We start from the raw sequence: 112,338 nt of genomic DNA, 5'->3' as shown, positions 1-112,338 counted from the left end.
TTTGCGTGTCATCGACATACCCTACTGCCGCCGGTTGCGGACGCGGGAGCCGCGTTGCATGCGGTCAGTGGGATGGGCGGCCATCAATGGATCGAAGGGACGGTGCGGGGCCTGACCACCAGCCACAGGGCGGCGATGCCCAGCAGGATGCACGCCGCCTGAACGGCGCCCATCGGAGTTGCTGTCTCGATCCCCAGCCACCCGACCACCGGGGAGACCAGCCCGGCCATCATGAAGGTGGCGGCTCCCAGCAGGGAAGCCGCTGTCCCGGCTTTGTCGCCATGGCTGGCCAGCGCCAGGACCTGGACGCACGGGAACGTGAAGCCCGTGCCAAGGATGTAGAACCAGAGGGGCACCATGACGCCCCACAGGCCCATTCCCAGCTGGTCGAAGAGCACGATCAGCAAGGACATCAGGAACATCCAGGCGGTGGAGCACGCCAGGATCCACTGCGGCGGTACCCGCCTGATCAACCGGGAGCTCGTCTGGACGCCGGCGACGATTCCGAGGGAGTTGATGCCAAACAGGAGTCCGTACTGCTGGGGGGAGAACCCAAAGACGTCCTGGAAGAGGAACGGTGAGGCGGACAGGTAGGTGAAAAGCCCGGCAAAGTTCATGCCGCCCACTAGCAGGAGCCCCACGAAGATCCGGTCGGTAAGCAGGACCTTGTAGCGCTGGCCGGCCGTCAGGCCGGACCGGCCGCGCATTTCCGGCGGGAGGGTCTCGCGGACCAGGAAAAGTGCCGCGATGATCACCAGGGTCCCGTAGCCGGCCAGGAACACAAAAATGCCGGGCCAGGGCATGACCAGGAGCAGTTGGGAGCCGATGACCGGCGCCAGGATCGGTGCGAGACCGTTCACCAGTGCCATCCGGGAGAACATCCGCACCATCGCATAGCCGGAGAACAGGTCCCGGACCATGGCCATGGCCACAACGCCGCCGCCCGCGGCGCCAACGCCCATCAGGACGCGAAAGATTCCCAACGTCGTTATGTCGGTGGAAAGTGCTGCCCCCACCGACGCGGCGATGTGCAGGGCGGTGGCAAGAATCAGCGGAAGCCGGCGTCCGAACTTATCGCTGAAGGGGCCAACCACCAGTTGGCCCAGGGCAAAGCCCACGGTTGTCCCGGCCAGCGTCAGCTGGACCTGCGCCTCGCTGACACCCAGGCTGGCCTCCAGCGCGGGGAAGGCCGGCAAGTACAAGTCGATGGTGAACGGTCCCAGGGCGGTGAGGGCGCCGAGCAGGAGGATGTACAGGAGTTTCCGGCGGCGGGTCAGCAGATCGCCCGGATTGGCGGTTATGGTCACGGAGATCAATCCTAGGCCCGATGTATCGAACATTTACAGCGTTGCAGGGCACGCCGCTCCGCATGCCCCGAAGTTCGTCCTGAACCTGAATGATAGTTTTGTGGGCGGGGACTGTGCACTTGCACTCTCCCGCAGTACACGGAAGCCAAATCGACCATGCAACCAGTTAGGCGGAACCGATGAGCGGACGTCACAGCGGGCGGACCAGCCAGGGCCTGCGCATCACTGCGCTGCCCAAAACGCTAAAACTCCTTTTCCGTTTGGCCCCCCGCCAGATTAATGACGAGATCGCGCTCGCCAAGGTTGAGATCAAGCGCAAGGGCATCCAGCTGGGAGTGGCCGCGGCATTCTTCGCCGTCGCACTGGTTTTTGTGGCGTTCCTCATTGTGGGACTTATCGTTGCCGCCATCATGGGGCTGGCCACCATCATGCCGGCATGGCTGGCGGCACTGTTGGTCAGTGCCGCGTTCCTGCTGATCGCCCTGGTGGCCGGCCTGGTAGGACTGAGGAAGTTCAAGAAGGCCATGCCACTTGTGCCGGAGGAAACTGTCCGGGGGATCAAGCACGACATCGGCGTCGCCACTCAGGGATCGGACTTCAACGCCGCCCTCCTCGATCCGGCCAGCCCTGAGGCGAAGGCCGCCAAGGCTGCCAAGGCCGAGGCTGCGGCCAAGGCCAAGGCTGAGAAGGAGGCCAAGGCCGAGGCGCACGACAAGGAATTCCCGCACGCGTCCGAACCTGAACTGCACCGCCGGCTGGACCAGCGCCGGCGCCACCTCACGGAGGTCCGCGACGAACTGGACACCGAACTCGACATCAAACCGCAGGTACGGTTCGTTGCAGGTGTCGCGCAGCAGAAGCTGCGGCAGGGCCAGGCCCTGCTGAACCACGGCAGGGAAGTTGCCGTCCAGAAGATCTCCGGCCTGTCGGGGGAAACCGGCGGTGCAGCCCTGCGCTGGAAGCCTCTGGCTGCCTTTGCCGGCGCCGCGGCCGTGTTTGTGGTGCTGCTTCGCAAGCTGCTGAAGAACCCGTAACCCAACACTCCGTATTGCACACCATGGTTTAAGGAAGGGGGGACGGATGAAGTTCATCGGTGCTGGCTCCCGTCCGGGCCGCCCCCAGGTTGACCATGACCTCGTTTTCACAGTCCCCAACGTCCTCACTGTCCTGAGGTTCATGGGCGTTCCGCTTTTCATCTGGCTGGTCCTGGCAAAGAACGAATACGGCTGGGCGGTCCTGGTGCTGGCGGTCATGGCCAGTACCGACTGGGTGGACGGCTATGTGGCCCGCCGCTTCGACCAGGCGTCCAGGCTGGGCCGGGTGATGGACCCGATAGCAGACCGCCTGGCGTTGATCGCCGTCGCCGTCACGCTGGTGATCGCCGGAGTAGTGCACTGGCTTTACCTGGCCGCGCTGGTTGTTCCCGATGCCGTCCTCCTCGTCCTCACGCTGTCCTTCTTCGGCGGCCATCCGGACCTTCCCGTGAGCCGGATCGGCAAAATCCGCACAGGACTGCTGCTCCTTGGCACGCCCATGCTGGTGTTGTCCCGGCTGGACGTCCCACTGGCCGGGGCCCTGCATGTTGCGGCCTGGGTGGTGCTGGGACTCGGCCTGGCCGGGCACTGGATTGCCGCCTATAACTATTTCTGGGCCATCCTGCGGAAGGGCAGAATGCAGTCACATCACGACGGCGGCACCACCTGATGGTGTGGGTGGCGGTTCTGCTTGCGCTGATGGGAGCATTCTTCCTTGCCATCGGCGCACAGAAGCAGGGAAGCGCCGTTAAGGCCGATACCGGTGGGCTGGCCCTGAGTTCCAACGGCTTCCTCCGGCTCCTCCGCAACCCACGCTGGGTGCTCGGGTTGCTCCTGCTCGTCGTCGGAATGGGGATGAACGCAGTGGCCCTGGTGTCCGCTCCGCTGACCGTGGTGCAGCCGATCGGCGCGATTGCCCTGGTCATCACCACTGTCGTCAATGCCCGGGACCAGGACCTCACGATTAACCGGGCCACGTGGGTTGCTATCGCAGCCTGCGTGACCGGGTCAGCCCTCTTTGTCCTCCTCGCCGTCAACGTGACGCAGGAGAACCACCAGGTGCACCGCGAGGACGAACTCACGATCGTGCTGCTGCTTGCCCTCGCCGTCGGTGTGTTTGGCCCGCTGGCGGTCATGTTCCGGCACCGCATGAGTGCATTCATCTACATCCTGGGGGCTGGTGTCCTCTTCGGATTCGTGGCAGTCCTGACGCGGATCATTGGCAAGCACCTCCTTGACCCCAATGGGCTGGTCCTGCTCAACGTCCAGTGGTATTCCGTGGTGGCGATAGTCGCCGCCGGCGGCCTGGGTTCGTGGTTTGTCCAGAACGCCTACTCCGGCGGACCGCCGGACCTGGTCATCGCCGGCCTCACCGTCATAGACCCGATCGTGGGAATCGCGATCGGCATTGTCATCCTGGGTGAACTCCGCCCGGACGTCCACGCCGTGATGGCGATTGCCATGGGTACGGCTGCTTCCCTTGCTATCGTTGGGGTGATCGCCCTCTCCAGGCACCACCCCGAAGTCACCAAGCGCAAGAAGGATGCGCGGAAGGCCGCGGGCCGGGCGTCCCACTAGCCGATTTTCACTAAGAGGCCCGGCACCACCGTGCCAGCGGCCAACCGGTGCCGTCAGCGTCAGCTGCGGCGCCGAGACCATCAGGAGCTCTCCACGTGACAACGCCCGCTGACCAGCCTCCCCTGACTATCCTGATCGCCGCGGACACGTATCCGCCCCACATCAATGGTGCCGCCACCTTCGGCTACCGCCTGGCCAAGGGAATGACCGGCCGGGGCCATAACGTGCATGTCCTGGCATGCCGGGCAGACAACGGCAAGAGCTTCACGGAGTTCCGCTCGGAGGCCACCGTGCACCGGCTCCGCTCGCACGGGGTCTTTACGCACGAGTACTTCCGGATCTGCTTTCCCTGGGAAATCAAGAAGGAGATCAGCCTCCTGTTCGACCGGGTCAAACCCGATGTGGTGCACATCCAAAGCCACTACATGATTGGCGAGCACGTCCTGTACGAAGCCGTAAAGCGTGGCGTCCGGATTGTGGCCACCAACCACTTCATGCCCGAAAACCTCAACCCGTTCCTGCCTTTCCCGCAGTGGTTCAAGGACATCATCGGCAAGATCTCCTGGAAGGACATGGGCAAGGTCATGGGCCAGGCCGACGTCATCACCACACCCACGCCGCTGGCGGCCAAGGCGATGCACCAGCATGCTTTCCTCCGCAAGGTGCTGCCGCTGTCCAACGGCATTGATTCCTCGGCCTATGAGCTGCAGCCCGGCGAGGCCATCGAACGGCATCCGCACCCCACGCTGTTGTTCGTGGGTCGGCTGGCCGAGGAAAAGCACGTGGACGTGCTGATTGACGCCGTATCCAAGACCCCCGCGGAAATGAAAGTCCACCTGGAGATTGTTGGTGGTGGCGAGGTACGCCCTGGCCTGGAGGCGCAGGTGGAACGACTGGGACTGGGGGACCGGGTGAAGTTCCTGGGCCTTGCCAGCGACGAAGATCTCCGTGAGGCGTACATCAAGGCTGACCTGTTCTGCATGCCCGGCACAGCTGAACTGCAGTCTCTGGTCACCCTGGAGGCCATGTCGGCATCCACGCCGGTCCTGCTCGCCGATGCCATGGCCTTGCCGCACCTGGTGCGGGACGGCGAGAACGGGTATCTCTTCACCCCGAACGACAGCGACGACCTCGCGGCCAAGATCACCCGCATCCTCCAACTCCCGGCAGACCAGTTGGCCGAAATGGGCCGGGCCAGCCGCCGGATGGTGGAGCCGCACAGCATCCAGGGGACGCTGCAGACCTTCGAAGACCTCTACCGGGGGGCCGGGTTCGAAGACAAGGTGGTCTGAAGGCATTCCGTGGTTTGCTAGAGTGTTTTTGCCCCGCAGGATCCGAAGGCCGTACGGACGCGGACCCGCAGGGCGCACGGGGCTATAGCTCAGCTGGTTAGAGCGCGGGACTCATAATCCTAAGGTCCTCGGTTCAAGTCCGAGTAGCCCTACAACAAGAATCAACATGCAGTCTGAAGGACCGTGGCCCAATGCGGGCCACGGTTCTTTTATTTATCCCGCAGGATGCGGTATGTTACTGACCAGTAACTTAGTGGGCACCAGGGGATATCCATCCCTCGATGCCCTTCGGCCAGCTGATCCCTTGCGAGGAAACCATGTCCACGAAATCCATTGACATCAACGATCTTCCCTACGCCGACGGGGATTTTTTCGCTTTTGAACAACTGCTTACCGGAAAGGAGCAGGACAGGCTCGCGGAGGTCCGCGAATTCTTGGCCCGGGAAGTCCGGCCGGTCGCGGTGGACTGCTGGAACCGCGGCGAATTCCCCATGGACCTCATCCCCAGGTTGGCCGAAATCGACCTGGTCAGCCCGGTGAGGCGGCAGGGGCACTCAAACCTCTTCGCCGGCCTGATGCACGCGGAAGTCACACGGGCCGACACTTCAATTGCGACGTTCATGGGAGTCCATGACGGCCTGTTCACAGGATCCATCGAGGCGCTGGCATCGGCGGAACAGCAGGCCGCCTGGCTACCGGAGATCTACTCCCTGAAGAAGATCGGCGCGTTCGGGTTGACCGAGCCGCTCGGCGGTTCCGACGTGGCCGGAGGGACCCGCACCACCGCCCGGCGCGAAGGCGGCTCCTGGATCCTCAACGGCGCCAAGCGGTGGATCGGCAACGCCACTTTTTCGGACTGGGTGGTCATCTACGCTCGGGACCTTGCCGACAACCAGGTCAAGGGTTTCCTGGTGGACACCAAGCTTCCCGGTTTCACCGCCACCAAGATCGAAAACAAAATCTCCCTGCGCACGGTCCAGAACGCCGATATCAGCCTGGACAACGTCGTGGTGCCGGACTTCTTCAAGCTCGCCAATGCCAACAGCTTCCGCGATACCAACAAGGTCCTCAAGGTCACCCGGCTCGGTGTTGCCTGGCAGGCGGTGGGCCAGCAGTTGGCGGCGTTCGACGTGGCCCGCCGCTATGCCGTGGAGCGCCACCAGTTCGGCCGCCCGTTGGCTTCGTTCCAGCTGGTCCAGAGCCAGCTGGTGCAGATCCTGGGGAACGCCGTCAGCTCGATGGGCATGATGGTCCGGCTGTCCCAGCTTGAAGACGCCGGCCAGGCGAAGGATGAGCAGTCTGCGCTGGCCAAGGCCTTCACGACGGCCCGGATGCGCGAAAGCGTGGCCATCGGCCGGAGCCTGCTGGGCGGCAATGGAATCGTCACCGACTTCGAGATGGCCAAAATTTTCGCCGACGCGGAAGCCATCTATTCCTACGAAGGTACGCACGAGGTCAACACCCTGGTGACAGGCCGCGCCATTACAGGCATTTCGGCCATCGTCTAGGCCGGATCAGGCCAGCCCCGCTTCAAGGCAGCCCAGGGCCAGGCCCGGCCCGAATCACGCTACCCCCGGGTCAGGGGCAGCAGGATGGACGGCCGAAGGTCCATCACAAACTCCAGTGGATTCAGGTAGTCCTCCCCACGCCGGACGCCCCAGTGGACGCAGGGCAGTGCGCTGCAGTGACCGGGCAGCAAGGTGCCGATGGTGTCGCCTTTGGCCACCGCGTCACCGGTTGCCAATGTGCTTTCCACGGGTTCGAAACTGCTGCGGAGCCCGTTCCCGTGATCTATGGTGATCACCGGACGGTCAACCACCACACCCACGAAGCTCACGGTGCCTGACTCGGGCGTGGTGACGGGCGCGGCATCGTGCACGGCCTCAAGGTCCACGCCGCGGTGCCCGCTCATCCATGGCTTGTCCGGGGGATCAAACGCGCGCAGCACCCGGGGCTTGGGCGCGAGCGGCCACTCCCATGACGGCACGCCCGGGCCTGGAACCTGGGACGCCGACAGGGCGGCCGGCGGCCCTCCCGGGAGCGATGACACAGCGGCCGTCAGCACCTCTCCGGCCGGTGTGATGGAGGCCGGAAGCAGGAGGGCCGCCGCAAGCAGCGCTGGAGCTTTCATCTGTTTAGCATGCCGGGGCCCTTGAGCCCGCGGGAGCGTCCGCTCCTGCTATGTGGAAAACGGGCCACGGTACCCTCCATGCTGTCCGGCGGAGCGGGGTGCCTGTAGTACACTTGCTGGAGCAGTTTGCTGTGCCCTCAACGTTCGTCGTGTCAGCGGTGTAATCCGCCTGTCCATCGTGCGTCAGCACGTCTCATTCAGAGGTGCGGGGGAGCAGTGGCTGACTACGCGCATCCAGCCCTCCAAGTCTGAAGCCCCTGGCTTTGTGTGAGGAGGATTGTGCCTCCCGCGGTCAGGACCCCATGGCCCTGATGGGAAGTGCAATGGATGCCAGGAGCACGGTCCGTCCCGGACCACGCTAAAACAACCGTCAACTATTGGCAGGGTAAGAGGGCCTCCGGGCTTTCTCATGAATGACCTGCCGGAAGGAGCGCCGGCATGCCCGTCGTAACCATGCGCCAGCTGCTTGACAGCGGCGTCCACTTTGGACACCAGACCCGCCGTTGGAACCCGAAGATGAAGCGGTTCATCTTCACGGAACGCAATGGCATCTACATCATTGACCTCCAGCAGTCGCTGTCCTACATCGACCGCGCCTACGAGTTCGTCAAGGCCACCGTTGCACACGGCGGCACCGTACTCTTCGTCGGTACCAAGAAGCAGGCCCAGGAAGCAATTGCTGAGCAGGCCACCCGCGTCGGCCAGCCCTACGTGAACCAGCGCTGGCTCGGCGGTATGCTGACCAACTTCCAGACCGTTTCCAAGCGCATCCAGCGCATGAAGGAACTGGAAGAGATCGACTTCGACGACGTCGCCGGCTCTGCCTACACCAAGAAGGAGCTGCTGCTCCTTCGCCGCGAACTCACCAAGCTTGAGACGAACCTCGGCGGTATCCGCAACCTGACCAAGGCACCCTCCGTGCTCTGGATCGTGGACACCAAGAAGGAACACCTTGCTGTTGACGAAGCCAAGAAGCTGAACATCCCGGTTGTTGCCATCCTGGACACCAACTGCGATCCGGACGAAGTCGACTTCCCGATCCCGGGCAACGACGACGCCATCCGCTCCGTGAACCTGCTGACCCGCGTTGTCGCCGACGCCGTTGCTGAGGGCCTCATCGCCCGTAACCAGCGCGCCACCGGCACCACGGAGGCTCCGGAAGAGCCGCTGGCGGAGTGGGAGCGCGAACTCCTCGAAGGCAGCAAGGCTGAAGAGGCTGCCGCTCCGGCCGCCGCAGAAGCTGCTGCCCCTGCCGCCGAGGCTCCGGCTGCTGAGGAAGCCCCGGCCGCTGCCGAGGCTCCCGCCGAAGACGCCGACAAGTAAATCCGGACTCCCGGCGCTGCCAGCAGCACCGGAACTGCTGACAGGACGGCGGCTCACTTTCGTGGGCTGCTGTCCTGTCGGTCCGTACACCACATACATTTTCTAGACAGAGGGGTTCACATGGCGAACTACACTGCCGCTGACATCAAGGCTCTGCGCGAGCGCACCGGCGCCGGCATGATGGATGTCAAGAAGGCTCTTGACGAAGCCAACGGTGATGCCGAGAAGGCCATCGAAATCATCCGCATCAAGGGCCTCAAGGGCGCGACCAAGCGTGAAGGCCGCTCCACCGCCGAAGGCCTGGTGGCCGCCAAGGTCAACAACGGCGTCGGCGTGATGATCGAGGTCAACTGCGAGACCGACTTCGTGGCCAAGGCTGACAAGTTCATCCAGCTCGCCGACAAGGTCCTCGCCGTGGCTGTTGAGTCCGGCGCAGCCGACCTCGACACCCTCCTGGCCACCGACGTCGACGGCAAGCCGCTCTCCGAGGTCGTCGTCGAAGAAGGCGCAGTCCTGGGCGAGAAGGTTGTTGTCCGCCGTATTTCCCGCATCGAGGGCGCAACGGTCGACGCTTACCTGCACAAGACCTCCAAGGACCTCCCGGCCCAGGTCGGCGTCCTGTTCGCTGTCGACGGTGAAGGCGAAGCCGCCACCACCGCCGCGCACGATGTCGCAGTCCATGTGGCCGCCATGGCACCGAACTACCTGACCCGGGACGACGTCCCGTCCGAGCTGGTTGAGTCGGAGCGCCGCATCGCCGAAGAGACTGCCAAGGCTGAAGGAAAGCCTGAAGCTGCCCTCACCAAGATCGTCGAAGGCCGCGTGACGGGCTTCTACAAGGGTGAGGTCCTCGTTGACCAGGCATTCGCCAAGGACGCTAAGAAGACTGTGGCGCAGGTCCTCGAAGAGGCCGGCGTCAAGGCTACTGCCTTCACGCGTTTCCGCGTCGGCTCCTAGTCGAACCTGCAAAGGGGTGGCCACTTCGGTGGCCGCCCCTTTTGCATGCACCGGGCCAAAGGGCAGATGAGACCTTTGGCCGCCCAGCACGATAACCTCTTTTCAGAGTTCACGAACGGGAAGGCACCCATGGAAGCCGTCAACACGTCCAACGAGTCGGAGAAAAGCAGGCGCCGCGTTCTCCTGAAGCTCTCAGGTGAGGTCTTCGGCGGCGGCAAGCTGGGCGTTGATCCCGAAACCGTCCGCGACGTCGCCAAGCAGATCGCAGCGGCGGTCCCGGAAGTGGAAGTTGCCGTCGTCGTCGGCGGCGGAAATTTCTTCCGCGGCGCGGAACTGTCCCAAAGCGGCATGGACCGCTCACGCGCTGACTACATGGGCATGCTCGGTACCGTGATGAACTGCCTGGCCCTGCAGGACTTCCTGGAGCAGGCCGGCGTTGAAACGCGGGTCCAGAGCGCCATCACCATGGGCCAGGTGGCGGAAGCCTATATTCCCCGCCGTGCCATCCGGCACATGGAAAAGGGCCGCGTAGTCATCTTCGGCGCCGGTGCCGGCCTCCCGTACTTCTCCACGGACACGGTGGCCGCACAGCGGGCGCTGGAAGTCCACGCGGATGTTGTGCTGATGGCCAAGAGCGGTGTCGATGCCGTCTACACGGCCGACCCCAAGAAGGATCCCACAGCCGAACGCCTGGAAACCCTGAGCTACGACGACGCCCTGCGCCGCGACATCAGGGTCATGGACCAGACTGCCATGACCATGTGCAAGGACAACAACCTCTCCATGGTGGTCTTTGGGATGGAAGGCGAAGGCAACGTCACCCGCGCCATTCTCGGCGAGAAGCTGGGCACCCTGGTGACCGCCTAGCACCGGCTAGGATGTTTTCAGGACAGATCCATCCCCGCTGGCGGGGCCACGATGGAACCAGCAACACTGAACCAAGATTGTGCAGGAAACCGGCATCCGGACTGCACTGATTTCTGAGGAGAGACCGTGATCGAAGAAACCTTGCTCGAAGCCGAAGAGAAAATGGACAAGGCAGTAGAGGTAGCCAAGGAAGACTTCGCGTCGATCCGCACGGGCCGGGCAAACCCGGGCCTTTACAACAAGGTCCTGGTGGACTACTACGGCTCACCCACACCGCTGCAGCAGCTCGCCTCCTTCGCGATCCCGGACGCGCGTACCATCCTCATCACCCCGTTCGACAAGACTGCCCTCCGGGACATCGAACGCGCCCTCAGCGACTCCGAGGTGGGCGCCAACCCGTCCAACGACGGCAACGTCATCCGCATCACCATCCCGGACCTGACCCAGGAACGCCGCAAGGAATACGTCAAGATCGTCAAAACCAAGGGCGAGGACGCCAAGGTCTCCATCCGCAACATCCGCCGCAAGGCGAAGGAAACCCTGGACAGGCTCGTCAAGGACGGCGAGGCCGGCGAGGACGAAGGCACCCGGGCCGAAAAGGAACTCGACGCCCTGACCAAGGCCCATGTGGACGGCATCGATGAGCTGCTCAAGCGCAAGGAAGCGGAGCTGCTCGAAGTCTGATGAGCCAGGCAGAGCAGGCTCCCGCACCCCGGGCGCGCATGAAAGGCAGGCAGCCCCGGGCCAACCCGACGCCGAAGGCCGGGCGGAACCTTCCGGCGGCCACCGCCGTCGGGCTGGCAATGCTGTTTGCCGTCCTGGGCGGCCTGCTGTTCCTTCCCCTGGGGTTCGTGGCGGTGACCACCACGTTCGCCATCTTCGGAGTATGGGAGATCTTCCGCGCCCTCGAAGCCAACGGCACAAGGATGCCCATTGTTCCGGTCATGACCGGAACCGTGGCGATGCCCTTCGTGGCCTATTTCGGCGGACTTGAGAGCCTGCTCTTCGCCATGCTCCTGAGCTGCGTTGCCGTGCTGCTGTGGCGTTCCATTGAAAGCGCGGCAGGCTCGGCCAACAGCATCTTCGCCGGAGTCTTTACCCTCGGCTGGGTGCCCTTCTTCATCAGCTTCGCCGCGCTGCCGCTGCACGCCGCCGGCGGAGTCACTACTTTGGGGCTGTGGCCTGGCGGTACGGTGCCGCAAGGCGCCTGGCAGGTGGCCGTCATGCTGCTGCTGGTGGTCTCCAACGACACCTTTGGCTACCTGGTAGGGGCCTCACTGGGCAAGCACCCCATGGCTCCCAAAATCAGCCCCAAGAAGTCCTGGGAAGGTTTCGCAGGCTCCATAGCCGGTGCCATGCTGATCGGCGTGCTGGCCAGCATCTTCCTGCTGGACAAGCCGTGGTGGGTCGGCGTGCTCCTGGCAGTAGGTGTGGTGGCCGCCTCGACGGCGGGGGACCTCGCGGAATCCATGGTCAAGCGCGAACTCGGCATCAAGGACATGAGCAGCATTCTCCCTGGCCACGGCGGTGTCATGGACCGGCTCGATTCCATAGTTTTCGCCTGTCCCACCGCCTTCGTCCTGTACGTTCTCGTTGCAGGCGCCTGACGGGGAACCATCAACTGGAAACCTTGCCGGATCCGTGGCACCAATAGACTGGTACCCGACCGATCCGGCTGAACAGCATTGAAGGAAACATAGTGGCAGTGGACATTCAACGGCAGATTCCCGCGTCCTTTGAACGCGTGCCGCGCAACGAATACGGGTACAACGCGAAGCAGGTGGACCAGTTCCTCCAGCGGGCCCGAGTGTCGCTGGAAACGCCGAAGGCCGCCACCCACGTCATCAAAAGCGGCGACGTCCGTGCGGTGTCCTTCGACCCCGTCAAGGGAGGGTACTCCGCTGCAGTGGTGGATGCCGCGCTGGACAGGCTCGAGGATGCCTTTGCCCGCCGTGAACGGGATGAACTGATAGCCGCCAGCGGTGAAGAGGCCTGGCTGCGCGAGATCGGGAACCTGTCCGGGATTCTCCGTGGCCGCCTGCACCGGCCCGACGGCGAGCGGTTCCGGCGTCCGTCCAAGAGCAAGGCCCGCAGTTACAACACTGCGGACGTGGACCGGCTGTGCCGCGACCTGCTCGGTTACCTGGAGGAGGACAAGCCGCTCAGCGTGGACAACGTCCGCCGGGCGGTCTTCCGTCCCGCCGTCGGCAAGGACGGCTACGAGGAAAACCAGGTGGATGCCTTCCTGGACCGGGTTGTTGAACTGATGGCTGCCATCGACTGATTCCCTGACAGGCTGGTTTCAGTCCCCGCCCGGTGGCGTGGGGGAGAGCGGTGCGAAGCCCTGCCATACGCCGCGGTACTGCCGGTAGCCGTAGAACGATGAGGCACCGGCAAAGGCGAGCCCGGAGGCGGACCCCATCAGGACAGCCGCCGGAGACGGCCAGCCCAGCTGCGTGCCCAGCAGGATCGCTGTCAGGGCAGCGTTTGCCATCATGATGAACACCATGCTGCTCCCTGCCACGTGGCTCCATGCGCTTCGGCTGCCGAGGAAGTAATACGTCCGGTCCATGCCGGGTTCGTCGTCGTGGCGCCCCGACAGAATGTACTTCGCAATGCCTGGATCCAGGTCCACATAAGCCGCCCTGAGCCGGTTCATGGCCAACACGTACATGAGGTCCTCCATGCCGACATTCAGGACCCGGACCTGCGTCAGGAGGCCGATCAGCAGGTCCGTGGACAGAACGGCCATCGCCAGCAGGACAAATGTGTCCGAGAACCTGGTGGCCTGGCCGACGAGCGCGAGGCTCACCAGGCTCGCTGAAGTGAACATCAGGAACATGCTGATCCGCGTCAGCACTTCAGCCTGTGTGGTGCTCCGGGAAGCCAACAGGCTCCAGTGCTCGGTGGCGAGCAACTGGGCCCGGACCGATGGGGGGACACCTTTCGCGTCACCGGGTGTGCTTTCGTCCTGGGTGGACATGCCGATATTCTCCACCCTGGACGGTTCCGGCGCGAGGGGCCGTCCGGCGTTCAGCGTTCCGTGACCAGCGGCCGTTCCGGGGTATGCAGCCGGGTCATGACCCGTGCCATGGTACGTGGCACCCTGCGCTTGGTGGCACGCGAGACGACAACCATCACGGCGAACGCGGCCGGGACCGTCCAGGCCGCCGGCTGCGCCAGCCAGAATGGCGTGCCCGCGGCGCCCAGCACGGACCCGGACACCATGGCGCCGCCGCAGAGGACGCCGCCGGTCACCATCCCGGCGATGGCACCGGTGTCAGTGAGGCCGCGCCACCAGATGCCCAGGAGCAGGACCGGGCAGACGGTGGACGCGGTGAAGGCGAACACCAGGCCCACGCTCCCGGCCAGGGCGAGGGAGTCGGTGGTGAACGCGAAGCCCAGAGGCACCACCGCCGAGATGACGGCGGCCAGCCGGAAGCCGCGGACACTGCCGCCCAGGACGTCCTGGCTGATCACGCCGGCGAGCGAGACCACCAGCCCGGAGGTAGTGGACAGGAAAGCGGCAAAGGCTCCGGCCACCACCAGGGCCGAGAGCAGGTCGCCGGCCGTTCCGCCGATCAGCTGTCCGGGCAGGAGGAGGACAACCGCATCTGCCTGTCCCGAGCGCGCAAGCTCCGGCGCGAACATCCTCCCGATCAGTCCGTAGGCGGTGGGAAAAAGGTAGAACACCGAAAGCAGCCCGAGCACAATCAGGGTGGTCCGCCGCGCCGACTGCCCGTCCGGGTTGGTGTAGAAGCGGACCAGGACATGGGGCAGGCCCAGGGTGCCGAACAGCAGCGCTACCAGCAATGAGATGTTCTGGTACGGACCGGCAGCGGCAATCCCGGTGGGATTGACGGCGGCAGGCGCCACCGCGGCGCTCCCGTTGCCCATGAGGGCGAACACGATGAAGAGGACAGGAACGGCGAGCGCGGTGAGCTTCAGCCAGTACTGGAAGGCCTGCACAAAGGTGATGGACCGCATGCCGCCGGCCACCACCGTCAGGCACACCACCACGACCACGGCCACGGACCCCACCCAGGCAGGAAGCCCGGTGGTGATTCGGATGGTCAGCGCCGCGCCGTGGAGCTGCGGAACGATGTACAGCCACCCCACCACAACCACCACTACGCTGGTTACCCGGCGGACCGCCCGTGAGTCCAGCCGTGCCTCGGTAAAGTCCGGGATGGTGTACGCGCCGGAACGGCGCAGCGGGGCGGCCACAAAGAGCAGCAGCATGAGGTATCCGGCGGTATAGCCGACGGGGAACCACAGCGCGTCCGTTCCTGACAGCAGGATCAGGCCGGCCACTCCCAGGAAGCTCGCTGCGGACAGGTACTCCCCGCCGATGGCCGAGGCGTTCCACCACGGCGGTACTGTCCGGGAGGCGACATAGAAATCGCCCGTCGTGCGGGAAATCCGCAGACCATAGAATCCGATCACCGCAGTGGCGACGGACACCACAACAAGGGCAACGAGGCCCACGGCAGGATTCATGGCAGGATCACTTGTCCTCGGCGAGGTCGCGGTACCGGACTTCGTTTCGCGCGGCGGTACGGACGTACAACCAGGCGCTGAGGCCGATCACCGGGTAGATTCCGGCACCCAGCAGCAGCCAGTCGAAGGGGATTCCGGCCACGCGGGCCCCGGCCAGGCCCGGTACAGCCGCGAGGAGCAACGGAAACGCGCAGAGGATCAGCAGGAAGCCTCCGGCCACCACGATAGCCAGGCGGAGTTGGGTGCGGATGAGCGACCTGACAAAAAGCTGGCCCACTTCCGATTCCTCGGCTGCTTCCCGCGACAGCGTTGCCGGCCGCGCAGCGGAGAGCGGGGCGGTGACCCGGACCCGAGTCATGACTGCGGCCGGATGCGGGTTGCTTCCAGCTTCTCCCGCACGGAGGGCAGGTGCCGGCGGCTGATGGGGAGGTTGGCCCCGGCGACCGTGACGCTTGGTCCGTCCGCGGCCAGCTTCATCGATGCCACGTGCTTCAGGGCCACCAGGTAGGACCGGTGGGTGCGGATAAAGCCTGCCTCCGCCCACTGCTGCTCCAGGTCGGCCAAGGGCACCCGGATGAGGTAACTCGCATCAGCTGTGTGGAGCCGTGCGTAGTCTCCCTGGGCCTGGACGTACGTGACGTCGTCGCGCCTGATCATCCGGGTGGTACCGCCCTGGTCCACGGTGATCATTTCCGGTGCCGGGCCGCCGCCGTCGCGCAGCAGTTCGCTGATCCGCCCCACTGAGCGGGACAGCCGTTCGGCGCGGACCGGCTTCAGCAGGTAGTCCACCGCGGCTAGCTCGAATGCCTCAAGGGCGCAGTCCTCGTCCGCGGTGACAAACACCACAGCCGGCGGGTGGCCGCTGCGCGCGATGGCCCGGGCAATGTCCAGGCCGGACACAGCCGGCATATGGATATCCAGGAACACGGCGTCCACTGATTCCGTGGTGAGGGCCCTCAGCGCTTCCGACCCGGAGGTGGCACGGTGGATGATGCCGATGCGGTCGTCCCGGCCGAGAAGGTAGGCCAGTTCCTCCACGGCGGGTAACTCGTCATCGGCGACGAGGACATTAATCATGGTCCTACATTATCGGCCGGAGGTGGCAGGAATCGGAAAGCGTGGCTCAGGCGTCGTGGCCCGGCTGGGACTTGGGCACGCGCATCGTGATCAGGGTCCCTTCGCCGGGCGCCGTCTCGATCACCAGGCCGTGGTCGTCGCCGTAGACCTGCCGCAGGCGGGCATCAACGTTGCGCAGCCCCACATGGTCGCCGTCCGTATGCCCGGCCAGCATGGACTGGAGCTGGGCAGGGTCCATGCCCACGCCGTCGTCCTCGATGGTGACCTCCGCGAAGGCGCCGGAATCATTGGCAGTGATGCTGATGTGGCCGGGACCTTCCTTGGCCTCGAGCCCGTGCCGCACCGCGTTCTCCACGAGCGGCTGCAGGCTCAGGAAGGGGATGACGGTGCCCAGCACTTCAGGTGCAATCCGGAGGCTGACCTGGACGCGTTCGCCGAAGCGGGCACGCTCCAGCAACAGATATCTGTCGATGCAGCGCAACTCTTCGGCGAGGGTGGTGAAGTCGCCGTGGCGGCGGAAGGAGTACCGGGTGAAGTCCGCGAACTCCACAACCAGTTCGCGGGCCCGCGCCGGGTCGGTATTGATGAACGAAGCGATGGCATTGAGCGAGTTGTAGATGAAGTGCGGGCTGATCTGCGCCCGCAGGGCCCGGACTTCCGCTTCCATCAGCAGCGTCCGGGAGGCATCCAGTTCGGCGAGTTCCACCTGGACGGCCACCCAGTCGGCCACTTCGCCGGTGGCGCGGACCAGGCCCGCGCCCGCCGCCGGTGTGAAGGCAGCCACCACGCCCACTACCCGGGAGCCGGCCTTCACCGGTGCGATCACAGCAGCGAGCCCGCCCGGGGCGAAGTCCACGCCCAGGTCCCGGGCCTGGATCACGGTGGTCCTCCCGCTGGCGAGTACGTCCGCGGCCAGGCCCATCAGGAGCGGTTTCAGCTCCTCTCCAGCACCGTCCCAGGCCAGCACCACGGCGGTATCCGTGATGGCCAGGGCATCGCAGCCCAGGAGGTTCCGCAACTGCCGGCACGCCTTCGCGGCGCCCGCCGGATTCAGTCCGGTGCGCAGGTGCTGCCCGGCACGGGACGCGGCGTGGAGCGTGTTGTAGGTGGCCCGCTCGGCGTCGGTGCCCAGCTCACGGAAGGACCGCAGCACCTTGATTCCCACGCCGACGACGACGGCAATCGCCAACACAATCACCGCGACGGCTGCTGCGGTGAGGAGAGGGGAGTCCGGCATGGTGCCCAGCGTAGCGGCGGGTGCCGTTTGTCGCAGCATCGCAACCGTTGAGCGAGCGTTCCCCCAATGCCTCTGGTATGTCCCGCCCGTCACGACGCACAGTGATTGCAGTCACATCCGGCGCATGGTGCGTGGGGGCGCCTGCCGGTGTGAACCAGGCAAGTCTCAATGAGGAGGAACGATGGGTAATGATGCCCAGACCCCGGATGCAGCGGCGTCCGTGGACTTCGAAGAGGTCCAATCGACAGAGCGGTTCCAGGAACTGCGCAAGCGTCACCGCAGCTTTGTATTTCCAATGGCAGTCGCCTTTCTGCTGTGGTATTTCGCGTATGTCCTGCTGGCGGACTACGCCGTCGGCTTTATGTCCACCAAGGTGTGGGGCAACATCAACGTCGGCCTGATCCTGGGCCTGCTCCAGTTCGTCTCCACATTCGCCATCACCGGCTGGTACGTCAGCTACTCCAACCGCCGGCTGGATCCGATTGCTGCTGAGATCCGCCATGAAATTGAGGGCCATGAGTTTGATAAGAACGGCAACATCGTGAGTGGAGTGGCCAAATGATAGGGATTGCCACGGCGGTCGACGTCGCCGACCTCAAGGAAACCACCCTGCTGAACATGGGCATCTTCGGCCTGTTTGTCGCCGTGACCATGGTGATCGTCCTGCGGGCAAGCCGAAACAACAAGACCGCGGCGGACTACTACGCTGCGGGCCGGTCGTTCACCGGCTCCCAGAACGGAACGGCTATTGCCGGGGACTATCTGTCCGCGGCCTCCTTCCTGGGCATCACCGGCGCTATTGCCGTCAACGGCTATGACGGCTTTATGTACTCCATCGGCTTCCTGGTGGCCTGGCTCGTGGCGCTGCTTCTGGTGGCCGAACTGCTCCGGAACACCGGGAAGTTCACCATGGCCGACGTCCTTTCCTTCCGGCTGAAGCAGCGTCCGGTCCGGATCGCGGCCGCCATCTCCACCCTCGCCGTCTGCTTCTTCTACCTGCTGGCGCAGATGGCAGGCGCGGGCAGCCTGATTTCGCTGCTGCTGGGCATCAGCGACTGGGGCGGCCAGGCACTGGTCATCATCGTCGTCGGCGCCCTGATGATCATGTACGTCCTGATCGGCGGCATGAAGGGCACCACCTGGGTCCAGATCATCAAGGCGATCCTGCTGATCGTCGGCGCGGGCGTGATGACCTTGTGGGTGCTCGCCATTTACGGCTTCAACCTCTCCAGCCTCCTCGGCGCGGCGGTTGACACTGCCGGCAACCCGGCGGTGCTGAACCCCGGCCTGCAGTACGGCAAGACCGAGACCTCGAAGCTGGACTTCATGTCCCTTGGCCTGGCACTGGTCCTGGGAACCGCTGCCCTGCCGCACGTCCTGATGCGGTTCTACACCGTGCCCACGGCCAAGGAAGCGCGCAAGTCAGTGGTCTGGTCCATCTGGCTGATTGGCCTGTTCTACCTGTTCACCCTGGTTCTCGGTTACGGTGCAGCAGCCCTGGTTGGTGCAGAGACCATCAAGGGCGCTCCGGGGGGCGTCAACTCCGCGGCACCCCTGCTGGCCTTCCACCTGGGCGGGCCGCTGCTGCTGGGCTTCATCTCGGCGGTTGCCTTCGCCACCATCCTCGCCGTGGTGGCCGGCCTGACCATCACCGCCGCAGCTTCCTTCGCCCACGACATCTACGCCAGTGTCATTTCCAAGGGCAAGGCCGACGCCGACACGGAGGTCAAGGTAGCGCGGCGGACCGTGGTGGTCATAGGTGTTATGGCCATCCTCGGCGGCATCTTCGCGAACGGCCAGAATGTGGCCTTCCTGGTGGCGCTCGCGTTCGCCGTCGCCGCATCGGCGAACCTCCCCACGATCGTCTACTCGCTGTTCTGGCGCCGGTTCACCACCCAGGGCGCAGTGTGGAGCATGTACGGCGGCCTTGGCTCCGCGATCATCCTGATCGCCTTCTCGCCGGTGGTTTCCGGCGCAACGACGTCCATGATCCCCGGCGCCAACTTCGCGCTGTTCCCGCTCAGCAACCCGGGCATCGTGTCCATTCCGCTCGCCTTCCTGCTGGGTTGGCTCGGCACTGTTTTGGACAAGAAGCGCGAGGACACTGCCAAACAGGCCGAAATGGAAGTGCGCTCGCTCACCGGTGTTGGCGCGGAGAAGGCGGTGGACCACTGACCCGGGCAAGCCACGCACCACACCCTTAAAGTGGACATCCCCCGTGCCGTTGGGCACGGGGGATGTCCACTTGGGCAGCGTGCTTAGGCCTTCGGCCGGAGCTTGATGTTGGTCATCTTCAGCTCGTCCGCGCCTTCGAAGCGGTAGGCCAGGTCAACCTGCTGGCCGTCGCAGGTGATGACGCCCGCAATATCTGCGGCGTTGACGCCGTTCTCCGAAGTGACTTGGAAGTCGTTGTACACCGGCTTGCACGTATCATCCATCTCCAGGCTTTCGACGCCGGCGATGAAGTCCTCTTTCGACAGCTGTTCCTGGAGCGCGGGGTCAAGGTAGTCGTCGTAGGCCTGGGCGGAGTTCCCCTCGATCACCAGCCGGGTGAAGCCGTCCGCGAGTCCACGCGCCTGGTTGGTGGCGCTGTTGAGGACATTGACCAGGATAATGATTCCGACGATTGCCAGGAGCACCACACCGCCGGCGATGCCGAGGATGATCCACAGCTTCTTCCGGTCCTTGCCGGGAGGCTGGCCGGGCAGGCCAAAGGGCGACGGCCCGGGGTGCTGGCCGGGTGCCCCAAACTGTCCGGGGTACTGTCCTGGCTGGGGGTACTGGCCCGGCTGCTGATGCTGCCCGCCGTGGGGGCTTCCCTGTGCGAACTGCGCCCCGTAGGCGTTTTGGGGCTCCTGCGGGGTTCCGTACTGCGGTGTCCCGGTCTGTGGTGCACCGAGCTGGGGTGGCCCATTCGGCTGCGCAGGCGGCTGCCGCGGCGGCGCAGGTGGCCGCGCACCGGCGTCGGCATGACCCGGCGGGTGCGGTTCCTGAGGATTGCTCAAGATGGAGCCTTTCCGGCAGCGTGCATGGGGGACTGCCTCGTTGCGGGAACCGCTGACCGGCACCCCATTCGATTCAACTTGGACCAGCCTATAACCCTGCCCGCCCCGCTCCGTCATTCGGCGAAAGGCAAGCCTGCCCGGGGAAAGGACCCTAGGCGTCCGCCGGGCCGCGCTCCAGCAGTGGCTGGATGCGGAAGGGAATCAGCTCACCCATGGCCAGGGCGGTGTCTGTGCGTTCAACCCCGTCGCACGCAAGGATCTTGCCGTTGATCCTGAAAAGGTCCTCGGCGTCCAGGGCCACCACACGCAGCAACAGGTCCGCGGAGCCGGTCAGGCCGTAGCCCTCCAAAATCTCCGGGACACTGGCGAGGTCGTGGGCGAGTTGCCCCAGTTTTTGCTGCTGTACGTGGACGGAGATGAAGGCCATCAGCGGATAGCCCAGCGACACCGGGTTGATCCGCCGTTCAAAGGAGAGGAAGACATGCTTCTTCTCGAGTTGGGCCATCCGTGCCTGCACGGTGTTGCGGGACAGGCCCAGCTTCTGGGCGAGTGCCACCACCGTACGGCGCGGATCCCGCGCCATGGCCGAAAGAAGGCGGGTGTCGGTGCCATCCAAAGCTTGCATAATGCGCAACGCTAGCACGGTCTGCGGGCCGTAAACAGGGCATTGTGCTCAGTTATCTGCGTGGTGGTTGTACCCATTGAGCATTGTGAGTAGGGTCACAAATATCCGGGGCAACGGCGCCCGGGAGGCCGGAAGGCGGCAGGACCACAAGTCCCTAAGTGCCGGTCAAACGACGTGAGAAGGTTGCGGGGCGATCGTGTCTACAGACGAAGCGGGCCATGGCGGAACAACCCCCGGAGGCCCGGGCAACAGTGCAGGAATCCATGGGGCCGGGCGGTACCTGATCCAACTGGTCACCCCCGCCGGGGAGCGGATCAGCCATCCGGAATTCGATCCCTGGGTGCAGGACATCACCGATGAGCGGTTGTGCTCCCTCTATGAGGACATGGCCGTGGTGCGGCGGATCGACGTTGAAGCCACCGCCCTCCAGCGGCAGGGCGAACTCGCCCTCTGGCCGCCGCTGCTCGGGCAGGAAGCCTCGCAGGTTGGCGCGGGAAGGGCGCTGCGCGACGATGACTTTGTGTTCTCCAGTTACCGGGAGAACGGGGTGGCCTACTGCCGCGGGGTGGACCTGACGGACATCATCCGGGTGTGGCGCGGCAACGCGTCGGCGGGCTGGGATCCGTACACCATCAACATGGCAACACCGCAGATCATCATTGGCGCACAGACCCTGCACGCCACCGGGTACGCCATGGGCATCCAGAACGACGGTGCCGATTCCGTTGCAGTGACATTCTTTGGCGACGGTGCCACGAGTGAAGGCGACCTGAATGAAGCCATGGTCTTTGCCGCAAGCTTCCAGGCGCCCGTGGTCTTCTTCTGCCAGAACAACCACTGGGCCATCTCTGAACCGGTCCGGCTGCAGTCCCACATCCAGCTGGCAGACAGGGCCACCGGCTTCGGAATCCCCAGCCTCCGGGTGGACGGCAACGACGTCCTCGCCGTGATGGCAGCCACGCGGGTCGCCCTGGACCGGGCCCGGAACGGCGGCGGACCGACCTTTATCGAAGCCGTCACCTACCGCATGGGTCCGCACACCACTGCCGATGACCCCACGCGGTACCGGGATGCCAACGAACTGGAGGACTGGGCCGCGAAGGACCCCATCGACAGGGTAAGGTCCCTCCTGGACCGCAAGGGACTCCTGACGGAGGAACTGCAGCAGCATGTGAAGGACAGGGCCGACGCCGTGGCCCGCGAGATGCGCAACGGCTGCACCAGCATGCCGGACCCGGAGCCGCTGGACATCTTCAAGCACGTCTACAGCTCACCCAATTCCTGGCTTGACCGGCAGCAGGACCACTACTCCCGTTACCTGGCTTCCTTCGGTGATCCCGCCGGAGCCACGACTCAAGAAGGTGCACGCTGATGACCCAGATGACCTTTGCCCGCGCCATCAACGCCGGCCTGCGCAAATCCCTTGAGAACGACCCCAAGGTCATCCTCATGGGGGAGGACATCGGAACCCTCGGCGGCGTCTTCCGTGTGACCGACGGCCTGCAGAAGGACTTTGGCAAACACCGGGTGGTGGACACGCCGCTGGCCGAATCGGGCATTATGGGCACCGCCGTCGGCCTGGCGTACCGCGGTTACCGGCCAGTGGTGGAGATCCAGTTTGACGGCTTCATCTACCCCGCGTTCGACCAGATCGTGAGCCAGGTGGCCAAGCTGCACTACCGAACGCAGGGCGCAGTGAAGATGCCCATCACCGTCCGTGTGCCTTTCGGCGGCGGCATCGGCTCACCGGAACACCACTCGGAATCACCCGAGGCGTACTTCACCCACACCTCGGGGCTCCGCGTGGTCACCGTGTCCAACCCGCAGGATGCCTACACCGTCATCCAGCAGGCGATTTCCAGCGACGACCCTGTCCTGTACTTCGAACCCAAACGCCGCTACCACGACAAAGGCGAAGTTGACGAGAGCGTTGACCTGGCCACGGCGCTGCCGATGGACCGGGCCCGCGTGCTGGCTGAGGGGACCGACGTGACGCTCGTGGCATACGGACCCCTGGTGAAGACAGCCCGTGACGCCGCCACTGCGGCGTCCGACGAGGGCATATCCATCGAAGTCATTGACCTGCGCTCGCTGGCGCCGGTGGATTACGCCACGGTGGAGGCCTCGGTCCGGAAAACCGGCCGGCTGGTGATCACCCATGAGGCCGGGCAGTCCGGCGGACTTGGCGCAGAGGTAGCCGCCAGCATCACCGAGCGGTGCTTCTACCACCTTGAAGCGGCCCCCGTCCGCGTCACCGGGTTCGATATTCCGTACCCGTATTCCAAACTCGAGATGCACCATCTGCCGGGGCTGGACAGGATCCTCGACGGCGTTGACCGTGCCCTGGGCCGGCCGAACTCCCTGAGCGGGCTGGAAGGATGAGCGCCACCATGATCAGGGAATTCAGGTTACCGGACCTTGGCGAAGGCCTGACCGAGTCCGAAATCCTCAGCTGGAAGGTCGGGGTGGGGGACACCGTCAGCCTCAACCAGGTCATTGCCGAGGTGGAAACCGCCAAGGCCGTGGTGGAGCTCCCGTCACCATTCGCCGGGGTCATCAAGGAACTTCACGAGCAGCCCGGCACAGTCGTCGAGGTTGGCAAGCCGATCGTCACCTTCGAGGTACCGGACGACGGCGCAACGGCACCTGCTGCGGATCAGCCAACCGTGGCTGCCACGACCAAGGCGGTCGCCGGAAAGAGGGAACCGAACCTCGTGGGGTACGGCGCCGTCGTCGAAAGTTCCGGCCACCCGAGCCGGCGGGCACGCAACCTGACGGTGGTTGAGCCTGGGGAGCGGTTGGGGAGAAAGACACCCGACGCCGGCACCAGGCCCGCCGAGCGCCCCCGCTCCACCCCGCCCGTGCGGAAACTCGCCAAGGACCTCGGGGTGGACCTGGCCGACGTTGCCGGAACCGGCCCCGGAGGCCTCATCAGCCGCGACGATGTGCGCAACTTCGTGGGAGGCGGCGACCTTCCGGCGGCTGCGCACCACCTGTCGGCCGTGCCTGATGGCCGCCAGGACGAACCGTCCGGGGGCGGCCAGCCGGAGCGCGAGACCCGCACCCCCATCAAGGGGGTCCGCAAGTTCACGGCAGCCGCCATGGTGGCCAGCGCATTCACCGCCCCGCACGTGACGGAGTTCCTCACGGTGGACGTCACACCCACCATGGACCTCCTCGCCAGGCTGAAGGCCAACCGGGCTTTTGCCGGGTATAAGCTCACGCCGCTGACCATCGTGGCCAAGGCCGTGCTGATTGCGCTGCGGCGGAACCCGTCCCTGAACTCCCGCTGGGACGAAGCCAGCCAGGAGATTGTCCAGTTCAACTACGTCAACCTGGGCATCGCAGCAGCAACACCGCGCGGCCTCACCGTGCCCAACATCAAGGATGCGGACACCCTGTCGCTCACCGGCCTGGCCGAAGCCCTGGCAGCGCTGGCGGAGTCGGCCCGCGCGGGAAAGACCACGCCGTCCGAGTTGTCCGGCGGAACCATCTCCATCACCAACATCGGGGTCTTCGGCATCGACGCCGGAACGCCGATCCTGAACCGCGGCGAAGCGGCCATCCTGGCCGTGGGGGCTGTCCGGAACATGCCGTGGGAGCACCAGGGGGAGGTGGCCCTGCGCCAGGTCATGACGCTGAGCCTGTCCTTTGACCACCGCCTGGTGGACGGAGAGCAGGGCTCGCGCTTCCTGGCCGACGTCGGCGCGGTCCTGGCCGATCCCGGCATGGTGCTGACGATGGTCTAACCCGTGAGTTTTTGTCCAGATACGGAGACTTAGGGACGGTCTATCCCTCCGTATCTGGACAAAAACTCCAGTCCTAAGGGGAAGCCTGGGAGACGTCCACGGTCAGGGCGGCCAGCGCCATGCTCTCCAGCAGGGGTCGGGCGGACCTGACCGCGATCTTGCGGCCATGGCTGCGCACCGAGTGCGGGGTGGAATTGATCAGGCCAAATGTCGCATGGGCCCGCATCCGCAGTTCGGCGGCGTCCGTGGCGGGGTGGAGCCGGGCGAGGACGTCCACCCACAGTTCCACGTAGTTTCGCTGCAGCGTGCGCACCTCGGACTGGTCCTTGTCGGTGAGGTTGCTGAAGTCCCGGTCCTGCACCCGGATCACATCGGGCTTGCCCAAGGCGAAATCCACCTGGAAGGCGACCAGCCGCCGGAGCGCCGCGAGCGGATCCGTGGTTTCGGCGACGACCCTCAGTCCACCCTTCAGCAGTTCCCGGCTGACGGTGACCAGCAGATCGCCCAGTACGGCCTGTTTGCCCCGGAAATGGCGGTAGACGGCCGGACCGCTGACTCCTGCCGCGGCGCCAAGGTCCTCCAGGGACACGCGGTTGAACCCGTTTAAGGCGAACAGCGAGGCGGCAGCGGTCAGCAGCGCCTGGCGCCGCAGCTCCTTGGCCTGGCTGCGCTGGGTTCCTGGAGCAGCCTGCGCTGCGGGACTTCCCTTGAGTGCGGCAGGGCCGTTGGACGCTGGAACGGATGGGGTGGACGGGGCGTTCCGGGCTGGCTGCGCTGGCCGGGTAGTGGGCACATTTCCTCCTAGGACCAGAAAATTCTAACAACGCCGCACTGTGTTGGACATCACAGTTAATAGGGGCTAGCCTAATCTCAGTTACAGATGACTAACCGAGTTGACCATTGTGGTTCTCGCAAGGTGTCACTTACCAGAACAGGAACAGACCAGTCGATGGAGACCCTCGCCAGCCGGCTTGACGCCGGGAGCGATGCCTTTGCGGCCAACAAACAGGCACAGCTCGCGCTCGCCGCGGAGCTTCGTTCCAGGCTTGCTGAAGCTGCACTGGGCGGACCGGAAAAGTCACGGGAACGCCACGTGGCCCGGGGCAAGCTCCTCCCACGCGAACGCATCGACCAGCTCCTGGATGACGGCAGCCCGTTCCTGGAAATAGCGCCGTTGGCGGCCAACGGGATGTACAACGATGAGTCGCCCGGCGCCGGGGTCATCGCCGGGATCGGCCTGGTCCATGGCCGCCAGGTCCTGGTGATCTCCAACGATGCCACCGTCAAGGGAGGCACGTACTACCCGATGACCGTGAAGAAGCATCTTCGGGCCCAGGAAATCGCGCTCGAGAACCGGCTGCCCTGCATCTACCTGGTGGACTCGGGCGGAGCATTCCTGCCGAAGCAGGACGAGGTCTTCCCGGACAGGGAGCACTTCGGCCGGATCTTCTACAACCAGGCCAGGCTGTCCGCGGCCAAAATCCCGCAGATCTCGTCCGTCATGGGCTCCTGCACCGCCGGCGGCGCCTACGTCCCGGCCATGAGCGATGAAACCGTGATCGTCCGGAACCAGGGCACCATCTTCCTGGGCGGTCCGCCACTGGTGAAGGCCGCCATCGGCGAAATCGTCACCGCGGAGGAGCTGGGCGGCGGCGAGGTCCACTCGAGGATTTCGGGCGTCACCGACCATCTGGCTGAGAACGATGAACACGCCCTGCAGATCATCCGCGACATCGTGGCCACGCTGCCGAAGCCGGCCGCCCCCGCGTGGGACGTGGACGCCGCCGTCGAACCTGTTGCCGACCCCGCCGGGCTCTATGGTGCGGTCCCCACGGACGTCAACGCGCAGTACGACGTCCGCGAGGTGATAGCCCGCCTCGTTGACGGCAGCCGGTTCCACGAGTTCAAGAAGGAATACGGCGCCACGCTGGTCACCGGCTTCGCCAGGCTGCACGGGCATCCTGTGGGGATCGTGGCCAACAATGGCGTGCTTTTCAGCGAGTCCTCGCTCAAGGGCGCACACTTCATCGAACTGTGCGACCAGCGCGGAATTCCCCTGGTCTTCCTCCAGAACATTTCCGGGTTCATGGTAGGCAAGGACTCGGAGCAGGGCGGCATCGCCAAGAACGGCGCGAAGATGGTCACGGCGGTAGCAACAGCCCGGGTGCCGAAGCTGACGGTCGTCATCGGCGGGTCCTTCGGTGCGGGAAACTACTCCATGTGCGGCCGTGCCTACTCGCCGCGTTTCCTCTGGATGTGGCCGGCCAGCCGGATCTCCGTCATGGGCGGAAACCAGGCGTCCAGCGTGCTTGCCACCGTGAAGCGGGACCAGTACGAAGCCCGCGGCGAGGATTGGTCCGCCGAGGACGAGGAAGCGTTCAAGGCCCCCATCAGGCAGCAGTACGAGGACCAGGGAAGCCCCTACTACTCCACGGCCCGCCTCTGGGATGACGGCGTGATCGATCCCGCGGACACCCGCACCGTCCTGGGACTGGCGCTTGACGTCGTCTCCCGCACCCCACTGCCGGAGACCTCCTTCGGCCTTTTCCGGATGTGAGCCAGCAATGACTTTTCCTTCGCCGACTGCGCCTTCACCGATCACCACAACGGGTCCCGGGAAGGCCCTCTTCGGTACCGTCCTGGTCGCCAACCGCGGGGAGATCGCCTGCCGTGTGATCCGCACCCTGCGGGCCCTGGGTATCCGTTCCGTGGCCGTCTACAGCGATGCCGACGCCGGGGCCCGGCACGTGAGCGAGGCGGACCGTGCCGTACGGATCGGCCCGGCCCCGGCGGCCGAGAGCTACCTGAGCATCGAAGCGATCGTCCAGGCCTGCCGCGACACGGGTGCAGAGGCCGTCCACCCCGGGTACGGCTTCCTCAGCGAAAACGTGGACTTTGCCCGCGCGCTCGAAGCGGCCGGCATCACCTTCATCGGTCCTGGCGTCGAGTCGCTGAACATCATGGGGGACAAAATCCGGTCCAAGAACCACGTGGCGGGCTACGGCGTTCCCGTGGTGCCCGGCATTGCCGAGCCGGGCATGACGGACGCGCAGCTCATCGAGGCCGCGGACGCCGTCGGATTCCCGCTGCTCATCAAGCCTTCCGCCGGCGGCGGAGGGAAGGGCATGCACGTGGTGGAGCGGGCCGGGGAGCTTGGGCCCACCCTGGCAACGGCGCGCCGTGTCGCGGCCAGCGCCTTCGGCGACGACACACTCTTCCTGGAGCGGCTGGTGCGCGCCCCCCGGCACATTGAGGTCCAGGTCCTGGCTGACAACCACGGCAACGTGATCCACCTGGGCGAGCGTGAGTGCTCGCTGCAGCGCCGCCACCAGAAGGTGATCGAGGAAGCGCCGTCGCCGTTGCTAAATTCATTGAACGACGGCGGAGCCACCCGGTCGCGGATCGGCGAAGCTGCCTGCCAGGCGGCCAGGAGCGTCCACTACAGCGGCGCGGGAACGGTGGAATTCCTCGTCTCCGACGACGCCCCGGACGAGTTCTTCTTTATGGAGATGAACACGCGGCTCCAGGTGGAGCACCCGGTCACCGAAATGGTCACCGGCGCCGACCTGGTCGAATGGCAGGTGCGCATCGCCGCCGGCGAGGAACTGACCCTCCGGCAGGCCGACGTCGAACTCCATGGCCACGCCGTCGAAGCCCGCGTCTACGCGGAAATTCCGGAGCGGAACTTCCTGCCCTCCACAGGAACCGTCCTCCTGCTTGACGAGCTTCCCGGGCCCGCGCAACGGCCAGGCGCACCGTCCCGCAGTGAGGTGCCTGCCGGGGGTGGCCGCGTCCGCGTTGATTCGTCCCTGCGCGAGGGACTGGAGCTCTCTTCGAACTACGACCCCATGATGTCCAAGGTCATCGCGTGGGGCGAGGACCGCACCGCTGCCCTGGACACCCTGGATGAAGCGCTCGCCGGGTACACCGCCCTTGGCCTGGACACCAACGTTGAGTACCTGCGGCTGCTCATCAACGACGCCGATGTCCGGGCCGGACGCCTGGACACCGGCCTGATCGAGCGGAAACTGCCGGGCTTCGCATTCCGGCACGTGGAGGACGCAGAGCTGGTGGCCGCAGCCCTGTATGCCTTGTCGAGGGAAGAACAGGACGCGGCGGAAACGCCGTCGGGTCCGTGGCAGGCCCGCAACGGCTGGCGGCTGGGAGCGCCGTCGCCGCGGCCCATCAGCCTGGGAACGCCCGACGGCGGCATCGCAACTGTCCGCGTGTCCGGCGGCAGGGTTCTTGATGGGCCCGTCATGGTGACCGTGAACAACGGGCCGGAGCGCAGCGCGTCACTTCAGTTCCGCTCCCGGCGGGACGCCGTGCTGACTCTCAACGGGGAGGCCGGAGGCTATTCGTTCGCGCCGGTTTACCGCGGTCCGGTGACGCCCACGTGGGACAACCCGACGCCCGCATGGCCCACGGAACTCTTCCTGGGAAACGGCGGCTGGTCCTGCCGGCTTGACGTGCTGACGCGGGAGTCGAAGCTCGCCCGGGTCCTCGCCGCCATCCAGCGTGAAGTAGGCGCAGCTGACCCCCAGGTCCGCTCGCCCATGCCAGGCACGGTGGTGTCCGTGGCCGTCAGCAACGGCGACACCGTAGAAGCGGGCCAGCTGCTCCTCTCCGTGGAAGCCATGAAGATGGAGCACCAGCTGCTGGCGGAGGTGGCAGGCACGGTCCACATCAGCGTCACGGCCGGTCAGCCCGTCAAGGCGGACCAGGTGCTGGCCACCATCCACGCCGAGGCCCACACCATCCAAGACCCACCCAACCGAGGCGAGGGAGCCTAGCCATGCCGGATTTTGAACTCAGCGAGGAATACCAGGACCTCAGCAACACCGTACGGAACTTCGCGGACAACGTGGTGGCCCCTGTGTCCGCCAAGCACGACGAAGCCCACACCTTCCCCTACGAGGTGGTGTCCCAGATGGCGGACATGGGCCTGTTCGGGCTGCCCTTCCCGGAGGAGTACGGCGGGATGGGCGGGGACTACTTCGCCCTGGCGCTCGCCCTCGAGCAGTTGGGCCGGGTGGACCAGTCAGTGGCCATCACGCTGGAAGCAGGCGTCTCGTTGGGCGCCATGCCCATTTACCGGTTCGGCACCGAGGCGCAGAAGGAGGAATGGCTGCCGATGCTGGCCTCGGGCGAGGCGCTCGCAGGCTTCGGACTCACGGAGCCGGAGGCCGGCTCTGACGCCGGTGGCACCAAGACCCACGCACGCCGGGAGCGTGTCGGAGACAAGAACATGTGGGTCATCAACGGCAACAAGGAGTTCATCACCAACTCCGGCACGGACATCACGCGCCTGGTCACGGTCACCGCGGTGACGGGCCAGCAGGAACGCAACGACGGGAGCATCAGGAAAGAGATCTCCACCATCCTGGTGCCCACCAACACGCCCGGGTTCACAGCGGAACGGGCCTACAACAAGGTGGGCTGGAACGCCTCTGACACGCATCCCCTCACGCTGAAGGACGTCCGTGTGCCGGAGGAAAACCTGCTCGGCGAAGAGGGGCGGGGCTATGCAAACTTCCTCTCCATCCTGGACGAGGGCCGCATCGCCATCGCCGCCCTGGCGACGGGAGCGGCCCAGGGCTGTGTGGATTTGTCGGTGAAGTACGCGAAGGAACGCACCGCGTTCGGCCATAACATCGGCAAGCACCAGGCCATCGCGTTCAAGATCGCCCGTATGCAGGCCCGTGCGCATACTGCACGCCTGGCCTACTACGACGCCGCCGCACGGATGCTCGCCGGCAAGCCATTCAAGACGCAGGCGGCCATCGCTAAGATGGTCGCAGGCGAGGCAGCCATGGACAACGCGCGGGATGCCACCCAGGTATTCGGCGGCTATGGCTTCATCAACGAATTCACCGTGGCGCGCCACTACCGCGACTCCAAGATCCTTGAAGTGGGGGAGGGCACCACGGAGGTCCAGCTGATGCTGATCGCCCGCGAACTCGGACTGTAGCCGGCCGGAGAGGGTCACTGATGATTAACAAGGTTGTTGCCAGCGCCGAGGACGCCATAGCGGACATCCCCGACGGCGCCTCCCTCGCGGTGGGAGGGTTCGGCCTGTGCGGAATCCCGGTGGCCCTGATCGATGCCCTGCACCGGCGCGGCACCAAGGACCTGGAGACGGTGAGCAACAACTGCGGCGTGGACGACTGGGGGTTGGGCGTCCTCCTCCGTGATGGCAGGATCCGGCGGACCATCAGTTCCTACGTCGGAGAAAACAAGGAGTTCGCACGCCAGTACCTTGCCGGTGAACTGGAAGTCGTGCTGACTCCGCAGGGAACACTCGCGGAGAAACTCCGGGCGGGCGGCGCAGGGATCCCCGCCTTTTACACCAAGGCGGGAGTGGGCACGCAGGTGTCCGACGGCGGCCTGCCGCAGAAGTACTACGCCGACGGCGGCATCGCCATCGCCTCCGCCGCCAAGGAAGTCCGCCCCTTCAACGGCGTCGATTACGTTTTGGAGGAGTCGCTGACTCCCGACTTTGGCCTGGTTCACGCGTGGAAGGGCGACCGCCACGGGAACCTCGTCTTCCATGCCACGGCCATGAACTTCAATCCGCTCTGTGCCATGGCGGGCCGGATCACCATCGCCGAGGTGGAGGAGCTGGTGGAACCGGGCGAGCTGGATCCGGAGCACGTCCACACCCCCGGGATCTTCGTCCAGCGGGTGGTGGTTGTTCCGGCCGGCGAGAAGCGGATTGAAAAGCGGACGGTGGCCCTCGCCGCCCCGGCGGCCGCCGGGGCAGCTGCCGGATCCGAAGCGGCAACTGAACAGGCAGGAGCGTAGCCATGGAATCCAACAGGCCCCAGGGAGCGCCTCCCCGCCCCGAAGCCGTCCGCCCCGAATACCGGCGTGCCGCCGTCGGCCATCCGGACGGCACCTCCCCGGAGACCAAGGGATGGACCCGCAACGAACTGGCCGCCCGCGTTGCCCGGGAGCTCAGCAACGGGCAGTACGTCAACCTCGGGATCGGCATGCCCACGCTCATCCCGAACTACATCCCGGCCGGTGTGGAAGTGGTGCTGCACTCGGAGAACGGGATCCTGGGCGTGGGGCCGTACCCCACCGAGGAGGCCGTCGACCCCGACCTCATCAATGCCGGCAAGGAAACCGTTACCGTCAATAAGGGCGCTGCGTTTTTTGATTCGTCCACGTCGTTCGGCATGATCCGCGGCGGACACGTCGATGTTGCCGTGCTTGGCGCCATGGAAGTGGCACAGAACGGCGACCTCGCCAACTGGATGATCCCGGGCAAGATGGTCAAGGGCATGGGCGGAGCGATGGACCTGGTATTCGGCGCCAAAAAGGTGATTGTGATGATGGAGCACGTGGACCGCAGCGGCCGGCCCAAAATCGTGGAGCAGTGCTCGCTGCCGCTGACCGGCAAGGCCTGCGTGGACCGGATCATCACCGACCTCGCAGTGATCGACGTTGTCACCGAGGGCGGGTCATCCCGGCTGGTGCTGCGCGAACTGGCCCCTAATGTGTCCGCTGAGGAAGTGGCTGCGGCCACAGGAGCTGAAATCTTCGAAGAGGACCAGGAACTCACCGTATGACGGCGGACAATTCCCACGCCGGTGAACAGCGTATCGGTGAACAGCGCGTCATTGAACAGCGTGGCCTGTACTTCGACGAACTCGAAGAGGGCGTGCTGTATGCCCACAGGCCGGGCCGTACCGTGACGGAAGCGGACAACGTCCTGTTCACCACCCTGACCATGAACACCCAGGCCCTGCATCTTGACGCTGCGTGGAGCGCGGGCCAGCCGTTTGGCCAGCGGCTGGTCAACTCCATGTTTACGCTATCCACGGTAGTGGGGCAGTCGGTGTCGCAGCTGACCCAGGGCACCATCATCGCCCAGTTGGGCCTGACCGATGTGTCCTTTCCGCACCCGCTGTACCACGGCGACACCCTCTACACGGAGACAGTAATCACCGCGAAGCGGCTCTCCGGCTCCCGCCCCGGCCAGGGGATTGCCACCATGCAGCACACGGGCCGCAACCAGGACGGCACCGTGGTGGCGCTGGCCACGCGAAGCTGCCTCATGTGGACGCGGGAGGCGCACGCCGGGCAGCAAACCGGGAGCCAAAAGGGCACAATGGCTGTATGACCTTTGTGATGGGGCCAGCCCTCCTCTTTTGCCCTGCCGACCGGCCCGAACGCTTCCAAAAAGCCTCTGAACGTGCAGATGCCGTCATCCTTGACCTTGAGGATGCGGTGGCGCCCGCGGACAAACAAAGGGCCCGCGGCGCCATCCTGGCCCAGTTGGGTGCCGGCGGTGAAACGCCCGAACTGGACCCGAGCCGGACCATCGTCCGGATCAATCCCGCCGGCACCGAGGAATTCGAGAAGGACCTGCACTGCCTGGCGCATACGCCGTACCGCACTGTGATGCTGGCCAAGGCGGAGAGCGCCGAACAGCTCGCAACTCTTGAGGACTTCCACGTGATCGCGCTCTGCGAAACGGCGGCCGGCGTCCTGAACGCCCCCGCCATCGCCGCCGCACCGAACGTTGTGGCCCTGATGTGGGGCGCTGAGGACCTGCTCGCGTCCTTGGGAGGAACGTCCAGCAGGAAGGACGACGGCGGCTACCGCGCCGTTGCGCTGCATGCCCGGTCCAGCGTCCTCCTTGCCGCGGGCGCGTTCGGAAAGGCCGCCGTGGACGCCGTGTACGTCAACATCCCGGACTTGGAGGGGCTGGCCGTGGAGGCTGCCGATGCCGTGGCGTCCGGATTCGGCTCCAAGGCCTGCATCCACCCCACCCAGGCGGCTGTTGTCCGCGGCGCCTATGCCCCGTCCGAGGCCGACGTTTCCGCTGCGACACAGCTGCTGCAGGCGGCAGCCTCCGCCGGGTCGGGCGTCTTCCAGTACAACGGCAAAATGATCGACGGCCCCATCCTCAAGCACGCCGAAGCCACGATTCGCCGGGCAGGGATCCACAGCTAGGCCTTGCCCTCCGGCCGCCCGCAGGCCCAGCCTGCCTGCCGCCCGCACAACCTGCCGGCCGGATTAGCCTGCCGGCCGGCGCCCCGGCGTCCGACGCAGCGACAACGGCGGAATAGCCTCATAAAGCGGCGTCCGGATCCAGCGTTCACCGGTGTCACGGAACTCCGCCCGGGTGGCGAAGCGGTACAGGTAGCTCCGCGCGCGCACCCAACGGGGCCGGCCGCCGTCGAACGGGTCATGGCGGAGCAGCCGCAGCACCTGCGGGTCCGCTTCCAGCAGCTTGGTGAGGAAGGCATAGAACCATTCCTCATGGACTGAGCGGAGCGGCAGGAACCACATCAGCCAGTCCAGCCGCAGGTGGTAGGGCGCCCACTGGCGCGGCAGCCGGCGCACGTCCCCCGGCTTGCCCTTGAAACCATATTCCCGCCAGTCGGCGGACCCGTCCGGATCCTCATCCGCCGTACCCTCAACAACGATCTCGATCCGCTGCTTGGTGACCGTGCCGAAGGCGCCATAGGTGTTGACAAGCTGCCAGCGGTTGAAGCTCGCGTTCATCAGCTGCCGCCTGGAGAACAGGTTGCGCACCGGCCAGTAGCTCAGCACCACCAGCAGGAGCGCGGCGGCGAGGGTGATAACCAGCCACCACACCGGCGTCTCCCCGCCCCCTGCGGTGCCGGCGTGCCAGTCCAGGGGCAGGAAGGGCAGCACTGCGTGGGCCACAGGGTCGCTGACGGCGGCGAAGGCCAGCACGATGGCGATCCAGTTCAGCCACGCGAAATTGCCGCTGGCCACGAGCCACAGCTGCGTGAAGATGATGATGCCCGCGGCGGCGCTGGCCACCGGCTGCGGTGCGAAAAGGAAAAACGGCACCACGAGCTGCGCGAAGTGGTTCCCCAGGACCTCCAGCCGGTGGAACGGCCTGGGCAGCAAATGCGCCTGCCGGCTGAGGGGGCCCGGCATCGGCTGGGTTTCGTGGTGGTAGTAGAGCGCCGTCAGGTCGCGCCATTCCCGGCCGCCTCGGATCTTGATCATCCCCGCCCCGAACTCCAGGCGGAACACCAGCCAGGCCACCAGAATGATGATCGCCCGGGGCGGGTCAGTCTGGTCCGACCCGAGGAAGGCAACGGTGAAGCCGGCCTCCAAAAGCAGTATTTCCCAGCCGAAGCCATAAAACGTCTGGCCCACGTTGACGATGGACATGTACAGGAGCCACAGGGCCAGGAAGGCGACCAGCGGCAGCCACGGCGGGCCCAGCTGGGGGAGCCCGGCGACCAGGAGGGCCGCGATCAGCATTCCCGCCGCGCAGACCGCGCGCAGCAGACCGTCCGAATACCGCCAGCGAAAGAGCGTGGGCCGCCTGCGGGCACTGAATCCCTCAAGGTAATCGGGAACCGGCAGCAGCCCGCGCTCACCCAGCAGCGCGGGGAACTGGTTGAAAGAGGAGAGGAACGCAACGAAAAACAGTGCTGCGACGCCGCGCTGCAGCACCTGCCGGGCGAATTCGTACTCAGGCGCACCGAACCAGGAAACCCAGTCCACGGTGTCCACGTTACGCCGCCCCTCGCCCTCCGCCCACTAGGATCGGATGGTGTTTGCACTGGTGCTTATTGCCGTCGTTGCAGGGGCACTGGCCCAGCGGCTGGCGGGCCTCGGCTTCGGCCTGCTCGTGTCTCCGGTCCTGGTGGTCCTTCTGGGACCCTTCGACGGCGTGATGATCATCAACCTGTGCGGCGCGGCATCCTCCCTCCTGATACTGTCCCGGGTCTGGCGGCACGTTCAGTGGCGGCGCTACTTCGGTCTCGCGCTCGCCGCCGTCGCAGGGGTGGTGCCGGGTGCCTGGCTCGCCAGCAACGTGCCGGAAGCGCCCCTGGAGATCTGCATCGGCGTTCTGCTTATCATCGCCCTGCTGGCATCGCAGCGGCTGACCCGCAGCTCATGGCGCGCGAGCGGTCCGGTCCCCATGGTGTCCCTCGGCTTTTCCAGCGGACTGATGAACGCGGCAGCCGGGGTGGGCGGACCTGCGATTACCGCCTACGCCATCGCCACGCGCTGGGACCAGAAGAGTTTCAGCGCCACCCTGCAGCCCTATTTCGTCACCACGGGGCTGGCGTCCCTGGTGAGCAAATACGTGCTGTCCGGCGGGCACCTTCCTGGACTGGAGGGATGGCAGTGGCTCAGCATCCTCGCTGCCATGGTGGCCGGAATCGTTGCCGGAGATTTGTTGTCCGGCAAGGTCAAGCCGGCCTCCGTCCGGCGGATCGTGGTGGCCATCGCCTACCTTGGAGCCGTGTCCACCTTGACCAAGGGTTTCGTGGAGCTGGCGACGGGCTGACCTGGCTGCCGGTTCCGGTGCGGGATACTTAAGCAATGCAGCCTCGCAGAATCGTCCTCCTCGGATCCACCGGTTCCATCGGCACGCAGGCGATTGACGTCGTCGACGGCGCCCCGCACCTGTTCGAGGTGGTGGCACTCAGCGCCGGGGGCGGCAACCTGGAGCTACTGGCCCGCCAGGCGGTCCATACGGGGGCAGCTGCCGTGGGCATCGCGTCGGGCGACGCCAAGCAACTGGAAAACCTGATCGCCGATGCCGCCCGCCGCGCCGGACGGCAAGGCTACCGCCCGGAGATCATCTGCGGCCCCGATGCCTCCACCCGGATCGCCGAAATCCCCGCCGATGTGGTGCTCAACGGCATCACGGGCTCCATTGGGCTCGCCCCAACGCTGGCGGCCCTGAAATCAGGAGCCACGCTGGCACTGGCCAACAAGGAATCCCTGATTGTTGGTGGAGCCCTGGTCAAGGCAGCAGCCCGCGAAGGACAGATCGTACCGGTGGACTCCGAACATTCGGCCATTGCCCAGTGCCTTCGCTCCGGCTCCGCCAACGAAGTGGACAAGCTGATCCTGACGGCCTCCGGCGGACCCTTCAGGGGCCGGACCAGGGAACAGCTCCACAGCGTTTCACCCCGGGAGGCGCTGGCCCACCCCACTTGGGACATGGGGCTGATGGTCACCACAAACTCGGCAACCCTGGTCAACAAAGGCCTTGAGGTCATCGAGGCCCACCTGCTCTTCGACATCCCGCTGGACAGGATCGATGTTGTGGTTCATCCGCAGTCCGTGGTGCATTCCATGGTCCAGTTTGTCGACGGTTCCATCATCGCCCAGGCGTCACCCCCGGACATGCGCCTGCCCATTGCGCTGGGGCTGGGCTGGCCAGACAGGGTGCCCAAGGCTGCGTCCCCTTGCGACTGGTCCCGGGCCACCAGCTGGAGCTTCGAGCCGCTGGACTCCCGGGCGTTCCCGGCAGTGGACCTCGCCAAGGACGCAGCCAGGCAGGGAAGCACCTTCCCGGCTGTATTCAACGCCGCCAACGAAGAAGCCGTCAACGCCTTCCATCAGGGCTCCATCCGGTTCACGGACATCGTGGACACCATCGCTGCCGTACTCAGCGAACACCCAGGATCCTCCGGGCTGACAGTGGAGTCGGTGCTGGAAGCTGAAGGCTGGGCACGGGCGCGGGCCCACGAACGTTTAGCAGTCAGCAGTCTCTAGGAAGCAGTAGATCCACCCATGAGTCCAGTACTCCTCTTTATCCTCGGTGTCGTGTTTGTGGCGATCGGCATTGCCGCGTCCATTGCGCTGCACGAAGTCGGCCACCTGGCGCCGGCAAAGCTGTTCAAGGTACGTGTCACCAAGTACATGATCGGTTTCGGCCCCACCCTGTGGTCAAAGCGCAGGGGCGAAACCGAGTATGGGGTCAAGGCCATTCCCCTGGGCGGCTACGTCTCCATGATCGGCATGTACCCGCCGAACAAGGAAGACGGAACAGTCAGGCCATCGAGCACCGGAATGTTCCAGACGCTGGCCACCGAGGCGCGGTCCCTGGCCCACGAGGAGGTGGGACCGGACGACGCGGACCGGGTCTTCTACCGGCTCCCGGTGTGGAAAAAAATCATCGTGATGCTCGGCGGCCCGGCGATGAACCTGCTGATCGGGGTGGCACTCACGGCTGTGCTCCTGATGGGCTTTGGCATCGCCACGCCCACCACCACGATCGCCGATGTCTCCAAATGCCAGGTCGCGGCCGGGGAGACCGTGGATCCCGCTTCCGCGGACTGCGAACTGACACCCGCTGCCGCGGCCGGGCTGCTGCCCAATGACGTTGTCACCTCCTTTGACGGTAAAGCCGTCACCAGCTGGGACCAGCTGACCGACTGGATCCGCACATCCGCCGGGAGGGAAGTCAGCATCACGGTGGAACGCGACGGCGGCCCCGTCACCACCGCCGTGACTCCCGTGCTGTCGGCCCGGCCCGTAGTCGGCGTCGACGGACGCCAGGCAAAGGACGACGCCGGCAACCTCCTATACCAGGACGTCGGCTTCCTGGGCATTGGTTCCCGGACTGAACTGGTGCCGCAGCCGGCGTCGTCCGTCCTGCCCATGGCGGGGGAGAATATCCGGCAGGTGGCCGGCGTGGTGCTGAACCTCCCTGCGCGGGTGGCCGGTGTGGCGCAGGCGGCCTTCAGCGAGGAACCGCGCGATCCCAACGGTCCCATCAGCGTGGTGGGCGTGGGGCGCGTGGCGGGAGAGATATCGGCCATGGAAGAGATCCCGCTGCAGTCCAGGCTAGGGGCTCTCGTGGGGCTGCTCGCCGGGCTGAACTTCGCCTTGGCGGTCTTCAACCTTGTTCCGCTGCTGCCGCTTGACGGCGGCCACATAGCCGGCGCGCTATATGAAGGGGCCCGCCGCCGGGTGGCCAAGCTCTTCGGCAAGCCCGATCCCGGCGCCTTTGATATTGCCAGGCTTTTGCCGGCGACCTACGTGGTGGCAGCCCTGCTGATGGGCATGAGCGCGCTCCTGATCTATGCGGATATCGTCAAGCCCATCAACCTCTTCGGCTAGGCACTCCGGGATCCTCTAGCCGTTCCTGCAATAATCAGCCATAAAAAGGTGTTTTTTAATAATCAGCTGATATTGATTGATTATCGGAATTCAGCCGTCTACGGTTAACCCATGTACGTCCTCACCATCGACCAGCGCGGCAGCAGCACCGACGCCGACCGGGTTCCTGACCTGATCTCCGAACTGGCCGGCCTGACGTCGGCGGCCTTTGAACGCTCGGTGGGGGATGAACTGCAGGGGCTGGTGGACGACCCCGCCGAGGTAGTGGACATCGCCCTGCATGCCTTGCGCAGCGGCCACTGGTACGTGGGAATCGGCGTTGGCACGGTGGTGCTTGCGCCCGGCTCAAGCCCCCGGGAGGGGACCGGAACCGGGTTTGTGGCAGCCCGCAAGGCCGTAGACCTTGCCAAGACATCGGCGGGCCAGGTCCCGTTGTCGGTGGTGTCCGGCAGTATTGGCCGGGCAGCGGAGGTACCGCAGCATGCCCGGGAGGGAGCCGTGGCCTGCGCCAACGCCGAGGGGGTGCTCCGCCTGATTGGCCGCCTGATCCAGGGACGGACCGCCGCCCAATGGCGGGTGGTCGACAGGCTCCGCCTTCTGCAGGACGGCGGGGGCAGGCATGGCAGCCAGAAGCGGGTGGCCAGGGAGTTGGGAATTACGGAACAGTCGGTGAGCCGCGCCGTGCTCAGGTCCGGATGGCAGGAAGAATGGGCGGCCAGGCCTGCCGCGGCAATGCTCCTGGCGCACGCTCATTCCCAGATAGAAGGAGACCGGTGAACGCACTCTGGATAACGGCGGCCCTGCTGGTGGCCGGATTCGGCGGCTGGCCGCTGACTGCCCTCGTCTTCCGGCTGGCCAGGACCATTGACGATAAGGCGGATGCGGCCAGGGCCGCGCACCATGCTGACGAGGACCCGTCAGCCGACGTCACCGTGGACATCTTTCGGGCAGCCCCGCAGGCCGGGCAGGGGCAAACGGTGGACGGCGAGCTGACCGCGGGTGGCGGCAGGCCGCCGTCGGACGTTCACTACCCGGCAGCGGCGGTTCCTGCGCAGCGGATCCTTCGCGGCGGGGCAATCATCGGCGTGCTGGAACGCCTGGCGGTCTGCCTGGCCATCCTGACCGCGCAGCCTGTGGCCATTGCCTACGTTGTGGCCATCAAAGGACTGGGGAGGTTCGCCGAGCTGAAGGAAACGCCGGTGGCAGCGGAGCGGTTCATTATCGGGACGCTCACGTCCATGCTCTGGGCGGCCGGGGTTGCGGCCACCGTCAAAGTGCTGTTTCTGTCCTGAGCAGGGGACCTGGCATGCGCCCTTGGCGGGCTTGTCCGGATCGGCGCAGGCCCGCCGCTGGGGATAGGGTGTCCTTATGACTGTTTTTGCTGTTGAGTACGTTTACGCTGCCGATTCCTCTGCCGCCCGCGATGAAAGCCGCCCCGCACACCGGGCCTGGCTGGCCACGCTGGCCGAGGACGGCCGGCTCCTGGCCAGCGGACCCTATGGTGACGGCGCCGGTGCCCTGCTGATCTTCAAGGTCCAGGACGAGGCGGAGCTGAACGACCTGCTCAAGCAGGATCCCTTCGCGCTGGCCGGTGTCATCGCAGGGATCCGGACTACCGAATGGACTCCGGTGATCGGCATCCTTGCCGCCCACGCGTCCTAATATCTGACCCCCTCCGTTCCACCTCACTACCCAAGGAGTCCACGTGACCTCGGTCAGCCTGGGAATGCCGTCAGCACCGCCGCCCGTCCTTGCCCCGCGCCGCAAGACGCGCCAGATCAAGGTCGGATCCGTGGGAGTCGGCTCGGACAGCCCCATCAGTGTGCAGTCCATGACCACCACACCCACCACGGACATCAACGCCACGCTGCAGCAGATCGCCGAACTCACAGCCTCAGGCTGTGACATCGTCCGCGTGGCCTGCCCGTCCGCGGACGACGCCGAGGCGCTGCCCATCATCGCCCGCAAGTCCCAGATCCCGGTCATCGCGGACATCCACTTCCAGCCCAAGTACGTCTTCGCGGCCATCGAGGCAGGCTGCGCCGCGGTCCGTGTGAACCCGGGCAATATCCGCAAGTTCGACGACCAGGTCAAGGAAATCGCGAAGGCAGCCAAGGACCACGGCACGTCCATCCGGATCGGCGTCAACGCCGGGTCGCTGGAACCGGGCATCATGAAGAAATACGGTAAAGCCACGCCTGAGGCACTCGTGGAATCCGCAGTCTGGGAAGCGTCCCTGTTCGAGGAGCACGGCTTCCACGATTTCAAGATCTCGGTCAAGCACAATGACCCCGTCATCATGGTGGCCGCCTACGAGATGCTGGCCGAAAAAGGTGACTGGCCCCTCCACCTCGGCGTCACCGAGGCAGGGCCCGCCTTCCAGGGAACCATCAAATCAGCCACCGCCTTCGGCGCCCTGCTGTCCAGGGGCATCGGCGACACCATTCGGGTCTCCCTGTCCGCCCCTCCGGTGGAGGAAATCAAGGTCGGCAACCAGATCCTGCAGTCCCTCAACCTGCGCCCGCGCAAACTCGAGATTGTCTCCTGCCCGTCCTGCGGCCGCGCCCAGGTGGACGTCTACACCCTCGCCGAACAGGTCACGGCAGGCCTGGAAGGCATGGAAATCCCGCTGCGTGTGGCCGTCATGGGCTGCGTCGTCAACGGTCCGGGGGAGGCCCGCGAGGCGGACCTCGGCGTGGCCTCGGGTAACGGCAAGGGCCAGATCTTTGTGAAGGGCGAGGTCATTAAGACTGTCCCCGAGGACCAGATTGTTGAGACACTGATCGAAGAAGCCATGCGTATTGCCGAAGAGATGGGGGAGCCCGATGGCGAAGATGCTGTCAAGGGTAGCCCCGTGGTTAGCGTCTCATAAGGACGGCACTGCGCCGGCGGGTATCACTGTCCGCACCTTGGCAGGTCCGGACACGTCGGCACTGCGCCGCCTGGCCCAGCAGGATCCGGTAGCCAACGTCTTCATCCTTGCCCACCTGCGGTCTGCCGGTACCGCCGCGCCCACCACGGGCGGGGCGTCGGTCCTGGGCGTGTTCGACGACGGAACGCTGGTGGGTGCCTGCTGGACAGGAGCCAACCTGGTTCCGGTCGAGCTGGATCCAGCATTTGCCGGGCTGATTGCCGTGGCAGCCAACCGCTCAGGACGCCGGTATGCCTCGGCCTTTGGCCCCGCCGAACCGGTGCTGGCCCTGCACGCTGAGATGGCGGCGCTGGGCCACACCGCGCACGAGGTGCGCCCGGAGCAGCCGCTGCTCACCCTCGCGGGGCCGCCCTCCGTGGAACCGAACACGGAACTCGCACGGGGAACGCTCGCCGACTTCGACCGGATCCTCCCAGCCTGCGCCGCCATGTTCGAAGAGGAAGTGGGCTATTCGCCGTTTTTGGGCGGACGCGAATTTTACAGCCGCCGCGTGGAAGGCCTGATCCGGCAGGGACACTCGCTGGTACACCTCGACTCGGCCGGCGACGTAATCTTCAAAGCCGAACTCGGCGCCGTGACGGCGGAGGTCACGCAGGTGCAGGGCGTGTGGATGAACCCCCTGTACCGCGGCCAGGGCCTCAGCGCCGGCTACATGGCGGCAGTCGTGGAACAGGCGCAGAAGATCGCTCCCGTCACCAGCCTGTACGTCAACGGCTTCAACACCCGGGCCAGATCCACCTACGAACGGGTCGGATTCACCCAGCGGGGCACGTTCGCCACCGTGCTTTTCTAACGGGCCCTGCTGTCCCCGCGTGTACAGCGTCCGGGGCGGTGTCAGCCGCCCACTCCGTCCAGCTCACCGGTCAGGTAACGCTGGACGTTCGGAGCCACGAGCCGCACCACCTCCTCCGCTGACGCCGAAGAAAGTGGCTCCAGCTTGACCACGTACCGGACCAGCAGAAGGCCCACCATCTGCGTTGCCACCAGGTTGCCCCGCAGGGCAACTTCTTCCGGCGGCCCGGGCACCCCGGCCGTGATGCGGCTGATGATGGTCCGGGTCACCACTTCCCGCAGCAGCAGCGTCCTGGCCCTGGAGCCAATGGTGCCCCGGATAAACGCCACGAGGCTGTGTTGGGCCGGGCTCTCCCACAACCGCAGCGCCGCCCGCACAATCGCCTCCGCCCGGTGCTCCGGGTCGTACTGGTCCACGCCCTCCAGCATCTCGGCGGGGTCCGCCGGAAGTGCCACGCACAGCGCGAAGAGTTCGTCCTTGCCCTTGAAAAAATGATGGATCATGGCCGGATCAACACTGGCTTCCCGTGCGATCTGCCGCAGGCTCGTGCCGTCGAACCCGCGTTCAGCGAAGAGGCGACGGGCGGTGGCCAGGATGTTCTCCCGGGACTCGGTTGCCCCTTCGCGCCGTCCCCTCCTGCCGGAACCAGGCCTCCGGGCCTCCTGTGTGCCGCTCATGCAGTCTGCCGCCTGAGCGTGAGGGACGCCAGCACCAGGACGCCCAGGACGATGGCCAGCATGATTCCGGTGTCCAGCCACAACCGGTCAGTAGCTTCGGCGTTCGCCGCGATCTCCTGCAGCGCATCCACCGAAAAGGTGAGCGGCAGGACGTTCGAAATCGACTCGAGGACCTCATTCATTCGGTCACGCGCCACAAAGAGTCCGCATAACAGAATCTGGGGGACCACCACGACGGGCATAAACTGGACGGCCTGGAATTCGGTCCGGGCGAACGCGGAGCAGAGCAGCCCCAGGGCCACGCCCAGGACGGCGTTGATGACGGCAATCATGACCACCAGGGCGGGGCTGCCTTTGATGTCCAGGTCGAAGATCCAGTAGGCAACGGCCGTGGCAACCAGCGACTGCAGGGCAGCCATGATGGAAAACGCGACTGCGTAACCGAACAGTAAATCCGCTTTGTGGATCGGCGTGGTGAGGAGCCGCTCCAATGTCCCGGACGTCCGTTCCCGCAGCATCGTGATGGAGGTGACCAGGAACATCACCACAAACGGGAAAATGGCCAGCATCATCAGGCCCACCCGGTCGAAGGTCCTGGGCACGCCGGGAGGGAGCGTCTCGTTCTCGAACAGGAAGTACACGGCCGTCAGCAGGAGCGCCGGTACCACCAGGATCAGGGCAATGCTGCGGGGGTCGTGCCGCAGCTGGTCCAGGACGCGTCGGGCCGTGGCCAGCATCATCACCGGGTTCATGACCGCACCGTCCTTTCCGGGGTTGTGCCGCTTTCTGCGGTGGCGGTGCCGTCGACGGTCGGGGCCCCTTCGGGTGTCGCCGTGCCTTCCGCTTCCCGGATCATGTGCAGGAACGCCTTCTCAAGGTCGGTGCTGTGGCCCCGCCTGCTGAGTTCCGCCGGCGTCAGCTGCGCCAGGAGCGTGCCTTCGCGCAGGAGCAGCAGGGAACCGCAGTGGCTTGCTTCCTCCATCACGTGGCTGGAGACCAGCAGGGTGGTCCCGGCCTCGGCCATGGATCTGAAGCGGTCCCAGAGGTCCGCACGGAGGACCGGGTCAAGGCCCACAGTAGGCTCATCGAGGACCAGCAGCCGGGGGCGCGCCACCAGGGCGCAGGCCAGTGATACGCGGCTGAGCTGGCCGCCGGAAAGATCCGCGGTTTTCTGCCGGGACTGCTGTTCAAGCCCGACGGCGGCAATCGCCTCCGCCGCATCGTTGCGCCTTTTCCGGTGCATCGCCCCGAAATAGCGGACGTTGGCTTCCACGGTCAGGTCAGGGTAGACACTCGGGGACTGCGTCACGTACCCCACCCGATGCCGGAGGGACGGATGGCCGGCCGGAAGGCCCAGCACGCTGACGGACCCCGAACCCAGCTTCTGGACTCCTACGATGGCCCGCATCAAAGTGGTCTTTCCGCTGCCCGACGGGCCCAACAGGCCTGTGATCCTTCCTGTCGGGATGGCAAAGTCCAGGCCCCGAAGGACAGGAACCTTTCCCCGGATCACGTGCAGGGACTTTGTGGCCACAGCCACGTCACCGCCGGGACCGGCCAGGGCTGCTACTGCTGAGTGGGACATGGCTGCCTCCGAGTACTCGTGGCCTGAATTCACCACCTGATGAATTAAAGCTAGACCTGTCATGTGGGGCCGTCAACGACGCCGAATGGGTAAAACCCTTGTCAAGGTGTCGGCGATCACATAGGTTCGATCTAGCTGCGCTGGAGTGTGGGTGGGCGGTCTCACCAGTCCTCACCAGTACCAAGCGTCAACGCCGTGGAGCCACGCCCGGATGCAATGACCAGCCGTTTACGGCCAGGGGCTTTGCATCGCCGGGCGTGGCTCTATTGCGTCCCGGGCGATCGCTGGCCCGTTACGGATCGCGCAGCAGGGGAAGGGCGGCTTTGCCGGTAGATTAGTACCCAGACGAATTGCCCGGCTCTGCTTTCCAGCAGCTATTCCCCAGAAACGGATACCGACCCGTGGTCACAAGACTGTCCAAGCTATTCCTGCGTACCCTCCGTGAAGATCCCGTCGACGCCGAGGTCGCCAGCCACCGGCTGCTGGTCCGGGCCGGCTACATCCGGCGCGCGGCGCCCGGCATCTACACCTGGCTGCCGCTGGGGCTCAGCGTGCTACGCAAGGTCGAGGCCGTCATCCGCGAGGAAATGGCGGCCATCGGCGCCCAGGAAGTGCATTTTCCGGCCCTGCTGCCGCGCGAACCCTACGAGGCCACGAACCGCTGGACCGAATACGGCGAAGGCCTGTTCCGGCTCCAGGACCGCAAAGGTGCCGACTACCTGCTGGCTCCCACGCACGAGGAAATGTTCACCCTCCTGGTCAAGGACCTGTACTCCTCGTACAAGGACCTGCCGCTGAGCCTCTACCAGATCCAGAACAAATACCGCGATGAGGCCCGCCCCCGGGCCGGCCTCCTGCGCGGCCGCGAGTTCATCATGAAGGACTCCTACTCCTTCGACGTGGACGACGCCGGCCTGGACGCCAGCTACACTGCGCACCGCGGCGCCTACCTGCGCATCTTCGAGCGGCTCGGCCTGGAGGTCATACCCGTCACCGCGACTGCCGGTGCCATGGGCGGCTCCAAGAGCGAGGAATTCCTGCACCCCACCGAGATCGGTGAGGACACGTTCGTGCGCTCCGCCGGGGGCTACGCCGCCAACGTCGAAGCCGTCACCACGGTGGTGCCGGCCGAAATCGGCTTTGCGGATGCGCCGGCTGCAGAAGTCCTGGACACCCCGGATACCCCCACCATCGAAACGCTGGTGGCCGCATCCAACGAGCTGGCTCCCCGCAGCGAGGCCGACGGCGGCCCCTGGACTGCCGCCGACACCCTCAAGAACGTTGTCCTCGCCGTCACCCTGCCCACCGGTGAACGCCAGCTTGTGGTCATCGGCCTGCCCGGTGACCGCGGCGTGGACCTGAAGCGCGTGGAAGCCAACATCGGATCCTTCCTTCCCATCGGCGGCGAGATCGGCCTGGAAGCAGCCAACGATGAGGACCTGAAAAAGCAGCCCCTCATCGTCAAGGGCTACCTTGGCCCCGGCCTGACACTGGACGAACCCCTGCTGGGCAGCGAAAGTTCCACCAAGCTCCTGTACCTCGTTGATCCCCGGGTCGTCAGCGGCACCGCCTGGGTCACCGGGGCCAACGAGGCCGGAAAACACGTCTACGGCCTCGTGGCCGGGCGCGACTTCACCTGGGACGGCGTCATCGAATGCACCGACGTCCGCGAAGGCGACCCTGCCCCGGACGGCTCCGGCCCGCTGGAGATCGCCCGCGGCATCGAGATGGGCCACATCTTCCAGCTCGGACGCAAGTACGCAGAAGCCCTTGAGCTGAAAGTCCTGGACCAGAACGGCAAGCAGGTGGTGGTCACCATGGGTTCCTACGGCGTGGGTGTCACCCGGGCCGTCGCAGCCCTGGCCGAGTCCAACCATGACGACAAGGGCCTGACCTGGCCCCGCGCCGTCGCACCGGCAGATGTCCATATCGTGGCCGTCGGCCGCGGCGACGAAATCTTCGCAGCAGCCGAGAAGCTGGCCCTGGAACTCGAAGCCGCCGGGCTGGACGTCATCTATGACGACCGTCCCAAGGTTTCCCCCGGCGTAAAGTTCGGCGACGCCGAACTCGTGGGCGTCCCCACTATCCTGGCCGTCGGCCGTGGACTGGTGGACGGTGTCGTGGAGATCAAGGACCGCCGCAGCGGCGAAGCGGAGAACGTTGCAGTGGACAAGGCGGTTGACTACGTGGTTACCGCCGTCCGCAACAGCTGATCCGCAGCGTTGATCTCGGGTTTCGAGTCGATCCAGCTCACCACCCTCATCCTGATTGTGGTGGCCGGATTCGCTGCAGGCTGGGTGGACGCAGTGGTGGGCGGCGGCGGACTGATCCAGCTACCGGCGCTGCTGCTGGTGCCGGGCATCACCCCCGTCCAGGCCCTTGCCACCAACAAGATGGGCTCGATCTTCGGGACTACCACCAGTGCCGTCACGTACTACGGGCGCGTCCGGCCGGACCTGAAGACGGCGCTGCCCATGGCAGTGATCGCCCTTGCCGGCAGTTTCGGCGGGGCGGTGTTGGCCGCAAGCCTGCCGGCGGGCGTGTTCAAGCCCATCATCGTGGCCGCACTGGTCGCCGTCGCACTTTTTACCGCCCTCAAGCCCAACGTCGGGGACATCACCTTGCTGCGCCACGACGGACACACGCACTACGTTGTGGCGTGCATGATCGGGGCGGTGATCGGTTTCTATGACGGGCTGATCGGACCCGGCACGGGCTCGTTCCTGGTCATCGCCCTTGTGTCAGCCATGGGGTACGCCTTCCTGGAGGCCAGCGCCAAAGCGAAGATCGTCAACATGGCCACCAACGCCGGTGCCCTGCTGTTTTTCCTTCCGCACGGCTCGCTGCTGTGGGGTGTGGGCCTGCTGCTGGGTGTGGCCAACATGGCCGGCGGATACCTGGGAGCCCGGACCGCGGTGAAGCAGGGGAGCCGTTTCGTCCGGGTCGTGTTCCTGGTTGTCGTGGGTGCCCTGATCATCAAACTCGGCTACGACGTCTGGCAGGAGAACTTCACCTAGTCATCTCCAGCAGGCCCGGCGTCCCGGTCCTTTCCCGCCCTCGTAGGAGGACCCGCAGAGGCGTACCATGCTGCTATGTCAGCAGGCGCCGGACAATATTCCGAAGCACTCGCAGCCGCAGCCCGCCATGCACAGGAGTGGCTGGAGAGCCTGCCGGACCGCCACGTCGGCCCGGGTGCGGCGGCCCACGATCTGGTGGATGTTTTCGCCGGACCACTGCCCCCGCAGGGCATGCCCGCCGCGGAGGTCGTGGACTACCTTGCCCTCAAGGCGGAGCCGGGCCTGATGGCCATGCCGTCGGGCCGTTTCTTCGGCTGGGTCATTGGTGGAACCCTGCCTGCGGCGCTGGCCGCCGACTGGCTGGTCAGTGCCTGGGACCAGAATTCCGGCCTGCGCTATGCCACCCCGGCCATTGCCGCGATTGAAGAAGCCGCCGGCCGGTGGCTTCTTCAGCTGCTGCGCCTGCCGGAGGATGCCGACGTCGGCTTCGTCACCGGGGCGACCATGGCGAACTTCACCGGCATGGCCGCGGCGAGGTGGCGCCTGATGGCCGACGCCGGCTGGGACCTGGACCGCGACGGCCTGGCAGGTGCTCCACGGATCAGGTGTTTTGTGGGACAGGAGCGACACGACACCGTCGACCTCGGGCTGCGCTACCTGGGCCTGGGCCGGCCCGCCGCGGTCCCGGCGGATGCCCAGGGCAGGCTGATTCCTGCGGAACTGGACCGGATGCTTTCGGAGGGCTCCGGTCCCGCCATGGTGTGCCTCCAGGCCGGGAACCTGCATTCCGGGGCCTTCGACCCGTTTGACGAAGCCATCGGGGTGGCGCGCCGCCATGGCGCCTGGGTCCACATTGACGGTGCCTTCGGGTTGTGGGCCGCCGCGGTGCCTGAACTTGCTGATCTCGTCAGGGGTATGGAGCTGGCCGATTCGTGGGGGACCGATGCGCACAAGACCCTGAATGTCCCCTACGACTGTGGCATTGCCATCGTCAAGGACTCCAACGCCCTCCGCAGCGCCATGGGACTGCACACCAGCTATCTGATCCACGACGCCGAAGGCCCGGGTGACCCGTTCGAAAAGGTTCCGGAGCTGTCACGCCGGGGGCGCGGAGTTCCGGTGTGGGCGGCCCTCCGCTCGCTGGGCAGCGACGGCGTGGCGGCCCAGGTCCGTGGCCTGGCGGACGCGGCTGCCCGGATCGCGGCGGGACTGGCCGCCGTGGACGGCATCGAAGTCCTGAACCCGGTCGACTACACGCAGGTCTCGCTCGCATTCGGTGACGACACCACCACCCGCGCCGTGACGGCCAGGGTCATCGAGGACGGCAAGGTATGGATGTCCGGATCCCGGTGGCAGGGCAGGGACGTATTGCGCGTCTCGGTAAGCAACTGGAGTACGGACATGGACGACGTCGGCACGGCCGTTGACGCTGTCACTTCGGCCTTCGCGGCGGTGCGGACGGGCAAAGCCTGAATTCCGCCGCTGCTGCACCCCGGGAGCCGGAGTTTTTGTCCAGATAATGGGGCGTGGCCGCGGTTTATCCCGCTGCATCTGGACAAAAACTCCCAGCCTGTCCCGGTTCCGGCAGCGAGTGCACGGACGGCAACCCGTCCATGGTCCGGCCAGCCAAAGTGCTGGCAACCCACAGCGAGCGCGCCAAGTCCCCCTGGTGGTGCGGGCGACCCGCATAGGAGAGGGCGTTCTCCACCTCCCGGGCAACGCCCCACTGGCGGGCCACCTCGCTGTCCAGGCCCGCCGCCTCGCTGAAATCACGGCACCGTTCCCGCAGCCCGGCCTGCGGGTCGGTGCGGGGAAGCTCCTGGATCCTGTTCCAGAGCAACGGCGCCACCGCGAACTCCGGGTCGCCAATCATGGGCTGCGGGTCGATGGCCGCAAATCCTGATCCGTCCTGTGCCGAGGGGCGGGCGAGGATGTTCAGGAAGTGAAAGTCGGTGTGCACCAGCACATCACGTCCGGAGCGGCGCCCTACGGCGCCGCGGGTCTGGCAGACTTCCAGGGCTGCTTCCAGCAGCCACCGGGGAAACGGACGGCCCTGCTGCTCCCAGTCCGCCGGCAGGTCGTCGCTCCACTGCTCGGCACGCCCGGCGATGTGGTCGAATTCCTGCCATTGTGGCCTGTGGTCGGGGACCAGGCTCAACTGCCGGACCAGCCCGCCCCATACGGCCACGGCTTTATCCATGGGGACGTCCTGCAGAGAACGGTCCGCCTCCAGCCGTTCCAGCAGCATTGAACAGGTTCCGGCGTCAGCCTCCAGCAACCTGACGGCGCCGTGGCCCGACCATAACTCCAGGGCATGGCGCTCCACTCGTGCTTCATCATGCGGAAAGGCCACCTTCAGCGCAGCCGGTGTTCCATCGTTGCGGCGGACCGGGACCACCACCCCGCCATGGCCGTTCCACGGCAGGGCGCCGGGAGCCAGATCGGGGGTGAGCCCCCAATGTTCCATCCGGCCACCCAACAGGGCCGGCAATGAGGCCAGCCATGCCCGTCCGGCGCTGCTTCGGGTGTATCTCACCGTTAGGTCCGGAGGGATCGGCACTTGTGTCTGCTGGCTCATCAGCTCCAGCGTAGTTGACCCGGGCGTCCGGGGGTGGGCACACATGCGTCCGCGTCCCCGGCATGAGGCTTATCGACGCCGGTCACACCACTCCGCTGGCCCCGAGCAGATTGCCGATGGTGAAAGTTGCCGCCAGGGCCAGCGCGCCGCCCACCACCACCCGGGCCGCCGCACGCACCTTGGAACCGCCCCCGATCCAAGCACCCAGCGCCCCGGTTAATGCCAGCGCCAACAGCACGGTGCCAAATGTCAGCGGAACCCGGATGCCGGGAGGGGGCAGGAGCATGGCCAGCATAGGCAGTGCCGCGCCGATGGTGAAGGCCACCGCAGAGGCGAAGGCGGCGTGCCACGGGCTGACGATATCCTCCTCGTCGATGTTGAGCTCCGCCGAGAGATGGGCGGCCAGTGCATTGTGTTCGGTCAGTTCCAGCGCCACCTGGCGCGCTGTTTCGGGGCTGAGGCCCTTGTCCTGGTAGATGGCCGTAAGCTCGGCAAGCTCTTCGTCCGGCTCTTCGGCGAGCTCCCGGCGCTCCTTTTCGATCAGCGCCTTCTGGCTGTCGCTTTGGCTGCTGACGGAGACGTACTCGCCCAGGGCCATGGACACGGCACCGCCCACCAGGCCGGCTGCACCGGCTGCCAGGATGGGTCCGGTGTCCGCCGTGGCACCTGCCACACCCACCACGATGGCGGCCACCGAGACGATGCCGTCGTTGGCGCCCAGCACTCCGGCGCGCAGCCAGTTGAGGCGCTGGGCCATTTCGTTGTCGTGCGGTTCGGTTTCGAGGTGGCGCTGCAGATCCTTGTTGTCCGCCGGAAGGCCGGCCGGCTCCTGGGAATCCATGAATTCAGCAAACCACCACTTGGACCTGCTTGCCAGTACCTGGCCTACGTGGCTGCCGGGGATGCGGTGGGGAAGGCGTCTGCAGGCGTTTCCTGCAAGGGCGGAAGCTGGGACTCGTCCAGGTCCAGGCCGGGAACGGCTCCGGGATCCCCGCCCCAAAGGAGTGTCCTCTCCGCGGCAGCCACGAGGGCCGCCACGGCCCAGCTGCGTGTGGGAGCTGTGCTCAATGCAACGACATCCCCGAAGGCGGTCAGGGTGCCGGTCTCCAGCCGTGCCAGACCCGCTGCCGGCGCACTTAGGAAGGCTGCATCAAGCACATAGCCGGGCTGTGCCGGAGGAACTTCCGCGCAATGCAGGGCGGCGTACGCCTCCGCCTCGTCCGCCAGGTCCAGGTGTTCGGCCAACAGCTCGGAGGCCTGGGCCGCGGCTGCAGGGTCAAGGCGGGTCAGCGCCGCCTGGTAACCGTAAACCGTCTCAAGTTCGGAATCCCGGGCGGCGGTGAGTGCCTGGCGCAGGCCAGGGCCGGCACCTTCGTCCGCCCTTTCGCCTTCACCGGACGGCCCGGCGATGGTGCACTCAGCAGTGGCGGGTGTGGGCTGTACGGAGGGGATGGCGGGTTCCTGCCATCCGGGCAGTTCCTCCGCCGGAACGCCGGCGATAGCCGCGGCGTCCTTTGCCGCCAGTAGCTGTGCGGCGCCGGCACCGGCGAGAAGGCGGGCCATGCCGCCGTCGGCCTCCAGCGCATCGGTGAGACGCATGGACCCGCTGGCGGAGAGCGCTGCCGCAAGTTCGGCAGCGGAGGACGTGCCTGCAGACGCCGAACCCCCGGGAGAGGCGTTCGGGCCCTCGGAGGCGCCCGGTGCTGCTTGCTGTCCCGAGTCCGTCCGGCTGGGCGCGGCGGCGGTGCCCCCGGGAAGCAACAACGCCCGGGCCTGGATGGTCAGCAAAGTCACAATACGGTCCAACGCGGCAGTGTTCTCAGGCCCTCCCTCACCGGCAGCCGCACCTGCCAGCGCCTGCCCGGCAGTCCGCAGGGCGAGGGTGTCTGCCAGCGCCGCGGCGCGGGCACGTTCGGAAAAAGGCGTTTCCGCAGGTGCAGGGGGTTGATGCGGGATGAGGGCCATGCCCAGGCTCAGCACCAGGAGGGCTGTGAGCGAAAAAACGGCGTACCGGAAATACCGCCCGCGGGCGGTGGTTTCGGTGCTAGCGTCTTTCACAACAGACCATGTTGTCACGCCGCACGGCAAACATGGTGCACCACTGCGCCCGGAAAATCGTTAGGCTAGTAGTCACAACATCATCTATCGGGAGGCGGCCGGCATCGTGAGTAATGCAGAAGCCACGACTTCATCAGACCGTACCGGAACGGGTAGGGCTGACGCTGCGCCTGCCTACAATCCGGAAGCTGCCCGGCTTCGGGCCTTACTTGAACCTTCGGTCCAGGCCAACCGCCTGTACCTTGAGGATGTTTCCATCATCCCGGGTTCGCACCGGGTGGTGCACGTAGTGGTTGACCTGCCGCAGGAAGAGACCGGCGGCGTCAATTTGGACGTCATCGCCGACATCTCCAAGGTCCTGTCCGACGTCCTGGACAACGACCCCGCCGACGACGGCCGTCCCTACGACCTTGAAGTTTCCTCGCCCGGCGTGGGCCGGCCGCTCACGGAAGAGCGCCACTGGCACAGAGCCCGCGGGCGCATGGTCAAAGTCAATGTCGTCCAGGGCGACAACGTCACCGGCAGGGTCAAGGCGGTGGACGGCTCCGGCGTGACCATCGTCCCGGAGATCGCCGTCAAGAAGGGCATGAAGCCCAAGCAGGGCGAACCCATAACACTTCCTTTCGACAGGATCCGCAGCGGAAAAGTCGAGATCGAATTCAGCCACCTCGACGAGGCCGGTCTGGAACCTGAGCACAATGGACCTTCTGAGGAGGCCTGATGGATATTGACATGAGCGCACTGAGACTTCTGGAGCGTGAGCGCGAAATCCCGCTGGACCTCCTGATTCCCACCATTGAGCAGGCGCTCCTGGTGGCCTACCACAAATCGCCCGGCGCTTTCGAGAAGGCCCGCGCGGAACTGGACCGCAAGAGCGGACACGTGACCATCTGGGCCGTGGAGATCGACGACGACGGCGCCCCGATCGGCGAGTTCGAGGACACCCCGGCCGGGTTCGGCCGGATCGCGGCGAGCACGGCACGGCAGATCATCCTGCAGCGCCTGCGGGACGTTGAGGACGACGCCGTCCTGGGCGAGTTCAAGGGCCGTGAGGGTGAACTCGTTGCCGGGCTTATCCAGCAGGGCAACAACCCGCACATGATCCAGGTCAACCTGGGCACTGTCGAAGCGCTGCTGCCGCCCCCCGAACAGGTGCCGGGGGAGAAGTACACCCACGGCAACCGGCTCCGCGCCTTGGTTATCGACGTCCACCGCGGTACCAAGGGTCCGTCCGTCACGCTTTCCCGCTCACACCCGGGCCTGGTCCGGAAGCTCTTCGAACTGGAAGTCCCGGAAATCGCGGACCGTTCAGTGGAGATCGTGGCCCTGGCCCGCGAAGCCGGCCACCGTACCAAGATCGCCGTCAAGGCCAACACCCCGGGCATCAACGCCAAGGGTGCCTGCATCGGCGAAATGGGTTCCCGCGTACGTGCCGTGATGACCGAACTGAACGACGAAAAGATCGATATCGTCGACTTCAGTGAGGATCCCGCCACCTTCATCGCCAGCGCCCTGTCGCCATCGCGTGTGAATTCCGTCACGATCATTGACGAGGCCACCCGGTCCGCCCGCGTTGTTGTCCCGGATTACCAGCTTTCGCTGGCCATCGGCAAAGAGGGCCAGAACGCCCGCCTGGCAGCAAAGCTGACCGGTTGGCGCATCGACATCGTCTCCGACGCCGCCGCGCCGCGCGAAAACTGAACCTCTCCCGGCGCGCCGGCCGACTGGGACACCTTCGGTCGGAGCGCCGGTTTCGGGCAGAACGGCCCCGAGGGGCTAGAATAGACAATGACCGCGCCTAACGGCCGGTATTCGTGCGCCCTTGTGTGCCCTCCCTGCAGTTCGCTGTGGCGGGCAGGTATGGGCAGGCAACCAGGTACGTCAGGAAGATGCTCCCCGTGGCAGAAGTGCTTCACAGCGAGAATCAACCGCAGCGTACCTGCATCGGATGCCGGAAGAAGGGTCCGCGGTCGGAGCTCCTCCGGCTCGTGGCTGATGCCAGCGGTTCGTCCGCTGTCCTGGTCGATGAACGACGCCGGATGGCTGGCCGGGGTGCATGGCTGCACCCCAGCGAATCGTGCCTGGCCCTGGCGGTCAAGCGGCGAGCATTCGGACGTGCCCTCAAGGGCGCAACCGGTACCGCCGACGTCGAACGCCGGATCAAGGCAGGCACGGGCGCTGAAGGCCCGCTGCAGATACTTCCGGTAGCTGCAGCAACAACCGTCCAACCTGAAAGCGGGTCAGAAAACTGATGGAAACCCGATGAGTTCCCAGCGATGAGTGCGCAACGATGACAACTTTGTTGCGCTCTGCAATGGGCCCTTCAGCCGCAGCCGCGGCGAGGGCCCGCAGTAAGAAGTAGACGGTTCGTGCCTGGCTCGGTGCGGACCGAGACAGGAGAAATGTGGCCAAGGTCCGCGTACACGAGCTCGCTAAAGAGCTCGGTATTACTTCCAAAGATGCAGTGACAAAACTGCAGGAACTGGGCGAATTCGTTCGCTCCGCCTCTTCCACCATTGAGGCCCCGGTGGTGCGGAAACTCCGCAACGCCTACCCCGACGCCGCGGCCAAGGCCGCAGCTCCGGCAGCGGCGCCCAAGGCGCCTGCCCCGTCGGCAGAATCACGTCCCGCAGCACCTGCTCCGGGTCCAGCAGCTCCCCAGGCCCCGACGCCAGCTGCTGCAGCCCCCGAGGCCGCAGCACCTGCAGCTCCGGCTGCACCCGCCGCCGCTGCTGCAGCTCCGGCTGCCCCTGCAGCCGCAGCACCTGCTGCGCCGGCTCCGGCCGCCAGCGCTCCGTCCACCGGAGCGAAGCCCGGAGCCCGCCCGGCCCCCAAGGCTGAGACCCCAGCAGCGCCCTCCCGCTCCGGCGGATCAGCGCAGGGCGGATCGTCGCAGGGCAGCTCTGCACCTCGTCCCGGCGGCCCCCGCCCGGGCAACAACCCGTTCGCCACGTCCCAGGGCATGCCCCGCGGCCGTGGTGGCGACGGAGAACGTGCACCGCGTCCGGGCAACAACCCCTTTGCTACTTCCCAGGGCATGCCCCGCCCGGGCGGAAGCCGTACCGACGGCGACCGTCCCGGTGGTCCCCGTCCTGCAGCAGGTGCCGGTGGCCCCCGTCCCGGTGGGCCGCGTCCGGCAGCCGGTGCGGGCGGTCCCCGTCCCGGTGGTCCGCGTCCTGCGGCCGGTGCGGGCGGCGCTGGCGGTCCGCGTCCCGCGGGGGCTGGTGGAAACCGTCCTACCCCGGGCATGATGCCCAACCGCACTGAGCGTCCCGCACCGGCTGGCGCCGGCGGACGTCCCGGTGGCGGCGGCCGTGGACCCGGACGCCCGGGTGGCGCTCCCGGTACCGGCGGCGCTCCGGGTGCCGGCGGCGGTGCTCCGGCTGGCGGTGGCTTCGGCAAGGGTGGCCGCGGTCGCGGTGGCACCCAGGGTGCCTTCGGCAAGGGCGGCGCCGGGCGTGGCAAGCAGCGCAAGTCGAAGCGTGCCAAGCGCCAGGAACTCGAGCAGATGAGTGCTCCGTCACTGGGTGGCGTCAGCGTCCCCCGTGGCGACGGCAGCACCGTCATCCGGCTCCGCCGCGGTTCGTCCATCACGGATTTTGCCGACAAGATCGAGGCAAACCCCGCAGCACTGGTCACCGTCCTGTTCCACCTCGGCGAAATGGCCACGGCCACGCAGTCGCTGGATGAGGAAACCTTCGCACTGCTGGGCGAGGAGCTTGGCTACAAGCTCCAGGTCGTCTCGCCGGAGGATGAGGAGCGCGAGCTGCTCTCCACGTTCGACATCGACTTTGAAGCAGAGCTTGAAGCCGAAGGCGACGAAGACCTCGAGGCACGTCCTCCTGTTGTCACCGTCATGGGCCACGTCGACCACGGTAAGACCCGCCTGCTTGATGCCATCCGCAAGTCCGACGTTATGGCGGGCGAGCACGGCGGCATCACGCAGCACATCGGTGCCTACCAGGTCACCCACATGCACGAGGACATCGAGCGGAAGATCACCTTCATCGATACTCCGGGCCACGAGGCGTTCACCGCCATGCGTGCCCGTGGTGCGAAGGTCACCGACATCGCCATCCTGGTGGTCGCAGCGGACGACGGCGTTATGCCGCAGACCGTTGAGGCCCTCAACCACGCGCAGGCAGCGAATGTGCCGATCGTGGTGGCCGTGAACAAGATTGACAAGGAAGGCGCCAACCCGGACAAGGTCCGCGGCCAGCTGACCGAGTACGGCCTTGTCCCCGAAGAATACGGTGGCGACACCATGTTCGTTGAGGTCTCTGCCCGCCAGAACCTCAACATCGACGAGCTGCTCGAGGCCGTCCTGCTTACCGCAGACGCAGCCCTGGACATGCGCGCCAACCCGAACAAGGACGCCCGCGGTATCGCGATCGAAGCCAACCTGGACAAGGGCCGCGGTTCCGTGGCCACGGTCCTGGTGCAGTCCGGTTCGCTGCGTGTCGGTGACACGATCGTGGCCGGTACGGCTCACGGCCGCGTCCGCGCCATGTTCGACGACGACGGCAGCGCCCTGACCGAGGCTGGCCCGTCCCGCCCCGTGCAGGTCCTGGGTCTGTCCAACGTGCCTCGCGCCGGCGACACCTTCTTCGTGACCGCTGACGAGCGCACCGCCCGCCAGATCGCCGAGAAGCGTGAAGCAGCCGACCGCAACGCCGCCCTGGCCAAGCGCCGCAAGCGCATCAGCCTGGAAGACTTCGACCAGGCCGTGGCCGATGGCAAGATCGACACCCTCAACCTCATCCTCAAGGGTGACGTGTCCGGTGCCGTGGAAGCCCTGGAAGACGCACTGCTCAAGATCGACGTCGGCGAAGGCGTGCAGCTGCGCGTCATCCACCGCGGCGTTGGTGCCATCACGCAGAACGACGTCAACCTTGCAACGGTGGACAGCGCCGTCATCATCGGCTTCAACGTCAAGCCTGCCGAGCGGGTTGCCGAACTGGCAGACCGCGAAGGCGTGGACATGCGCTTCTACTCCGTCATCTACTCAGCAATCGATGACATCGAGATGGCCCTCAAGGGCATGCTCAAGCCGGAGTACGAAGAGGTCCAGCTGGGCACCGCCGAGGTCCGCGAAGTGTTCCGTTCCTCCAAGTTCGGCAACATCGCAGGTTCCATCGTTCGCTCGGGCATCATCCGACGCAACACGAAGGCACGCATCAGCCGCGACGGCAAGATCATCGGCGACAACCTCACCGTTGAGACGCTCAAGCGCTTCAAGGACGACGCCACTGAGGTCCGTACGGACTTCGAGTGTGGTATCGGTCTTGGCTCGTACAACGACATCAACGAAGGCGACATCATCGAGACCTTCGAGATGCGCGAGAAGCCGCGCGTCTAAGTTGTTCTAGCTGTTACAGAGGGTCGGGGTCGTTGGATTTTTCCGGCGGCCCCGCCCTGGCACTCCGCGATTGAGGGGGCCCCGCCCCTACGACGGACGGCCAGCGATCTACGATCGTTGGCCGTCCGTCTCCGGCAGGCCCGATGCCACTCCCAGGCCCCCTCAATCGCTCCGCGCGTTGGGTGACAACCTCACCTTTGCGCGCCCCAAACTTTTCTATATCTATCTAGGAGTTGTTCATGGCTGATCCGGCACGTGCTGCCAAGTTGGCGCAGCGGATTAAGGTTGTTGTTGCTGAGGCCCTGGGCCGGAAGGTTAAGGATCCTCGGCTGGAGGGCATTACGGTTACCGATGCCCGCGTGACCAATGATCTGCAGCATGCCACCATTTACTACACCGTGTTCGGTGACCAGGCTGTCCAGGCTGACGCTGCCAAGGGGCTCGAGAAGGCCAAGGGCGTGCTTCGGCAGGAAGTTGGCCGGAACGTTACTGTCCGGCTTACTCCCAGCCTCGAATTCGTGGCAGACCAGATTCCCGTGGTTGCGTCCAACCTTGAGGAGCTTCTTCGCGAAGCGAAGAAGCGCGACGCCGAGGTTGCTGCCCTGGCTGAAAAGGCCAAGCACGCCGGCGACGCCGATCCTTACAAGCGTGACGTGCCCGCCGATGTGGACATCGACGAGGACGACTTCGACGAAGAGGACCTCGACCTCACCGACGACGAAGAGCTCGACGAAGACGGCAAGAAGTAGCCCTCTGGCCCCATCGCGGGGATCACAGGAAGGCCCGGACCGCAGACGCGGTTCGGGCCTTCTGCTTCCCAGAAAGGCTTCTTCTTCAGCTACCGGATCTCGGCCCTGATCACCTTGCCGGCCGGAGGTGGCGGGTCTGCTGCTGGAGCGGAGCCCGGGCCAGGCGGGAAATCAGGGAGCGCATCGATGGTGGCGAACAGCGTCCTGCCGTGGATTTCCACGTCAGCCGGCTGGTTCACCGCCAGGAACTGGGAGCGGTGGCCCTTCCAGGCCTTGAACTTCAGGATCTCGTTCCCGAACAGTGAGGCTACGTACACGTCTCCGGTGTTCGCCACTGCCAGCCCGGTGGGGCTTAGGATGCCGTCCGCCCAGAGCTTGGTTGCGCCGGTCCAGGGGTTGACCTTGAAGATCGCGCCGCGGGCACCCAGGGCCGGGCTTTCCGGGCCGCCGGGCAGTGAGGACACGTACAGCCAGCCGTCCGGGCCAATCTCCACATCGGTGGGGACAGGCTCAAAAGCGTATGTAAGCCCTGCGCAGGCCGGCGCACCAAGTGATGCCGCTGCCTCTGCCGAAAGCTGCGTAGGCCGGGGAGGCAGGACAGCCAGGGCAGTGGTGTGGCCTGAGTGTATGTTGACTTTCAGGATTGCGTTCGAACCTGCGTCGGCCACGTAGGCCGTGTTTCCCTGGACAGCGGTGGCGTACGGATTGGAATCCAGGGCGCCGGTGTACTGCGGCGGGGTTGCATTCGGAATGGCTGATGCTTCCGCCAGGCACCCGGCGCCTGCGTCAGGACCGAACCCGTAGTGCTGGTTGGCATCAGGGTTGGCTTTCCGCTCGTAGTCCGCCAGATCTGCGATGGTCCGGACATCACCCCGCGGGCTGATCGCCTTCAGAAAGCCCCGCAAGTCAGCGGCCGGGCCGCCTGCGCCAAAGCCCTCAAGGAAGAATGTGGTGGCGCCCCGCGTTTCCACGCCGGCGACCCCCCAGTCCTTGGGAGCCTGATAAATGTTGTCGACGGTTCGGTCCCTGTTGATGCGGCTGAGCGTGCCTGCAAAGTCCTGGGTTACATAGACAGATTTGTTGGTACCTACAGCCAGGTGCAGCGGCGAGACGAGCCCGTCCGCCAGCTTCTCGTAATCCCGCTTCCAGTCGGATGCGGTGGCTGGGTTCGCCGGTGCCATAACGGCGATTGCCGCCATGCAGGCGATGAGGGTGAGTCTTCTCTTCATTGGGTACTCCGGGATTGGCGCCCTTGTCGGGCCGGATATAGGAAGCCTCGCGTGAGGCAATAAATTCGAAACCCCCGGCCGCCAGATTATGCCTCCCCAGCAACAATGTCGTCGGGAATTTCCCCCTAAAGAGCCCCCTGTTTGACCCCTAACGCGGGTGCTGTGGCTAGGATCTAGCTATGACTCTGGCGAGCGACAACCACGATGCCACCCGATACCTGGAACAGGCCGTTGAGCTGGCCGTGAAGAACGTCGCCGCCGGCGGGGGTCCATTCGGGGCGCTGGTGGTCACTGCGGACGGCCGAGTCCACGAAGGCATCAACCGCGTCACCCGGGACAACGACCCCACAGCCCACGCCGAGGTGGTGGCGATTCGGACGGCGGCCGCCGCCACGGCCAAATTCGACCTGCGCGGGGCTGTCCTCTACACGAGTTGCGAGCCGTGCCCCTTGTGCCTGTCGGCGGCCCTGTGGGCCCGTATCGACCGGGTCTATTTCGCTGCCGACCGCCATGGCGCAGCGGCAGCGGGCTTCGACGACGCTGTGTTCTACGAATACTTCAGCGGCACCCGGCCGGAACTGTTGCCGGTCGCCCAAGCTGCAGTGCCGACGTCGAACGCTCCGTTTGATGCATGGCGGAGCAACAAGCACCGCACCGACTACTGACCGGAAAGCAGGGCGCACAGATGGGACCCACCGCACCGGCACCAACCTTGGTTACCTGCCCCAACTGCGGGAAGACCAACCGGATTCCCGCCGCTGCTGCCGGCCACCCGCGCTGTGGAAGCTGCCGGAGCGACCTGCCCTGGATCGTCGACGCCGGGGATGACGACTTTGCGTTGCTTGCGGAACAATCCCCGGTGCCTGCCCTTATCGATTTCTGGGCTGCCTGGTGTGGTCCCTGCCGGATGGTGAGCCCCGTGCTGGACAAGCTCGCGCGGGAGCGGGCAGGGCGGATCAAGCTCGTCAAGGTCGACGTCGACCGGTCCCCGCAGCTTTCCCGGCGGTTCGACGTCCAGGCCATTCCCACCCTGATGGTCGTCGTCGCCGGCAAAGTGGTGGCCCGGCAGGCCGGGGCAGCCCCTGCGGCAGCCCTTCGTTCCTGGCTCGACGGAGCACTCGCAGGCAACCGAAGCTAGGTGTCCGTACTCAACCCGGCGCGCTCCGGCAGCCGGCCCACGCCCTCCACCAACTCATCGCGGTCGCCGCACAGGGCGATCCGCACCCAGCCCTCGCCGATCGAGCCGAAAGCGGTTCCCGGCGCTAGTGCCACGCCCGACTCGGCGAGGAACCGCCGGACCCAGCCGCGGACGTCGCCGTCGCTCACGTGCGAGACGTCAGCCCAGAGGTAGAACGCACCTTGCGCATTCAGGTACCGGATTCCCTTCGCATCGAGGACGGCGGAGGCGGCATCGCGGTTGGCACGGTAGTGGGCGTGGGCGTTCGTGACGTAGTCCTGCGGGCCGGTCAGGGCCGCGAGCGCGGCATACTGCGACGGGGATGCAACGCAGGAAACGATCGCTTCCATCACGTTGTTCATCTTCTGCTCCAGCCCCGGCGGGCAGACCAGGCCGCCGATCCGCAGGCCGGTCAGGCCGTACGTCTTGGACAGCGTCAGTGACGTGAAGACGCGTGCTTCGCCGGGGACGTCGCTGTCGAACCGCGCCGGGCTGATGTGGGGCACGTCGTAAGTGAAAGCCTCATAGCATTCATCGGAAATGATCCAGAGGTCGTGCTTCCGGGCGAAGGCCACGAGCTGCCGGGTCAGGTCCTCTCCGAGTACCGCGCCCAGCGGGTTGGAGGGCGAATTCAGCATGAGCACGCGGGTGCGTTCCGTAATCAGGACCTCCAAATCCTGGATCCGGGGCTGGAAGTCCTGCTCCGGGTACAGCGGGTACCCCACCGGGACCGCGCTGAGGAGCCGGCTGGTCATGGCGAATGTGGGATAGCCGGGATTGGGAATCAGGATCTCATCGCCGGGGGAAAGCAGGAGGCTCATGGCAAGGTGCAGGCCCTGCTGGGCCCCGTCCACCACGTACACGCGCTCGGCACCGATGCTGTGGCTGGCGCCGGCGCCTTCGCTGAACCTGGCAGCAAACGCTTCGCGGAGCTCCGGGATGCCGGCGTTGGGCGTGTAGTTGGTCTCGTCCCTGTCCAGGCATGCCATTCCGGCTTCCAGGACGTGGCGGGGGAGTGCGAAACCAGGTTCGCCGATGCTCAGGACGATGGCGCCCGGAGTACGCCAGGCGGCCTCGGTAATTTCGCGGATCTGGTTGACGGGGACGTCTCGCGCGTGCGCGGCAAGCTCAGGCATGACTGCCATCCTAACGGTGGACCGCAGCCCACCGCGGGCCGGGTCGCGCCAAGGGGACTGGGCAGGCGCCGGTGTTGACGCCGATATACTGGGAAGCGTGCTTTCTGGACTGGTGATAGTGGACAAACCGCAGGGATGGACCAGCCATGATGTGGTTGGCCGGATGCGGCGCATCGCCGGTACCCGGAAAGTGGGGCACGCCGGGACCCTGGATCCCATGGCCACCGGCGTCCTGGTGGTTGGCATCAACAAGGCCACGCGCCTTCTCACCTACATCGTGGGCACCTCCAAGACGTATACCGCCACCATCCGGCTGGGCCAGTCCACCGTTACTGACGACGCCGAAGGCGAGGTCGTTGCCTCCACCAGCGCTGCCGGCGTCACCGACGAAGCGATCCACGACGGCGTCGCGGCCCTCACGGGGCGGATCCAGCAGGTGCCCAGCAGCGTCAGCGCCATCAAGGTCAACGGCGAGCGGGCTTACGCACGGGTGCGTTCCGGCGAAGAAGTGAAGCTCGCTGCCCGGCCCGTCACCATCCACCGCTTCGAGGTGCACGGCATTGGCCGGCAGCCCGGCACCCGGCCATGGGATTCGGACGTAGTGGACATCGACGTCACAGTGGAGTGCTCCTCCGGCACGTACATCCGAGCCCTTGCCCGCGACCTGGGAACTGCGCTGGGCGTCGGCGGGCACCTGACGGCGCTCCGCCGGACCCACGTCGGCCCCTACTCGCTCGAACAGGCGCGGACGCTGGAACAGTTGGCCGAGGACCTTCAGGTCCTGGAAATGTCGCTCGCCGCCCGCGCCCTGATGCCCAACCGGGAACTGACCGCCGAGGAAACCACGGAGATCTCCTTCGGCCGCAGGATCGCGGCCGGCGCGGAGGCAGGCAGCCCCGGGGCTGCCACCGCGGAACATCCGGCCGCCGCTTTTGCCCCTGACGGAAGCCTCGTGGCGCTCCTGGCGGATTCCGGCAACTTTGCCAAGCCCGTGCTGGTGTTCGCACCCGGCAACGGCGCCCGGGAGTCGTAGGCGTGGACGCGTACTTCTACATCATCATGGCCGTTGGCCTGATCTCCACCGGCATCTGCCTGGCGGCGGGGATCCTCAAGAAAGCCCCCAACGACCTCACGATCCTGTCCGTCGCGGCCGTGGAACTGGCCCTCGTGGTCTACCTCGTAGGCTCCGTCGTCAGGGTCATTTCCGGGGAACCCATCGCGGGCGAAGCCTGGGAGTTCTGGGGCTACCTGGCCACAGCCATGCTCCTGCCACCGGCCGCCGTCTACTGGTCCATCCTGGAACGGACCCGCTGGAGCAACTTTGTCCTGGCCGCCGTCGGGGTGACCGCCCTGGTGATGGCCGCCCGAATGAACCAGATCTGGTACTGAAGTGGAAGAAGCCCGCAACGTGAAAGCAGCACATTCCCAAGCGACGCCGGACAAGGCATCCGCCAAGGACACCCGCAACACCGGCCCCGGCAGGCTCCTGATCGCCGTTTACGCGGTGTTCGCCATTTCAGCCACCGCCCGGGCGGGCTACCAGATCCTGACGAAGTTCTCCGAGGCGCCGCTGGCCTACCTGCTTTCCGCGTTCGCCGCCCTCGTGTACCTCGTGGCCACCGTCTCCCTGGCCAAGGCCGGCAGCACCTGGTTCAAGGTGTCGCTGGCTGCGGTTCTGGTGGAACTGGTGGGCGTCGTCGTGGTCGGGGCGTTGAGTGTCTTTGATCCGGTGCAGTTCCCGCACGAAACCGTTTGGTCGATGTTCGGCCGTGGGTACGCGTTCATCCCGCTCCTGTTGCCGGTCCTGGGCCTGGCGTGGCTGTACAGGCGCCGGCCAGGCAAGCGCAAGGCGGAGGCCTAGACCCGGTCCCAGGAAGATGCCGGCCGGCCCGCCAGGGGCCGCGGTACCGTCCGAAGACGCCCGCGACAGCGGGTAATCTTAGAGAGTTCCGGCGCCGGTCAGGCGCCGCGGACATGTCAGTTGCAGGCAGTAAAAGGCGAGGGTGATGGCTTACATCTGGAACGATCCGTCCGAGGTCCCGGCGGACTTCGGTCCATCCGTGGTCACTTTCGGCAACTTCGACGGCGTCCATCGCGGCCACCAGCAGGTGCTGTCCCAGCTCATCAGAACAGCCCGCCGGAACGGCCTCAAAGCCGTGGCCGTGACGTTCGACCCCCATCCGGCGCTGGTCCACCGCCCGGAGTCCGCGCCCGAGCTGATCATGGGGCTGCAGGACAAACTTGAGGCACTCGGGGAGTTGGGCCTTGATGCCATCCTGGTCATGAAATACTCCTTGGAGCTGGCCAGCCTTACGCCCGAGGAGTTCGTGGGCCAGGTCCTCGTGGACAGTCTTCACGCCAACCAGGTGGTCATCGGCCACGATGCACGTTTTGGCCGGGGGAACTCCGGCGACCTGGACACCATGAAGCAGCTGGGCGGGAAGTTCGGTTTCGAGGTCCAGGTCATCAGCGAGTTCGGCTCCGAGGGTTTCCCGCTGCACGAAGACGACGGCGAGGACCGCCGCTGCTCCTCCACCTGGGTGCGTGAAGCGCTCCAGGAAGGGGACGTCGCCACCGCCGCTGCCGTGCTGGGCCGTCCGCACCGGATGCGGGGCGAAGTGGTCCACGGCGCCGCCCGGGGACGTGCGCTGGGATTCCCCACCGCCAACCTGGCGCACGAAGCGAGCGGATTCATTCCGGCCGACGGCATCTACGCCGGCTGGCTCGTGGACCAGGCAGGCACCCGCTGGCCTGCCGCAATCTCCGTCGGTTCGAACCCCACGTTTGACGGCGTCAGCCGGCAGGTCGAGGCCCACGTGATCGACCGCCCGGACGAGCCGGTGGAGGACTTTGATCTGTACGGCCAGACAGTAGTGGTGGAATTCGTGGCCAGGCTGCGGGGCATGGTGGCCTATCGTGGGCCAGAAGCACTGGTGGACCAGATGCGCCTGGACGTGGTCCAGGCCCACGACCTCCTGGTCCGCCGCTGACCGGAGATCGCCAGGAAAGGCAGCCGAAATGACCGTCGAAAAGAACACCAGGAAACTGGACGAGGGCATTGTCCGCGATTTCAGTTCCCGGATGAGCTACGCCTCCTACCTGCAGCTGCCCACCCTCCTCAGCGCCCAGGTGCCGGTCAGCAAGCCGGAACACCATGACGAGCTGCTGTTCATCATCCAGCACCAGACCACGGAGCTGTGGCTGAAGCTGGTCCTGCACGAACTCCGCAGCGCCGCGGCTTGGCTCCGCGCCGACGACCTCGGTTCTGCCCTCAAGGGCATCGCCAGGGTCAAGCACATTCAGAAAACCCTCACCGAACAGTGGTCTGTCCTGGCGACCCTGACACCAACCGAGTACTCACAGTTCCGCGGGTTCCTCGGCAACTCGTCAGGCTTCCAGTCCAGCCAGTACCGGGCCGTGGAGTTTGTCCTGGGCAACAAGAACAGCAAGATGCTTCCTGTGTTCGAATCGGATCCGGACGCGCACTCCATGCTGGCCGAGCTGCTCAACGCCCCCAGCATCTACGACGAATTCCTGGCCTACCTCGCACGGCAGGGCTTCGATGTGCCGCAGTCCGTCCTGGAACGCGACGTCACCCGCGCCCACGAGTTCTGCCCGGAGCTGGTGCCGCTGTTCAAGCACATCTACGAAAATGCCGCGGACAACTGGGGAGCCTACGAAGCCTGCGAGGAACTCGTGGACCTGGAAGACAACTTCCAGCTGTGGCGCTTCCGGCACCTTCGCACCGTGCAGCGGACCATCGGCATGAAGTCCGGAACAGGAGGATCCAGCGGCGCCGCTTTCCTGCAGAAGGCGCTTGAGCTGACCTTCTTCCCCGAACTCTTCGCGGTCCGGACGGAGATCGGCCAGTGACCGTGGACGGCCGGCAAACAAATCCGGATCACGACGGCGGTGCCCTCCTCAGGCGGGCAGCGCAGCTGGACGCCGAGGACCCGCTGGCGTCCTACCGGGACCTGTTCATCGGAACCGACACGGCGCTGTCCTACCTTGATGGAAACTCCCTCGGCCGGCCACTCAAGCGCACGCCGCAGGACATCACCGATTTCATCCGGGACAGCTGGGGCGGACGCCTGATCCGCGGCTGGGACGAGGAATGGCTTGACCTGCCGCACAGCATTGGCGACCAGCTGGGCCGGGCCGTGCTCGGCGCCGCGCCGGGCCAGACCGTCATCGCTGACTCCACAACAGTGGTGCTCTACAAGCTCATTCGCGCGGCCGTCGCAGCCGTCACAGACCCCGCGCGGACCGAGATTGTCCTGGACACGGACAACTTTCCCACTGACCGCTACCTCGTGGAGGGCATCGCCCGCGAGGAAGGGCTTACACTTCGGTGGATCGAATCCGATCCCTCTGCCGGGGTGACCGTGGAACAGGTGAGGGAGGCAACCGGGCCCGCGACCGCCGTCGTACTTTTGAGCCAGGTGGCCTACCGCTCAGGGTTCCTTGCCGACCTGCCGGCGATAACTGCCGCCGTCCAGGACGCCGGCGCCCTGGTGGTCTGGGACCTGTGCCACTCAGCAGGTTCGGTGGAGATCGACCTGGACGGCGCCGGCGTCGATTTCGCCGCCGGGTGCACCTACAAGTACCTCAACGGCGGCCCGGGTTCACCTGCGTTCGCATACATCAATGGCCGGCACCTGTCCGGGCTCCAGCAGCCTGTATGGGGCTGGATGGGCCGCAAGAACGCGTTCGAGATGGCTGCGGGCTACGAGGCCGCGCCGGGAATCCGGGGTTTCCTCAGCGGCACGCCGGCCATTTTCGGGATGCTTGCGATGCGCGCAACCGTGGACCTCATCGAGGAGGTTGGCATGGCTGCCGTCAGGGCCAAGTCGTTGAAGCTCACCGGGTATGCCGTGGACCTGTTCGACGCGTGGCTTGCCCCGCTTGGAGTACGGCTGGCATCGCCGCGGGACCCGAAGCAGCGGGGGAGCCACATCACCGTGGACCATCCTGCGTTCCGGGACGTGACGGCCGAACTGTGGGAGCAGGACGTGGTTCCCGACTTCCGCGCACCGCAGGGAATCCGCATTGGCTTGTCGCCCCTGAGCACGTCCTTTGACGAGGTCCGCCGCGGCATGGCGGCCATCCGGCAGCGGCTGGAGGGCCGTGGTTTCGACAACCCGCGCGGCATGCCGGTAAACTAAACGTTGGATCCGGCTGCAGTCCGTGGCGGCTGGCTCTTGTCATGTGCAGGAACTCCAGGTTTTCCCGGGAATTCCCGTGCAGGCACACCCGGCAGTGAGTTACTGATTCGGGCCTCACGGCACATCTCTAGGAGTTATTGTGGCACTTGACGCCGCTGTAAAGCAGTCCATCATCAAGGATTTCGCAACGTCCGAGGGCGACACCGGTTCGCCGGAGGTCCAGGTTGCAGTCCTGACCCAGCGGATCAAGGATCTGACTGAGCACATGAAGGAGCACAAGCACGACTTCCACACCCAGCGCGGTCTGCTGGCCATGGTTGGTCGTCGCAAGCGCATGCTCACCTACCTCAAGAAGACTGACATCGCCCGCTACCGTGCGCTCATCGAGCGTCTCGGCCTGCGCCGCTAGTCTGATTTAGGGGCGGCCCCTTCCTTTGCGGGAAAGGGGCCGCCTTGCAGTAGAAAAACTAAACAGGAGGATCAACCGCATCACGCATTCGCGGTCCTCGGTAGTGATCCCCGGGAACGGCTTCGAAGAATGAAGCCCCGGCCCGTGGGTCTCGATCGATGACCGGGTGCAGTGCAGGCCAGTAGACAGATGCTGGGCTGGGTTGATGCGGCTGGACTCCGTGAAACATGAAACGGAGGTGACTCTCTTGGAGGGTCCCGAAATCCAGTTCTCAGAAGCAGTCATTGATAATGGCCGCTTTGGCAAGCGTGTAATCCGCTTCGAAACCGGCCGCCTTGCCAAGCAGGCAGCCGGCGCAGCCATGGTGTACATCGACGAAGACACCGCGCTGCTGTCCGCAACCACCGCAGGCAAGCACCCGCGCGAAGGCTTCGACTTCTTCCCGCTGACGGTCGACGTCGAAGAGCGCATGTACGCTGCCGGCCGCATCCCGGGCTCGTTCTTCCGCCGTGAAGGCCGCCCGTCCACCGAAGCCATCCTGGCCTGCCGCCTGATGGACCGTCCGCTGCGTCCCGCCTTCATCAAGGGCCTGCGCAACGAGGTCCAGATCGTGGTCACCGTCCTGGCGATCAACCCGGACGAGCTCTACGACGTGGTGGCCATCAACGCCTCCTCCATGTCCACCCAGCTCTCCGGCCTGCCATTCTCCGGCCCGATCGGCGGCGTACGCGTTGCCCTCGTCGCCGACGAAAACGGCTCGCAGTGGGTTGCCTTCCCGAAGCACTCCCAGCTCGAGAACTCCGTGTTCAACATGGTTGTTGCCGGCCGCATCGCCGGTGACGACGTTGCCATCATGATGGTTGAAGCCGAAGCCACGGACAACTCCTGGAACCTCATCAAGGAACAGGGCGCCACGGCTCCCACCGAAGAGGTTGTCTCCGAGGGCCTTGAGGCTGCCAAGCCGTTCATCAAGGCACTGTGCGACGCCCAGGCCGACCTCGCCGCCCGTGCTGCCAAGCCGACCGTCGAGTTCCCGGTCTTCCTCGACTACGAGGACGACGTCTACGCCGCTGTTGAGGCCGCTGCCGCGGAGAAGCTGACTGCTGTCTTCCAGATCGCCGACAAGCAGGAGCGCGACAACGCTTCGGACGCCCTGAAGGACGAGGTCACCTCCTCCCTGGCCGGCCAGTTCGAAGGCCGCGAGAAGGAACTGTCCGCAGCATTCCGCTCGGTCACCAAGCACGTTGTGCGCCAGCGCATCCTCAAGGACCAGATCCGCATCGACGGCCGTGGCCTGACGGACATCCGCCAGCTCACCGCCGAGGTCGAGGTCCTGCCCCGTGTCCACGGTTCGGCCATCTTCGAGCGCGGCGAGACCCAGATCATGGGCGTCACCACGCTGAACATGCTGAAGATGGAACAGCAGATCGACTCGCTGTCTCCCGTGACGCGCAAGCGCTACATGCACAACTACAACTTCCCGCCGTACTCCACCGGTGAAACCGGCCGCGTGGGCTCGCCCAAGCGCCGTGAAATCGGCCACGGTGCCCTGGCAGAGCGCGCACTTGTGCCAGTGCTGCCGTCCCGCGAGGAATTCCCGTACGCCATCCGCCAGGTGTCTGAGGCCCTCAGCTCCAACGGTTCGACGTCGATGGGTTCCGTCTGCGCTTCCACGCTCTCCATGCTCAACGCAGGCGTGCCGCTGAAGGCCGCTGTTGCAGGTATCGCCATGGGCCTTGTTTCCGACCAGGTTGACGGCCAGACCCGTTACGCAGCCCTCACGGATATCCTCGGCGCCGAAGATGCTTTCGGCGACATGGACTTCAAGGTTGCCGGTACCTCCGAGTTCGTCACGGCCATCCAGCTGGACACCAAGCTCGACGGCATCCCCGCTTCAGTTCTGGCAGCAGCACTGAAGCAGGCCCGCGAAGCCCGCCTGCACATCCTGGATGTCATCAACTCCGCGATCGATACCCCGGATGAGCTTTCCGAGTTCGCGCCGCGCGTCATCGCGGTCAAGATCCCGGTTGACAAGATCGGCGAGGTCATTGGGCCCAAGGGCAAGATGATCAACCAGATCCAGGAAGACACTGGCGCCGACATCTCCATCGAGGACGACGGCACGGTCTACATTGGCGCCACCAACGGTCCGTCCGCAGACGCAGCACGCTCCGCCATCAACGCCATTGCCAACCCGCAGGTTCCGGAAATCGGCGAGCGCTATTTGGGTACGGTCGTCAAGACCACCACCTTCGGCGCCTTCATTTCCCTCACCCCGGGCAAGGACGGCCTGCTGCACATCTCCGAGCTGCGCAAGCTGGCCAGCGGCAAGCGCGTGGACAACGTTGATGACGTTGTTTCCGTGGGCCAGAAGATCCAGGTGGAAATCACCAAGATCGACGACCGCGGAAAGCTGTCGCTGTCCCCCGTGGTGGCTGAAGAGGAAGGCGCCGGCGAAGCCGAGCCCGTCCACGCCACCGCCGGAGCAGAAGGCGCTGGCGACGCGGAGTAGTCCACTGACGCGGAGCAGCATCCTCCTGCACACAGTATGAATCGGCGGGGCCGGTGGATGATCCACCGGCCCCGCCGCTGTTACGATGGCAGCCAGATCCGGCTGCCGCTCCCGAAAGGCTTCAATGACTGTTGTACCCCTGCCGCTTGAGCAGAACCAGCCCGGAGACACACTTGTCCACGGATCCGACGGCGGCTCCGTCGTCAGGCGTTCGGTGCTTCCCGGCGGCGTGCGGGTCCTCACGGAGGCGATGCCGGGCCAGCGCTCGGCAACGATCGGTTTTTGGGTGGGCGTAGGGTCGCGTGACGAGGCCCCGGGCCAGCACGGTTCCACGCACTTCCTCGAACACCTGCTGTTCAAGGGCACGAAGCGCCGCACCGCCCTGGAGATCGCCTCCGCTTTTGACGAGGTGGGCGGGGAATCCAACGCCGCAACCGCCAAGGAGAGCACCTGCTACTTTGCGCGCGTGCTGGACACGGACCTGCCCATGGCCATTGACGTCATCGCAGACATGATTACCGGAGCCGTCCTGGATCCCGCCGAAATGGAGCAGGAGCGCGACGTCATCCTCGAGGAAATCGCCATGGACAGCGATGACCCTACGGATGTTGCGCACGAAAACTTTGTGGCGGCCGTCCTGGGCACGCACCCGCTGGGCCGCCCCATCGGAGGCACTCCGGCGGCCATCCGTGCGGTTGCCCGCGACTCCGTCTGGGAGCACTACCGCAGGTACTACCGGCCGGACGAGCTGGTCATTACGGCCGCCGGAGGCTTGGAGCACGACGTCGTCTGCGGCCTTGTGGTGGATGCCCTCCACGCCGCGGGGTGGTCGCTTGAGCCCACCGCGGCACCCGTGGAGCGGCGCTCCACGGAGCGTGCGGAAATCACCGGCACGGCCGGCCTGCATGTGGTCAAGCGTGCTGTGGAACAGGCCAACATCATCATGGGCTGCCCCACCATTGTGGCCACGGATGACCGCCGCTACGTCATGAGCGTGCTCAACGCCGTGCTGGGCGGGGGTATGTCCTCGCGCCTCTTCCAGGAGATCCGCGAGAAGCGCGGCCTGGTGTACTCCACCTACTCCTTCGCGTCCTCGTACGCCGACGCCGGCTACTTCGGGATGTACGCCGGGTGCACGCCGTCGAAGGTCCGCCAGGTGCTGGAGCTCCTGGGCGCCGAACTGGACAAGCTGGCGGAAGGCGGGATTTCCGACGACGAGCTCCGCAAGGCCATGGGCCAGCTCTGCGGCGGGATTGTCCTTGCCCTGGAGGACACCGGTTCCCGCATGTCCCGGCTGGGCCGCGCTGAGCTGGTCTCCGGCGAGTACCAGGACATCGACGAGACCCTCCGGCTGATCAAGTCCGTCACCGCCCAGGAAGTCCAGGCCCTGGCCAAGGAGCTCTCTGCCGCGCCGCGGACGGTAACCGTGGTTGGCCCGTTTGAGGAAACCGAGACTTTCGGGCTCTGACCGGGACCGGCCCTGACCGGGATGTGGTTGCGCCCCGCCATAATGGAATTATGAACCGGCCGCAGCCGGGCACCGTGCACGCGGTGCTCGAGAACTTCCTGGGACACTGGCGGGGAACTGCCTGGCTTGCAGCTTCTGCGTGGGGACCCGAACGCACGGCCGCAGCGGAGGCGAACTACACCCGCGCGGCCGGCGGTTATGCCGTGGTGCAAAGTTACCGGCATACAGAAGCGGACGGAACCCACTTCGAAGGCCACGGCGTATTTACCGTCGACCCCGAACACGAGGACATCCTGTGGTATTACGTGGACAGCCTGGGGCTGCCGCCGGGGGCTCCCGTCCGCTGCACGTGGGTCGACGGGGTCCTGCGCGTGGAGCGCCACAGTGACCGGGGGACCGCCCGGCACACGTTCCGGGTGGACAACGGCGTGCTCACCCACACAGCAGAGCTACGCCTCGGGGACGCGCCCCAATTCGTCCCGTTCATGACATCGAAGTGCCAACGCGTCTGAGGACCTGAACCCGACTGACCACCTGACAACTTGGCGCGAACGTACACTAGCGGCCCTGTTGATTGGCGCGAACGTACACTTGTGGCCCTGTCGATTGGCGCGAACGTACACTTGTGGCCCTTGAGGTGCGCCTCAGCCAGCCGACTCAATAATCCGCGTCTGTGGCGCCCCGGCCAAGGAAGGTGCTGCGAGTGGTGAATTCCACACCTTTGCCTTGAGGTTCGCCAGTAGCTGCTCGGCCTGCTCAGGGGCAGCGAACTCCAGCTCCACCACAACGTAGTGCGCGTCGTCCACGGGCCGGCCTATCCTGTGCGACTCAACTCCTGACGCGGCGCGGTTCACCGGGTCGCGGTCAAAAGCCGCCTTCCACATGTCAAAATCCTTGATGCTGTGTTCTATCTGCAGCGTGAACATTGGGCACTCTCCTCGGGGTTTGACGGCCGTCGGTTCGGCGTCGATTTCATGGACATGCCCAAGGTAGGCGCGACTTTGCCGTGGCTGGTATCCCAGAAATCTGGAGTGCTTTCTGGCGGTGCATTTCGGGTTCCAGTCGGGCGCATACTGGGGAAATGACTACCTCCTGGGCGCTCACCCGGAGCTTGGAGCGGGTTCGACTCCTGGGCAATTCGACCCTGGACCACCAGTCGTTGCGCTCTGCGGTGCTTGCCGAGGCCGGACGGACTGTACCGTTCGATGCCTTCGTGTGGCCCCTCAGTGACCCGTTGACAGCAACCGGCGTCGCGCCCCGCGCCAGGATCCCCTGTCCTGAGGATTTGCCGCTGCTGATCCGGCTGAAGTATCTATCGCTGCCTTCCAGATGGACTGTGCTTGCTGGCTCAGGGTTTCAGGCGGCGACTTTGCTACGCACTACCGATGGCGATCCGTCCCAGAGCCTGCTGTGGGAAGGGGCGTTGAAGCGGTACGGTGTCTCCGATGTCCTGTCAGCGGTTTTCTCAGATAAGCATGGCTGCTGGGGGTGGCTTGACCTGTGGCGGATGGGCGGACAGGTTTTCACAGACGTGGAAGCCCGGTACGTCGCTGACCTGGCAAGGGATCTGACGCCTGCCTTGCGACGGTCGATAGCCCGGCAATTCGAGTCTGCGGGCAAGGACGGGCGCAGTCCGCCGCCGGACGCTCCCGTGACGGTGTTGCCAAGGGAAGGCACCCGGCGAGTGGAACTGCCGCCGCAGGCTGTGCTCACCCTGGATGAGGATATGGCAGTTGTGGGCGAGACGGCGTCGACCCGGGACTGGTTGGAACTACTTCAGCCCGGGCCGCGCCCTTATCAGGGCGTGCCGGCGGAGGTCCTGAACGTAGCTGCGCAACTGCTGGCCCGGGAGGCGGGCGTGGACGATCATGATGCCGGAGCCCGGGTTCACATCGGTTCCGGCAGGTGGGCCGTCCTGCGGGCCAGCCGGATGGCGTCCGCGGGTTCAGGCGCAACTTCGCCGCTTCCGGCTCCTCTCAGCACGATTGACACCGGTCCTGGCCAGCCTTCCAGCGGGTCCCTGCGTCGTCCCGTGTCTTCCGGGACGCCAAGGTCGCGGTCGACTTCGTGGATTGCGACGGGACAGGGCCGCAAGTGTACGTTCGCGCAAAGCTGCGTGGGCAACAGGGCCGCAAGTGTACGTTCGCGCAAAGCTGCGTGCGGGACGGGGCCGCAAGTGTACGTTCGCGCAAAGCTGCGTGCGGGACAGGGCCGCAAGTGTACGTTCGCGCAAAGGGTGGGGGAGAGGTCCTAGCCCCCGGCGAATGGCGGCAGAACGTCCACCACGTCTCCCGGATTCAGCGCAACGTTCCGGTCCCGCACCGCAACCTCATTAAGCAGGAAACTGCTCCGGGACAGGATGCGTGGCAGGGGAGGAGTTCCGGCCGGAGGTTCGGGCCGTTGCACGGCAAGCACGGCCTCCAGGAGGGATTCCACCGTGGCGCCAGCGGGCAGGTCGAACTGCTCCTCTTCCAACCCTGCAGCGGCGCGCGCGGCAGCGAAGTATCGTACGTTCAAAGAAGTCAGCCTCCGATGGCGCTCATGCTGCGGTCCGGCTGGACGAAGTCCGGGGCGTCCAGTCCGACGTGGTCCATGCCATGGGCTTTGGGTTTGACCCACATGGCGTCCTGCCAGCGTTCGACGAGGGCTTCGTCGCTGGCCCCCTCGCGCAGGAGCCCCAGAAGATCAAACTCCTCCCGGGAGAAGAGACAGCTCATGATCTTGCCCTCGGCGGTGATCCGGGTCCGCCGGCAATCCGAACAGAACGGCTCAGTGACAGAGGCGATTATTCCTACGGTGCCCAGCACCGGCCCCCGCGATTCCGCCGTGCCGGCCACCCGGCGTCGTACTTCAAAACGCTCTGCCGGGGCACCGTCGCGGGCCCGCGGATCCGGGCTCAGGACAAAGTCCACGGAAAGCAGCGACCGGATTTCGGCGGCAGTGATCATGTTCCGCCGTGTCCAGCCGTGGTCGGCGTCCAGGGGCATCTGCTCGATGAAGCGCAGCTCGTAACCGCGGTCTAATGCCCACGCAAGCAGCGACGGCGACTCCGCGTCATTAATGCCCCGCATCAGCACGGCGTTGAGTTTGACCGGCCCCAGGCCGGCAGCCCATGCAGCGTCCACCCCGGCGAGTACCTGGTCCAGGAATGGCCTGCGGGTCAGCTTGGTGAACGTCTCTTCATGCAGGGAGTCCAGGGAAACGTTGATGCGTGTCAGGCCGGCAGCCTTCAGTGCGGCGGCCTTTTTGGTCAGGCCGACGCCGTTGGTGGTCATGGAGATCGGCAAACCGGGATGGTTGTTCCGGAGGGCAGCGATGATCTCCACGAGGTCATGCCGGACAAGCGGCTCGCCTCCTGTCAGCCGGAGTTCCCGGACCCCCAGCCTGTCCACGCCGATGCGGACAATCCGCACGATCTCCTCCGCGGACATGACGGCCTGCTTGGCCAGCCACTCCAGGCCCTCGGCAGGCATGCAGTAGGTGCAGCGGAGGTTGCACTTGTCCGTCAGGGACAGCCTCATGTCGGTTGCCCTGCGGCCGTAGCGGTCCACCAGCCCGGCCGGCGCATCCGCCGGGCGCGCGGCAGGCCCGGTCTGCCGGCCGGAGCCGGCGCCGTCCCGTGGTTGCGGCATGCCAAGCTGAACACTCATGAATTCAGGCTACGCCAAGTTTTGCCCGCGCATCACGCCTGTGACGCCGAAAACCGCTTCTGACATATCAGTGTCCGCGAATCGGGGAGCGCCCGCCCTTTGTGAGTGCCGCCCCCGCCGTGCGGAACCTATGCTGGAGGTGTGAACAGTCCCCAGCGGAGTCAGGGAACGGTCGACGGCGGCGTGCGCCCCGTACCAGCGCCAGGAACCGCAGCTGCAGGCAACCGGAATGCCCGCTGGGCCGCGGCTTCCGGCGTCGTCGCTGTGGGCGGCGGTGTGGTGCTCGGCGAATTGACGGCCGGCGTGGTGAGCCCGGCTGTGTCGCCCCTGACCGCCGTCGGCGGTGCCGTCATCGATGCCGTGCCGCCGGCAGTCAAGGACTGGGCCATCGCCGTGTTTGGCACGTCCGACAAAGTGGCGCTGCTCGTGGGGATGGCACTGGTCATTGCCGGGCTGGCTGCCGTGGCGGGAGTCCTCGAATACCGCAGGCGCTTTGCCGGCGCCTCGGTGATAGCTGTCTTTGGGCTCGCCGGGGTGGCCGCTGTTCTCATGCGGCAGCAGGCGACCCCCGCCGCCGTCGCGGTCCCGCTGCTGGTGGCGGTTGCGGCGGTGATCCTGCTCCGCGTGTTGACCGGCCGGCTGCACCAATGGGCGGAACCGGAAACGGAAACGGGCGCGGAAGGGGAGCCGCCCCGACGCAGCTTCCTGCAGTTGCTGGCCGGCGGCGCGGTGATCACAGCCGTGGGCGGAGTACTTGCCACTGTGTGGAGGGGCGCGTCCGTCGTCGTGAACGAAGCCCGCCAACAGCTTCAGCTGCCCGCAGCGAAATCGGCCGCGCCGCCCATTCCGGACGGGGCGGAAGTGGAACTGGACGGCATGGAACCCCTGGTGACGCCCAACGACGACTTCTACCGCATCGACACGGCCCTGACGGTGCCGGCCATCGATCCCGGAAAATGGGTGCTTCGGGTCACCGGCCGGGTGGGGGAGGAAATCGGGTTGACCTTCGCCGAACTCCTGGCCAAACCCCTGATCGAACGGCACGTGACTATCGCCTGCGTGTCCAATGAGGTGGGCGGCGATCTGATCGGCAACGCCCGCTGGCTGGGCTGGCCCGTCCGAGAGCTGCTTGCCCTTGCCCGGCCCCAAGCGGATGCGGACATGGTCCTTTCCAGAAGCACCGACGGCTGGACCGCCAGCACGCCCCTCGACGTTCTCACAGACAGCCGGGACGCCATGCTGGCCGTGGGGATGAACGGCGAGCCGCTGCCGCTGGAACATGGGTTCCCCGTACGGCTCGTGGTGCCCGGCCTCTACGGCTACGTCTCGGCCACCAAGTGGCTGACGGAACTGAAGGTCACCAGGTTCGCCGACGACGTCGCCTACTGGACGCCCCGCGGCTGGTCGGACCACGGACCCATCAAAATGTCCTCCCGGATCGACGTGCCCCGCGGGGGCCGGCCGGTCACCGCCGGAACGGTCATGTTCGGCGGTGTGGCCTGGGCCCAGCACACCGGGATCAGCAAGGTGGAGCTGCGCGTCAACCGCGGTGGCTGGCAGCAGGCAGAACTTGCCCCCGGGATCTCGGTGGACACCTGGTACCAGTGGAAGCTCGGCATCGGGCTGGGCCCCGGCCAGCATGAGGTCCAGGTGCGCGCTACCAACCTGGACGGTGAAACGCAGGCAGAGGAGCGCAGGGCCGTTGCGCCCGACGGAGCCACCGGCTTCCACACCATTAGAGTTGACGTGAACCCGTAATTGGCCGCAACCGAAAGCAGTCATATGCCCAGCGCCCCGCAACCGCAAGGCCACGCGCCCGCCCCCATGGATACCCGCCAGGAGGGCACACGCAACGGCGGCGGACGTCACTCCGGAACCCACCACGCAACCTCGGTAGAGGCACACCGCGCAGCCGTCACGGAGCTGCTCGCACCGCTACGCGCCGCCGGACGCACTGAACAGCTGGCCTTGCGGGATGCGCTGGGCAGGGGCCTGGCGGAGGACGTCACGGCGCCGGTCAGCCTGCCGCCGTTCGCCAACTCCCAGATGGACGGTTTTGCCGTCAGTTCCATGGACATGCCCGACGGCGGCGCGGAGCTCCGTGTGGCTGCCCCGGTCCCGGCGGGTGCCATGCCGGCGCCCCTGCAGCCAGGCACTGCAGCACCGATCATGACCGGTGCCTTGATCCCGGCAGGTGCGGACGCCGTCGTCCCTGTCGAGAAAGCAGTCCCGGACCGGTTCCCCGCGCCGGGGACAGACAGCACTGTGTGGCTGCCGGCGACGGCGGCGGGAACCTTCGTGCGGTCGGTCGGCAGCGACCTCGAAGCAGGGGAGCGGGCGCTGGCTGCCGGGACCTTCCTCGGACCCGCCCAGTTGGGGCTCCTGGCGGGCCTGGGCATCGAGGAAGTTACCGTGTATCAGGCCTTGACCGTTCTGCTGGTCACCACCGGTGATGAAGTGGTGGAACCCGGCCAGCCCCTTCCGGCAGGCAAGATCTACAACTCCAACGGAACCCTGTTGGAGAGCGCCATGCGCCAGGCCGGATTGCACGTGGTGCGCACCCGGATTGCCACGGATCGCCCCGAGGAACTTCAGGCCCTCGTGCGCAGCCATGCACCTTTGGTGGACCTGATCGTCACCACCGGCGGCGTGAGCATGGGTGCTTACGAAGTGGTGCGCCAGGTGCTGGAGGGACACGGCGCCGAGTTCCTCCACGTTGCCATGCAGCCCGGCGGCCCGCAGGGCATCGGTACCTTCGACGGCGTGCCCTTCCTCGGCTTCCCGGGGAATCCGGTGAGCTGCCTGGTCTCGTTCGAAATGTTCCTGAGGCCTGTGTTGTCGGGGCTTTTTGGCTCCCCGCCGCCCCGGCCACGTGTTCGCGCCCGGCTCGCCCACGAACTCGTTTCTCCCGCCGCCAAGCACCAGGTCCGCCGCGGAAGCCTCCAACCGGACGGGACCGTCCGCCTCGAGGGCGGTGAAAGCTCCCACCTGATGCATGCGCTGGCGGGATCCAACGCCCTGATTCACGTTCCTGTGGGGGTCTCGGTCCTCGCTGAGGGTGACGAGGTGGAAGTATGGATGCTGTGAATTCAGAACAAAGCCCGCCGGTGCTGACCCACTTGCGCCAGGACGGCAGCGCCCAGATGGTGGACGTGTCAGCGAAAGCCGAAACCACCCGGGAAGCCACCGCCACTGCCACAGTCAACACCACCGCAGAAGTCATGGCACTGCTGGGATCGGGCGGACTGCCCAAGGGCGACGCGCTGGCTGTGGCCCGTGTCGCCGGCATCATGGCCGCCAAAAAGACCCCCGAACTCATTCCGCTGTGCCACCCGCTGCCGCTGTCCAAGGTGACGGTGGACTTCGACCTCGGCACGGATGCCGTCTCCATCCTGGCCACGGTCAAGACCCGCGGGGTCACCGGCGTTGAAATGGAAGCCCTCACGGCGGCATCCGTGGCCGCCCTCAGCGTGTACGACATGATCAAAGCCGTGGACAAGCACGCCGTCCTGACGGACATCAAGGTGCTGGCGAAAAGCGGCGGCAAGAGCGGGGATTGGAAACTGTGAGCACTGAAAGCACTTTCCTGCCGGAGCCGCACCGGCACGGCGACGTCCAGGGCCGGAAAGCCGGCGTGGTTATCGCGTCCACCCGGGCCGCCGCCGGAATCTACCAGGATGAAACCGGTCCGGTCATTACCGATTGGCTCACCGAGCATGGCTTCGAGACGTTCCCCGCCCTGGTGGTGCCCGACGGCGAGCCCGTAGGCGCGGCCATCCGCGCGCTCCTCACCCAGCACCCCGCCGTCGTCATCACCAGCGGTGGAACCGGGCTCAGCCCTGACGACCGCACGCCCGACGTGACGCTGCCCCTCCTGGACCGGGAGATCCCGGGCATCATGGAAGCCATCAGGCGGGCCGGGGCGGCCAAAACGCCGCTTGCGGCCCTGAGCCGCGGCCATGCCGGCGCGCACGGCGGCACGTTCATCGTCAACCTGCCCGGTTCACCCAAGGGCGTCATGGACGGACTGTCCGTCCTGGACCCGGTGATCGGGCACCTTTGTGACCAGCTGGAGGGCGGCCATGGGCACTGAATCCGTATTCGAAGTGGTCCACGCGGTCCTGAGCGCGGAGCCCATTTCCGTGGACCAGGCCATCGCCGCGGTGGAGTCGGACACTGCGGGGGCTGTGGTCAGCTTCAGCGGCGTGGTCCGCAACCACGACGGCGGCAAGGCTGTCGAGCGGCTCAGTTACAGCGCGCACCCCACGGCGCACCAGGTGATGGCCGACGTCGTCGCCCGGCTTGTTGCCGAACATGCGGGAGAGGGGTCCTCCGGACAGCCGGTGCGGATCTGGGCCGCCCACCGGATCGGCACGCTCGAAATCGGTGACCCCGCACTTGTCTGTGCGGTTTCCGCCGCCCACCGGGGCCAGGCCTTTGCCGTCTGCTCCGAGCTGGTGGACCGGGTCAAGGAGCAGGTTCCCATCTGGAAAGAACAGTTCTTTTCCGATGGCACGGTTGAGTGGGTGGGCGCAGGCAGCTGAGTGCTTCCGGCGTCCCGCCGCGTGGCCGGGGTGGGAGGTAACGCACAGCCTCCGGTGCCGTGTGCCGCCCGGCCCGACGGTAGGGTTAAGGGCATGACCGAACAACTTTCCGTACCCCGGCGCGTCGCTGTCCTGGGCGCCAACGGACGTATGGGCGCCGAAGCCGTTAAGGCCGTTGAAGCCGCCCCCGACCTGGAACTTGTCGCAGCGCTTGGGCGTGGCGATTCGCTGGACCGGTTGGCCGCATCAGGTGCCGAATTCGTGGTGGACCTGACCGTTCCCGAGAGCACCGAAGCGAACGTCCGGTACGCCGTCGAGCACGGGATGCATGCCGTGGTGGGCACCACCGGGTGGGATTCCGGCCGCCTCGCTGGCCTCGAAGAGCTGCTGTCCGGGCACCCGGAAACCGGAGTGTTGATCGCCCCCAATTTTGCGCTCGGCTCCGTCTTGGCCTCGGCCTTTGCCGCCAAGGCCTCCCGGTACTTCGAGTCCGTGGAAATCATCGAACTGCACCACCCGGACAAGGTGGATGCGCCCTCCGGCACCGCCGTCCGCACCGCCCAGCTCATCGCCGCCGGCCGCAAGGCTGCGGACGTACCGCCCAGCCCCGATGCCACCACCAGCGAGCTCGCCGGCGCCAGGGGCTGCGACGTGGACGGCGTGCGCGTCCACAGTGTCCGGCTCCGGGGCCTCGTAGCCCACCAGGAAGTGCTCCTTGGCGGTCCGGGAGAGCAGCTGACGTTCCGCCACGACTCCTTTGACCGCGCTTCGTTTATGCCGGGTGTCCTGCTCGGCGTCCGCAACGTCGCCTCCCACCCTGGCCTGACGGTAGGCCTGGACGGCTACCTGGACCTGGGACTCTGAGCCGTGGCTGACGTGATGGCCGCCTTCCGCAAGAACCGCACCAAGATCTGGGTGGGCGCCGTATCGCTCCTGCTGGTGTTTTACCTGGTGGTGTCCTTCCAGCGGTCCGTCCTGCTCCTGCTGGACAGCAACCCAGCCGCCCAGGCCATCGGCGCCGCCTATCTGGTCCTGCCCATCATTGGTGCCTGGGCCCTGATCCGTGAACTGTTGTTCGGTGCGCGCACCGAACAAATGGCCAAGGTCCTGGAGGCCGAGGGCGGGCTCCCGGTGGATGAACTGCCGCGCACACCTGCAGGGCGGATTGTGCGGTCCGCGGCCGACGCCGAATTTGAAAAGTACCGCGCAGAGGCGGAAGCGGCTCCCGAGGACTGGCGTTCCTGGTTCCGGCTTAGCTGCGCCTACGACGCCGCCGGGGACCGCAAGCGCGCCCGCGCGTCCATGCGGGACGCAGTGAAGCTGTTCCGGGGCAAGGTGCCGGCTTAGCCTCAGCGCACAATCAGCGCAGGCTGTTCCGCTCCATGCGGCCGAGCTGGTTGGCGCCGTGGCCCAGCCATTCGAGCGGACCACGCCATTTCAGCAGGACAAACACCATGCCCACAATGATGGCTGTGGCGGCGTGGGCAAAATACATTCCGTCTTCGGTCCAGCCTGCCGGGAGCGGCTGCCGGTAGAAACCTGCCACCACCCAGACGTGGACGGTGTACAGCGTCAGGGTCATGGCACCGGGCCCGCGCAGCGGCAGCAGCAGGTCCAGGTCCAGCCAGTCCGCGAGCCTGCCGAGCAGCAGGCAGGCGCCCGTCACCGCTGCCGCCACCGCGGAGGTGTGCGCCAGGTCCAGCGCGGTGCCGGAGTGGGGTGCGGCGGACGCAAGCCACCACCACGAGCCCACCTGTGGGACGCCGGTGAGATTGACCTGCAGCACACTGTCCAAGGGATAGGTGGGCGCATTCAGGACGTCCTCGAGGGCCGCCCTTCCTCCCCAGCTTTCCATCGCGGCAACACCCAGGGACTTGGTGGCGACCGCCAGCACTGTTCCTCCCGCGAGCAGCAGCCACGGCACCAGGGCCTTGGTGAGTGGAAGGCGTCCGATCAGCAGGCCCACCAGCAGGTAGGACACCCACTGGAGAATGGGGTAGTAGCCGGTGAGGAACAGGTCGCCCAAGAGCTGGCCCGGCGTGGACAGGTCCTCCCACTTCGGATTGTGGCCGAGCTTCAGCGGAGGGTTGGATGCCAGCAGCAGCCAGGGCCGCAGCAGATAGGCAAGGACCGGCGACAGCAGGATCCATCCAGCCGCCCAGGCACACAGTGCCCGAGGCTTCAGGCCAAGGAACGGAAGGACGCACAGGAACAGCACCGCGTAGTGGACCAGGATGATGGCCAGGTTGACTTCCAGCCCGCCCAGCGTCGGTCCGACGGCGGCAATCACCCCCGCGCGCAGTGCTATCCCGCGGCGGGCCGCTCCCAACCGGGACCCATCGGCCGGCGCCTGCTTTCCCGTGGACAGTGCGAGGCCGATTCCCGCCAGCACGGCGAAGAGGGCGGCTGCGCGGCCCGAGAACGTCAGCCCGATCCAGGTCGGGGTGAGGTCGGCGTTGGACTCGAACGTGGGGAGCAGATGCGTGGCCATCATGCCCAGGAGGGCCAGCCCCCGGGCCGCGTCAATTCCGCGGAGCCGTTCCGCGGCTGATGAGCTTCGGGGCGCCCTGGATGGCTTTGCCGTGGCGCGGGAGGTCATGAGCCGATCGTCTCACAGGATGCCGGGCCTAAGCAGTCAAACGCCTCTGGGCGGTGGCCTCACCCTGCGAAACACAGGGTCGAAGGCCTTGTATTCGAATATATGTTCGAATAGCATTGCGACATGCACACCCCATCACAGCCCCCATCGGCCGATCCGGCACGGCAGGGCCACAGCCGGACCAACAGGAACCCGGACGCTCCAGCGGCGCCAGCGGGGCTGATGAAGGCCTTGAGCCCGGGCGTGGTGGACTATCTGTTCCGCCAGCTGGTGGCGGGTGAATCGCCCGAGGACCTTCAGTGGCAACAGGAGGGCATTACCCTGGCTGCGCAGCCGGCGGGAGCGGAGCTTGCCCGCCGGCTCTCAGAAACGGATCTGGATGCGCTTACGCCCACGGAACTCTTCCATTACGTCAGGGCAGCCCAGCGGCTGGCCACGTGGGCAGAGGGTTTGCGGGAGGCTGCGGTTGGACGCTACTGCGGCCCGGACATGCCGAGGTCTGGGCAGGGCAGCCGGCGTGGCGGTGTTTCCTCGACCTGAAAACGTCGTCATGTTTTGAATGGACGTGCGTTGAAAACTGTCGGCCACAAAGACGTCCGGCCCTGAAAACGTCCCGCCGGTTCCCTAGGATGAAATGGTGACCCATGCCCTGACTGTCTCCGCCATCCAGTACCAGGCCCTTGACGGGGGAGTTGCCCCTAACGCCATGGAGCACGTCCGGCTGATCGAGGATGCGGAATCGCACGGTGCGAGGTTGGCCGTGTTCCCGGAACTTTCCCTGACCGGCTACAACCTGGCACTGCTGGCCTCCCCTGAATCCTGGCTGATCCAGGACGACGGGCGGCTCGCGGCCCTCCGTGAGATCTGCCGCCGCACGGGAATTACCGCTGTCGCGGGCGGCCCCTACCGGGAGCCCGGGGGCGTTCCGCGGCTGGCTTCCCTTGCGATCCATCCGGACGGCACCATCGAAACCGTGTTCAAGACGCACCTGCATGGCATGGAAAAGGAGATCTTCGTCGCTGGCAGCGGAGCCGGCATCCTGGAACTTGATGGTTGGAGGATCGGCCTTGCCATCTGCTTCGATGCCGCCGTGCCCGCCCATTCAACCGGGGCAGCAGAGGCCGGGGCGGACGCCTATGCCGTGTCCGCCGTCTACACCCAGGAAGAAGACAGCAGGCTTGAGCTCCACCTGGGCGCCCGTGCCATGGATAACAGGATGTTCGGCATCCTGGCCAACCTTGGCGGAACCTCCGCACTGGGCCCTTCCTGCGGGCTGAGCGGCTTCTGGGGTCCCGACGGCCTGCGGATGAAGAAAGCGGCAGGAACGGGAACGGAAGTGGTCACCGCAACCCTTCGGCGGACCGCGCTGCAGAAATACCGCCCAGCGGCAGCCCCGGAAAAGTGACACGGCGGGGCGACATTTGACGTTCATCACGTCTCCGCCATTGTCCTAACCAGCCGCAGACAGGGTAACGTTTTTGCCATGCCTCACACCTCCGCGAACGTCCCTGCCCTCGGTACCCTCCTGACCGCCATGGTCACGCCGTTCACCAAGGACGGCAACGTGGATTACGCACAGGCGGCGGAACTGGCCACCAAGCTCGTGGACGATGGCTGCGACGGCCTGGTGGTCACCGGAACCACCGGCGAAACCTCCACCCTCACGGACGAGGAAAACCTCGGCATGTTCCGTGCCGTCAAAGAGGCTGTCGGCGACCGTGCCGCCATCGTCGCCGGAACCGGAACCAACGACACGGCGCACTCCGTGCACCTTTCCCAGCAGGCGGCTGCGCTGGGCGTCGACGGGCTCCTGCTCGTCACGCCCTACTACAACAAGCCCAGCCAGGCGGGCGTCCGCGCGCACTTCGAGGCCATCGCATCATCAACCGATGTGCCCGTCATGCTTTACGACATCCCGGGCCGCTCGTCCATTCCGATCGAGCCCGAAACAATGATCCGCCTCGCGCAGCACCCGAACATCGTCGCCGTCAAGGATGCCAAAGCCGACTTCACCGCAGCGACGCGCGTCCTGGCAGAAACCGACCTTCTCTTCTATTCCGGGGATGACGGACTGACCCTTCCCTGGATGGCCTTGGGCGCCGTCGGCCTCGTCGGTGTCACCACCCACGTCGCTACCCGCCGCTTCCGCGAACTGATCGACGCCGTCAGCGCGAACGACCTCACGACGGCACGGAAGATCAACTTCGAGCTCCAGCCCGCAATCCGGGCAACGATGACCCGCGTCCAGGGAGCCGTTGCGGCAAAACAAATTCTTAAATGGCAGGGAGTCCTGCCCAACTCGATTGTCCGTTTGCCCCTCGTGGAGCCGGACGAAGCCGAGATCGAAACCATCCGCGAGGACTTGGCTGAAGGAGGGCTGGTCTTTCCCTAAAGGCTAAGACCGGCACCCTTCCGCCTGGAAAGTAGTGCACTATGACCCAAATCGCCCTTCCCGGCCTTGTCACCCCTCCCACCCTGCCGCAAGGCACCCTTCGGATCGTTCCGTTGGGTGGGCTGGGGGAGATCGGCCGGAACATGGCCGTGTTCGAAATCGACGGCAAGCTCCTCGTGGTGGACTGCGGTGTCCTGTTCCCCGAAGAGACCCAGCCCGGCGTTGACCTGATCCTGCCCGATTTCTCGTATATCGAGGACCGGATCAGCGACATTGTGGCTGTTGTCCTGACCCATGGACACGAGGACCACATCGGCGCAGTTCCGTACCTGCTGCGGCTGCGCGCTGACATCCCCCTGGTGGGTTCCCAGCTGACGTTGGCGCTGATCGAGGCCAAACTGCAGGAACACCGCATCCGTCCCTACACCCTCACGGTTGAAGAGGGACAGGTGGAGAAGTTCGGGCCCTTCGAATGCGAGTTCGTTGCGGTCAACCACTCCATCCCGGATGCGCTTGCTGTCTTTATCCGCACGGCCGGCGGCACCGTCCTGCACACCGGCGACTTCAAAATGGACCAGTTGCCGCTGGACGGCCGCATCACGGACCTGCGCCACTTCGCCAAGCTGGGCGAGGAGGGCGTGGACCTCTTTATGTCCGACTCCACCAATGCGGACGTTCCCGGCTTCACCACGGCCGAGAAGGAAATCGGACCCACCCTGGAACGCCTCTTCGGCCAGGCCACCAAGCGCATCATCGTGGCGTCGTTTTCGTCGCACGTGCACCGTGTGCAGCAGGTCCTGGACGCTGCGGCCAAGCACAACCGGAAGGTTGCCTTTGTCGGCCGGTCCATGGTGCGCAACATGGCCATCGCGGCGAAGCTTGGCTACCTGGACGTTCCAGAGGGCCTCATCGTCGACATCAAGAACATCGACAACCTGCCCGACAACCGCGTCGTACTGATGTCCACGGGTTCCCAGGGCGAGCCGATGGCTGCCCTGTCCCGGATGGCCAACGGCGACCACCGCGTGGTGGTGGGCGACGGCGACACCGTCATCCTGGCCTCCAGCCTCATCCCCGGCAACGAGAACGCAGTCTTCCGGATCATCAACGGACTGCTCAAGCTCGGCGCCGACGTGATCCACAAGGGCAATGCAAAGGTGCACGTCTCCGGCCACGCGGCCGCGGGCGAGCTCCTGTACTGCTACAACATCCTGGAACCGCTCAACGCGATGCCCGTCCATGGAGAGACCCGCCACCTGATCGCGAACGGCAAAATCGCCATCGAATCCGGAGTACCCACGGCCAGCGTCATCCTGGCGGACAACGGCACCGTGATCGACCTCAAGGACCACCGCGCCGACGTCGTTGGCCAGGTGGAAGTGGGCTTTGTCTATGTGGACGGCTCCAGCGTCGGCGAAATCACGGACGCCGACCTTAAGGACCGCCGGGTCCTGGGCGACGAAGGCTTCATTTCCATCATCACGGTCATCAACCGCGCTACGGGGAAAGTGGTCTCCGGACCGGAAATCCATGCCCGCGGCGTTGCCGAGGACGATTCAGTCTTCGACGACATCATCCCCAAGATCAATGCGGCACTGGAAGAGGCAGTGCTGAACCACTCCGACCACACGAGCCACCAGCTGCAGCAGGTGGTCCGCCGGGTGGTGGGCACCTGGGTCAACCGGAAGCTCCGCCGCCGCCCGATGATCATCCCGGTGGTGCTCGAGGCCTAACCGGCCCTAGGCCCGCGGCAAAACTGAAGGCCCGGTTCGTCCAGAACCGGGCCTTCGGTGTCCAAAATGGGGGCCGGAACGGGCTGGAAATCCCCGGAATTCCGGCCCGGTTCGGGTAGCGTGGCAGGTATGGCCACTCGTACTACTTCCGCGCCCAAGGGCACCGCCCGGGGCACCAACGCCGCGAAGCCCGGCAGCTCCACTGGCCGCGGGACCGGCTCCACGGCGCCCAAGACCGGCCGGACCAGCGGACGCACCAGCACGGCGCGGACCCGCCAGCTTCCCGCCGTCGAAGAGCGCCAGCCGTGGCCGGTGCGGGTGGTGGGCGGCGCCTGGCTGGGCATTGGCCATCTGGTGGGAGGCGGCGTCCGCAGGATTGGCCACGACGTCAGCGACCTGCCGGCAGAGGACCGCCGGGACGGGGCCGCGCTGTTTAACCTTGCACTCGGCGTCTTCATCGCCACATTTGCCTGGTGGGGCCTCACCGGATGGTTCCCAGACGCCGTCTACAGCGTGGTCAACGGCACGTTCGGCTGGATGTCGCTGCTGCTGCCTTTGATGCTCTTCGCCTGCGCGTTCCGCCTCTTCCGGCAGCCGTCCGACGGGAGGGGCAACAACAGGGTGGGCATCGGTTTCCTGATCATGACCTTCGCCGGTTGCGGCCTGGCCCATATCGTTGGCGGCCAGCCCACCGTTGCCGACGGCTTCGACGGACTCCGCCAGGCCGGTGGCATGCTCGGCTTCCTGGCCGCCTCACCGCTTGCTGCCATCCACGCAGCCGTTCCGGTGGCCCTTTACAGCCTGCTGGCCTTTGTGTCCCTGCTCATCATCACTGCCACGCCTTTTGGTGCCATACCGCGGCGCCTCAGGGCAGCCTACGAGCACCTGATGGGAATCGACCTGCTGGAAGCGGACGAGGCCGGGGACGGGCACGACCGCAGCTACCTTGAGCAGGCGCCCGCGGCGGCCACGCCCAAGAAGAAGAAACGGCGGCTGTTCGGAAAGGATGAGGACTCCGACGCCGGCCTGGAGGGCTATGTGGGGGACGAAGCCTTCGAACACGCCGTCATCGATGACGACGACCCCGCCAACGACGGGAAGCCCGGCCAGGCGCCGCGACTCGCTCCTGGCGTGCGCCGCCCCACGCAGGCGGAAATCGCCGTCGAAAAAATCAAGGCAGCCCAGGGCCTGGGAACTTCGGCACATTCGCCGTCGGCGGGGGAGAACGCCACTGAGGCGATTCCGCTCGTGACGCCGGGCATGGTGGCGGCAGGTTCGCTGAACCCTGTAAAGGTGCCGGCCAATCCGGTCGCACCCGCGCCCCTGCCCACTCCGATTCCGCAGCGGACCGAACAGCTCTCACTGGCGGGTGACGTCACCTACACACTGCCGTCGTCGGACGTCCTGACGCCGGGTTCCATTCCGAAGGAGCGGACCGAGGCCAACGATGCCATCGTCGCTTCCCTGACCGAGACCCTCACCCAGTTCAATGTCGAGGCTCAGGTGACCGGGTTTAGCCGCGGACCCACAGTCACCCGGTACGAGATCGAACTCTCCCCGGGCACCAAGGTGGAACGCGTCACGGCGCTTTCCAAGAACATTTCCTACGCCGTGGCCAGCTCGGACGTCCGGATCCTCAGCCCCATTCCGGGCAAGTCGGCCATCGGCATAGAGATCCCCAACACGGACCGCGAGACCGTCTCTCTCGGTGACGTCCTGCGCAGCCAGAACGCCCGCCGGACCGACCACCCCATGGTGATGGGTGTCGGCAAGGACGTCGAAGGCGGCTACGTCGTGGCGAACCTGGCCAAGATGCCCCACTTGCTTGTTGCCGGTGCCACCGGCGCGGGCAAGTCGTCCTTTGTGAACTCCATGATCACGTCCATCCTCATGCGCGCCACCCCGGACGAGGTCCGCATGGTCATGGTCGACCCCAAGCGCGTGGAGCTGACCGCCTACGAAGGCGTTCCGCACCTCATCACGCCCATCATCACCAACCCCAAGAAAGCGGCAGAGGCCCTGCAGTGGGTGGTCCGCGAGATGGATGCCCGCTACGACGACCTCGCCAACTACGGTTTCAAGCACATCGATGACTTCAACAAGGCTGTCCGTGCCGGCAAGGTCCAGCCCCCGGTCGACTCAAAGCGCGTCATCCGCCCCTACCCGTACCTGCTGGTGATCGTGGATGAGCTCGCCGACCTCATGATGGTGGCGCCGCGTGACGTGGAAGATTCCATTGTCCGCATCACCCAGCTGGCCCGTGCCGCCGGCATCCACCTGGTCCTGGCAACCCAGCGTCCTTCCGTGGACGTCGTCACCGGGCTTATCAAGGCAAACGTCCCCTCGCGGATGGCGTTCGCCACGTCCTCGGTGACCGACTCCCGAGTGGTCCTGGACCAGCCCGGTGCCGAGAAGCTCATCGGCCAGGGCGACGCCCTCTTCCTGCCCATGGGCGCATCCAAGGCCATGCGCGTCCAGGGCGCCTGGGTCACGGAATCCGAAATCCACAAGGTCGTCGAGCACGTCAAGGGCCAGCTGAAGGCCGTCTACCGCGACGATGTTGCCCCCGAGGCGCAGAAAAAGCAGATCGACGACGACATCGGGGATGATCTCGAGGTACTCCTGCAGGCCACGGAGCTCGTCGTCACCACGCAGTTTGGCTCCACGTCAATGCTGCAGCGCAAGCTCCGCGTTGGCTTCGCGAAGGCCGGGCGCCTGATGGACCTGCTCGAGTCCAGGGGAGTGGTTGGCCCGTCGGAAGGCTCCAAGGCCCGCGACGTCCTGGTGAAGCCGGATGACCTGGCCGCCGTCCTCGCCGCCATGAAGGGCCAGGACGCCCCCGTGGCCGCGGACTCCCAGACGGCGGCCCTGAGCGATAACGCCAACTCCAATATCGCCCAGGGCGGCTACGCCGAGGACCTCGTGGCGGCGGACCTGGACCAGCGCAGCCAGAACGTCGAATACTTTGACGGGGCGGACACCAGCTCAAATATCGACGACGAAGACGGTTCCGAAGACGCCTGGTCACTCACCGGACGGTAGCCTAGGAAGGTGACTAGCACCGAAGCAACCGCCGCCGGCTCCAGCAGTTCAGGAATCTGGAATCTACCCAACATCCTGACCATGCTGCGCATCGCCCTGGTGCCGTTCTTCGTCTGGTTCCTGCTGGCCGACGCACCCGGACTGCGCAGCGAGTCAGGGCTGTGGCGCTGGGCCGCCGTGCTGGCGTTCGCCGTCGCCATTTACACTGACAAGCTCGACGGCGACATCGCCAGGAGCCGCGGCCTCGTCACGGACTTCGGCAAGATTGCCGACCCCATCGCTGACAAGCTCCTGATCGGTTCGGCACTGGTCATGCTGTCCGTCCTCGGGGAACTGCCGTGGTGGGTCACCATTGTGATCCTCGTGCGGGAATGGGGCATCACTGCCCTGCGTTTCTTTGTGATCCGCTATGGTGTTATCCCGGCATCGCGCGGCGGCAAGCTCAAGACCGTGGTTCAGACAGCCGCCATTTTCCTGTACCTCCTCCCGCTCGCCGCTTTCGCACCATGGCTGGCCTGGGTGGCATTCGCCACGATGATGGCGGCCGTGCTCATCACGGTCTGGACCGGCGTCGAATACGTGGTTGAAGCCTTGCGGCTGCGTTCGCAGGGGAAGTCCGCTGCCGGCAAGTAGGCAACCGCAGACAAGGAGCAGCCTTATGACAAACCTTCACCATCTCGCCGGGGAAACAGTCAAAAATGCCCTGGACCGGGGGCTGACCGTCGCCACGGCGGAATCCCTTACGGCTGGAATGGTGTCTGCGATCCTGGCAGATACGGCCGGTGCCTCCGGAATGCTGCAAGGCGGTGTCGTGGCCTACCAGAACTCCGTCAAAGTGGACGTCCTCGGTGTTTCGCAGGAGCTGCTTGCCACCGCCGGGTCCGTTGACGGTGAGGTTGCAGCTGCCATGGCCGCCGGCGTCCGCACAGCCCTGGGCTCGGACATCGGTGTGGCCACAACGGGAGTGGCCGGCCCGGACGGGCACGATGGGAAGGCCGTGGGGACCGTGTACATAGGGATCGCGACGGCGGAGGGTAGCGCGTCCTTCGACTACGCCTTTTCCGGCAGTCGGGCAGAGATCCGCGGCCAGGCCTGCGGCGCGGCCCTGGAACGGCTCCTCGCGGCCCTTTCTTCCTGAAGTTACCGGCGGTAAAGTAGCCGGGAACAAATTCCGCTACCCATTAGTTATTACATTGTGTCGTTTCCGGAGAGCGGAGGCGCCTAGGATGAATACACCACCACGGTTCGCTCCACGGCGGACCGGACTTATAAGGAGCAAGGCGATACAGATGGTAAAGCAGCCCGTATCCGTAAACGGCGTTGTCCGCTGGAAGGATGTGGGCCTCGCCGATCAGGGCAAGACCGAACAGAAGGAGCGCAAGATGGTTGTACTTCGTCACGAAATCGGTGATGTCCTGCGCGATGTCCGCCAGCGTCAGGGGCGTACTCTCCGCGAAGTTTCGCACAGTGCCCGCGTTTCCCTGGGATATCTCAGTGAAGTGGAGCGCGGCCAAAAGGAAGCTTCATCGGAGCTTCTGTCCTCGATCTGCTCCGCTCTGGACGTTCCACTGTCCAGCATGCTCCGTGAAGTCAGCGACCGCGTTGCCGTCGCAGAGGGCGTGGCTGTTCCGGACACCGTTCCCCAGGAATTCTCGCAGCGTTACGGCCGCGATCTTGATCCCGACCTGAACGCCGAACTCACCAAAGAACTTTCCAAGGGACTGCTTTCCGGCGCACGGTAGGCACCCTGAACGATTTACTATCGAAGGCCTCCGGCACGTGCCGGAGGCCTTCGTGTTTTCAGGGCTGGGTGTCCGTTTTTGCGGGCGCAACGTCCTGGGGGAAGCCATCACGTTCATAGATTGCGTTGAGCTTGGCCATGTATTTCGCCAGCGACTGCAGATCCTCGAGCGGCCATTCCCCCAGCCGTTCCCGGAAGACTTCGCGCCGGGCGTCCTGGACCTGGTGCATTTTCTCTTCGCCCTTGGGCGTAAGCCGGATCGCCTGGGCGCGGCCGTCAAGGGGGTCGGCTTCCTTGGAGACGAGTCCGATGCTTTCCAGGAACGCGATTTGCCGGCTCACCGATGGTTTGCCGACGCCTATACTCAGGGCAAGGTCAGTGAGGCGGATGGGTCCTTCGCGCCGGATCACCGTGAGCAGGCCATACGCAGCCGGTTCCATATCGGGATGGACCTGGCGGGACAGTTGATGGGACACGGACCGTGACCTTCGCCAAAAGACACTGATCTGGTGCTCCACGGTCTCCAACGCCGCATCGACAGTATCGTCCGAAGGGGAGGCGCGAGCGGGAACGTCGGAAGAGTTGCTCATGGCAACAATTCTAGGGTCCCGCGCCATGAGAGACTCTATTGTGCGAATCAGTGACTACTGGCGTCTGATGGACGACGAATTCGGTTCCGGGTATTCCCGGGTCCTGAGCAGTACCCTGATCCTGGCCGGGGTTGGCGGACGTACCGCGGACCAGGCCCTGGCCGCCGGCGTGAGTCCCCGGCAGGTTTGGCTGGCCATGTGCGACGTCCAGGACGTCCCGCCCGAACGGCGCCTGGGCAGGGACATCAAGCCGGTTCGCGACTGACCGGCCCGGCCCCTGACACGCCGCCGGATTGTTCGAATATCTGTTCGGGTAAAGCTATGCTTTTCGTAGTGGGTTATCCACATAGCCGATGTCATCCGGCCAGAATGTCTGCGGGTGCCATTAGCGTCAGAGATGACCAAGAAACGGCCGCTGAGGCCACTCCAAAGCGAGAAAGCATTAGAGGTGTGAACCATGGCGGCAGCCCCGGATCGTCAAAAGGCGCTCGACGCAGCGCTGGCACAGATTGACAAGCAGTTCGGCAAAGGCTCGGTCATGCGGCTGGGCGATGAAGTCCGTGCCCCCATCGAGGTCATCCCCACCGGATCCATCGCCCTGGACGTCGCTTTGGGAATTGGCGGACTGCCGCGTGGGCGCGTTGTGGAGATCTACGGCCCGGAATCCTCGGGTAAGACCACCGTGGCGCTCCACGCCGTAGCCAACGCCCAGCGCCAGGGCGGCATTGCGGCCTTCATCGACGCAGAGCACGCCCTGGACCCCGAGTACGCCGCCAAGCTTGGCGTGGACACGGACGCCCTCCTGGTCTCGCAGCCGGATACCGGCGAGCAGGCACTCGAAATCATGGACATGCTCATCGGCTCGGGCTCGCTTGACGTGATTGTCATTGACTCCGTGGCTGCACTGGTGCCGCGGGCGGAAATTGAAGGCGACATGGGCGACAGCCACGTTGGCCTCCAGGCCCGTCTGATGAGCCAGGCGCTGCGTAAAATCACCGGCCGCCTGAGCCAGACCAAGACCACGGCCATCTTCATCAACCAGCTGCGTGAAAAGATCGGTGTGTTCTTCGGGTCCCCGGAAACCACCACCGGTGGCAAGGCCCTGAAGTTCTACGCCTCCATCCGCATTGACGTGCGCCGCATCCAGACGCTGAAGGAAGGTGCCGATTCCGTCGGTAACCGCACCAAGGCCAAGATCGTCAAGAACAAGATGGCACCGCCCTTCAAGATCGCGGAGTTCGACATCATCTACGGCCAGGGCATTTCCCGCGAGGGCGGCATCATTGACATGGGCGTGGAACACGGCATTATCAAGAAGTCCGGTTCGTGGTTTACGTACGACGGCGACCAGCTGGGCCAAGGTATGGAGAACTCCCGGAGGTTCCTGCGCGACAACCCGGAACTGGCCGCCGAACTTGAACGCCTGATCAAGGAAAAGCTGGGCGTCGGAGTAAAGCCGGCCGAAACGGATGCCAAAGACACACCGAAGCTGAAGGCCGTTGACGGCTTCTAAGCACACCGCGGGCTTCAAGGACGGCCAGAGCTTCGGCCCAGGCTTAGCCTCTGGTGCTGATACCGGCGCCGGCTCAGGTGGACGGCGGCGGGACCGGGGCGGCCGCCGCCCCGGTTTCGGTCCGGAGGGACCTGATCCGGACTCTTCGATAGCTTCCGACGCTGAGCCGGATCCCGCATCCGTTGCCCGGGCCATAGTGCTGCGCCAGTTGACCAGCTCGGCGAAAAGCCGGCTGCAGCTGTCCCGCAAGCTGGCGGAGCGCAACATCCCCGAAGACGTTGCCGAGGCCGTGCTGGAGAGGTTCCAGGAAGTGCGGCTGATCAACGACGCCGAGTTTGCCGACATGTGGGTGCGCAGCAGGTCGCAGTCGCGCAAACTCGCCAAGGGCGCGCTTCGCCGTGAGCTGGCCGAAAAGGGCATCGATGCGGACACGGCTGCAACCGCGCTGGAGCAGCTCTCCGACGAAGACGAGGAAGCGGCCGCCCGGCTGCTCGTGGAACGGAAGCTCCGGCCCGGCACAGACCTGTCCGAGCCGGCCGAGCGGGACAAGACCACACGACGGCTGGCGTCAATGCTTGCCCGCAAGGGATACCAGCCGTCCCAGGCTTTCCGGATCGTGGGCGAGGTGCTGGCATCGCACGCCGGCCAAGAGGGCGCGTTCAGTCCGCCGGACAGTCCGTTCGGCGAGTAGGCCTGTCAGCATGGCATCCCGGTCGAAGCGGCGTTTCCGTCGACCCGGTACCCTTAACAGGTGAGTTTGACCATTCCTTCCCCCGCATCCGGTACCGCCCAGCCAGACGACCCTGCCCTGCAGCCGCGTACGTATCAGGTACGCACCTTCGGGTGCCAGATGAACGTGCACGATTCCGAGCGGATGGCGGGCATGCTCGAGGACGCCGGCTATGTACCGGCTGCCGGTGACCATGCGGACGTGGTGGTGTTCAACACCTGCGCGGTCCGGGAGAACGCCGACAACAAGCTGTACGGCAATCTGGGCATGCTGGCTCCGGTGAAAGCCGCCAATCCCGGAATGCAAATCGCCGTTGGCGGCTGTCTTGCCCAGAAGGACCGGGAAACGATCCTCAAGAAGGCGCCGTGGGTGGACGCCGTCTTCGGAACCCACAACGTGGGTGCGCTGCCTGCGCTGCTTGACCGGGCACGGCACAACAGCGAAGCCCAGCTGGAGATTCTCGAATCCCTCGACGTCTTCCCCTCCACCCTGCCCACGAAGAGGGATTCGGTGTACTCCGGTTGGGTGTCCATCTCCGTCGGCTGCAACAACACGTGCACGTTCTGTATTGTTCCGGCCCTGCGCGGCAAGGAAAAGGACCGTCGGCCAGGTGACATCCTGGCTGAAATCCAGGCCCTCGTGGATGACGGTGCCATCGAGGTCACCCTGCTCGGCCAGAACGTGAACTCCTACGGTGTTGAGTTTGGAGACCGTCAGGCCTTTTCCAAGCTCCTGCGCGCCTGCGGTGAGATCGAAGGCCTGGAACGGGTGAGGTTCACCAGCCCGCATCCGGCAGCCTTCACCGACGACGTCATCCACGCCATGGCTGAAACGCCAAATGTGATGCCGCAGCTGCACATGCCGCTGCAGTCCGGTTCAGACAAAGTCCTCCGGGACATGAAGCGCTCCTACCGGTCCACCAAATTCCTCGGGATTCTGGACAAGGTCCGCGAGAAGATCCCGCACGCGGCCATCTCCACCGACATCATCGTCGGCTTCCCCGGCGAATCCGAGGAGGACTTCCAGGCCACCCTTGATGTTGTGGAGAAATCCCGCTTCGCTACGGCATTCACTTTCCAGTACTCCAAGCGCCCGGGCACCCCGGCCGCCGACCTCCCGGACCAGCTGCCCAAGGCTATTGTCCAGGAACGCTTCGAACGGCTGACCGCGCTGCAGGACAGAATCGCCGCTGAGGAAAACGCCAAACAGCTGGGCCGCCGGGTGGAAGTCATGGTCACCGCCCAGTCGGGACGCAAGGCCGGGGAAACCCACCGGCTGTCCGGACGCTCCCAGGACCAGCGCCTGGTGCATTTTTCTGTTCCCGACGGGGCGCCGGCGCCGCGGCCAGGTGACCTTGTGACGGTCACCATCACTGAAGCCGCTGCTTTCCACCTGGTGGCCGACCCCGCCCTGGAGGACTACAGCCTCCGGCGATCACGCGCAGGTGACGCCTGGGACAGGTCGCAGGCAGACTCCTGCGGCGCTCCGGCCCCGGGCTCTGCAAAGACCGGAACCAGCCGTACCGGCGTTTCGCTCGGCATGCCGTCGCTGCCGGTCCGCAGCGCCTGACCGGTGGCATCCCCACCGGTCCTAGCCGTTGTAGGTCCCACCGGCTCCGGTAAGTCCGATCTCGCCGTAAACCTCGCGCTGGCCCTGGACGGCGAGGTGATAAACGCCGACGCCATGCAGTTTTACCGCGGCATGGACATCGGGACGGCGAAAATCACGACGGCGGAGCGCAGGGGAGTGCCCCATCATCTTCTGGACACCCTGGACGTGACCGAGGAGGCGAGCGTCTCCGACTTCCAGCAACAGGCCCGCGCCGTCATCGAGGACATCCAGGAACGCGGGAAACGGGCCATCCTGGCCGGCGGTTCAGGCCTTTACGTACGGGCCGCGCTGGACGTCCTGGAATTCCCCGGTACGGACCCTGCGGTCCGGAGCCAGCTGGAAGCAGACTATGCCGCCCAAGGCGCTGGCCCGCTTCTGGCACGCCTCCGCGACGTTGACCCTGTTTCGGCCGGCCGGGTCTCGGATGCCCGCCGAATCATCAGGGCGCTGGAAGTCCAACAGCTCACCGGCCGGCCTTTCAGCTCCTTCATGCCCCGGCGGGAGTATTTCCAGCCTGCCGTCCAGATCGGCCTGGCTGTGGACCGTGACCAACTCCGCGAACGGCTTGCGCAGCGCGTTCAGGGCATGGTTGACAAGGGCCTGCTTGAGGAGGTCCGGCGGCTGGACGCGGCAGGGCTGCGGCGCGGCAAGACGGCCCCTCGGGCCTTGGGCTACTCCCAGTTCCTCAAGGTCCTCGACGGCGGCGCCACGGTGGAGGAAGCGGCCGAAGAGACCATCGTGGCCACGCGGCAGTTCGCCCGGCGGCAGCTCACCTGGTTCCGTGCTGATCCCCGGATCAGCTGGCTGGACTGGCAGGACCCCGAACTGGAAGCGCACGCGGTGGCCCTGTGCAGGTGACCCGGTCCGCCTGACCGGCCGCCCCCCCCAGGAGTTTTTGTCCACTTACGGCGACTTCCAGCCACCGGAAGTCGCCAAACGTGGACAAAAACTCCTATGACCGCGGGTTTCTGATGCCCCGCAGGTGGCCGGTAACCTTGGACTATGGACGCTACCCCCGCTGAGACCCTAGAGCCCGCCTTCCCCACCCTCGGCGGGCTCCGTTTTTCGAAGGGGCATGGCACAGGCAACGATTTTGTCCTGATCGCTGATCCTGACGGGGTTCACACCATCGCAGCCGACCAGGCCGCTGCACTCTGTGACAGGCACCGCGGCATTGGCGGCGACGGACTCATCCGGGCCGTGCCGTCGCGTTTCCTGCCCGAGGGCCGCGAACTGCTGGACGCCGCCCCGGACGCGGAGTGGTTCATGGACTACCGCAACGGGGACGGCTCCATTTCCGAGATGTGCGGCAACGGCGTCCGGGTCTTTGTCCACTTCCTCCGGGCCGAGGGCCTGGTTGACCTGCCCGACGGCGGCGCGCTGACCATCGGGACCCGCGGCGGGGTCAAGACTGTTGTCCGCACAGGCGAGGACTACGCCGTCGACATGGGTCCCTGGGAGTTCATCTTTCCTGGGGAAGCCACCGCCAAAGCCATGGACTCCCTGGTCACTGCCGACGGCCTGGAAGTACCCCGCCCCGCCCTCTCAGTCAGCATGGGCAACCCGCACACGGTGGTCGCCCTCGCCGAGCTTTCCGAACTGGAGGCCACCCGGCTCTTCACTGCCCCGCACGTTGATCCAACCCCGGCGAACGGAACCAACGTCGAATTTGTGGTCCCCTCAGAGCCGCTGGTGCACAACGGCGTGGGCACTATTACCATGCGGGTCCACGAACGCGGTGTCGGAGAGACCCAGTCGTGTGGCACCGGCGCGTGCGCCGCTGCCGTGGCCATCAGGCATTGGGCCGGGGCCGAGGCGCCGGACGCGTGGAACGTTAAAGTGCCAGGCGGCGTCGTCGGCGTTAAGTTTTTTGCCGGAGCCGGAGGACACGAACACGTCGAGCTCAGCGGCCCGGCGGTAATTGTCGCTAGCGGGACGCTTTCCTGACCCGCAGAATCCTAAAGGATTTTGCCGTGGCTTCCCGGGTGACCGTGAACGAGGCGTCCAACTCCTGCGACAGCCACCGCTGCAGGGAATCGGAGCCAAGGTTCTTCTGGACCACCAGCCATGCTGACCCGCCCGGTGCCAGCCTCGGAATCCACAGCTTCAACAGGGCATGGAGTTCGTCCTTGCCGATCCGGATGGGCGGGTTGGACCAGATGGTGTCAAAGCGCAGCCCTGGGTCCACGTCCTCCGGTGCGCTGGCGGTGACGTTGTCCAGGCCGAGCGAAGCCGCATTCTCGTTCGTCAGCGTGATGCAGCGTTCGTTGACGTCCACCGCGTAGACGTGCGCGCCGGGTGAGCGCAGGGCCATCGTGAGCGCAATGGGACCCCAGCCGCAGCCGATGTCCAGGAGGTTCCCTTCCGGTGACGGGGCCGGAACTTCAGCGAGCAGTACGGCAGTACCCTTGTCGATCCCGTCGGGGCTGAAAATACCGGCGGAAGTCTGCAGCGTGCGCGTCTCCCCGGCCAGATCCACCGTGAGTGGCTTACGGGTGAAGGGCCCTGCGGGCGATGCGCTGAAATAGTGTGCGGACTCCATAACTGGCCAGATTAGTTGGCCCCGAAGCGTAAGGGAAACTGCGCGGGAATCGGTCTGCTAGTCTGGAAGGCATGTTCCTGATCTTCGAGTAGCCGGCACGGGTTGAACCCGTCCCGAAGCCATGTCCCGCAGCGATGCAGGTTTTACCTTCCGCACATGCGTCATCGACCAGGCCTGTGCCGCCTGGCCCGACCGCCGGGCAATACTCGAAGCCAGCCTCCCTGGTGTGCCCTTCCTGACATTGCCGGCGCCTACCACTCTCACCACGCTTCCTTGAGGCGTGGATCCTACGTTGTGCGCCACCGCTTTGTACGGCGCGCGCAGCAGACAGGAGGCCAGGATGACCGCCAGCCGTCAGCCCAGCGCGAATACGTCCCCACTCACCAGCAATCGGCACTATTCTGGAAATGCCGAATCTTCAAAGGAGACCATGACCAGCCAGCCCAACACCGGATCCGATCCAGCAGCCCAGGATATGAGCCCGGAGGAAATCCAAGCTGTCATCGACCGGATTCTCTCCAAGGACGTTCCGGCAAAGCGAAGCCCCGCCGCTGAAGGCGACGGCAGGGCTGTGTTCGGCAAAGCACAGGCGATTTCCCGCCTTGACGAAGAGCACGGCGCCTACGACGGCGATCAGCAGGACCTCGAAGAGCGCCGGGCGCTCCGCCGTACGGCGGGGATGTCAACGGAGCTCGAAGACGTCACTGAAGTCGAATACCGTCAGCTCCGCCTGGAGCGTGTGGTGCTTGCCGGCTTGTGGGCCGAAGGAACACTCGCCGACGCAGAGAACTCACTGCGTGAGCTTGCCGCGTTGGCCGAGACTGCCGGTTCGGAGGTCCTGGACGGCATGGTCCAGCGACGGGCAAAACCGGACCCTGGGACGTTCCTCGGGTCTGGCAAGGCCATGGAACTCAAGGAAATCGTGATGTCCACCGGCGCCGACACCGTGGTGGTGGACGCCGAGCTGGCGCCGTCCCAGCGGCGCGGACTGGAGGACATCGTCAAGGTCAAGGTCATTGACCGTACGGCCCTGATCCTGGACATCTTCGCCCAGCACGCCAAGAGCCGCGAAGGCAAGGCCCAGGTGGAACTTGCCCAGCTTGAATACCTGCTGCCGCGCCTGCGTGGCTGGGGCGAATCCATGTCCAGACAGGCCGGTGGCCAGGTTGGTGGCGCAGGTGCCGGTATGGGTTCCCGTGGTCCCGGTGAGACGAAGATCGAACTGGACCGCCGCCGCATCCGGACCCGCATGGCCAAGCTGCGGCGGGAGATCGCCGCGATGAAGCCCGCCCGGGAAACCAAACGGGCCAACCGGCGTCGTAATTCCGTGCCGTCCGTTGCCATCGCCGGGTACACCAACGCCGGGAAGTCGTCGTTGTTGAACCGGTTGACCGACGCCGGTGTACTGGTGGAGAACGCGCTGTTCGCTACCCTGGATCCCACCGTTCGCAAGGCGGAGACCGCGGATGGCCTGGGCTACACCCTGGCGGACACCGTGGGCTTTGTCCGATCCCTTCCGACGCAACTCGTGGAGGCGTTCCGCTCCACACTGGAGGAGGTAGCGGACGCGGACCTCATCCTGCACGTGGTGGACGTCTCGCATCCTGACCCTGAGGGACAGATCGCGGCCGTCCGCAAGGTGTTCAGCGAGGTGGATGCCCGCAAGGTGCCGGAAATCATTGTCCTCAATAAGGCAGATGCCGCGGATCCGTTTGTGGTGGAGCGCCTCAGGCAGCGCGAGCCCCGCCACGTCGTGGTATCGGCCCGGACGGGGGAGGGGATCGCCGAGCTGCTGCGCGAAATCAGCAACTCCATCCCTCGGCCCAGCGTTAAGCTCGAGCTCCTCATTCCCTACGACCGCGGCGACGTGATCAGTAAGCTGCACGACACCGACGCCGAAATCCTGAGCCTTGACCATGGCGAGGACGGGACGCGGGCAGTGGTAATGGTCCGGGAGGGCCTCGCGGCTGAACTGGAATCATTCGTCAGCAATGGCTGAACCGGTGGCAGGTGAGTCGTCTGCCACGGCCGGCGAGCAGTTCGTGATTGAACTGCTCGACCGTGCCGTGGCCGGGATGGGCGGGCAAAGCCGCAGCGGGCAGCACGAGATGGCCAGGCAGGTGGCCCGTGCCATCGAAACCGGTGACCATCTCCTGGTCCAGGCCGGTACAGGAACGGGCAAGTCACTGGCTTACCTGATTCCGCTCATTGCGCACTCACTCGTGAGCAACAAGCCCACCTTGGTTTCCACTGCCACCCTTGCCCTGCAGACGCAGATCGTGGGACGTGACCTCCCGCGGTTGCTTGAGACCATCACGCCGGCCCTGGACCGCCCGGTCAAGGTGTCCTTGGTTAAGGGCCGTTCGAACTACGTGTGCCGGCACAAGCTCGAAGGCGGGTTTCCTTCGGAGGAGCCCGCCGAAGGCCAGCTGTTTTCCCTCGGCGAGGACACCAGCGTGCCGCACTTCGCCGCCGCCCTTGGAGGGCCTGCGTCGCAGTTGGGCAGGGAAGTGGTGCGCCTGCGGGAATGGGCGCAAAAAACCACCACGGGCGACCGTGACGAACTCCTTCCCGGCGTCACGGACCGTGCCTGGCGCCAGGTCTCGGTCACCTCAATGGAATGCCTGGGGGCGCAGAAATGCCCGATGGCGGCCGAATGCTTCAGCGAGCTTGCCCGCCACGACGCCGCCGACGCAGATGTTGTGGTCACGAACCATGCCATGCTCGCGGTCAGTGCCTTTGAGGGCCTGGCCGTGCTGCCTGAATACGACGTTGTGGTGGTGGATGAGGCCCATGAACTCCAGGACCGGGTGACCGGTGCGGTGTCCGGGCAGCTGTCGGTGGCGATGGTTCATGCCGCGGCTGCCGGGGCCCGGAAGCACACGGCCATCACTGTCGATGCCCTCAACGCTGCGGCCGCAAACCTGGAGCTTGCCCTGGCAGGGGCGCCCAGCGGACTCCTTCCCAATGGACTTAATGAGGAGCAACTGGACTGCGTGGACCAGTTGCGTGACGCCTGCCGGGCCGCCCTGTCCGACTCCAAGGGGGACAGCAGCCAAACGGCCGACGGCGGACGGCAGCTCGCCCGGTCGCGCCTGATGCTGATCCTGGAGCTGTGTGAACGGCTCATCGCGGCCCGTGAAAACCGCGAGGTGGTGTGGTTCTCCCGCGCCAGCACTTTCGATCCGCAGCAAGGCTACGCGCAGCCCGACGACTCCTCGCCGGCTTTGATCAACATTGCGCCGCTCAGTGTCGCAGGGAAGCTGCGGGAGGGCCTTTTCGAAGGCCACACCGTGGTGCTGACGTCGGCCACCTTGGCCATCGGCTCGGCGTTTGAGCCGGCGGCCGGCGGACTGGGACTGGTGGGCCAGGGCGCGCCGAGCTGGACCGGCATTGATGTCGGTTCCCCCTTTGATTACCCGAAGCAGGGGATCCTCTACGTGGCCGGGCACCTGCCCAAGCCGGGACGCGGCGTGTCGCCTGAGGCCTTGGCAGAACTCGAGGCGTTGATCAGGGCCTCCGGCGGGGGTGCCCTGTGCCTGTTCTCCTCGCGTCGCGCCGCAGAAGAGGCAGCATACGCCTTGCGGCCCCGGTTGGGACTGAGCATCCTTTGCCAGGGCGATTCCACGATGACCGCGCTGGTCAAGCAGTTCGCCGACGAGCCCGATACCTGCCTTTTTGGGACCATGTCCCTGTGGCAAGGCGTCGACGTACCGGGGGGCTCCTGCCGCCTGGTGGTGATTGACCGCATACCGTTTCCGCGGCCCGACGACCCACTCATGACTGCCCGGTCCCGGGCGGTGGCCCAGGCAGGCGGCAATGGCTTCATGTCGGTCTCAGCCACCCATGCTGCCATCCGGCTGGCGCAGGGGGCCGGCCGGCTGATCCGGTCCACAGGCGACAAGGGTGTGGTGGCCGTGCTCGACTCACGCCTGGCCACGGAACGTTACGCCGGGTTCCTTCGGGGCGCGCTGCCGCCATTCTGGCCAACCACGGACCGGAAGATCGCGTTCGCGGCTCTGGAGCGGCTGTCCAAAGACAGTGCCTGACACTGCCCCTTGAACAACGCCCCTGAACAGGAAACGCTCCCGGAACAACGCCCCTGAACAGGAAACGCCCGTTCCCTGCCCGATTCAGCGGGGCGGGGGAGCGGGCGTGGCCTGTTCCGGTCTGCAGCGTGCGGTTCCTAGAGGGAGCGCAGGACTGAAACGACCTTGCCCATGATGGTGGCGTGATCGCCAAGGATGGGTTCGTATTGGGTGTTCTGCGGCAGCAGCCAGGTGTGGCCGTCCCTCTGGCGGAAAGTCTTGACGGTGGCCTCGTCGTCCAGCAGGGCAGCGACGATGTCCCCGTTAACTGCATCAGCCTGGCGGCGCACCACCACCCAGTCGCCATCGCAGATAGCCGCATCCACCATGGAGTCGCCGGCCACCTTGAGCATAAACAGCTCGCCCTGCCCTACCAGTTGGCGTGGGAGGGGCATGACGTCCTCCACCATCTGGTCCGCAAGGATGGGGCCGCCGGCCGCGATCCGTCCAACCAGGGGAACCATGGCCGTGTCCATGGCAGTGGGCAGTTCGGTCACTGTTCCCCCGCTGTTGCCGCGCAGGGCGGCGGGTCCAGTTGAACCTGCAGCCTTTACTGTTCCGCCGTCGAGGGTGAGCGGCATGAGAACTTCCATGGCCCGCGGTCTCTTCGGGTCCCGGCGCAGGTATCCCAGCTTCTCAAGCTGTGACAGCTGATGCGTCACGCTGGAGAGGCTGGCCAGGCCCACGGTGTCACCGATTTCGCGCATGGACGGGGGGTACCCGTTGTCATTGACTGAGCGCTGGATGGTTTCCAGGATTTTCTTTTGGCGGGCAGTCAGCCCCTTGGGAGTCCTCTGGGGCTGCTGACCCCGCTGGGTCCCGCTGCCGCCGGCGGCTGGTGCTGCCATGTTCGCCAATGCCTTTCCGTTGCCCCGGAGGCTTCCCGGCTCCGGGTGCCGGAAGCCTCCGGCATGGATTGTCAGACCCTGGTGATCAACTACGGAGGTGGTTGTACTTCAGGTGGATGACCTTTGATTCAAACGTAGGCCAGCCACATCGCTTTTTCAAACATTTGTTCTAGCGAGTCTCGACAATGTTCGTTGATAAGTGCTAAAACAGAAGCAGTAACGTTCGAACATGTGTTCTATTCGCGTATCGGGGCATTCGAATATTCGAATATCCGGGGCGGCCTCTCAGGGGCCAGTGGAACGGACACACCGGGCAGCACAGTATGGTCCAGGAGGGCTCATTTCATGTCAGCTTTTTCAGCATCACAGGACTCCCGTCCGCAGTTTGTCTCAGTGCAGCACCTCACGTCAGTGCCGGAGGTGCGGTCCCGCAAGGGGACTTTGCCTCCCCTTCGCCTGACGCGACGCGGCCGGGTGGTCCTGATCGGCATTCCGTTGGTCCTGCTCGCAGCGGTGCTCTTCCTGCTGGCTGGATTCCTGAACGCCCCCGCGAAGGCCGCTGACTCAGTCGCTGACCTGGCGGTCACGCCTACGGTCTCCGTCACGGTGCAGGCCGGCGAATCGCTCTGGGGGATTGCTGCCGCGGTGGCGCCGGACCGGGACGCCCGCGATGTGATCGCGGACATCGTCCAGCTCAACAACCTCACCGCGGGCACCGTGCTGCCGGGCCAGCAACTGTTTGTGCCTGTGAAGTAACACTGCCTTCAACCGTCACATTTTCTGGGTCAAGGCATCGGCACTAAACTGTTCAGGTGAATGACCAGCTAGAGCGTCTGAACCGACTTCCCCTCCGCAGCAACCTCCGTGGCCTGACCCCGTACGGCGCCCCCCAGCTGGATGTTCCCATCCTGTTGAACGTCAACGAAAACACCCACGGCGTTCCCGCAGATGTGAGGGCGGCCATCAGCGCGGCAGTCACAGAGGCCGCGGCGGGCCTGAACCGCTACCCGGACCGTGAGTTTTCCGAACTCCGGGAGGCATTGGCCGAGTACCTTGGCCATGGTCTTGACGCGACGAACATCTGGGCAGCCAACGGTTCCAACGAAGTGCTGCAGCAGATCCTCCAGGCCTTTGGCGGGCCGGGCCGCACCGCTCTAGGCTTTCCTCCCACGTACTCCATGTATCCCCTGCTTGCCAGTGGCACAGACACCGGGTACGTCGTAGGCCAGCGCGCGGACGACTATGGCCTCAGCGCCGAATCGGCCGCCCTGCAGGTGAAAGAACTGCAACCGAACATCGTATTTCTGTGCTCGCCCAACAACCCCACCGGCACCGGGTTGGGTCTCGATGTCGTTGAGGCTGTCTACGCTGCCGGCGAAGCCAGCCAGACCATCGTGATTGTGGACGAGGCTTACCACGAATTTGCCCACGACGGCACGCCCAGCGCGTTGACCCTGTTGCCGGGACGGGAACGCCTCATCGTCTCCCGCACCATGAGCAAGGCATTTGCCCTGGCCGGTGCCCGGCTCGGCTACATGGCTGCCGCGCCCGAAGTGACAGACGCCCTGCGCTTGGTCCGGCTCCCGTACCACCTGTCCGCCATCACCCAGGCCACGGCCCTGGCCGCCCTTCAGCACCGCGAGGCGCTCATGGCCGATGTTGAGGACATCAAAAGGCAGCGGGACCGCATCGTCGCAGAACTCACGCGGATGGGCCTCAAGCCCGCCGCCTCGGACTCCAACTACGTCTTCTTCGGCGGCCTGGACCGGCCCCACGACGTTTGGCAGCAACTGCTGAACGCCGGCGTGCTGATCAGGGACGTCGGAATCCCCGGGCATTTGCGCGTCACCGCAGGCACTGAGACCGAGACCACTGCCTTCCTTACGTCCCTGGAAGCCATCCTGGCCGGCCAGGCGCACGTGCCAGCCTAAACTTAAACCAGCCGCGCTGTACGCGCCGGCGATCACTCCTTCTCCGCAAAGGACATATGACCATGAGTTCCACCGGCTCCACTACTGCCGCGACCCGCACCGCACGCATGGAGCGTGCCACCAGCGAATCGTCAGTACTCGTGGAGATCAACCTCGACGGAACCGGTGTCTCAAACATCGACACCTCAGTCCCGTTCTATGACCACATGCTCACGGCGCTGTGCAAGCACTCGCTCATTGACATGACGGTAAAGGCCACCGGCGACATCCACATCGACGTCCACCACACCGTGGAAGACGTCGCAATTACCTTCGGCGAAGTCCTGCGCACAGCACTGGGCAACAAAGCCGGCATCCGGCGCTTCGGCGAAGCCACCGTGCCACTGGATGAAGCCCTTGCGCACGCTGTAGTGGATGTTTCCGGCCGTCCCTACCTGGTCCACGGCGGCGAGCCTGCCGGGCAGGAGTACCACCTGATCGGTGGCCACTTCACAGGATCGCTGACTAGGCATGTCTTTGAGGCCATCACGTTGCACGCAGGCATCTGCCTTCACATGAACGTCATGGCAGGCCGCGACCCGCACCACATCGTGGAGGCACAGTTCAAGGCGTTCGCCCGCGCCCTGCGTGCAGCCGTTGAGCCCGACCCCCGGGTTGAAGGCATACCGTCCACCAAGGGTGCCCTGTGAGCGGCCAGATCCTCCGCGACGGCGCCGTGATTGACCCTGCCGCCCTGAAGAAGCCGGAATCACCGGACGGCAAGCCCACCGTCACCGTGCTCGACTATGGGTCCGGGAACGTCCGCTCGGCCGTGCGTGCCCTCGAACGGGCCGGGGCGCAAGTCATCCTCAGCTCCAAGCCTGAGGACGTCCTGAACGCAGACGGCCTCGTAGTGCCGGGCGTGGGCGCGTTCGAAACGGTCATGCGTGAACTGAAAGCGGTGGATGGCATCCGCCTTATCGGCCGGCGGGTCGCCGGCGGACGTCCCGTGCTTGGCATCTGCGTGGGCCTGCAGGTCCTGTTTGAAGCCGGAGTGGAACACGGCACCGAAGCCGAAGGCATGGGGGAGTGGCCCGGCAAGGTGGAGCTTCTCCCTGCAGAGGTCGTGCCGCATATGGGCTGGAACACCGTTAAGGTCCCGGAAGGGTCCAAGCTTTTCGAAGGCGTCGAGGACCAGCGTTTTTACTTCGTGCACTCTTACGGCGTCCAGGAATGGAACTTCGACGTGGTGCAGCCGCGCATGGCTCCGCCCAAGGTCACCTGGTCCGAGCACGGTGCGCCGTTTATTGCTGCCGTGGAAAACGGCCCGCTCTGCGCCACCCAGTTCCACCCGGAGAAATCCGGCGACGCCGGAGCCCGCCTCCTGCGCAACTGGGTCGACGCCCTGCGGAAGCCGGCGCCCCCCGGCGGCCACGCCTAGATGTGGTCCATTGTCCTGATGGGGCTCGCCGGCCTCCTCGTGGGCGGTGCACTGTCGTTCCGGCAACAGCACAGGCCGCTGTGGACGCAAATAAGTTTCTACGTCCTTGCCGGAATGTCCCTGCTCGCTGCCTGCCTGCTGACGCTCCCCGGAAGCTAGCCCGCCCCGGACCCACCGCTACCACCAGCCGCACAACTACCTGAGGATTTTGAGATGACCACCGCAAACGATCTGCCGGTTCTTGAACTGCTGCCCGCCGTCGACGTCGTGAACGGCCAGGCCGTCCGGCTGGTCCAGGGCGAGGCCGGCAGCGAAACGAGCTACGGCACTCCGCTGGAAGCCGCCCTCAACTGGCAGCAGCAAGGTGCCGAGTGGGTACACCTGGTGGACCTTGACGCCGCGTTCGGCCGTGGCTCCAACGCAGAACTGCTCCGCGAAGTAGTGGGTCGCCTGGACATCAAGGTGGAGCTTTCCGGTGGACTCCGGGACGATGAATCCCTCGAAGCTGCCCTGGACCTTGGCGTGGCACGGGTGAACCTCGGCACAGCCGCCCTGGAAAACCCGGAGTGGACGGCCCGCGCCATCGACCGCTTCGGCGACAAGATCGCCGTCGGCCTCGACGTCCGCGGAACCACGCTGGCAGGCCGCGGCTGGACCAAGGAGGGCGGTGACCTCTGGGAGGTCCTTGGCCGCCTGGAAGAGGCGGGCTGCGCCCGGTATGTGGTTACGGACGTGACCAAGGACGGCACACTGCAGGGGCCCAACGTCGAACTGCTGCGCCAGATGGTGGAGAAGACCGGAAAGCCCGTCGTGGCCTCGGGCGGAATCTCCAGCCTCGATGACCTTAAGGTGCTCCGGTCCCTCGTCCCGCTGGGAGTCGAAGGCGCCATCGTGGGCAAGGCGCTCTACGCCGGTGCCTTCACCCTGCCCGAGGCCCTCGACGTCGCCGGCCGGCGCTAGAGCCCGCCGGACACCCTGACAGGATGGACAAGAACGGCAACGCACCCGGTGAAGAAGCTGCGTCCGGCAGCGTTCCCAGCACAGCCGGGCCGGCGCCGCGCCACCTGCCCGGCCACATCGCGGCAGCCCTCGCCGGGGCCGGCGGCCCGGCGGACTCGGCCGGCCAGCCCTGGCAGGGCCGCAGCCTGGCCGGGGACGACGGTAAGGTCCACAACTTCGAGGACGACGACGGCACGGCCGACGCCGGCTACCTCGCCGCAGTCACGGCGCTTCGGAACGGAAGCGGTGACGAGGCGGCCGTCATAGCCTCGCTGGCCACGGCCAGGGTCTTTATCCCCATCATTGCCCAGCTTGCGGAGGAAGCCGAGGGGGCTGGCGCGCTGGTATCGGACAAGCAGGCGGACATGGCGCTGGTGATGCTGAAGGCGGCCGACGGCCGGAACGCCATGCCGGCCTTCACATCCGCCAAGGCACTGGCCGACTGGCACCCCGATGCCCGGCCGGTAGCTGTCTACGCCCCGAGGGCCGCCCTCTCCGCGGTGTCGGAAGAGGCCGAGCTCCTGGTCCTTGATCCAGGCTCCGAGGTCACGTTTGTGGTCCGGCGGCCCGCCTTGTGGGCCCTGGCCCAGCAGCGCCCCTGGGTGCCCTCCTACCTGGATGGCGAAGTGGCCGGCAGCATAGCCGACGCAGCTGCCAGATTTCCTGCCGTCCGGAACATAGGACTCCTGCCTGGCGCAGGCGTCGCCTCGGCCACCGGGACCGGAGAGACGTTGCCCGGCGGAGGCGCTGGACCCGAACTCCAGGTGGTGCTGTACCTTGAGGACGGCCTTGACGCCGCCGCGGTCCAGGAGTTGGTTGCCGGACTCCAGGCCGCCTGGTCGCGGAATGTATTGTTTGGAGAGCGGGTCGACTCGATCGAAATCAAGTTGAGGCGCGCTGTACAATAGCTGACGGTCAGCGGGGAGATCCCTCGGGCTGCCGCGGCAGACCAAAGGATTCTCCGTGAATTTCGCTCTATACCGGGAGCTGCTCGCCGTCCGCCCCATCAGGCGGTTGTTGCTCGTAGGCATGATTGCCCGCATCCCGCACTCCGCCGCTGGCGTGTTGCTGACCCTCCACATCGTCCTCACGCTGGACAAAGGCTACGCCGCCGCCGGTGCCGCTGCTGCCGTAATGACCATCGGTATTGCTGTGGGGGCGCCCTGGCGCGGCCGCCGTGTGGACACCGTCGGCCTGCGCAGGGCCCTCATCCCGTCAGTTGTGTCCGAAACGGTCATCTGGTCGGCGGTTCCCCACGTGTCCTACGAGTGGCTGCTGCCGCTGGTCTTCATCGGCGGGCTGCTGACCCTCCCGATCTTCAGCGTGGTCCGCCAGTCGCTGGGCGTCCTGGCGGACGGCGACCAGCGGCGCACCGCCTTCGCCCTGGACGCCATCACCACCGAGATGGTGTTTATGATCGGCCCTGCCGCGGGGGCCGTGGTGGCCACCAGCGGTTACTCAGTCCTGGGCCTCACCATCGTGGGGGTGTCCACTTCGCTGGCCGGGCTCTTTCTGATGTGGTTCAACCCGCCTACCCGCAGCGCCGCGCAGACCGAGGAGTGTGAGGCGGACCAGCGCCACGCGGCGGAAGTGGCCGTGGTCTCCGCCGCCCCGGCCCACCTCCAGGAGGCCGCGGCCGAGCTCGTGCCCGCAGGAGCTCACGGCGGCCCCGGGATCAGGGGCAGGATGTCACACAACTTCGCGTGGTTCACCGCCACCGTCGCAGCCGTCTTCGCGGTGGCGGCGGGCGCCGGCATGGTGCTCAGCGGTACCGACGTCGGCATTGTTGCCGCTCTCGAGACGGGCGGACACCAAGGCGAAATCGGCATCGTCTTCCTCTTTTGGTGTGCCGCGTCCGTGATCGGCGGCCTCGTCTACGGCGCCATGCACCGCCCGGTCTCGCCGGTTGTGCTGCTCCTGGGAATGGCTGCGCTGACTATCCCGATGGGCTTCGCGCACGATACCTGGACGCTGGCCTTTGCCTCGATCCTGCCCGGCCTCCTGTGCGCCCCCGTGTTGTCGGCCGCCTCCGAGAAAGTGGCGGACCTGGTAGCTGAGGACCGCCGCGGTGAGGCAATGGGCTGGTACGGCTCCGCGCTGACAGGCGGCGTCGCACTTGGCGCACCACTCGCGGGCGTCTTCATCGACTCCAGCGGACCGTCCGGCGGGTTCGTATCCGTCGGCGTTGCCGGCGTGGCGCTGTGCCTCGTCGGACTGCTTTTGCAGCAACGCCGCCGCAGCCGTGCCGCTGCCTGAGGCCCTCCTTCTCATCGATTGCTCCGTAGGCGCCCTTCAGGGCTCTCAAAACGGCGTTTACGGAGCAATCGATGAGACGCGCACTGCGCCCTGACGGTTAGCTTTGAGGTGCGGGCAACTGCCGGAATCACGACGACGGCGGGCAGACCGCCATGGTCCGCTCGACTCGTCAACGCCCCCAAGTAAGTAGCAGAAGGTGTTGTTTTGGACGTCCATAACGACACCTACTGCTACTTACTTGGGGAGGGACTCGGAGTTTGGGGGCTTCCTGTCAGTTCACCGCGCCGGTGTACTTCTCGCCTGGCCCCTTGCCCGGAGCATCGGGGATGATCGACTCTTCGCGGAAGGCCAGCTGCAGTGAACGCAGGCCGTCACGCAAGGGGCCGGCGTGCTGCGAACCGATTTCGGGTGCTGCGGCGGTGACCAGCCCGGCGAGGGCTGTGATGAGCTTCCGGGCCTCGTCCAGATCCTTGAGTTCCTCGGCGTTGTCCTCGGCAGCGAGGCCCAGTTTCACGGCTGCCGCGCTCATGAGGTGGACGGCGGCGGTGGTGATGACCTCAATGGCCGGAACCTCGGAGATGTCGCGGATTTGCTGGGTGACGTCCCCCTGGGCGTCGGCGGCCTGGTAAACGTGTGAATTACTGTCTGGGGTGCTCATACTGGTAAGCTTGTCACAGACCGACTGGATGTCGTTATTTGTTATGGATGATCCCCACCGGCGCTGGGATGCGCCGGGCGGGTTTTTTTCTGTAGAATGGCACCCAGTGTGCAAGCGGAGTCCTCTCCCACCCGCGTCAGCCGTTTTCCCGCAGGAATTACTTCCTGGGAAGCAAGGTTGCCGGGTACCTGGTCGGGCATTACCCAGCTTATGGCGGGATGATGCGTGCAACCTCCGCGGAGGATGGCACATCCGATCTTCGAGGCCTTCGATTGCTCCGGCAATTGGGGGCCTTCTCTATTTTGCCGGTGGAATACCCACAACAATCACAGGAGCTTTAACATTAGCGAGCCAAGAATCAATGAGCGTATCCGCGTCCCCGAGGTGCGGCTGGTCGGCCCTGCAGGTGAACAGGTAGGAATCGTCCGTATTGAGGATGCCCTGCGTTTGGCTGCCGAGTCCGACCTTGATCTCGTTGAAGTTGCACCTCAGGCGAAGCCTCCGGTGTGCAAGCTGATGGACTTCGGCAAGTACAAGTACGAGGCCGCTGTCAAGGCACGTGAAGCCCGGAAGAACCAGACCAACACAGTTCTGAAGGAAATCCGTTTCCGCCTGAAGATTGACACCCACGACTACGAGACCAAACGCGGGCATGCACTGCGCTTCCTTGGTGCAGGTGACAAGGTCAAGGCAATGATCCAGTTCCGCGGCCGTGAGCAGCAGCGCCCGGAGATGGGCATCCGTCTTCTCCAGCGCTTCGCTGATGACGTCGCCGAAGTTGGCGTTGTTGAGTCCAGCCCCCGCATCGACGGCCGCAACATGGTCATGGTTGTGGGTCCGCTGAAGAACAAGGCTGAAGCCAAAGCAGAAGCACGCCGCGCCACGCAGCGTGCAGAAGCCAAGGCGCAGAACGAAGCCAAGGCAACGGGGCGCATCGACGTCTCCGGCGACGACCAGGCACCGCTGACGCAGTCACTGGCTGACCTTCTCCCGGAAGGTTTCGCCATTACAACTGAGCCGGAAACCGAGGCACCCGAGGTTGAGGCGCCGACAGCGTCTGAAGCTCCCGCTGAGGTGACCCCTGCAGCCGAGGCTCCCGTAACGGAAGCCCCGAAGCAGGAAGCACCAAAGCAGGAAGCCCCGAAGCAGGAAGCCCCGAAGCGGGAAGTCCCGAAGCAGGAGGCGCCAAAGCAGGCCGCCCCGAAAGCTGAAGCCCCCAAGGCGGCAGCTCCGAGGCGCGAGGCCCCCAAGGCAGCGCCTGCGCCAGCAAAGGCTCCGGAAGCGGCCAGGCCGGCCGCAGAGGTTCCGGCGCCGGCAGCTCCCAAGCCCGCCGCAGTCCCGATGCCGAAGCCGGTGGCCAGGCCTGCAGCGCCGAAGCCTGCTGCCCGGCCCGCCCCCAAGGCGGCGCCGAAGCCGGCTGGCAAGAAGACCACCTAGTTCAAAGCTGCCGGAGGTTCTCCTCCTGCAGCAAGCAACCAGCACGCCGCCCGCAGGGGTGGCTGCACGAAAGAACTGCAGAGCAGTCTGCGGATACGTAAGGAGATCGGTTCCCATGCCGAAGATGAAGACCCACAGTGGTGCTAAGAAGCGCTTCAAGCTGACCGGCAGCGGCAAGCTGCGCCGCCAGCAGGCCAACCGCCGCCACTACCTCGAGCACAAGTCCTCCAGGCTGACCCGCCGCCTTGCCGGCGACAAGATCGTCTTCAAGGGCGACGCCAAGGTCATCCGGAAGATGCTCGGCATCTAATTTCCAAGTATTTCGGCTGATTGCCTCCTGGCAGCAGTCACCTACCATAAAGCCTTCTCAGGCCGGCCGGGTTTCCGGCAGTAGACGCTTGGGATCAGAATTTTGAAGGAGTACGCACGTGGCACGTGTGAAGCGGGCGGTAAACGCCCACAAGAAGCGCAGGGTTATCCTCGAACGCGCAAAGGGCTACCGGGGGCAGCGCTCACGCCTGTACCGCAAGGCCAAAGAGCAGCTGCTGCACTCGTTTGTGTACAGCTACGGTGACCGTAAGAAGAAGAAGGGCGACTTCCGTCGCCTGTGGATCCAGCGCAT

General features: G+C 65.7%; 113 protein-coding genes and 1 tRNA gene (2 of these 114 only partly in view). 86 read left to right on the top strand and 28 right to left on the bottom strand.

The window, feature by feature from the left end; all coding sequences use genetic code 11:
• Both AU175_RS04220 and AU175_RS04215 read right to left on the bottom strand, forming a co-directional pair.
• Nucleotides 1–12, bottom strand: the 5' portion of a protein-coding gene (locus AU175_RS04220) for a glycine zipper 2TM domain-containing protein (RefSeq protein WP_066286094.1). Its footprint begins 168 nt before the window's first position; only the first 12 of its 180 coding nucleotides appear in the window; the start codon lies at nucleotides 10–12; its stop codon lies beyond the left edge, outside the window.
• A gap of 71 nt (nucleotides 13–83) precedes the next feature.
• Nucleotides 84–1,340, bottom strand: coding sequence for a multidrug effflux MFS transporter (locus tag AU175_RS04215; protein WP_066286092.1), 1,257 nt, complete (start codon nucleotides 1,338–1,340; stop codon nucleotides 84–86).
• A gap of 146 nt (nucleotides 1,341–1,486) precedes the next feature.
• On the opposite strand from AU175_RS04215, the gene AU175_RS04210 reads away from it, so the two are divergent.
• The 6 genes from AU175_RS04210 (at nucleotide 1,487) to AU175_RS04185 (ending at nucleotide 6,719) form a co-directional block, all read left to right on the top strand.
• On the top strand, nucleotides 1,487–2,341 hold the full coding sequence (locus AU175_RS04210; protein ID WP_066286090.1) for a phage holin family protein: 855 nt from the start codon (nucleotides 1,487–1,489) through the stop codon (nucleotides 2,339–2,341).
• 46 nt (nucleotides 2,342–2,387) lie between these two features.
• Nucleotides 2,388–3,011, top strand: coding sequence for a CDP-alcohol phosphatidyltransferase family protein (locus tag AU175_RS04205; protein ID WP_066286088.1), 624 nt, complete (start codon nucleotides 2,388–2,390; stop codon nucleotides 3,009–3,011).
• Entirely contained in the window at nucleotides 3,011–3,919 is a 909-nt protein-coding gene (locus AU175_RS04200; protein ID WP_066286085.1) for a DMT family transporter, read from the top strand. Before AU175_RS04205 ends, AU175_RS04200 begins: the two co-directional genes overlap by 1 nt.
• Before the next feature lie 95 nt (nucleotides 3,920–4,014).
• Entirely contained in the window at nucleotides 4,015–5,211 is a 1,197-nt protein-coding gene (locus AU175_RS04195; protein ID WP_066286083.1) for a glycosyltransferase, read from the top strand.
• Nucleotides 5,212–5,289: 78 nt separating this feature from the next.
• Nucleotides 5,290–5,363: transfer RNA gene (locus AU175_RS04190), tRNA-Ile, on the top strand.
• Between the two features lie 165 nt (nucleotides 5,364–5,528).
• The gene (locus AU175_RS04185; RefSeq protein WP_066290527.1) at nucleotides 5,529–6,719 is read left to right on the top strand and encodes an acyl-CoA dehydrogenase family protein; all 1,191 of its coding nucleotides are present in this window, start codon (nucleotides 5,529–5,531) and stop codon (nucleotides 6,717–6,719) included.
• 59 nt (nucleotides 6,720–6,778) lie between these two features.
• Here the strand turns inward: AU175_RS04185 and AU175_RS04180 are convergent, their stop codons facing one another.
• Nucleotides 6,779–7,342: a M23 family metallopeptidase gene (locus tag AU175_RS04180; protein ID WP_066286081.1), complete on the bottom strand. Its 564-nt coding sequence runs from the start codon at nucleotides 7,340–7,342 to the stop codon at nucleotides 6,779–6,781.
• Nucleotides 7,343–7,780: 438 nt separating this feature from the next.
• Here AU175_RS04180 and rpsB point away from each other — a divergent pair, with 438 nt between their 5' ends.
• The 6 genes from rpsB to AU175_RS04150 all read left to right on the top strand — a co-directional run bounded on the left by rpsB (nucleotide 7,781) and on the right by AU175_RS04150 (nucleotide 12,773).
• The gene (gene rpsB / locus AU175_RS04175) at nucleotides 7,781–8,665 is read left to right on the top strand and encodes a 30S ribosomal protein S2 (RefSeq protein ID WP_066286080.1); all 885 of its coding nucleotides are present in this window, start codon (nucleotides 7,781–7,783) and stop codon (nucleotides 8,663–8,665) included.
• A gap of 120 nt (nucleotides 8,666–8,785) precedes the next feature.
• A complete protein-coding gene (tsf, locus tag AU175_RS04170; RefSeq protein ID WP_066286078.1) occupies nucleotides 8,786–9,622 on the top strand; it encodes a translation elongation factor Ts in 837 nt (278 codons plus the stop codon).
• Nucleotides 9,623–9,751: 129 nt separating this feature from the next.
• Nucleotides 9,752–10,489: a UMP kinase gene (gene pyrH / locus AU175_RS04165; protein ID WP_066290526.1), complete on the top strand. Its 738-nt coding sequence runs from the start codon at nucleotides 9,752–9,754 to the stop codon at nucleotides 10,487–10,489.
• Nucleotides 10,490–10,615: 126 nt separating this feature from the next.
• Entirely contained in the window at nucleotides 10,616–11,173 is a 558-nt protein-coding gene (gene frr / locus AU175_RS04160; protein ID WP_066286076.1) for a ribosome recycling factor, read from the top strand.
• Entirely contained in the window at nucleotides 11,173–12,096 is a 924-nt protein-coding gene (locus tag AU175_RS04155; protein ID WP_066286075.1) for a phosphatidate cytidylyltransferase, read from the top strand. The genes frr and AU175_RS04155 overlap by 1 nt, the downstream gene beginning before the upstream one ends.
• Before the next feature lie 92 nt (nucleotides 12,097–12,188).
• Complete coding sequence (locus tag AU175_RS04150; RefSeq protein ID WP_066286074.1) at nucleotides 12,189–12,773, top strand: DivIVA domain-containing protein; 585 nt, start codon at nucleotides 12,189–12,191, stop codon at nucleotides 12,771–12,773.
• Between the two features lie 18 nt (nucleotides 12,774–12,791).
• On the opposite strand, the gene AU175_RS04145 is transcribed toward AU175_RS04150, so the two are convergent.
• The 5 genes from AU175_RS04145 to AU175_RS04125 are packed head-to-tail and all read right to left on the bottom strand — an operon-like array spanning nucleotide 12,792 to nucleotide 17,303.
• Entirely contained in the window at nucleotides 12,792–13,472 is a 681-nt protein-coding gene (locus AU175_RS04145) for a hypothetical protein (protein ID WP_066286072.1), read from the bottom strand.
• Nucleotides 13,473–13,522: 50 nt separating this feature from the next.
• Complete coding sequence (locus AU175_RS04140; RefSeq protein ID WP_066286070.1) at nucleotides 13,523–14,989, bottom strand: sodium/solute symporter; 1,467 nt, start codon at nucleotides 14,987–14,989, stop codon at nucleotides 13,523–13,525.
• Nucleotides 14,990–14,996: 7 nt separating this feature from the next.
• Entirely contained in the window at nucleotides 14,997–15,347 is a 351-nt protein-coding gene (locus AU175_RS04135) for a hypothetical protein (protein WP_066286069.1), read from the bottom strand.
• Nucleotides 15,344–16,066: a LytR/AlgR family response regulator transcription factor gene (locus AU175_RS04130; RefSeq protein ID WP_066286068.1), complete on the bottom strand. Its 723-nt coding sequence runs from the start codon at nucleotides 16,064–16,066 to the stop codon at nucleotides 15,344–15,346. The genes AU175_RS04135 and AU175_RS04130 overlap by 4 nt, the downstream gene beginning before the upstream one ends.
• Before the next feature lie 46 nt (nucleotides 16,067–16,112).
• Nucleotides 16,113–17,303 (bottom strand): sensor histidine kinase, encoded by a 1,191-nt coding sequence (locus AU175_RS04125; RefSeq protein ID WP_066290523.1) that lies wholly within the window; start codon nucleotides 17,301–17,303, stop codon nucleotides 16,113–16,115.
• 181 nt (nucleotides 17,304–17,484) lie between these two features.
• Here AU175_RS04125 and AU175_RS04120 point away from each other — a divergent pair, with 181 nt between their 5' ends.
• Both AU175_RS04120 and AU175_RS04115 read left to right on the top strand, forming a co-directional pair.
• Nucleotides 17,485–17,865 carry a DUF485 domain-containing protein gene (locus tag AU175_RS04120; RefSeq protein WP_066286066.1) on the top strand — a complete coding sequence of 127 codons (381 nt, stop codon included), beginning with the start codon at nucleotides 17,485–17,487 and terminating at the stop codon, nucleotides 17,863–17,865.
• Nucleotides 17,862–19,478, top strand: a complete 1,617-nt coding sequence (locus AU175_RS04115) for a solute symporter family protein (protein WP_066286064.1) — start codon at nucleotides 17,862–17,864, stop codon at nucleotides 19,476–19,478. Before AU175_RS04120 ends, AU175_RS04115 begins: the two co-directional genes overlap by 4 nt.
• An 83-nt stretch (nucleotides 19,479–19,561) precedes the next feature.
• On the opposite strand, the gene AU175_RS22255 is transcribed toward AU175_RS04115, so the two are convergent.
• Nucleotides 19,562–20,308: a hypothetical protein gene (locus tag AU175_RS22255; RefSeq protein WP_066290521.1), complete on the bottom strand. Its 747-nt coding sequence runs from the start codon at nucleotides 20,306–20,308 to the stop codon at nucleotides 19,562–19,564.
• Nucleotides 20,309–20,459: 151 nt separating this feature from the next.
• On the bottom strand, nucleotides 20,460–20,933 hold the full coding sequence (locus AU175_RS04105) for an Lrp/AsnC family transcriptional regulator (protein WP_066286063.1): 474 nt from the start codon (nucleotides 20,931–20,933) through the stop codon (nucleotides 20,460–20,462).
• A 196-nt stretch (nucleotides 20,934–21,129) separates the two neighbouring features.
• On the opposite strand from AU175_RS04105, the gene pdhA reads away from it, so the two are divergent.
• From pdhA to AU175_RS04090, 3 genes are read left to right on the top strand one after another with little or no spacing between them, the layout of a single operon-like run.
• Nucleotides 21,130–22,305, top strand: a complete 1,176-nt coding sequence (gene pdhA / locus AU175_RS04100; protein ID WP_066286061.1) for a pyruvate dehydrogenase (acetyl-transferring) E1 component subunit alpha — start codon at nucleotides 21,130–21,132, stop codon at nucleotides 22,303–22,305.
• Nucleotides 22,305–23,315 (top strand): alpha-ketoacid dehydrogenase subunit beta, encoded by a 1,011-nt coding sequence (locus AU175_RS04095; protein WP_066286060.1) that lies wholly within the window; start codon nucleotides 22,305–22,307, stop codon nucleotides 23,313–23,315. The genes pdhA and AU175_RS04095 overlap by 1 nt, the downstream gene beginning before the upstream one ends.
• Before the next feature lie 8 nt (nucleotides 23,316–23,323).
• Entirely contained in the window at nucleotides 23,324–24,682 is a 1,359-nt protein-coding gene (locus AU175_RS04090; RefSeq protein WP_082979192.1) for a dihydrolipoamide acetyltransferase family protein, read from the top strand.
• Nucleotides 24,683–24,755: 73 nt separating this feature from the next.
• Here the strand turns inward: AU175_RS04090 and AU175_RS04085 are convergent, their stop codons facing one another.
• Nucleotides 24,756–25,334, bottom strand: a complete 579-nt coding sequence (locus AU175_RS04085; RefSeq protein ID WP_231938594.1) for an SACE_7040 family transcriptional regulator — start codon at nucleotides 25,332–25,334, stop codon at nucleotides 24,756–24,758.
• A 297-nt stretch (nucleotides 25,335–25,631) separates the two neighbouring features.
• On the opposite strand from AU175_RS04085, the gene AU175_RS04080 reads away from it, so the two are divergent.
• Genes AU175_RS04080 through AU175_RS04050 form a run of 7 tightly spaced genes read left to right on the top strand, consistent with a single transcriptional unit; the run spans nucleotide 25,632 to nucleotide 33,646 of the window.
• Nucleotides 25,632–27,239, top strand: a complete 1,608-nt coding sequence (locus AU175_RS04080) for a carboxyl transferase domain-containing protein (protein WP_066286055.1) — start codon at nucleotides 25,632–25,634, stop codon at nucleotides 27,237–27,239.
• A 7-nt stretch (nucleotides 27,240–27,246) separates the two neighbouring features.
• Nucleotides 27,247–29,475, top strand: a complete 2,229-nt coding sequence (locus AU175_RS04075; RefSeq protein WP_066286053.1) for an acetyl/propionyl/methylcrotonyl-CoA carboxylase subunit alpha — start codon at nucleotides 27,247–27,249, stop codon at nucleotides 29,473–29,475.
• Nucleotides 29,476–29,477: 2 nt separating this feature from the next.
• Complete coding sequence (locus AU175_RS04070) at nucleotides 29,478–30,653, top strand: acyl-CoA dehydrogenase family protein (protein WP_066286049.1); 1,176 nt, start codon at nucleotides 29,478–29,480, stop codon at nucleotides 30,651–30,653.
• 20 nt (nucleotides 30,654–30,673) lie between these two features.
• The gene (locus AU175_RS04065) at nucleotides 30,674–31,486 is read left to right on the top strand and encodes a CoA transferase subunit A (protein WP_066286047.1); all 813 of its coding nucleotides are present in this window, start codon (nucleotides 30,674–30,676) and stop codon (nucleotides 31,484–31,486) included.
• 2 nt (nucleotides 31,487–31,488) lie between these two features.
• Nucleotides 31,489–32,256, top strand: coding sequence for a CoA transferase subunit B (locus AU175_RS04060; RefSeq protein ID WP_066286046.1), 768 nt, complete (start codon nucleotides 31,489–31,491; stop codon nucleotides 32,254–32,256).
• Nucleotides 32,253–32,810 carry a MaoC family dehydratase gene (locus tag AU175_RS04055; RefSeq protein ID WP_066286045.1) on the top strand — a complete coding sequence of 186 codons (558 nt, stop codon included), beginning with the start codon at nucleotides 32,253–32,255 and terminating at the stop codon, nucleotides 32,808–32,810. The genes AU175_RS04060 and AU175_RS04055 overlap by 4 nt, the downstream gene beginning before the upstream one ends.
• Complete coding sequence (locus AU175_RS04050; protein WP_066286044.1) at nucleotides 32,807–33,646, top strand: HpcH/HpaI aldolase/citrate lyase family protein; 840 nt, start codon at nucleotides 32,807–32,809, stop codon at nucleotides 33,644–33,646. The genes AU175_RS04055 and AU175_RS04050 overlap by 4 nt, the downstream gene beginning before the upstream one ends.
• A 63-nt stretch (nucleotides 33,647–33,709) precedes the next feature.
• Here AU175_RS04050 and AU175_RS04045 read toward each other — a convergent pair whose 3' ends face one another.
• The gene (locus AU175_RS04045; protein ID WP_066290519.1) at nucleotides 33,710–35,185 is read right to left on the bottom strand and encodes a lipase maturation factor family protein; all 1,476 of its coding nucleotides are present in this window, start codon (nucleotides 35,183–35,185) and stop codon (nucleotides 33,710–33,712) included.
• 46 nt (nucleotides 35,186–35,231) lie between these two features.
• Between AU175_RS04045 and AU175_RS04040 the strand changes: the two genes are divergently transcribed.
• The 8 genes from AU175_RS04040 (at nucleotide 35,232) to AU175_RS04005 (ending at nucleotide 42,273) form a co-directional block, all read left to right on the top strand.
• On the top strand, nucleotides 35,232–35,978 hold the full coding sequence (locus AU175_RS04040; protein WP_231938452.1) for a sulfite exporter TauE/SafE family protein: 747 nt from the start codon (nucleotides 35,232–35,234) through the stop codon (nucleotides 35,976–35,978).
• 35 nt (nucleotides 35,979–36,013) lie between these two features.
• On the top strand, nucleotides 36,014–37,198 hold the full coding sequence (gene dxr, locus AU175_RS04035; RefSeq protein WP_066286043.1) for a 1-deoxy-D-xylulose-5-phosphate reductoisomerase: 1,185 nt from the start codon (nucleotides 36,014–36,016) through the stop codon (nucleotides 37,196–37,198).
• Nucleotides 37,199–37,216: 18 nt separating this feature from the next.
• Nucleotides 37,217–38,548, top strand: coding sequence for a M50 family metallopeptidase (locus tag AU175_RS04030; RefSeq protein ID WP_066286042.1), 1,332 nt, complete (start codon nucleotides 37,217–37,219; stop codon nucleotides 38,546–38,548).
• Between the two features lie 111 nt (nucleotides 38,549–38,659).
• Nucleotides 38,660–39,325 carry a MarR family transcriptional regulator gene (locus AU175_RS04025; protein WP_066286040.1) on the top strand — a complete coding sequence of 222 codons (666 nt, stop codon included), beginning with the start codon at nucleotides 38,660–38,662 and terminating at the stop codon, nucleotides 39,323–39,325.
• Nucleotides 39,322–39,840 (top strand): hypothetical protein, encoded by a 519-nt coding sequence (locus AU175_RS04020; RefSeq protein WP_066286038.1) that lies wholly within the window; start codon nucleotides 39,322–39,324, stop codon nucleotides 39,838–39,840. Before AU175_RS04025 ends, AU175_RS04020 begins: the two co-directional genes overlap by 4 nt.
• 76 nt (nucleotides 39,841–39,916) lie before the next feature.
• Nucleotides 39,917–40,210 carry a YciI family protein gene (locus tag AU175_RS04015; RefSeq protein WP_066286037.1) on the top strand — a complete coding sequence of 98 codons (294 nt, stop codon included), beginning with the start codon at nucleotides 39,917–39,919 and terminating at the stop codon, nucleotides 40,208–40,210.
• A gap of 43 nt (nucleotides 40,211–40,253) precedes the next feature.
• Complete coding sequence (gene ispG / locus AU175_RS04010; RefSeq protein ID WP_066286035.1) at nucleotides 40,254–41,420, top strand: flavodoxin-dependent (E)-4-hydroxy-3-methylbut-2-enyl-diphosphate synthase; 1,167 nt, start codon at nucleotides 40,254–40,256, stop codon at nucleotides 41,418–41,420.
• Nucleotides 41,383–42,273: a GNAT family N-acetyltransferase gene (locus tag AU175_RS04005; RefSeq protein ID WP_066290512.1), complete on the top strand. Its 891-nt coding sequence runs from the start codon at nucleotides 41,383–41,385 to the stop codon at nucleotides 42,271–42,273. The genes ispG and AU175_RS04005 overlap by 38 nt, the downstream gene beginning before the upstream one ends.
• A gap of 41 nt (nucleotides 42,274–42,314) precedes the next feature.
• On the opposite strand, the gene AU175_RS04000 is transcribed toward AU175_RS04005, so the two are convergent.
• From AU175_RS04000 to AU175_RS03990, 3 genes are read right to left on the bottom strand one after another with little or no spacing between them, the layout of a single operon-like run.
• Nucleotides 42,315–42,950, bottom strand: a complete 636-nt coding sequence (locus AU175_RS04000) for a TetR/AcrR family transcriptional regulator (protein WP_066286033.1) — start codon at nucleotides 42,948–42,950, stop codon at nucleotides 42,315–42,317.
• Nucleotides 42,947–43,690 (bottom strand): ABC transporter permease, encoded by a 744-nt coding sequence (locus AU175_RS03995; RefSeq protein WP_066290510.1) that lies wholly within the window; start codon nucleotides 43,688–43,690, stop codon nucleotides 42,947–42,949. Before AU175_RS03995 ends, AU175_RS04000 begins: the two co-directional genes overlap by 4 nt.
• An 8-nt stretch (nucleotides 43,691–43,698) precedes the next feature.
• A complete protein-coding gene (locus AU175_RS03990; protein WP_082979003.1) occupies nucleotides 43,699–44,535 on the bottom strand; it encodes an ABC transporter ATP-binding protein in 837 nt (278 codons plus the stop codon).
• A gap of 401 nt (nucleotides 44,536–44,936) precedes the next feature.
• Between AU175_RS03990 and AU175_RS03985 the strand changes: the two genes are divergently transcribed.
• From AU175_RS03985 to AU175_RS03975, 3 genes are all read left to right on the top strand, one after another.
• Entirely contained in the window at nucleotides 44,937–46,748 is a 1,812-nt protein-coding gene (locus AU175_RS03985; protein ID WP_066286031.1) for a proline--tRNA ligase, read from the top strand.
• Between the two features lie 9 nt (nucleotides 46,749–46,757).
• Nucleotides 46,758–47,552 (top strand): sulfite exporter TauE/SafE family protein, encoded by a 795-nt coding sequence (locus AU175_RS03980; RefSeq protein WP_066286030.1) that lies wholly within the window; start codon nucleotides 46,758–46,760, stop codon nucleotides 47,550–47,552.
• A 75-nt stretch (nucleotides 47,553–47,627) separates the two neighbouring features.
• A complete protein-coding gene (locus AU175_RS03975; protein ID WP_066286029.1) occupies nucleotides 47,628–49,025 on the top strand; it encodes a pyridoxal phosphate-dependent decarboxylase family protein in 1,398 nt (465 codons plus the stop codon).
• Between the two features lie 64 nt (nucleotides 49,026–49,089).
• On the opposite strand, the gene AU175_RS03970 is transcribed toward AU175_RS03975, so the two are convergent.
• From AU175_RS03970 to AU175_RS03960, 3 genes are all read right to left on the bottom strand, one after another.
• A complete protein-coding gene (locus AU175_RS03970) occupies nucleotides 49,090–50,130 on the bottom strand; it encodes an aminoglycoside phosphotransferase family protein (RefSeq protein WP_066286027.1) in 1,041 nt (346 codons plus the stop codon).
• A gap of 82 nt (nucleotides 50,131–50,212) precedes the next feature.
• Nucleotides 50,213–50,971 (bottom strand): VIT1/CCC1 transporter family protein, encoded by a 759-nt coding sequence (locus AU175_RS03965; protein WP_066286026.1) that lies wholly within the window; start codon nucleotides 50,969–50,971, stop codon nucleotides 50,213–50,215.
• Nucleotides 50,972–51,015: 44 nt separating this feature from the next.
• Nucleotides 51,016–52,188, bottom strand: coding sequence for a DUF4439 domain-containing protein (locus AU175_RS03960; protein ID WP_231938451.1), 1,173 nt, complete (start codon nucleotides 52,186–52,188; stop codon nucleotides 51,016–51,018).
• Nucleotides 52,189–52,294: 106 nt separating this feature from the next.
• Between AU175_RS03960 and rimP the strand changes: the two genes are divergently transcribed.
• From rimP to rbfA, 5 genes are all read left to right on the top strand, one after another.
• Nucleotides 52,295–52,909 (top strand): ribosome maturation factor RimP, encoded by a 615-nt coding sequence (gene rimP / locus AU175_RS03955; RefSeq protein WP_066286025.1) that lies wholly within the window; start codon nucleotides 52,295–52,297, stop codon nucleotides 52,907–52,909.
• The gene (gene nusA, locus AU175_RS03950; protein WP_066286023.1) at nucleotides 52,909–53,889 is read left to right on the top strand and encodes a transcription termination factor NusA; all 981 of its coding nucleotides are present in this window, start codon (nucleotides 52,909–52,911) and stop codon (nucleotides 53,887–53,889) included. Before rimP ends, nusA begins: the two co-directional genes overlap by 1 nt.
• A gap of 188 nt (nucleotides 53,890–54,077) precedes the next feature.
• Nucleotides 54,078–54,440 (top strand): YlxR family protein, encoded by a 363-nt coding sequence (locus AU175_RS03945; RefSeq protein WP_156642172.1) that lies wholly within the window; start codon nucleotides 54,078–54,080, stop codon nucleotides 54,438–54,440.
• A 152-nt stretch (nucleotides 54,441–54,592) separates the two neighbouring features.
• Entirely contained in the window at nucleotides 54,593–57,547 is a 2,955-nt protein-coding gene (gene infB, locus AU175_RS03940) for a translation initiation factor IF-2 (protein ID WP_066286019.1), read from the top strand.
• 239 nt (nucleotides 57,548–57,786) lie between these two features.
• Nucleotides 57,787–58,296, top strand: coding sequence for a 30S ribosome-binding factor RbfA (rbfA, locus tag AU175_RS03935; RefSeq protein WP_066286017.1), 510 nt, complete (start codon nucleotides 57,787–57,789; stop codon nucleotides 58,294–58,296).
• 89 nt (nucleotides 58,297–58,385) lie between these two features.
• Here the strand turns inward: rbfA and AU175_RS03930 are convergent, their stop codons facing one another.
• A complete protein-coding gene (locus AU175_RS03930) occupies nucleotides 58,386–59,525 on the bottom strand; it encodes a ScyD/ScyE family protein (RefSeq protein WP_066286015.1) in 1,140 nt (379 codons plus the stop codon).
• A gap of 179 nt (nucleotides 59,526–59,704) precedes the next feature.
• Between AU175_RS03930 and AU175_RS03925 the strand changes: the two genes are divergently transcribed.
• Both AU175_RS03925 and trxA read left to right on the top strand, forming a co-directional pair.
• Complete coding sequence (locus AU175_RS03925) at nucleotides 59,705–60,190, top strand: nucleoside deaminase (protein ID WP_066286014.1); 486 nt, start codon at nucleotides 59,705–59,707, stop codon at nucleotides 60,188–60,190.
• Between the two features lie 20 nt (nucleotides 60,191–60,210).
• On the top strand, nucleotides 60,211–60,663 hold the full coding sequence (trxA, locus tag AU175_RS03920) for a thioredoxin (protein ID WP_066286013.1): 453 nt from the start codon (nucleotides 60,211–60,213) through the stop codon (nucleotides 60,661–60,663).
• Here the strand turns inward: trxA and AU175_RS03915 are convergent.
• A complete protein-coding gene (locus tag AU175_RS03915; RefSeq protein WP_197497031.1) occupies nucleotides 60,660–61,838 on the bottom strand; it encodes a pyridoxal phosphate-dependent aminotransferase in 1,179 nt (392 codons plus the stop codon). The genes trxA and AU175_RS03915 overlap by 4 nt on opposite strands.
• Before the next feature lie 97 nt (nucleotides 61,839–61,935).
• On the opposite strand from AU175_RS03915, the gene truB reads away from it, so the two are divergent.
• From truB to AU175_RS03865, 10 genes are all read left to right on the top strand, one after another.
• On the top strand, nucleotides 61,936–62,871 hold the full coding sequence (gene truB / locus AU175_RS03910) for a tRNA pseudouridine(55) synthase TruB (RefSeq protein WP_197497127.1): 936 nt from the start codon (nucleotides 61,936–61,938) through the stop codon (nucleotides 62,869–62,871).
• A 2-nt stretch (nucleotides 62,872–62,873) separates the two neighbouring features.
• Nucleotides 62,874–63,227, top strand: coding sequence for a hypothetical protein (locus AU175_RS03905; RefSeq protein ID WP_066286009.1), 354 nt, complete (start codon nucleotides 62,874–62,876; stop codon nucleotides 63,225–63,227).
• A gap of 19 nt (nucleotides 63,228–63,246) precedes the next feature.
• The gene (locus AU175_RS03900; RefSeq protein WP_156642170.1) at nucleotides 63,247–63,699 is read left to right on the top strand and encodes a hypothetical protein; all 453 of its coding nucleotides are present in this window, start codon (nucleotides 63,247–63,249) and stop codon (nucleotides 63,697–63,699) included.
• 145 nt (nucleotides 63,700–63,844) lie between these two features.
• Nucleotides 63,845–64,828 carry a bifunctional riboflavin kinase/FAD synthetase gene (locus AU175_RS03895; RefSeq protein ID WP_066286007.1) on the top strand — a complete coding sequence of 328 codons (984 nt, stop codon included), beginning with the start codon at nucleotides 63,845–63,847 and terminating at the stop codon, nucleotides 64,826–64,828.
• Between the two features lie 28 nt (nucleotides 64,829–64,856).
• Complete coding sequence (gene kynA, locus AU175_RS03890) at nucleotides 64,857–65,711, top strand: tryptophan 2,3-dioxygenase (RefSeq protein WP_066286006.1); 855 nt, start codon at nucleotides 64,857–64,859, stop codon at nucleotides 65,709–65,711.
• A complete protein-coding gene (kynU, locus tag AU175_RS03885; RefSeq protein WP_066286004.1) occupies nucleotides 65,708–67,003 on the top strand; it encodes a kynureninase in 1,296 nt (431 codons plus the stop codon). The genes kynA and kynU overlap by 4 nt, the downstream gene beginning before the upstream one ends.
• A gap of 139 nt (nucleotides 67,004–67,142) precedes the next feature.
• Nucleotides 67,143–67,412: a 30S ribosomal protein S15 gene (gene rpsO / locus AU175_RS03880; protein WP_066286003.1), complete on the top strand. Its 270-nt coding sequence runs from the start codon at nucleotides 67,143–67,145 to the stop codon at nucleotides 67,410–67,412.
• Between the two features lie 247 nt (nucleotides 67,413–67,659).
• Entirely contained in the window at nucleotides 67,660–69,924 is a 2,265-nt protein-coding gene (locus tag AU175_RS03875) for a polyribonucleotide nucleotidyltransferase (protein ID WP_066290505.1), read from the top strand.
• A gap of 124 nt (nucleotides 69,925–70,048) precedes the next feature.
• Nucleotides 70,049–71,392: a M16 family metallopeptidase gene (locus tag AU175_RS03870; RefSeq protein WP_066286002.1), complete on the top strand. Its 1,344-nt coding sequence runs from the start codon at nucleotides 70,049–70,051 to the stop codon at nucleotides 71,390–71,392.
• A gap of 50 nt (nucleotides 71,393–71,442) precedes the next feature.
• Nucleotides 71,443–71,904: a DUF1579 family protein gene (locus AU175_RS03865; protein ID WP_066286000.1), complete on the top strand. Its 462-nt coding sequence runs from the start codon at nucleotides 71,443–71,445 to the stop codon at nucleotides 71,902–71,904.
• Between the two features lie 132 nt (nucleotides 71,905–72,036).
• Here AU175_RS03865 and AU175_RS03860 read toward each other — a convergent pair whose 3' ends face one another.
• The 3 genes from AU175_RS03860 to moaA form a co-directional block, all read right to left on the bottom strand.
• Entirely contained in the window at nucleotides 72,037–72,318 is a 282-nt protein-coding gene (locus AU175_RS03860; protein ID WP_066285998.1) for a hypothetical protein, read from the bottom strand.
• 1,324 nt (nucleotides 72,319–73,642) lie between these two features.
• Entirely contained in the window at nucleotides 73,643–73,909 is a 267-nt protein-coding gene (locus AU175_RS03850) for a MoaD/ThiS family protein (RefSeq protein WP_066285996.1), read from the bottom strand.
• Nucleotides 73,910–73,914: 5 nt separating this feature from the next.
• Nucleotides 73,915–75,042 (bottom strand): GTP 3',8-cyclase MoaA, encoded by a 1,128-nt coding sequence (moaA, locus tag AU175_RS03845; protein ID WP_197497030.1) that lies wholly within the window; start codon nucleotides 75,040–75,042, stop codon nucleotides 73,915–73,917.
• Nucleotides 75,043–75,183: 141 nt separating this feature from the next.
• On the opposite strand from moaA, the gene AU175_RS03840 reads away from it, so the two are divergent.
• The 7 genes from AU175_RS03840 to AU175_RS03810 all read left to right on the top strand — a co-directional run bounded on the left by AU175_RS03840 (nucleotide 75,184) and on the right by AU175_RS03810 (nucleotide 80,933).
• Complete coding sequence (locus AU175_RS03840; RefSeq protein WP_442855271.1) at nucleotides 75,184–76,800, top strand: molybdopterin-dependent oxidoreductase; 1,617 nt, start codon at nucleotides 75,184–75,186, stop codon at nucleotides 76,798–76,800.
• A 66-nt stretch (nucleotides 76,801–76,866) separates the two neighbouring features.
• A complete protein-coding gene (locus AU175_RS03835; protein ID WP_066290501.1) occupies nucleotides 76,867–78,129 on the top strand; it encodes a molybdopterin molybdotransferase MoeA in 1,263 nt (420 codons plus the stop codon).
• Nucleotides 78,117–78,611: a cyclic pyranopterin monophosphate synthase MoaC gene (moaC, locus tag AU175_RS03830; protein ID WP_066285992.1), complete on the top strand. Its 495-nt coding sequence runs from the start codon at nucleotides 78,117–78,119 to the stop codon at nucleotides 78,609–78,611. Before AU175_RS03835 ends, moaC begins: the two co-directional genes overlap by 13 nt.
• A complete protein-coding gene (locus tag AU175_RS03825) occupies nucleotides 78,608–79,135 on the top strand; it encodes a MogA/MoaB family molybdenum cofactor biosynthesis protein (protein WP_066285991.1) in 528 nt (175 codons plus the stop codon). The genes moaC and AU175_RS03825 overlap by 4 nt, the downstream gene beginning before the upstream one ends.
• Nucleotides 79,125–79,586 (top strand): molybdenum cofactor biosynthesis protein MoaE, encoded by a 462-nt coding sequence (locus AU175_RS03820; RefSeq protein WP_066285989.1) that lies wholly within the window; start codon nucleotides 79,125–79,127, stop codon nucleotides 79,584–79,586. Before AU175_RS03825 ends, AU175_RS03820 begins: the two co-directional genes overlap by 11 nt.
• A gap of 93 nt (nucleotides 79,587–79,679) precedes the next feature.
• Nucleotides 79,680–80,450 carry a 4-hydroxy-tetrahydrodipicolinate reductase gene (gene dapB / locus AU175_RS03815; protein ID WP_066285988.1) on the top strand — a complete coding sequence of 257 codons (771 nt, stop codon included), beginning with the start codon at nucleotides 79,680–79,682 and terminating at the stop codon, nucleotides 80,448–80,450.
• Nucleotides 80,451–80,465: 15 nt separating this feature from the next.
• Nucleotides 80,466–80,933: a hypothetical protein gene (locus AU175_RS03810; protein ID WP_442855305.1), complete on the top strand. Its 468-nt coding sequence runs from the start codon at nucleotides 80,466–80,468 to the stop codon at nucleotides 80,931–80,933.
• Nucleotides 80,934–80,946: 13 nt separating this feature from the next.
• On the opposite strand, the gene AU175_RS03805 is transcribed toward AU175_RS03810, so the two are convergent.
• Nucleotides 80,947–82,185: a heparan-alpha-glucosaminide N-acetyltransferase domain-containing protein gene (locus AU175_RS03805; RefSeq protein ID WP_066285985.1), complete on the bottom strand. Its 1,239-nt coding sequence runs from the start codon at nucleotides 82,183–82,185 to the stop codon at nucleotides 80,947–80,949.
• A 123-nt stretch (nucleotides 82,186–82,308) separates the two neighbouring features.
• On the opposite strand from AU175_RS03805, the gene AU175_RS03800 reads away from it, so the two are divergent.
• From AU175_RS03800 to AU175_RS03765, 8 genes are all read left to right on the top strand, one after another.
• Nucleotides 82,309–82,725 carry a hypothetical protein gene (locus AU175_RS03800; RefSeq protein WP_231938450.1) on the top strand — a complete coding sequence of 139 codons (417 nt, stop codon included), beginning with the start codon at nucleotides 82,309–82,311 and terminating at the stop codon, nucleotides 82,723–82,725.
• Nucleotides 82,726–82,819: 94 nt separating this feature from the next.
• A complete protein-coding gene (locus AU175_RS03795) occupies nucleotides 82,820–83,590 on the top strand; it encodes a carbon-nitrogen hydrolase family protein (RefSeq protein ID WP_066285981.1) in 771 nt (256 codons plus the stop codon).
• A 78-nt stretch (nucleotides 83,591–83,668) separates the two neighbouring features.
• On the top strand, nucleotides 83,669–84,577 hold the full coding sequence (dapA, locus tag AU175_RS03790) for a 4-hydroxy-tetrahydrodipicolinate synthase (RefSeq protein WP_066285978.1): 909 nt from the start codon (nucleotides 83,669–83,671) through the stop codon (nucleotides 84,575–84,577).
• Nucleotides 84,578–84,618: 41 nt separating this feature from the next.
• A complete protein-coding gene (locus AU175_RS03785; protein ID WP_066285976.1) occupies nucleotides 84,619–86,310 on the top strand; it encodes a ribonuclease J in 1,692 nt (563 codons plus the stop codon).
• A gap of 129 nt (nucleotides 86,311–86,439) precedes the next feature.
• Complete coding sequence (locus AU175_RS03780) at nucleotides 86,440–89,352, top strand: FtsK/SpoIIIE family DNA translocase (RefSeq protein WP_066285974.1); 2,913 nt, start codon at nucleotides 86,440–86,442, stop codon at nucleotides 89,350–89,352.
• A gap of 9 nt (nucleotides 89,353–89,361) precedes the next feature.
• A complete protein-coding gene (gene pgsA / locus AU175_RS03775; protein WP_066285971.1) occupies nucleotides 89,362–89,985 on the top strand; it encodes a CDP-diacylglycerol--glycerol-3-phosphate 3-phosphatidyltransferase in 624 nt (207 codons plus the stop codon).
• Between the two features lie 25 nt (nucleotides 89,986–90,010).
• Nucleotides 90,011–90,490, top strand: coding sequence for a CinA family protein (locus AU175_RS03770; protein WP_066285969.1), 480 nt, complete (start codon nucleotides 90,011–90,013; stop codon nucleotides 90,488–90,490).
• A 151-nt stretch (nucleotides 90,491–90,641) separates the two neighbouring features.
• Entirely contained in the window at nucleotides 90,642–91,094 is a 453-nt protein-coding gene (locus tag AU175_RS03765; protein WP_066285968.1) for a helix-turn-helix domain-containing protein, read from the top strand.
• Nucleotides 91,095–91,152: 58 nt separating this feature from the next.
• Here AU175_RS03765 and AU175_RS03760 read toward each other — a convergent pair whose 3' ends face one another.
• A complete protein-coding gene (locus AU175_RS03760; protein WP_066285966.1) occupies nucleotides 91,153–91,683 on the bottom strand; it encodes a MarR family winged helix-turn-helix transcriptional regulator in 531 nt (176 codons plus the stop codon).
• A gap of 40 nt (nucleotides 91,684–91,723) precedes the next feature.
• Here AU175_RS03760 and AU175_RS03755 point away from each other — a divergent pair, with 40 nt between their 5' ends.
• From AU175_RS03755 to dapF, 6 genes are all read left to right on the top strand, one after another.
• The gene (locus AU175_RS03755) at nucleotides 91,724–91,948 is read left to right on the top strand and encodes a DUF3046 domain-containing protein (protein WP_066285964.1); all 225 of its coding nucleotides are present in this window, start codon (nucleotides 91,724–91,726) and stop codon (nucleotides 91,946–91,948) included.
• A 192-nt stretch (nucleotides 91,949–92,140) separates the two neighbouring features.
• Entirely contained in the window at nucleotides 92,141–93,196 is a 1,056-nt protein-coding gene (gene recA / locus AU175_RS03750; RefSeq protein WP_066285962.1) for a recombinase RecA, read from the top strand.
• 148 nt (nucleotides 93,197–93,344) lie between these two features.
• On the top strand, nucleotides 93,345–93,887 hold the full coding sequence (locus AU175_RS03745) for a regulatory protein RecX (RefSeq protein WP_066290499.1): 543 nt from the start codon (nucleotides 93,345–93,347) through the stop codon (nucleotides 93,885–93,887).
• A gap of 60 nt (nucleotides 93,888–93,947) precedes the next feature.
• The gene (gene miaB, locus AU175_RS03740) at nucleotides 93,948–95,495 is read left to right on the top strand and encodes a tRNA (N6-isopentenyl adenosine(37)-C2)-methylthiotransferase MiaB (protein WP_197497029.1); all 1,548 of its coding nucleotides are present in this window, start codon (nucleotides 93,948–93,950) and stop codon (nucleotides 95,493–95,495) included.
• A gap of 3 nt (nucleotides 95,496–95,498) precedes the next feature.
• Complete coding sequence (gene miaA, locus AU175_RS03735; RefSeq protein WP_066285958.1) at nucleotides 95,499–96,395, top strand: tRNA (adenosine(37)-N6)-dimethylallyltransferase MiaA; 897 nt, start codon at nucleotides 95,499–95,501, stop codon at nucleotides 96,393–96,395.
• A gap of 144 nt (nucleotides 96,396–96,539) precedes the next feature.
• On the top strand, nucleotides 96,540–97,484 hold the full coding sequence (gene dapF / locus AU175_RS03730) for a diaminopimelate epimerase (protein WP_066285957.1): 945 nt from the start codon (nucleotides 96,540–96,542) through the stop codon (nucleotides 97,482–97,484).
• Here dapF and AU175_RS03725 read toward each other — a convergent pair.
• The gene (locus AU175_RS03725) at nucleotides 97,465–98,079 is read right to left on the bottom strand and encodes a class I SAM-dependent methyltransferase (protein WP_066285955.1); all 615 of its coding nucleotides are present in this window, start codon (nucleotides 98,077–98,079) and stop codon (nucleotides 97,465–97,467) included. The two genes, dapF and AU175_RS03725, sit on opposite strands and share 20 nt — an antisense overlap.
• A gap of 430 nt (nucleotides 98,080–98,509) precedes the next feature.
• On the opposite strand from AU175_RS03725, the gene hflX reads away from it, so the two are divergent.
• Nucleotides 98,510–100,078 (top strand): GTPase HflX, encoded by a 1,569-nt coding sequence (gene hflX / locus AU175_RS03720; protein WP_066285953.1) that lies wholly within the window; start codon nucleotides 98,510–98,512, stop codon nucleotides 100,076–100,078.
• Complete coding sequence (locus AU175_RS03715) at nucleotides 100,071–102,128, top strand: ATP-dependent DNA helicase (protein WP_066285951.1); 2,058 nt, start codon at nucleotides 100,071–100,073, stop codon at nucleotides 102,126–102,128. Before hflX ends, AU175_RS03715 begins: the two co-directional genes overlap by 8 nt.
• Nucleotides 102,129–102,265: 137 nt before the next feature.
• Here AU175_RS03715 and lexA read toward each other — a convergent pair whose 3' ends face one another.
• Complete coding sequence (lexA, locus tag AU175_RS03710) at nucleotides 102,266–103,015, bottom strand: transcriptional repressor LexA (protein ID WP_066290497.1); 750 nt, start codon at nucleotides 103,013–103,015, stop codon at nucleotides 102,266–102,268.
• Between the two features lie 345 nt (nucleotides 103,016–103,360).
• On the opposite strand from lexA, the gene AU175_RS03705 reads away from it, so the two are divergent.
• From AU175_RS03705 to AU175_RS03675, 8 genes are all read left to right on the top strand, one after another.
• Nucleotides 103,361–103,771, top strand: a complete 411-nt coding sequence (locus AU175_RS03705) for a LysM peptidoglycan-binding domain-containing protein (RefSeq protein ID WP_082979001.1) — start codon at nucleotides 103,361–103,363, stop codon at nucleotides 103,769–103,771.
• Between the two features lie 56 nt (nucleotides 103,772–103,827).
• On the top strand, nucleotides 103,828–104,946 hold the full coding sequence (locus tag AU175_RS03700; protein WP_066285949.1) for a histidinol-phosphate transaminase: 1,119 nt from the start codon (nucleotides 103,828–103,830) through the stop codon (nucleotides 104,944–104,946).
• A 62-nt stretch (nucleotides 104,947–105,008) separates the two neighbouring features.
• Entirely contained in the window at nucleotides 105,009–105,635 is a 627-nt protein-coding gene (hisB, locus tag AU175_RS03695) for an imidazoleglycerol-phosphate dehydratase HisB (RefSeq protein ID WP_066290492.1), read from the top strand.
• Entirely contained in the window at nucleotides 105,632–106,366 is a 735-nt protein-coding gene (gene hisH / locus AU175_RS03690) for an imidazole glycerol phosphate synthase subunit HisH (protein WP_066285948.1), read from the top strand. Before hisB ends, hisH begins: the two co-directional genes overlap by 4 nt.
• A complete protein-coding gene (locus AU175_RS21960; protein ID WP_197497028.1) occupies nucleotides 106,367–106,525 on the top strand; it encodes a hypothetical protein in 159 nt (52 codons plus the stop codon). It begins immediately after the preceding gene.
• Between the two features lie 54 nt (nucleotides 106,526–106,579).
• Entirely contained in the window at nucleotides 106,580–107,326 is a 747-nt protein-coding gene (gene priA / locus AU175_RS03685) for a bifunctional 1-(5-phosphoribosyl)-5-((5-phosphoribosylamino)methylideneamino)imidazole-4-carboxamide isomerase/phosphoribosylanthranilate isomerase PriA (protein WP_066285946.1), read from the top strand.
• Between the two features lie 23 nt (nucleotides 107,327–107,349).
• Complete coding sequence (locus AU175_RS03680) at nucleotides 107,350–108,273, top strand: SseB family protein (RefSeq protein ID WP_082979000.1); 924 nt, start codon at nucleotides 107,350–107,352, stop codon at nucleotides 108,271–108,273.
• A 55-nt stretch (nucleotides 108,274–108,328) separates the two neighbouring features.
• Nucleotides 108,329–109,621: an MFS transporter gene (locus AU175_RS03675; RefSeq protein WP_066285944.1), complete on the top strand. Its 1,293-nt coding sequence runs from the start codon at nucleotides 108,329–108,331 to the stop codon at nucleotides 109,619–109,621.
• 271 nt (nucleotides 109,622–109,892) lie between these two features.
• Here the strand turns inward: AU175_RS03675 and AU175_RS03670 are convergent, their stop codons facing one another.
• Nucleotides 109,893–110,279 carry a DUF1844 domain-containing protein gene (locus AU175_RS03670; protein ID WP_066285942.1) on the bottom strand — a complete coding sequence of 129 codons (387 nt, stop codon included), beginning with the start codon at nucleotides 110,277–110,279 and terminating at the stop codon, nucleotides 109,893–109,895.
• Nucleotides 110,280–110,663: 384 nt separating this feature from the next.
• On the opposite strand from AU175_RS03670, the gene infC reads away from it, so the two are divergent.
• The 3 genes from infC to rplT form a co-directional block, all read left to right on the top strand.
• Nucleotides 110,664–111,716 carry a translation initiation factor IF-3 gene (gene infC / locus AU175_RS03665; RefSeq protein ID WP_066285940.1) on the top strand — a complete coding sequence of 351 codons (1,053 nt, stop codon included), beginning with the start codon at nucleotides 110,664–110,666 and terminating at the stop codon, nucleotides 111,714–111,716.
• Between the two features lie 115 nt (nucleotides 111,717–111,831).
• On the top strand, nucleotides 111,832–112,026 hold the full coding sequence (gene rpmI, locus AU175_RS03660; RefSeq protein WP_009358635.1) for a 50S ribosomal protein L35: 195 nt from the start codon (nucleotides 111,832–111,834) through the stop codon (nucleotides 112,024–112,026).
• Between the two features lie 118 nt (nucleotides 112,027–112,144).
• On the top strand, nucleotides 112,145–112,338 hold the 5' portion of the coding sequence (gene rplT / locus AU175_RS03655; protein ID WP_066285938.1) for a 50S ribosomal protein L20. It continues 271 nt past the right edge of the window; only the first 194 of its 465 coding nucleotides appear in the window; the start codon lies at nucleotides 112,145–112,147; the stop codon falls past the right edge of the window.

The organism is Arthrobacter sp. B6 (genome assembly GCF_001663775.1).
In the GTDB taxonomy this organism is placed as follows: domain Bacteria; phylum Actinomycetota; class Actinomycetes; order Actinomycetales; family Micrococcaceae; genus Arthrobacter.
The sequence above is the reverse complement of the archived record's forward strand: the minus strand, read 5'-3'. Positions and strand labels throughout refer to the sequence as shown.

What these genes read in the sequence shown, in the direction of transcription:
- AU175_RS04215 (WP_066286092.1), bottom strand. Translation starts at nt 1,340, where the DNA reads ATGTTCGATACATCGGGCCTAGGATTGATCTCCGTGACCATAACCGCC.
- AU175_RS04210 (WP_066286090.1), top strand. Translation starts at nt 1,487, where the DNA reads ATGAGCGGACGTCACAGCGGGCGGACCAGCCAGGGCCTGCGCATCACT.
- AU175_RS04205 (WP_066286088.1), top strand. Translation starts at nt 2,388, where the DNA reads ATGAAGTTCATCGGTGCTGGCTCCCGTCCGGGCCGCCCCCAGGTTGAC.
- AU175_RS04200 (WP_066286085.1), top strand. Translation starts at nt 3,011, where the DNA reads ATGGTGTGGGTGGCGGTTCTGCTTGCGCTGATGGGAGCATTCTTCCTT.
- AU175_RS04185 (WP_066290527.1), top strand. Translation starts at nt 5,529, where the DNA reads ATGTCCACGAAATCCATTGACATCAACGATCTTCCCTACGCCGACGGG.
- AU175_RS04180 (WP_066286081.1), bottom strand. Translation starts at nt 7,342, where the DNA reads ATGAAAGCTCCAGCGCTGCTTGCGGCGGCCCTCCTGCTTCCGGCCTCC.
- rpsB (WP_066286080.1), top strand. Translation starts at nt 7,781, where the DNA reads ATGCCCGTCGTAACCATGCGCCAGCTGCTTGACAGCGGCGTCCACTTT.
- tsf (WP_066286078.1), top strand. Translation starts at nt 8,786, where the DNA reads ATGGCGAACTACACTGCCGCTGACATCAAGGCTCTGCGCGAGCGCACC.
- pyrH (WP_066290526.1), top strand. Translation starts at nt 9,752, where the DNA reads ATGGAAGCCGTCAACACGTCCAACGAGTCGGAGAAAAGCAGGCGCCGC.
- AU175_RS04155 (WP_066286075.1), top strand. Translation starts at nt 11,173, where the DNA reads ATGAGCCAGGCAGAGCAGGCTCCCGCACCCCGGGCGCGCATGAAAGGC.
- AU175_RS04145 (WP_066286072.1), bottom strand. Translation starts at nt 13,472, where the DNA reads ATGTCCACCCAGGACGAAAGCACACCCGGTGACGCGAAAGGTGTCCCC.
- AU175_RS04140 (WP_066286070.1), bottom strand. Translation starts at nt 14,989, where the DNA reads ATGAATCCTGCCGTGGGCCTCGTTGCCCTTGTTGTGGTGTCCGTCGCC.
- AU175_RS04135 (WP_066286069.1), bottom strand. Translation starts at nt 15,347, where the DNA reads ATGACTCGGGTCCGGGTCACCGCCCCGCTCTCCGCTGCGCGGCCGGCA.
- AU175_RS04130 (WP_066286068.1), bottom strand. Translation starts at nt 16,066, where the DNA reads ATGATTAATGTCCTCGTCGCCGATGACGAGTTACCCGCCGTGGAGGAA.
- AU175_RS04125 (WP_066290523.1), bottom strand. Translation starts at nt 17,303, where the DNA reads ATGCCGGACTCCCCTCTCCTCACCGCAGCAGCCGTCGCGGTGATTGTG.
- AU175_RS04120 (WP_066286066.1), top strand. Translation starts at nt 17,485, where the DNA reads ATGGGTAATGATGCCCAGACCCCGGATGCAGCGGCGTCCGTGGACTTC.
- AU175_RS04115 (WP_066286064.1), top strand. Translation starts at nt 17,862, where the DNA reads ATGATAGGGATTGCCACGGCGGTCGACGTCGCCGACCTCAAGGAAACC.
- AU175_RS04105 (WP_066286063.1), bottom strand. Translation starts at nt 20,933, where the DNA reads ATGCAAGCTTTGGATGGCACCGACACCCGCCTTCTTTCGGCCATGGCG.
- AU175_RS04095 (WP_066286060.1), top strand. Translation starts at nt 22,305, where the DNA reads ATGACCCAGATGACCTTTGCCCGCGCCATCAACGCCGGCCTGCGCAAA.
- AU175_RS04090 (WP_082979192.1), top strand. Translation starts at nt 23,324, where the DNA reads ATGATCAGGGAATTCAGGTTACCGGACCTTGGCGAAGGCCTGACCGAG.
- AU175_RS04080 (WP_066286055.1), top strand. Translation starts at nt 25,632, where the DNA reads ATGGAGACCCTCGCCAGCCGGCTTGACGCCGGGAGCGATGCCTTTGCG.
- AU175_RS04075 (WP_066286053.1), top strand. Translation starts at nt 27,247, where the DNA reads ATGACTTTTCCTTCGCCGACTGCGCCTTCACCGATCACCACAACGGGT.
- AU175_RS04070 (WP_066286049.1), top strand. Translation starts at nt 29,478, where the DNA reads ATGCCGGATTTTGAACTCAGCGAGGAATACCAGGACCTCAGCAACACC.
- AU175_RS04065 (WP_066286047.1), top strand. Translation starts at nt 30,674, where the DNA reads ATGATTAACAAGGTTGTTGCCAGCGCCGAGGACGCCATAGCGGACATC.
- AU175_RS04060 (WP_066286046.1), top strand. Translation starts at nt 31,489, where the DNA reads ATGGAATCCAACAGGCCCCAGGGAGCGCCTCCCCGCCCCGAAGCCGTC.
- AU175_RS04055 (WP_066286045.1), top strand. Translation starts at nt 32,253, where the DNA reads ATGACGGCGGACAATTCCCACGCCGGTGAACAGCGTATCGGTGAACAG.
- AU175_RS04050 (WP_066286044.1), top strand. Translation starts at nt 32,807, where the DNA reads ATGACCTTTGTGATGGGGCCAGCCCTCCTCTTTTGCCCTGCCGACCGG.
- AU175_RS04040 (WP_231938452.1), top strand. Translation starts at nt 35,232, where the DNA reads ATGGTGTTTGCACTGGTGCTTATTGCCGTCGTTGCAGGGGCACTGGCC.
- dxr (WP_066286043.1), top strand. Translation starts at nt 36,014, where the DNA reads ATGCAGCCTCGCAGAATCGTCCTCCTCGGATCCACCGGTTCCATCGGC.
- AU175_RS04030 (WP_066286042.1), top strand. Translation starts at nt 37,217, where the DNA reads ATGAGTCCAGTACTCCTCTTTATCCTCGGTGTCGTGTTTGTGGCGATC.
- AU175_RS04025 (WP_066286040.1), top strand. Translation starts at nt 38,660, where the DNA reads ATGTACGTCCTCACCATCGACCAGCGCGGCAGCAGCACCGACGCCGAC.
- AU175_RS04015 (WP_066286037.1), top strand. Translation starts at nt 39,917, where the DNA reads ATGACTGTTTTTGCTGTTGAGTACGTTTACGCTGCCGATTCCTCTGCC.
- AU175_RS04005 (WP_066290512.1), top strand. Translation starts at nt 41,383, where the DNA reads ATGCTGTCAAGGGTAGCCCCGTGGTTAGCGTCTCATAAGGACGGCACT.
- AU175_RS04000 (WP_066286033.1), bottom strand. Translation starts at nt 42,950, where the DNA reads ATGAGCGGCACACAGGAGGCCCGGAGGCCTGGTTCCGGCAGGAGGGGA.
- AU175_RS03995 (WP_066290510.1), bottom strand. Translation starts at nt 43,690, where the DNA reads ATGATGCTGGCCACGGCCCGACGCGTCCTGGACCAGCTGCGGCACGAC.
- AU175_RS03990 (WP_082979003.1), bottom strand. Translation starts at nt 44,535, where the DNA reads ATGTCCCACTCAGCAGTAGCAGCCCTGGCCGGTCCCGGCGGTGACGTG.
- AU175_RS03975 (WP_066286029.1), top strand. Translation starts at nt 47,628, where the DNA reads ATGTCAGCAGGCGCCGGACAATATTCCGAAGCACTCGCAGCCGCAGCC.
- AU175_RS03970 (WP_066286027.1), bottom strand. Translation starts at nt 50,130, where the DNA reads ATGAGCCAGCAGACACAAGTGCCGATCCCTCCGGACCTAACGGTGAGA.
- AU175_RS03965 (WP_066286026.1), bottom strand. Translation starts at nt 50,971, where the DNA reads ATGGATTCCCAGGAGCCGGCCGGCCTTCCGGCGGACAACAAGGATCTG.
- nusA (WP_066286023.1), top strand. Translation starts at nt 52,909, where the DNA reads ATGGATATTGACATGAGCGCACTGAGACTTCTGGAGCGTGAGCGCGAA.
- AU175_RS03945 (WP_156642172.1), top strand. Translation starts at nt 54,078, where the DNA reads ATGCTCCCCGTGGCAGAAGTGCTTCACAGCGAGAATCAACCGCAGCGT.
- rbfA (WP_066286017.1), top strand. Translation starts at nt 57,787, where the DNA reads ATGGCTGATCCGGCACGTGCTGCCAAGTTGGCGCAGCGGATTAAGGTT.
- AU175_RS03930 (WP_066286015.1), bottom strand. Translation starts at nt 59,525, where the DNA reads ATGAAGAGAAGACTCACCCTCATCGCCTGCATGGCGGCAATCGCCGTT.
- AU175_RS03925 (WP_066286014.1), top strand. Translation starts at nt 59,705, where the DNA reads ATGACTCTGGCGAGCGACAACCACGATGCCACCCGATACCTGGAACAG.
- trxA (WP_066286013.1), top strand. Translation starts at nt 60,211, where the DNA reads ATGGGACCCACCGCACCGGCACCAACCTTGGTTACCTGCCCCAACTGC.
- AU175_RS03915 (WP_197497031.1), bottom strand. Translation starts at nt 61,838, where the DNA reads ATGCCTGAGCTTGCCGCGCACGCGCGAGACGTCCCCGTCAACCAGATC.
- AU175_RS03895 (WP_066286007.1), top strand. Translation starts at nt 63,845, where the DNA reads ATGGCTTACATCTGGAACGATCCGTCCGAGGTCCCGGCGGACTTCGGT.
- kynA (WP_066286006.1), top strand. Translation starts at nt 64,857, where the DNA reads ATGACCGTCGAAAAGAACACCAGGAAACTGGACGAGGGCATTGTCCGC.
- AU175_RS03870 (WP_066286002.1), top strand. Translation starts at nt 70,049, where the DNA reads ATGACTGTTGTACCCCTGCCGCTTGAGCAGAACCAGCCCGGAGACACA.
- AU175_RS03865 (WP_066286000.1), top strand. Translation starts at nt 71,443, where the DNA reads ATGAACCGGCCGCAGCCGGGCACCGTGCACGCGGTGCTCGAGAACTTC.
- AU175_RS03860 (WP_066285998.1), bottom strand. Translation starts at nt 72,318, where the DNA reads ATGTTCACGCTGCAGATAGAACACAGCATCAAGGATTTTGACATGTGG.
- moaA (WP_197497030.1), bottom strand. Translation starts at nt 75,042, where the DNA reads ATGAGTGTTCAGCTTGGCATGCCGCAACCACGGGACGGCGCCGGCTCC.
- AU175_RS03835 (WP_066290501.1), top strand. Translation starts at nt 76,867, where the DNA reads ATGGATACCCGCCAGGAGGGCACACGCAACGGCGGCGGACGTCACTCC.
- moaC (WP_066285992.1), top strand. Translation starts at nt 78,117, where the DNA reads ATGGATGCTGTGAATTCAGAACAAAGCCCGCCGGTGCTGACCCACTTG.
- AU175_RS03820 (WP_066285989.1), top strand. Translation starts at nt 79,125, where the DNA reads ATGGGCACTGAATCCGTATTCGAAGTGGTCCACGCGGTCCTGAGCGCG.
- dapB (WP_066285988.1), top strand. Translation starts at nt 79,680, where the DNA reads ATGACCGAACAACTTTCCGTACCCCGGCGCGTCGCTGTCCTGGGCGCC.
- AU175_RS03810 (WP_442855305.1), top strand. Translation starts at nt 80,466, where the DNA reads ATGGCCGCCTTCCGCAAGAACCGCACCAAGATCTGGGTGGGCGCCGTA.
- AU175_RS03805 (WP_066285985.1), bottom strand. Translation starts at nt 82,185, where the DNA reads ATGACCTCCCGCGCCACGGCAAAGCCATCCAGGGCGCCCCGAAGCTCA.
- AU175_RS03800 (WP_231938450.1), top strand. Translation starts at nt 82,309, where the DNA reads ATGCACACCCCATCACAGCCCCCATCGGCCGATCCGGCACGGCAGGGC.
- AU175_RS03795 (WP_066285981.1), top strand. Translation starts at nt 82,820, where the DNA reads ATGGTGACCCATGCCCTGACTGTCTCCGCCATCCAGTACCAGGCCCTT.
- dapA (WP_066285978.1), top strand. Translation starts at nt 83,669, where the DNA reads ATGCCTCACACCTCCGCGAACGTCCCTGCCCTCGGTACCCTCCTGACC.
- AU175_RS03785 (WP_066285976.1), top strand. Translation starts at nt 84,619, where the DNA reads ATGACCCAAATCGCCCTTCCCGGCCTTGTCACCCCTCCCACCCTGCCG.
- AU175_RS03780 (WP_066285974.1), top strand. Translation starts at nt 86,440, where the DNA reads ATGGCCACTCGTACTACTTCCGCGCCCAAGGGCACCGCCCGGGGCACC.
- AU175_RS03770 (WP_066285969.1), top strand. Translation starts at nt 90,011, where the DNA reads ATGACAAACCTTCACCATCTCGCCGGGGAAACAGTCAAAAATGCCCTG.
- AU175_RS03765 (WP_066285968.1), top strand. Translation starts at nt 90,642, where the DNA reads ATGGTAAAGCAGCCCGTATCCGTAAACGGCGTTGTCCGCTGGAAGGAT.
- AU175_RS03760 (WP_066285966.1), bottom strand. Translation starts at nt 91,683, where the DNA reads ATGAGCAACTCTTCCGACGTTCCCGCTCGCGCCTCCCCTTCGGACGAT.
- recA (WP_066285962.1), top strand. Translation starts at nt 92,141, where the DNA reads ATGGCGGCAGCCCCGGATCGTCAAAAGGCGCTCGACGCAGCGCTGGCA.
- dapF (WP_066285957.1), top strand. Translation starts at nt 96,540, where the DNA reads ATGGACGCTACCCCCGCTGAGACCCTAGAGCCCGCCTTCCCCACCCTC.
- AU175_RS03725 (WP_066285955.1), bottom strand. Translation starts at nt 98,079, where the DNA reads ATGGAGTCCGCACACTATTTCAGCGCATCGCCCGCAGGGCCCTTCACC.
- hflX (WP_066285953.1), top strand. Translation starts at nt 98,510, where the DNA reads ATGACCAGCCAGCCCAACACCGGATCCGATCCAGCAGCCCAGGATATG.
- AU175_RS03715 (WP_066285951.1), top strand. Translation starts at nt 100,071, where the DNA reads ATGGCTGAACCGGTGGCAGGTGAGTCGTCTGCCACGGCCGGCGAGCAG.
- lexA (WP_066290497.1), bottom strand. Translation starts at nt 103,015, where the DNA reads ATGGCAGCACCAGCCGCCGGCGGCAGCGGGACCCAGCGGGGTCAGCAG.
- AU175_RS03705 (WP_082979001.1), top strand. Translation starts at nt 103,361, where the DNA reads ATGTCAGCTTTTTCAGCATCACAGGACTCCCGTCCGCAGTTTGTCTCA.
- hisB (WP_066290492.1), top strand. Translation starts at nt 105,009, where the DNA reads ATGAGTTCCACCGGCTCCACTACTGCCGCGACCCGCACCGCACGCATG.
- AU175_RS21960 (WP_197497028.1), top strand. Translation starts at nt 106,367, where the DNA reads ATGTGGTCCATTGTCCTGATGGGGCTCGCCGGCCTCCTCGTGGGCGGT.
- priA (WP_066285946.1), top strand. Translation starts at nt 106,580, where the DNA reads ATGACCACCGCAAACGATCTGCCGGTTCTTGAACTGCTGCCCGCCGTC.
- AU175_RS03680 (WP_082979000.1), top strand. Translation starts at nt 107,350, where the DNA reads ATGGACAAGAACGGCAACGCACCCGGTGAAGAAGCTGCGTCCGGCAGC.
- AU175_RS03670 (WP_066285942.1), bottom strand. Translation starts at nt 110,279, where the DNA reads ATGAGCACCCCAGACAGTAATTCACACGTTTACCAGGCCGCCGACGCC.
- rpmI (WP_009358635.1), top strand. Translation starts at nt 111,832, where the DNA reads ATGCCGAAGATGAAGACCCACAGTGGTGCTAAGAAGCGCTTCAAGCTG.